This window comes from Rhizobium sp. A22-96 (genome assembly GCF_053521805.1).
Window position 1 is genome coordinate 1,318,840 of record NZ_JBNWDQ010000001.1, and the last position, 115,343, is coordinate 1,434,182.

103 protein-coding genes, 2 riboswitches and 1 other annotated feature (2 of these 106 only partly in view) are annotated in these 115,343 nt (G+C 59.7%); of the genes, 56 read left to right on the plus strand and 47 right to left on the minus strand.

Annotation, left to right across the window (positions count from 1 at the left end; translation table 11 throughout):
- On the plus strand, window positions 1-595 hold the 3' portion of the coding sequence (locus ACQZ6F_RS05885) for a DsbA family protein (protein WP_449093030.1). It extends 8 nt beyond the left edge of the window; 595 of the gene's 603 nt are visible here — the last part of the coding sequence; the start codon falls outside the window, past its left edge; it ends in the stop codon at window positions 593-595.
- A 72-nt stretch (window positions 596-667) separates the two neighbouring features.
- On the opposite strand, the gene ACQZ6F_RS05890 is transcribed toward ACQZ6F_RS05885, so the two are convergent.
- The gene (locus ACQZ6F_RS05890; protein ID WP_449093031.1) at window positions 668-2,002 is read right to left on the minus strand and encodes an acetyl-CoA hydrolase/transferase family protein; all 1,335 of its coding nucleotides are present in this window, start codon (window positions 2,000-2,002) and stop codon (window positions 668-670) included.
- A gap of 150 nt (window positions 2,003-2,152) precedes the next feature.
- Between ACQZ6F_RS05890 and ACQZ6F_RS05895 the strand changes: the two genes are divergently transcribed.
- On the plus strand, window positions 2,153-3,031 hold the full coding sequence (locus ACQZ6F_RS05895; RefSeq protein WP_449093032.1) for a glycosyltransferase family 2 protein: 879 nt from the start codon (window positions 2,153-2,155) through the stop codon (window positions 3,029-3,031).
- Window positions 3,032-3,099: 68 nt separating this feature from the next.
- Here the strand turns inward: ACQZ6F_RS05895 and ACQZ6F_RS05900 are convergent, their stop codons facing one another.
- A complete protein-coding gene (locus ACQZ6F_RS05900) occupies window positions 3,100-3,774 on the minus strand; it encodes a GntR family transcriptional regulator (protein ID WP_449093033.1) in 675 nt (224 codons plus the stop codon).
- Between the two features lie 233 nt (window positions 3,775-4,007).
- On the opposite strand from ACQZ6F_RS05900, the gene ACQZ6F_RS05905 reads away from it, so the two are divergent.
- Window positions 4,008-5,036, plus strand: coding sequence for a trans-3-hydroxy-L-proline dehydratase (locus ACQZ6F_RS05905; RefSeq protein WP_449093034.1), 1,029 nt, complete (start codon window positions 4,008-4,010; stop codon window positions 5,034-5,036).
- A 65-nt stretch (window positions 5,037-5,101) separates the two neighbouring features.
- Here ACQZ6F_RS05905 and lhpI read toward each other — a convergent pair whose 3' ends face one another.
- From lhpI to ACQZ6F_RS05935, 6 genes are all read right to left on the minus strand, one after another.
- Window positions 5,102-6,790, minus strand: a complete 1,689-nt coding sequence (lhpI, locus tag ACQZ6F_RS05910; protein ID WP_449093035.1) for a cis-3-hydroxy-L-proline dehydratase — start codon at window positions 6,788-6,790, stop codon at window positions 5,102-5,104.
- Between the two features lie 76 nt (window positions 6,791-6,866).
- Window positions 6,867-8,108: an NAD(P)/FAD-dependent oxidoreductase gene (locus ACQZ6F_RS05915; protein WP_449093036.1), complete on the minus strand. Its 1,242-nt coding sequence runs from the start codon at window positions 8,106-8,108 to the stop codon at window positions 6,867-6,869.
- Window positions 8,108-8,830, minus strand: coding sequence for an amino acid ABC transporter ATP-binding protein (locus tag ACQZ6F_RS05920; RefSeq protein WP_449093037.1), 723 nt, complete (start codon window positions 8,828-8,830; stop codon window positions 8,108-8,110). The genes ACQZ6F_RS05915 and ACQZ6F_RS05920 overlap by 1 nt, the downstream gene beginning before the upstream one ends.
- Complete coding sequence (locus tag ACQZ6F_RS05925; RefSeq protein ID WP_077471509.1) at window positions 8,823-9,476, minus strand: amino acid ABC transporter permease; 654 nt, start codon at window positions 9,474-9,476, stop codon at window positions 8,823-8,825. Before ACQZ6F_RS05925 ends, ACQZ6F_RS05920 begins: the two co-directional genes overlap by 8 nt.
- 12 nt (window positions 9,477-9,488) lie before the next feature.
- A complete protein-coding gene (locus tag ACQZ6F_RS05930; protein ID WP_077471510.1) occupies window positions 9,489-10,154 on the minus strand; it encodes an amino acid ABC transporter permease in 666 nt (221 codons plus the stop codon).
- A gap of 69 nt (window positions 10,155-10,223) precedes the next feature.
- Window positions 10,224-11,030 (minus strand): ABC transporter substrate-binding protein, encoded by an 807-nt coding sequence (locus ACQZ6F_RS05935; protein ID WP_449093038.1) that lies wholly within the window; start codon window positions 11,028-11,030, stop codon window positions 10,224-10,226.
- 470 nt (window positions 11,031-11,500) lie between these two features.
- On the opposite strand from ACQZ6F_RS05935, the gene ACQZ6F_RS05940 reads away from it, so the two are divergent.
- Entirely contained in the window at window positions 11,501-12,538 is a 1,038-nt protein-coding gene (locus ACQZ6F_RS05940; protein WP_449093039.1) for an Ldh family oxidoreductase, read from the plus strand.
- A 102-nt stretch (window positions 12,539-12,640) separates the two neighbouring features.
- Here the strand turns inward: ACQZ6F_RS05940 and ACQZ6F_RS05945 are convergent, their stop codons facing one another.
- The 3 genes from ACQZ6F_RS05945 to ACQZ6F_RS05955 form a co-directional block, all read right to left on the minus strand.
- On the minus strand, window positions 12,641-13,603 hold the full coding sequence (locus ACQZ6F_RS05945; RefSeq protein ID WP_449093040.1) for a dihydrodipicolinate synthase family protein: 963 nt from the start codon (window positions 13,601-13,603) through the stop codon (window positions 12,641-12,643).
- A 124-nt stretch (window positions 13,604-13,727) separates the two neighbouring features.
- Window positions 13,728-14,429 (minus strand): GntR family transcriptional regulator, encoded by a 702-nt coding sequence (locus ACQZ6F_RS05950; protein ID WP_449093041.1) that lies wholly within the window; start codon window positions 14,427-14,429, stop codon window positions 13,728-13,730.
- Window positions 14,430-14,553: 124 nt separating this feature from the next.
- Window positions 14,554-15,624: a LacI family DNA-binding transcriptional regulator gene (locus tag ACQZ6F_RS05955; RefSeq protein WP_449093042.1), complete on the minus strand. Its 1,071-nt coding sequence runs from the start codon at window positions 15,622-15,624 to the stop codon at window positions 14,554-14,556.
- Between the two features lie 221 nt (window positions 15,625-15,845).
- Here ACQZ6F_RS05955 and ACQZ6F_RS05960 point away from each other — a divergent pair, with 221 nt between their 5' ends.
- The 9 genes from ACQZ6F_RS05960 (at window position 15,846) to rpsU (ending at window position 24,067) form a co-directional block, all read left to right on the plus strand.
- Window positions 15,846-16,799, plus strand: coding sequence for a sugar phosphate isomerase/epimerase family protein (locus ACQZ6F_RS05960; protein WP_449093043.1), 954 nt, complete (start codon window positions 15,846-15,848; stop codon window positions 16,797-16,799).
- Window positions 16,800-16,857: 58 nt separating this feature from the next.
- Window positions 16,858-18,090 (plus strand): ABC transporter substrate-binding protein, encoded by a 1,233-nt coding sequence (locus ACQZ6F_RS05965; RefSeq protein ID WP_449093044.1) that lies wholly within the window; start codon window positions 16,858-16,860, stop codon window positions 18,088-18,090.
- A 72-nt stretch (window positions 18,091-18,162) separates the two neighbouring features.
- Entirely contained in the window at window positions 18,163-19,050 is an 888-nt protein-coding gene (locus ACQZ6F_RS05970) for a carbohydrate ABC transporter permease (protein ID WP_449093045.1), read from the plus strand.
- On the plus strand, window positions 19,050-19,934 hold the full coding sequence (locus tag ACQZ6F_RS05975) for a carbohydrate ABC transporter permease (protein ID WP_449093046.1): 885 nt from the start codon (window positions 19,050-19,052) through the stop codon (window positions 19,932-19,934). The genes ACQZ6F_RS05970 and ACQZ6F_RS05975 overlap by 1 nt, the downstream gene beginning before the upstream one ends.
- Window positions 19,935-19,938: 4 nt before the next feature.
- Window positions 19,939-21,021, plus strand: coding sequence for an ABC transporter ATP-binding protein (locus tag ACQZ6F_RS05980; RefSeq protein ID WP_449093047.1), 1,083 nt, complete (start codon window positions 19,939-19,941; stop codon window positions 21,019-21,021).
- A 30-nt stretch (window positions 21,022-21,051) separates the two neighbouring features.
- Entirely contained in the window at window positions 21,052-22,704 is a 1,653-nt protein-coding gene (locus ACQZ6F_RS05985) for a GMC oxidoreductase (RefSeq protein WP_449093048.1), read from the plus strand.
- A gap of 288 nt (window positions 22,705-22,992) precedes the next feature.
- Window positions 22,993-23,367, plus strand: coding sequence for a hypothetical protein (locus tag ACQZ6F_RS05990; protein WP_449093049.1), 375 nt, complete (start codon window positions 22,993-22,995; stop codon window positions 23,365-23,367).
- Window positions 23,368-23,625: 258 nt separating this feature from the next.
- Window positions 23,626-23,781, plus strand: coding sequence for a hypothetical protein (locus ACQZ6F_RS05995; RefSeq protein WP_449093050.1), 156 nt, complete (start codon window positions 23,626-23,628; stop codon window positions 23,779-23,781).
- Window positions 23,782-23,824: 43 nt separating this feature from the next.
- Window positions 23,825-24,067 carry a 30S ribosomal protein S21 gene (gene rpsU / locus ACQZ6F_RS06000; RefSeq protein ID WP_077471523.1) on the plus strand — a complete coding sequence of 81 codons (243 nt, stop codon included), beginning with the start codon at window positions 23,825-23,827 and terminating at the stop codon, window positions 24,065-24,067.
- Between the two features lie 165 nt (window positions 24,068-24,232).
- Here rpsU and ACQZ6F_RS06005 read toward each other — a convergent pair whose 3' ends face one another.
- Window positions 24,233-24,529: a hypothetical protein gene (locus ACQZ6F_RS06005; RefSeq protein WP_077471524.1), complete on the minus strand. Its 297-nt coding sequence runs from the start codon at window positions 24,527-24,529 to the stop codon at window positions 24,233-24,235.
- Window positions 24,530-24,883: 354 nt separating this feature from the next.
- On the opposite strand from ACQZ6F_RS06005, the gene ACQZ6F_RS06010 reads away from it, so the two are divergent.
- The 9 genes from ACQZ6F_RS06010 to ACQZ6F_RS06050 all read left to right on the plus strand — a co-directional run bounded on the left by ACQZ6F_RS06010 (window position 24,884) and on the right by ACQZ6F_RS06050 (window position 33,008).
- Window positions 24,884-25,096 (plus strand): hypothetical protein, encoded by a 213-nt coding sequence (locus ACQZ6F_RS06010; RefSeq protein ID WP_449093051.1) that lies wholly within the window; start codon window positions 24,884-24,886, stop codon window positions 25,094-25,096.
- Window positions 25,093-26,055 carry a citrulline utilization hydrolase CtlX gene (ctlX, locus tag ACQZ6F_RS06015; protein ID WP_449093052.1) on the plus strand — a complete coding sequence of 321 codons (963 nt, stop codon included), beginning with the start codon at window positions 25,093-25,095 and terminating at the stop codon, window positions 26,053-26,055. The genes ACQZ6F_RS06010 and ctlX overlap by 4 nt, the downstream gene beginning before the upstream one ends.
- A 41-nt stretch (window positions 26,056-26,096) precedes the next feature.
- On the plus strand, window positions 26,097-26,900 hold the full coding sequence (locus ACQZ6F_RS06020) for a dimethylarginine dimethylaminohydrolase family protein (protein WP_449093053.1): 804 nt from the start codon (window positions 26,097-26,099) through the stop codon (window positions 26,898-26,900).
- A gap of 30 nt (window positions 26,901-26,930) precedes the next feature.
- Window positions 26,931-27,731: a transporter substrate-binding domain-containing protein gene (locus ACQZ6F_RS06025; protein ID WP_449093054.1), complete on the plus strand. Its 801-nt coding sequence runs from the start codon at window positions 26,931-26,933 to the stop codon at window positions 27,729-27,731.
- Window positions 27,732-27,930: 199 nt separating this feature from the next.
- A complete protein-coding gene (locus ACQZ6F_RS06030; RefSeq protein ID WP_077471530.1) occupies window positions 27,931-28,644 on the plus strand; it encodes an ABC transporter permease in 714 nt (237 codons plus the stop codon).
- A complete protein-coding gene (locus ACQZ6F_RS06035) occupies window positions 28,644-29,345 on the plus strand; it encodes an ABC transporter permease (protein WP_068395731.1) in 702 nt (233 codons plus the stop codon). The genes ACQZ6F_RS06030 and ACQZ6F_RS06035 overlap by 1 nt, the downstream gene beginning before the upstream one ends.
- A 26-nt stretch (window positions 29,346-29,371) precedes the next feature.
- Window positions 29,372-30,136, plus strand: a complete 765-nt coding sequence (locus tag ACQZ6F_RS06040) for an ABC transporter ATP-binding protein (protein WP_077471531.1) — start codon at window positions 29,372-29,374, stop codon at window positions 30,134-30,136.
- Window positions 30,137-30,144: 8 nt separating this feature from the next.
- The gene (locus ACQZ6F_RS06045; RefSeq protein ID WP_449093055.1) at window positions 30,145-31,296 is read left to right on the plus strand and encodes a M20 aminoacylase family protein; all 1,152 of its coding nucleotides are present in this window, start codon (window positions 30,145-30,147) and stop codon (window positions 31,294-31,296) included.
- 120 nt (window positions 31,297-31,416) lie between these two features.
- Window positions 31,417-31,472: a sequence feature (sul1 is cis-regulatory element that is thought to sense ions involved in sulfur or methionine metabolism; They are found in Alphaproteobacteria), on the plus strand.
- A gap of 69 nt (window positions 31,473-31,541) precedes the next feature.
- Complete coding sequence (locus tag ACQZ6F_RS06050; RefSeq protein WP_449093056.1) at window positions 31,542-33,008, plus strand: SulP family inorganic anion transporter; 1,467 nt, start codon at window positions 31,542-31,544, stop codon at window positions 33,006-33,008.
- Between the two features lie 79 nt (window positions 33,009-33,087).
- Here ACQZ6F_RS06050 and ACQZ6F_RS06055 read toward each other — a convergent pair whose 3' ends face one another.
- Window positions 33,088-35,436 carry a methyl-accepting chemotaxis protein gene (locus ACQZ6F_RS06055; protein ID WP_449093057.1) on the minus strand — a complete coding sequence of 783 codons (2,349 nt, stop codon included), beginning with the start codon at window positions 35,434-35,436 and terminating at the stop codon, window positions 33,088-33,090.
- A 603-nt stretch (window positions 35,437-36,039) separates the two neighbouring features.
- Between ACQZ6F_RS06055 and ACQZ6F_RS06060 the strand changes: the two genes are divergently transcribed.
- Entirely contained in the window at window positions 36,040-36,561 is a 522-nt protein-coding gene (locus ACQZ6F_RS06060) for an N-acetyltransferase family protein (protein WP_449093058.1), read from the plus strand.
- 105 nt (window positions 36,562-36,666) lie between these two features.
- Here the strand turns inward: ACQZ6F_RS06060 and ACQZ6F_RS06065 are convergent, their stop codons facing one another.
- Both ACQZ6F_RS06065 and ACQZ6F_RS06070 read right to left on the minus strand, forming a co-directional pair.
- Window positions 36,667-37,170 carry a pentapeptide repeat-containing protein gene (locus ACQZ6F_RS06065; RefSeq protein ID WP_246662772.1) on the minus strand — a complete coding sequence of 168 codons (504 nt, stop codon included), beginning with the start codon at window positions 37,168-37,170 and terminating at the stop codon, window positions 36,667-36,669.
- 504 nt (window positions 37,171-37,674) lie between these two features.
- The gene (locus ACQZ6F_RS06070; RefSeq protein ID WP_449093059.1) at window positions 37,675-38,205 is read right to left on the minus strand and encodes a hypothetical protein; all 531 of its coding nucleotides are present in this window, start codon (window positions 38,203-38,205) and stop codon (window positions 37,675-37,677) included.
- 783 nt (window positions 38,206-38,988) lie between these two features.
- Here ACQZ6F_RS06070 and ACQZ6F_RS06075 point away from each other — a divergent pair.
- The 4 genes from ACQZ6F_RS06075 to repC all read left to right on the plus strand — a co-directional run bounded on the left by ACQZ6F_RS06075 (window position 38,989) and on the right by repC (window position 43,625).
- Complete coding sequence (locus ACQZ6F_RS06075) at window positions 38,989-39,474, plus strand: ProQ/FINO family protein (RefSeq protein ID WP_077471537.1); 486 nt, start codon at window positions 38,989-38,991, stop codon at window positions 39,472-39,474.
- A 482-nt stretch (window positions 39,475-39,956) separates the two neighbouring features.
- Entirely contained in the window at window positions 39,957-41,150 is a 1,194-nt protein-coding gene (gene repA / locus ACQZ6F_RS06080; protein ID WP_077471538.1) for a plasmid partitioning protein RepA, read from the plus strand.
- A 4-nt stretch (window positions 41,151-41,154) separates the two neighbouring features.
- Window positions 41,155-42,156, plus strand: coding sequence for a plasmid partitioning protein RepB (gene repB, locus ACQZ6F_RS06085; RefSeq protein ID WP_449093060.1), 1,002 nt, complete (start codon window positions 41,155-41,157; stop codon window positions 42,154-42,156).
- Window positions 42,157-42,311: 155 nt separating this feature from the next.
- The gene (gene repC, locus ACQZ6F_RS06090) at window positions 42,312-43,625 is read left to right on the plus strand and encodes a plasmid replication protein RepC (protein ID WP_449093061.1); all 1,314 of its coding nucleotides are present in this window, start codon (window positions 42,312-42,314) and stop codon (window positions 43,623-43,625) included.
- A 412-nt stretch (window positions 43,626-44,037) separates the two neighbouring features.
- Here the strand turns inward: repC and ACQZ6F_RS06095 are convergent, their stop codons facing one another.
- The 8 genes from ACQZ6F_RS06095 to ACQZ6F_RS06130 form a co-directional block, all read right to left on the minus strand.
- Entirely contained in the window at window positions 44,038-45,030 is a 993-nt protein-coding gene (locus ACQZ6F_RS06095) for a hypothetical protein (protein ID WP_449093062.1), read from the minus strand.
- A 423-nt stretch (window positions 45,031-45,453) separates the two neighbouring features.
- Window positions 45,454-46,788: a flagellar hook protein FlgE gene (locus ACQZ6F_RS06100; protein ID WP_077471542.1), complete on the minus strand. Its 1,335-nt coding sequence runs from the start codon at window positions 46,786-46,788 to the stop codon at window positions 45,454-45,456.
- 228 nt (window positions 46,789-47,016) lie between these two features.
- Window positions 47,017-47,727: a hypothetical protein gene (locus tag ACQZ6F_RS06105; RefSeq protein ID WP_449093063.1), complete on the minus strand. Its 711-nt coding sequence runs from the start codon at window positions 47,725-47,727 to the stop codon at window positions 47,017-47,019.
- Between the two features lie 174 nt (window positions 47,728-47,901).
- The gene (locus ACQZ6F_RS06110; protein WP_449093064.1) at window positions 47,902-48,513 is read right to left on the minus strand and encodes an exopolysaccharide biosynthesis protein; all 612 of its coding nucleotides are present in this window, start codon (window positions 48,511-48,513) and stop codon (window positions 47,902-47,904) included.
- 48 nt (window positions 48,514-48,561) lie between these two features.
- The gene (locus ACQZ6F_RS06115) at window positions 48,562-48,867 is read right to left on the minus strand and encodes a hypothetical protein (RefSeq protein ID WP_077471545.1); all 306 of its coding nucleotides are present in this window, start codon (window positions 48,865-48,867) and stop codon (window positions 48,562-48,564) included.
- 74 nt (window positions 48,868-48,941) lie between these two features.
- A complete protein-coding gene (locus ACQZ6F_RS06120; RefSeq protein ID WP_449093065.1) occupies window positions 48,942-49,877 on the minus strand; it encodes a TerC family protein in 936 nt (311 codons plus the stop codon).
- A 225-nt stretch (window positions 49,878-50,102) separates the two neighbouring features.
- Window positions 50,103-50,819 carry a methyltransferase domain-containing protein gene (locus ACQZ6F_RS06125; protein WP_449093066.1) on the minus strand — a complete coding sequence of 239 codons (717 nt, stop codon included), beginning with the start codon at window positions 50,817-50,819 and terminating at the stop codon, window positions 50,103-50,105.
- A 164-nt stretch (window positions 50,820-50,983) separates the two neighbouring features.
- Window positions 50,984-51,478: an Lrp/AsnC family transcriptional regulator gene (locus ACQZ6F_RS06130; RefSeq protein WP_449093067.1), complete on the minus strand. Its 495-nt coding sequence runs from the start codon at window positions 51,476-51,478 to the stop codon at window positions 50,984-50,986.
- 129 nt (window positions 51,479-51,607) lie between these two features.
- Between ACQZ6F_RS06130 and hppD the strand changes: the two genes are divergently transcribed.
- From hppD to ACQZ6F_RS06170, 8 genes are all read left to right on the plus strand, one after another.
- The gene (gene hppD, locus ACQZ6F_RS06135) at window positions 51,608-52,717 is read left to right on the plus strand and encodes a 4-hydroxyphenylpyruvate dioxygenase (RefSeq protein ID WP_449093068.1); all 1,110 of its coding nucleotides are present in this window, start codon (window positions 51,608-51,610) and stop codon (window positions 52,715-52,717) included.
- A gap of 59 nt (window positions 52,718-52,776) precedes the next feature.
- Window positions 52,777-54,138: a homogentisate 1,2-dioxygenase gene (hmgA, locus tag ACQZ6F_RS06140; protein ID WP_449093069.1), complete on the plus strand. Its 1,362-nt coding sequence runs from the start codon at window positions 52,777-52,779 to the stop codon at window positions 54,136-54,138.
- 37 nt (window positions 54,139-54,175) lie between these two features.
- The gene (locus ACQZ6F_RS06145; protein WP_449093070.1) at window positions 54,176-55,201 is read left to right on the plus strand and encodes a fumarylacetoacetate hydrolase family protein; all 1,026 of its coding nucleotides are present in this window, start codon (window positions 54,176-54,178) and stop codon (window positions 55,199-55,201) included.
- Window positions 55,198-55,830, plus strand: coding sequence for a maleylacetoacetate isomerase (maiA, locus tag ACQZ6F_RS06150; protein WP_449093071.1), 633 nt, complete (start codon window positions 55,198-55,200; stop codon window positions 55,828-55,830). The genes ACQZ6F_RS06145 and maiA overlap by 4 nt, the downstream gene beginning before the upstream one ends.
- Before the next feature lie 181 nt (window positions 55,831-56,011).
- Complete coding sequence (locus ACQZ6F_RS06155; RefSeq protein ID WP_449093072.1) at window positions 56,012-57,766, plus strand: alkaline phosphatase; 1,755 nt, start codon at window positions 56,012-56,014, stop codon at window positions 57,764-57,766.
- Between the two features lie 70 nt (window positions 57,767-57,836).
- Window positions 57,837-58,301, plus strand: coding sequence for a hypothetical protein (locus ACQZ6F_RS06160; RefSeq protein ID WP_449093073.1), 465 nt, complete (start codon window positions 57,837-57,839; stop codon window positions 58,299-58,301).
- Window positions 58,302-58,305: 4 nt separating this feature from the next.
- Window positions 58,306-58,992: an ABC transporter ATP-binding protein gene (locus ACQZ6F_RS06165; protein WP_449093074.1), complete on the plus strand. Its 687-nt coding sequence runs from the start codon at window positions 58,306-58,308 to the stop codon at window positions 58,990-58,992.
- The gene (locus ACQZ6F_RS06170; protein WP_077471556.1) at window positions 58,992-60,263 is read left to right on the plus strand and encodes an FtsX-like permease family protein; all 1,272 of its coding nucleotides are present in this window, start codon (window positions 58,992-58,994) and stop codon (window positions 60,261-60,263) included. Before ACQZ6F_RS06165 ends, ACQZ6F_RS06170 begins: the two co-directional genes overlap by 1 nt.
- 3 nt (window positions 60,264-60,266) lie before the next feature.
- On the opposite strand, the gene ACQZ6F_RS06175 is transcribed toward ACQZ6F_RS06170, so the two are convergent.
- From ACQZ6F_RS06175 to ACQZ6F_RS06200, 6 genes are all read right to left on the minus strand, one after another.
- Complete coding sequence (locus ACQZ6F_RS06175) at window positions 60,267-61,334, minus strand: ABC transporter ATP-binding protein (protein WP_449093075.1); 1,068 nt, start codon at window positions 61,332-61,334, stop codon at window positions 60,267-60,269.
- Window positions 61,335-61,364: 30 nt separating this feature from the next.
- Entirely contained in the window at window positions 61,365-62,219 is an 855-nt protein-coding gene (locus ACQZ6F_RS06180; RefSeq protein ID WP_449093076.1) for a carbohydrate ABC transporter permease, read from the minus strand.
- Entirely contained in the window at window positions 62,209-63,135 is a 927-nt protein-coding gene (locus ACQZ6F_RS06185) for a carbohydrate ABC transporter permease (protein WP_449093077.1), read from the minus strand. Before ACQZ6F_RS06185 ends, ACQZ6F_RS06180 begins: the two co-directional genes overlap by 11 nt.
- Window positions 63,136-63,211: 76 nt before the next feature.
- On the minus strand, window positions 63,212-64,426 hold the full coding sequence (locus ACQZ6F_RS06190) for an ABC transporter substrate-binding protein (RefSeq protein WP_449093078.1): 1,215 nt from the start codon (window positions 64,424-64,426) through the stop codon (window positions 63,212-63,214).
- Window positions 64,427-64,513: 87 nt separating this feature from the next.
- Complete coding sequence (locus ACQZ6F_RS06195) at window positions 64,514-65,299, minus strand: DUF4037 domain-containing protein (protein ID WP_449093079.1); 786 nt, start codon at window positions 65,297-65,299, stop codon at window positions 64,514-64,516.
- Window positions 65,300-65,330: 31 nt separating this feature from the next.
- Window positions 65,331-66,650, minus strand: a complete 1,320-nt coding sequence (locus ACQZ6F_RS06200) for an alpha-L-fucosidase (RefSeq protein WP_449093080.1) — start codon at window positions 66,648-66,650, stop codon at window positions 65,331-65,333.
- A 204-nt stretch (window positions 66,651-66,854) separates the two neighbouring features.
- Between ACQZ6F_RS06200 and ACQZ6F_RS06205 the strand changes: the two genes are divergently transcribed.
- The 3 genes from ACQZ6F_RS06205 to ACQZ6F_RS06215 all read left to right on the plus strand — a co-directional run bounded on the left by ACQZ6F_RS06205 (window position 66,855) and on the right by ACQZ6F_RS06215 (window position 70,117).
- Window positions 66,855-67,862, plus strand: coding sequence for a LacI family DNA-binding transcriptional regulator (locus tag ACQZ6F_RS06205; RefSeq protein WP_174073618.1), 1,008 nt, complete (start codon window positions 66,855-66,857; stop codon window positions 67,860-67,862).
- A 174-nt stretch (window positions 67,863-68,036) separates the two neighbouring features.
- On the plus strand, window positions 68,037-68,672 hold the full coding sequence (locus ACQZ6F_RS06210; protein WP_449093081.1) for a hypothetical protein: 636 nt from the start codon (window positions 68,037-68,039) through the stop codon (window positions 68,670-68,672).
- Window positions 68,669-70,117: a S1 family peptidase gene (locus ACQZ6F_RS06215; RefSeq protein WP_449093082.1), complete on the plus strand. Its 1,449-nt coding sequence runs from the start codon at window positions 68,669-68,671 to the stop codon at window positions 70,115-70,117. The genes ACQZ6F_RS06210 and ACQZ6F_RS06215 overlap by 4 nt, the downstream gene beginning before the upstream one ends.
- 156 nt (window positions 70,118-70,273) lie before the next feature.
- Here ACQZ6F_RS06215 and ACQZ6F_RS06220 read toward each other — a convergent pair whose 3' ends face one another.
- From ACQZ6F_RS06220 to ACQZ6F_RS06240, 5 genes are all read right to left on the minus strand, one after another.
- Window positions 70,274-71,047 (minus strand): SDR family NAD(P)-dependent oxidoreductase, encoded by a 774-nt coding sequence (locus tag ACQZ6F_RS06220; protein ID WP_449093083.1) that lies wholly within the window; start codon window positions 71,045-71,047, stop codon window positions 70,274-70,276.
- 70 nt (window positions 71,048-71,117) lie between these two features.
- Window positions 71,118-72,272: an ABC transporter permease gene (locus ACQZ6F_RS06225; protein ID WP_449093084.1), complete on the minus strand. Its 1,155-nt coding sequence runs from the start codon at window positions 72,270-72,272 to the stop codon at window positions 71,118-71,120.
- Window positions 72,269-73,486 (minus strand): ABC transporter permease, encoded by a 1,218-nt coding sequence (locus ACQZ6F_RS06230; RefSeq protein WP_449093085.1) that lies wholly within the window; start codon window positions 73,484-73,486, stop codon window positions 72,269-72,271. The genes ACQZ6F_RS06225 and ACQZ6F_RS06230 overlap by 4 nt, the downstream gene beginning before the upstream one ends.
- 1 nt (window position 73,487) lies before the next feature.
- Complete coding sequence (locus tag ACQZ6F_RS06235; RefSeq protein WP_246662769.1) at window positions 73,488-74,468, minus strand: HlyD family secretion protein; 981 nt, start codon at window positions 74,466-74,468, stop codon at window positions 73,488-73,490.
- 223 nt (window positions 74,469-74,691) lie between these two features.
- Entirely contained in the window at window positions 74,692-75,267 is a 576-nt protein-coding gene (locus ACQZ6F_RS06240; RefSeq protein WP_449093086.1) for a glucose-6-phosphate isomerase family protein, read from the minus strand.
- On the opposite strand from ACQZ6F_RS06240, the gene ACQZ6F_RS06245 reads away from it, so the two are divergent.
- From ACQZ6F_RS06245 to metE, 10 genes are all read left to right on the plus strand, one after another.
- A complete protein-coding gene (locus tag ACQZ6F_RS06245) occupies window positions 75,232-75,588 on the plus strand; it encodes a hypothetical protein (protein WP_449093087.1) in 357 nt (118 codons plus the stop codon). The genes ACQZ6F_RS06240 and ACQZ6F_RS06245 overlap by 36 nt on opposite strands.
- Window positions 75,589-76,059: a flagellar basal body-associated protein FliL gene (locus tag ACQZ6F_RS06250; RefSeq protein ID WP_449093088.1), complete on the plus strand. Its 471-nt coding sequence runs from the start codon at window positions 75,589-75,591 to the stop codon at window positions 76,057-76,059.
- Between the two features lie 77 nt (window positions 76,060-76,136).
- Window positions 76,137-77,825, plus strand: a complete 1,689-nt coding sequence (locus tag ACQZ6F_RS06255; protein WP_449093089.1) for a phospholipase D-like domain-containing protein — start codon at window positions 76,137-76,139, stop codon at window positions 77,823-77,825.
- Window positions 77,826-77,879: 54 nt separating this feature from the next.
- Complete coding sequence (locus ACQZ6F_RS06260) at window positions 77,880-79,100, plus strand: patatin-like phospholipase family protein (RefSeq protein WP_449093090.1); 1,221 nt, start codon at window positions 77,880-77,882, stop codon at window positions 79,098-79,100.
- 322 nt (window positions 79,101-79,422) lie between these two features.
- Entirely contained in the window at window positions 79,423-80,517 is a 1,095-nt protein-coding gene (locus tag ACQZ6F_RS06265; RefSeq protein ID WP_077471589.1) for a GGDEF domain-containing protein, read from the plus strand.
- 107 nt (window positions 80,518-80,624) lie between these two features.
- Window positions 80,625-80,883: riboswitch (cobalamin riboswitch) on the plus strand.
- Window positions 80,884-81,047: 164 nt separating this feature from the next.
- Window positions 81,048-82,064 (plus strand): ABC transporter substrate-binding protein, encoded by a 1,017-nt coding sequence (locus ACQZ6F_RS06270; protein WP_449093091.1) that lies wholly within the window; start codon window positions 81,048-81,050, stop codon window positions 82,062-82,064.
- 1 nt (window position 82,065) lies between these two features.
- Window positions 82,066-83,103: a FecCD family ABC transporter permease gene (locus tag ACQZ6F_RS06275; RefSeq protein WP_449093092.1), complete on the plus strand. Its 1,038-nt coding sequence runs from the start codon at window positions 82,066-82,068 to the stop codon at window positions 83,101-83,103.
- Window positions 83,100-83,864: an ABC transporter ATP-binding protein gene (locus tag ACQZ6F_RS06280; protein ID WP_077471573.1), complete on the plus strand. Its 765-nt coding sequence runs from the start codon at window positions 83,100-83,102 to the stop codon at window positions 83,862-83,864. Before ACQZ6F_RS06275 ends, ACQZ6F_RS06280 begins: the two co-directional genes overlap by 4 nt.
- A gap of 4 nt (window positions 83,865-83,868) precedes the next feature.
- Entirely contained in the window at window positions 83,869-84,720 is an 852-nt protein-coding gene (locus ACQZ6F_RS06285; protein WP_449093093.1) for a class I SAM-dependent methyltransferase, read from the plus strand.
- 96 nt (window positions 84,721-84,816) lie between these two features.
- Window positions 84,817-85,032: riboswitch (cobalamin riboswitch) on the plus strand.
- A gap of 99 nt (window positions 85,033-85,131) precedes the next feature.
- Window positions 85,132-87,492: a 5-methyltetrahydropteroyltriglutamate--homocysteine S-methyltransferase gene (gene metE / locus ACQZ6F_RS06290; protein WP_449093094.1), complete on the plus strand. Its 2,361-nt coding sequence runs from the start codon at window positions 85,132-85,134 to the stop codon at window positions 87,490-87,492.
- 74 nt (window positions 87,493-87,566) lie between these two features.
- Here metE and ACQZ6F_RS06295 read toward each other — a convergent pair whose 3' ends face one another.
- The 6 genes from ACQZ6F_RS06295 to ACQZ6F_RS06320 all read right to left on the minus strand — a co-directional run bounded on the left by ACQZ6F_RS06295 (window position 87,567) and on the right by ACQZ6F_RS06320 (window position 93,360).
- Entirely contained in the window at window positions 87,567-88,598 is a 1,032-nt protein-coding gene (locus ACQZ6F_RS06295; RefSeq protein ID WP_449093095.1) for an ABC transporter substrate-binding protein, read from the minus strand.
- 33 nt (window positions 88,599-88,631) lie between these two features.
- On the minus strand, window positions 88,632-89,402 hold the full coding sequence (locus tag ACQZ6F_RS06300; RefSeq protein WP_449093096.1) for an ABC transporter permease: 771 nt from the start codon (window positions 89,400-89,402) through the stop codon (window positions 88,632-88,634).
- Complete coding sequence (locus ACQZ6F_RS06305) at window positions 89,399-90,217, minus strand: ABC transporter ATP-binding protein (protein ID WP_449093138.1); 819 nt, start codon at window positions 90,215-90,217, stop codon at window positions 89,399-89,401. Before ACQZ6F_RS06305 ends, ACQZ6F_RS06300 begins: the two co-directional genes overlap by 4 nt.
- A gap of 167 nt (window positions 90,218-90,384) precedes the next feature.
- The gene (locus tag ACQZ6F_RS06310) at window positions 90,385-91,083 is read right to left on the minus strand and encodes a methyltransferase family protein (protein WP_449093097.1); all 699 of its coding nucleotides are present in this window, start codon (window positions 91,081-91,083) and stop codon (window positions 90,385-90,387) included.
- Between the two features lie 173 nt (window positions 91,084-91,256).
- Window positions 91,257-91,853: a helix-turn-helix domain-containing protein gene (locus ACQZ6F_RS06315; protein ID WP_449093098.1), complete on the minus strand. Its 597-nt coding sequence runs from the start codon at window positions 91,851-91,853 to the stop codon at window positions 91,257-91,259.
- A gap of 199 nt (window positions 91,854-92,052) precedes the next feature.
- Window positions 92,053-93,360 (minus strand): MFS transporter, encoded by a 1,308-nt coding sequence (locus ACQZ6F_RS06320; RefSeq protein WP_449093099.1) that lies wholly within the window; start codon window positions 93,358-93,360, stop codon window positions 92,053-92,055.
- A 305-nt stretch (window positions 93,361-93,665) separates the two neighbouring features.
- On the opposite strand from ACQZ6F_RS06320, the gene ACQZ6F_RS06325 reads away from it, so the two are divergent.
- The 7 genes from ACQZ6F_RS06325 (at window position 93,666) to ACQZ6F_RS06355 (ending at window position 109,562) form a co-directional block, all read left to right on the plus strand.
- Complete coding sequence (locus tag ACQZ6F_RS06325; RefSeq protein WP_449093100.1) at window positions 93,666-94,625, plus strand: hypothetical protein; 960 nt, start codon at window positions 93,666-93,668, stop codon at window positions 94,623-94,625.
- A 321-nt stretch (window positions 94,626-94,946) separates the two neighbouring features.
- A complete protein-coding gene (locus tag ACQZ6F_RS06330; protein ID WP_449093101.1) occupies window positions 94,947-96,701 on the plus strand; it encodes a ShlB/FhaC/HecB family hemolysin secretion/activation protein in 1,755 nt (584 codons plus the stop codon).
- A gap of 10 nt (window positions 96,702-96,711) precedes the next feature.
- Complete coding sequence (locus tag ACQZ6F_RS06335) at window positions 96,712-107,067, plus strand: YDG domain-containing protein (protein WP_449093102.1); 10,356 nt, start codon at window positions 96,712-96,714, stop codon at window positions 107,065-107,067.
- Window positions 107,068-107,236: 169 nt separating this feature from the next.
- Window positions 107,237-107,749: an invasion associated locus B family protein gene (locus tag ACQZ6F_RS06340; protein ID WP_449093139.1), complete on the plus strand. Its 513-nt coding sequence runs from the start codon at window positions 107,237-107,239 to the stop codon at window positions 107,747-107,749.
- Between the two features lie 10 nt (window positions 107,750-107,759).
- Window positions 107,760-108,272: an invasion associated locus B family protein gene (locus ACQZ6F_RS06345; RefSeq protein ID WP_449093103.1), complete on the plus strand. Its 513-nt coding sequence runs from the start codon at window positions 107,760-107,762 to the stop codon at window positions 108,270-108,272.
- Window positions 108,269-108,778, plus strand: a complete 510-nt coding sequence (locus ACQZ6F_RS06350) for an invasion associated locus B family protein (protein ID WP_449093104.1) — start codon at window positions 108,269-108,271, stop codon at window positions 108,776-108,778. Before ACQZ6F_RS06345 ends, ACQZ6F_RS06350 begins: the two co-directional genes overlap by 4 nt.
- Before the next feature lie 322 nt (window positions 108,779-109,100).
- Window positions 109,101-109,562 carry a hypothetical protein gene (locus tag ACQZ6F_RS06355; RefSeq protein WP_449093105.1) on the plus strand — a complete coding sequence of 154 codons (462 nt, stop codon included), beginning with the start codon at window positions 109,101-109,103 and terminating at the stop codon, window positions 109,560-109,562.
- Here the strand turns inward: ACQZ6F_RS06355 and ACQZ6F_RS06360 are convergent.
- Both ACQZ6F_RS06360 and ACQZ6F_RS06365 read right to left on the minus strand, forming a co-directional pair.
- Window positions 109,522-110,094 (minus strand): YceI family protein, encoded by a 573-nt coding sequence (locus ACQZ6F_RS06360; RefSeq protein WP_449093106.1) that lies wholly within the window; start codon window positions 110,092-110,094, stop codon window positions 109,522-109,524. The two genes, ACQZ6F_RS06355 and ACQZ6F_RS06360, sit on opposite strands and share 41 nt — an antisense overlap.
- A 29-nt stretch (window positions 110,095-110,123) precedes the next feature.
- Window positions 110,124-111,002, minus strand: coding sequence for a hypothetical protein (locus ACQZ6F_RS06365; RefSeq protein WP_449096326.1), 879 nt, complete (start codon window positions 111,000-111,002; stop codon window positions 110,124-110,126).
- 181 nt (window positions 111,003-111,183) lie between these two features.
- Between ACQZ6F_RS06365 and ACQZ6F_RS06370 the strand changes: the two genes are divergently transcribed.
- A complete protein-coding gene (locus ACQZ6F_RS06370) occupies window positions 111,184-112,083 on the plus strand; it encodes a LysR family transcriptional regulator (protein WP_077472920.1) in 900 nt (299 codons plus the stop codon).
- A 118-nt stretch (window positions 112,084-112,201) separates the two neighbouring features.
- On the opposite strand, the gene glnQ is transcribed toward ACQZ6F_RS06370, so the two are convergent.
- The 5 genes from glnQ to ACQZ6F_RS06395 form a co-directional block, all read right to left on the minus strand.
- The gene (gene glnQ / locus ACQZ6F_RS06375; RefSeq protein WP_077472919.1) at window positions 112,202-112,930 is read right to left on the minus strand and encodes a glutamine ABC transporter ATP-binding protein GlnQ; all 729 of its coding nucleotides are present in this window, start codon (window positions 112,928-112,930) and stop codon (window positions 112,202-112,204) included.
- Window positions 112,927-113,583 (minus strand): ABC transporter permease subunit, encoded by a 657-nt coding sequence (locus ACQZ6F_RS06380; protein WP_077472918.1) that lies wholly within the window; start codon window positions 113,581-113,583, stop codon window positions 112,927-112,929. Before ACQZ6F_RS06380 ends, glnQ begins: the two co-directional genes overlap by 4 nt.
- Window positions 113,584-113,596: 13 nt before the next feature.
- The gene (locus ACQZ6F_RS06385) at window positions 113,597-114,109 is read right to left on the minus strand and encodes a RidA family protein (protein ID WP_077472929.1); all 513 of its coding nucleotides are present in this window, start codon (window positions 114,107-114,109) and stop codon (window positions 113,597-113,599) included.
- 12 nt (window positions 114,110-114,121) lie between these two features.
- Window positions 114,122-115,003 (minus strand): PhzF family phenazine biosynthesis protein, encoded by an 882-nt coding sequence (locus ACQZ6F_RS06390; RefSeq protein ID WP_077472917.1) that lies wholly within the window; start codon window positions 115,001-115,003, stop codon window positions 114,122-114,124.
- Window positions 115,004-115,094: 91 nt separating this feature from the next.
- Window positions 115,095-115,343: the 3' end of a helix-turn-helix domain-containing protein gene (locus ACQZ6F_RS06395; RefSeq protein WP_169055495.1), read on the minus strand. 486 nt of this gene lie beyond the right edge of the window; only the last 249 of its 735 coding nucleotides appear in the window; its start codon lies off the right edge, out of view; its stop codon occupies window positions 115,095-115,097.

Genomic DNA, 115,343 nt, shown 5'->3' on the forward strand with positions numbered 1-115,343 from the left:
GACGATCGACTACTTCTTCGGCATCGGCTCTCCCTGGGCCTTTATCGGGCTTGAACCCTTCGGTGCACTGGCAGCACAATACTCAGCGGAAATCCGGCCCTTCATCATCCCCCTGGTCGAGGAAAACGGCGCCATCTCGTCCAAGAACCGGCCGGAAGCGCGGCGGGCCTATTGGTACAAGGATCTGAAGCGCTGGGCAGCCTTGCGGGGAAAAACGCTGAACTTCGATGACCGCGCCGGCCTATCCGACCCGACGCCTGCCGCACTGCTCGTCCTTGCTGCGCAGCTGGAAGGACAGGATTGGTTCGCACTGACGAAGGCCCTGCAGGAGGCATTTTGGGTTGGCGCAGAAAATATCGGCGATGCCGCGGTTCGCAGGGCGATCGCGGACGCTGCCGGCTTCGACGGAGCAGCCCTCGAAAAGAGGGTGCAACAGGCCGATGTTCAAGCCATCTGGAAATCGAATTACGAAGTCGCCAAGACGGCTGGCGTCTTCGGCTTTCCGACATTCCGCTACGAGGGCGAGCTTTACTGGGGGCAGGATAGCCTGCCATTCCTGGAACGCCATCTGAAGGGCGAGAAGCTCGTCGCTTGAGACGAACGATCTCGATCGGAACGGCCAGGGTACAGACCGCTCCCTGGCCGTGTCGATATGTAAAATGCGACGTCAGCTCAACGAACGAAGTCCCGCCGCATGCGCGGCCCTGTCCAGCTCCTCGCGAAAATCCGGGTGAGCCAGCCCGATCAGTGCCTTTGCCCGATCAGCCACGGATTTGCCCTTGAGGTTCGCCCAGCCATATTCCGTCACGATAATATGTGTGTCGTTGCGCGAGGTGGTCACCGGTCCCGTCAGCGCTGGAACAATGCGTGAGATCGTCCCCTTTGCCGCCGTCGAATGGCAGGCGATGATCGATCGCCCGCCGCGTGAGGCATAAGCGCCGCGCACGAAATCCACCTGCCCGCCGGAGGCACTGAACTGTCTTCCGTTGACGAATTCCGAGTTGCAGGCGCCGTTCAGGTCAACCTGCATGGTGGCGTTGACCGACACCGCACGGTCATTGCGGGCGATGACGAAGGGATTGTTCACATAGTCGACCGGATGGGCTTCGACATCCGGGTTGTCGTGCAGGAAGTCGTAGAGCGGCTGATCCCCCAGCGCAAAGGTAAAGATGGAGCGGCCGACATGCGTCTGCTTGCGGCTGTTGTCGACCACGCCCGCCTTGACCAGATTGGCAAGACCCGCCGTCATCATTTCCGTATGGATGCCGAGATGGCGATGTTTCGAGAGCCGCGCGCACACAGCATCCGGCAAGGCGCCGATGCCCATTTGCAGGCAATCGCCATCTTCCACCAGACCCGCGACGATCGCACCGATGGCATCGTCCACCTGGTTCGGCGGCGCCGGAGCCAGGATTGGCAGGCCGACATCGTTTTCGACCAACGCCGCCACGCTCGAGACAGGGATCATGCAATCGCCGCGCACATAGGGCATCCGGGCGTTGACTTCGAGGATCAACCGAATTCCCGGCTTGCGCGATACCGTCAACGCATAGTCGGTGCTGGCGCCAAGGCTGAAATTGCCATCCGCATCCATCGGCGCGACCGTTGCAATCAACGTGTCGACGCCGACATGCTCGACCAGCGAGCGCGGCACCTGGCTGAAGTGGCAGGGGACCAAATCGACAGGAGGCAGAGCCTCGGCCGAACGCCTCTTGTCAAGCGCACGCTCCACCCCTCCGTGGAAGTAGCTGACGGGGATGATCTGGTGGCGCAGGTCGAAATCAAAGACGCTGGTGCCCGCCACGCCGGTGCAAAGAAGGTAGTGAAGCCGTACATTGTCGACGGCCCCGGCCCTTGCCCGTTCGGCAAGCGCCGCAAGGATGGCCGGCGGTTGACCCGCCGCTATGGGCATGGCGACTTTCGCGCCCGACGGGATAAGAGCGACGGCCTCCGCGGCGGATCGCAGGCGTTCGCGATAGAGTATCTGATGGCTGTTGGTCATTGGGCCCTCCTCCCAACGCTATTTCAGATCAAATCGACATCCATTGCAATGGGCACATCCCATGCGGTTCATGCTCACAACCATCGGCACAACCAAGAATTAACGCGTTGATGCTTCTGTATATCGGGGTTGGTATGGGCGGGAAGCATTATGAAGATTGCCGTGGGTGTGGCGACGTCCGGTCGCAAAGCGATATTGGCCTGTATGATCGACAGGCTGGCTGCGCAGACGCGCAAGCCGGACCATCTGTTCCTCAGCCCCGCGACCGATGACGATATCGATATGGAACGCCTGCGCTCAGCGCCGTTTCCGGTGAGCATCATATCATCCCCCAAGGGGAGCTGCCCGCAGCGTAACGCGATCATTCATGCCGCCGCCGGCATGGATATGCTTACTTTTTTCGATGATGACTTCTTTCCCGCCACCAATTATCTCGCGGAAACCGAAGCGTTGCTGGAAGCCGACGAAAACATCGTCGTCGCGACCGGACACGTCATTTACGACGGCATCGGCGGGCCGGGCCTGACGGTTGAGGAGGCTGACCGGATCCTCAAGGGAGATGCGGACCCTGATCCCGCCCCTGTCATCGAGGCCACGCACAATGCCTACGGCTGCAACATGACTTTCCGTCTGCAGCCTATCCTCACCCATCGTGTCTATTTCGATGAGGAGCTGCCGCTCTATGCCTGGCAGGAGGATGTCGATCTTTGCCGACGGTTGCTTGCATATGGTACGATCGTCAGGTTCAATCGGCTGCGCGGCGTCCATCTCGGCGCCAAAGTCGGCCGCACCTCAGGCTTGCGCTTCGGTTACTCTCAGATCGCCAACCCGCTCTATCTTGTCAGAAAGCGTACCGTATCGTTGAAATGGGCGCTGAGGCTTATGGGCGGCAACGTCGCCTCGAACATCGTCGGCTCGATCAAACCACCGCCCTACATCGACCGTCGCGGCCGTCTTCGCGGGAATCTGGTAGCGCTTCGTCATCTGTTGAGCGGATCGCTCGATCCGAAATATATCACCAATATGTAGACCTGGAGCGATATATGGGCATGCGGCAATCATGACCGCATCCGCTTGCTGCGGATAAAAGCCAGCCGCTAGGCTCGCCGTCCGGGAAGGTGATGCTGCAAGGACTGGCACGCACCCATGATATGATCCGTCAAGAAGGCGGCGGCTTTTTCCACATCGCCTGTCCTGCAGATCGCCAGCAATTCGCGATGCTCGCGATCAGCCGTTTCCTTGCCGTGCGACAGCGTGAGCTGTACCCGCAGGTAGCGCTCAAGCCGATCATTGACGGACCGTATGGTGCTGACGAGATAGGGTCTCTCGGCATCCTCATAGAGGCAACTGTGGAATTGCCAGTTCAATTCCGACCAGCGTGCTACGTCGGTCTCCCCGGCAAATGCGTCACAGTAGGCCTGTGCCTTCTCGAAGGTCTTTTCCGTCATGAAGGGAACTGAAAGCCTCAACGCATTCGATTCCAGGATGGCCCGCACCTCGAAAATCTGGACGATTTCCGGTTCGGATACGCTGGTGACGACAGCACCTCTGTTGCGGTGAAACTCCACCAGTCCCTCCGCCTCGAGCCTTTTGAGGGCCTCGCGAACCGGGATCTTGCTGACATTGAAGAGACGGGCAACGTCGTCTTGCCGAATGGGCTCTCCCTCATCGAGGGAACCGTCTGCAATCGAATCCCGGATGAATTTCAGGATCAGGTCGGAAGTGCTCGGCGCCTTTCCCAGATTGGGTATGTCATCGACATTAAGGGGCATTCAGGCATTATTCCTTGGATCGCACGCAAGGTGAGCGGAGTTTTTGAAGTCGCAACCATCCCTCAATATCGTGATCTGGTTCTGCGACGCAAGGGCGCATTCCGGTCGCTTCGGCTCGCGGATTCAATGCGCTCTCGGCTCTAGGACAAGGCTTGACGCATCGCCAATATCGTATACGTTATCTGAAATTATCGAATAACGTATACGATATTGGCGATCGGAGGGATATTTCAATGCGCACATCGAAAGTCATCCATGTCGTGAGCTGCCATGCGGAGGGAGAGGTCGGCGATGTCATCGTCGGCGGGGTGGCTCCTCCCCCTGGCACCACCGTCTGGGAGCAGTCACGCTGGATCGCGCAAGACGAGACTTTGCGGAATTTCGTTCTTAACGAGCCACGCGGCGGCGTCTTCCGCCATGTAAACCTGCTGGTTCCCCCAAAAGATCCCAGGGCGCAGATGGCCTGGATCATCATGGAGCCTGCCGACACGCCGCCCATGTCCGGATCGAATTCGATCTGCGTTTCCACCGTTCTGCTCGACACCGGCATCATCCCGATGCAGGAGCCGATCACCCGCATGGTGCTCGAGGCGCCAGGCGGCCTCATTGAGGTGAAGGCCGAATGCCGCAACGGCAAGGCCGAGCGCATTCACGTCCGCAATGTCCCGTCCTTTGCCGATAAGCTCGATGCGAAGCTGGAAATCGAGGGCATCGGCACAATCACGGCGGATACCGCCTATGGCGGCGATAGTTTCGTGCTGGTGGATGCGGCGTCACTGGGCCTCAGCCTGCAGCCCGATCAGGCGCGCGACATAGCCCGCCTCGGCGTGAAAATCACCGAAGCGGCCAATGAGCAACTCGGCTTCCGCCATCCCGTCAACGACTGGAACCACATCTCCTTCTGCCAGATCACCGACCCCGTCCACATGAAGGATGGCGTCCTCTGGGGGAAGAATGCCGTTGCCATTCGCCCTGGCAAGATCGACCGCTCGCCGACGGGGACCGGATGCTCGGCGCGGATGGCCGTTCTCCACGCCCGAGGTCAGATGAAAATCGGCGACCGGTTCGTCGGAACCTCGCTCATCGACACGGAATTCCATTGCAGCATCGACAGCGCCGTCGATCTCAACGGCAAATCGGCGATCAGCCCGATCATCTCAGGCCGCGCCTGGATCATCGGCACGCATCAGCTGATGGTCGATCCGGATGACCCCTTCCCCGCCGGCTATCGCCTCTCCGATACCTGGCCGATGGACCTCTAGCCGAACGGCCGCTCTTCATGGCGGAAGGCATTCATTAAAGTGCCTTCCGCCCAATCAGCCTAACGTCAAATCCAGTCAGGCACGCCTACTGGAACACGACCGGTCAAGGCTGCCTCCACGCAATCGGCAAGGCTGCCGAAACGCACCGCGCGGCCGCTAAGCCCAGGCCCGTAATGGGCGTACTTGCCCGAATTGGTCATGACTGCCCGCGTCCCGGGCGGAAAGACAGGCTCTGAAATCGAGCACCAGCAAAGATCGGGCAGAACCTGCACACCGCTGTCTCGCAGCCGCGCCAGTGTCCCCTCTTCCTGTGCCTTGGCGATGACATCACGTCCCGCGGTAACGATGACCATCACTCCAGACAGACGGTGGCGGCCGGCAAAGGCATCGGCGAGCGCACGACATTCGGCGAGCGAAGCGTGCGGGCTGCCGATGGCGACGAGCTCGACCTGCTCCGGTCCCTCGTTCAACATCTTCCAGGCGGCGGCCATGTCGGCGCGTGTAATCGTGTGGCGATCGGCAGCCGGATGCTCGGCATCGCCAGCCTCCGGGGTGACGCCTTCGACATGCAGCATGGGTGCGGCGGACGTCGTGCCGAAGGCGGCACACAGCGCCTTCATATCATCCCGCGACGGATTTCCGGCGGCAAGACCGCGCAGCATAGGGATGCGATCCGGAGAAGCCTTGCCTGCGAGATAGCCGATCAGCGGCCAAAAGGCATCGTCGCGGCGCTCGGGCAATTCCACATCGAGGATGCGCGTCGCCTTGCGGTTCTCATCCAGATAGACACCGGAGAGCGGCGCGCGGCCGGTCAGCGCGATGCAGAGGTCGAGGAAATCCGGGTGTTTGGCCGTGCGTGCGCCAAGCACGGTATTCGCGAAAATGACGGCATTGGATTCGGCCCAGCCAATCGCCTCGCCGGCACCCGGCGCGCTTTCAAGCAGGTAGGGCGAACAGGTGAATGTCGGGCGGCAACCCATGCGGACATAGGCATCCGCCAGCCGCGCGGCCGGATCGCCGAAATCCTCCGGCACGCCCTGCGACCGCCAGTTGGCGCGATCGACGGAGATGGCGTTCATGGTTGTTGGAACGCGCACGCGGCCGCCGAGATCGGCCATCTTCTCGGCGAAGGTGAGGTTGGCCGGGCTTGCATAGATGCAGCCGTCGATATGGCTTTGTGTCACGTCGATTAGGGATGTCGCACCCTGTTGCGCCGCCATGGCAATCAAGATCCGCATGGCCTGGGCAATCGCAACGCCTTCGCTACCCTCCAGCATGGAGCGGTCCGCTTCCGTCAGGGAGAGTGCCGAGGTGGCGGGCGGCAAAAGAGGAATGGTCTTACCGTCGGCCACGATGGCAGCGGCTTCGATCCGGATGGTCTTTGCCTGTGACAGGCCGGCGAAGATATCCGGCCGCAGACGCACCACCGGCAACTGCCGGCCGAACATTTCCGCGGCGACGAGTGCTCCGAGCGTCAGCACATCCTCGGCTTCGCAGAAGATCAGAGCGGCGGGTGCGCGGCCCGTCAGCGCCAGATCGAGCAGCACGCCGGAGCCGGTGCAGGATCCACGGCTCGACGGCATCATCAGCACCGCGCCGGTGAGAGATTCTCGATGCAAGGGATGATGGACATCGATGACCCGGCCGGTCGCGGGATCGACTCCACCCCAGAAGCTGAGCGCTTCCTGCGTTGCGACGACATGGCCCTCTGCCGTGCCGCCCATGATGCTGAAAGCAGGTGCCGTGTCGTTCATTTCACCATAGATCCATGCGCAAGAGGACTATCATCATTGATGCAGAAGGCGATGTGCATCGCCTTGCAGATCTCTATCAGAAACGTTGCGGCGAGAAGGACGCCAGGTCGATGGGCGGCGTCTGTCCGGTCAAGAGGTCAGCGACCAGACGCGCCGTGCCGGCTGATTGCGTCAAGCCGAGGTGGCCATGGCCGAAAGCATAAAGCACATCCGGTGTCGCCCCGGCGCGGCCGATGGCGGGCAGGCTGTCAGGCAGCGATGGCCGGAAACCCATCCATTGCACACCGCCCTCCGGCTTGAGACCGGTCAGGAAGCTGCGAGCCTTCTGCAGCATCGCCTCGGACCGACGGAAATTCGCTGGCAGCGTGAGGCCGCCCAGCTCGACCGCACCACCGACCCGGATACCCGTCGACAGCTTGCTGACGACGAAGCCATGGCCGCCGAAGGTTACCTGCGTGCGCAGGTCGAAGGCATCGGCCGGAAGCGTGGTATTGTAACCGCGTTCCGTTTCGAGCGGGATGCGCTCGCCAAGCGTTTGGGCAATCTGGTGTGAGAAGGCGCCGGCGGCCAAAACCACCTTGCCGGCCTCGTGCACCTTCCCATCCATCGCCACCACCTCGACACCGCCAGAGACGGGGCGAAGCGCCGAAATCTCCGCGGTTTCGACGGGGCCACCCCGGCTGCAAAAATGCTGCGCCAGTGCCAGCGTATAGAGCTTGGGGTCCGCGATGGAATACCAGCCGGGCGTGAAGGTGCCGAGGATGAAACGGGATGCGAGCCCAGGCTGGATCGCTGCCATCTCGTCGGATTTCAGATGCTGGAACTCGATGCCGTGATTGCGGCGCACCTCCCAACCGGGAAGCGAAGCCCGAAACTCTGCCTCACTCTCATAAACCTGAAGGTTACCCTCCTTGCGCAGCATGGAAAGCGTGTCGGTCGCCGCAAGGAAAGGCTCCAGCTCCACCTTGGAAAGATCCATCAGCCTCGTCTGCGCTGCGGTCGCAGCGGCCACGCGTGATGGCTGGCAAGCCCGCCAGAACCGAAACATCCAGGGCGCGATCTGAAGCGCGTAGGCTGGCGGCACCGAAAGCGGCCCAAGCGGATCGAGGAGCCATTTCGGCGCCTTCTTCAGGATGCCGGGGGAAGCAAGCGGCAGGATATCCGTGAAGGCGAAGGCGCCGGCATTGCCGGCGGAGGCGCCCGCCGCCGGTCCCTCGCGGTCGACGACCATGACGGTCAGGCCCCGTGCCTGAGCGGCGATGGCGGCGGAAAGCCCGATCACGCCAGCCCCGATGACGATAACATCAGGCCTTGTCATCAACGCACGCTCGCCAAGAATTTCTGCGTTTCGGGGTGCTGCGGCGCGCCGAAAAGCTGCTCCGGCTTGCCGATTTCTGCCATCACGCCCTGATGGAAATAGGCGACTCGATCCGAGACATCACGGGCAAACGCCATTTCATGCGTCACGCAGATCATCGTCATCCCTTCTTCCGCCAGCATCTTCAGCGTATCCAGCACCTCGCCGACCAGCATGGGGTCGAGCGCGGAGGTCACCTCGTCAAACAGCATATATTCCGGTGACATGGCAAGCGCCCGAGCGATCGCCATGCGCTGCTGCTGACCGCCCGACAGGCGCGACGGGTAGATCGAAAGCTTCTCGGCAAGACCGACATGGGTGAGCTGCTTTACCGCGATCTCCTCGGCTTCCCGCCGAGAGATGCCAAGCACCTTGCGCGGCGCCAGCATGACGTTTTCCAGCACGGTCAGATGCGGGAACGCGTTCCATTGCTGGAAGACGATGCCAACCTTGCGGCGCAGTCTGTTGAGGTCCGTCGACTTTGCATGCACCTCCGCACCGTTGATGCGGATGCGACCGGAATCGATGGGCTCCAGACCGTTGATACAGGTCAGAAGCGTCGATTTTCCTGAACCGGAACCGCCGATAATGGTGACCACCTCGCCCTTTTCCACGGTGAGGTCGATCCCCTTCAGGACTTCGAGCGGGCCGAAGGATTTGCGGACATTTTCAATCTCAATCATTGGGGGACCACCGTTTTTCGAGATAACCGCCAAGGCGGGCGACCGGGAAGCTGATGATGAAGTAGATCGCGCCGCAGATCGTCAGGATCAGCAACGGCTCATGTAGCCGGGTGACGAGAACCTGCGAAGCGCGCAGCAGCTCGATCAATCCCAACCACAGGACAAGCGCCGAATCCTTCATGACGCCGAGCGAAAGGCCGATCCACGAGGGAAGTGAAACGCGCGTCGCAAGCGGCGCCACGATGTAGCGCATATCCTGCCCCCAGCTCATGCCGAGCGAACGCGCGGCGCGGCGGGTATTGGGCGGGACGGCGGCGATGCCGCCACGCACGATTTCGGTGCAATAGGCCGCCATATAGAGCGACAGCACCACGCAGGAGGTAGTGAAGGGCGCCCAGCCGAGCTTCAGAATGGATTGCAGCGCATTGCCGAGAACCAGCTGGATCAGCAGCGGCACCGAGCGGAATATATCGAGCAGGAAGGTCAATGGCGCCGACCAGAGGGAACCGGCCTGAACGCGGATCACCCCGAAGATGATCCCGAGGATCGTGCCCGCCGCGACGGACACGCCAGTCACCAAAAGTGTCATCCCCGCGCCTTTCGCGAGGAAAAGGAGATCGTTCCAGGTGAGGGCTGTATCGAACATTTCTCGTCTCCCTCAATAGCGGAACATGCGCCAGGCAGCGAGCCGGGCAGCAAGGGTGACGACCTTGGCGATCAGGTAGTAGATCACCGCGGCGAGTGCGAAGAATTCGAAAGTGCGGAACGAGCGCGCATTCAGCTCCTGGGTGACGCCGGCGAGGTCAGTGTTCATGCCGACGGTAACGCCGAGCGACGTCATCAGGATCGCCCAGACCATCTGGTTGGTGACCGGCAGGAAGGCGACACGGAACATCTGCGGGAAGACGATCAGCCGGTAGGCCTGAAGCGCGGTCATCCCCAGCGACCGTCCGGCGCGGGCCTGCGTGTCGGGGATTGCCTTGAGCGCGCCGCGGAAATTTTCCGCCAGATATCCGGCATTGTTGAAGGCGATGCCGAGCAGCAGCGCGGTATAGGGGCTGAGATGAATGCCGAAATTGCCGAGCCCGAAATGAGCCATGTAGATCTGGAAGAGCGCCGGCGTATTGCGCGCAACCTCCACCCAGGTCGAGGCGATGCCGGCAAGCACGCGACTGCCGGAAAGCCTGAAAAGCGTAAGTGCCAGGGCGCAGGCAAGACCGATCGCCATCGACAGGATTGCGATCTGCAGGGTAACGACCGCGCCATCGAGCAGTTGCGGCAATACCTTGAAGGCCTGGTTCCAATGGAAGGTGTAGCTGAACATGAACGTCCACCTTTCGGAAGGTCGAACGGCGCGGCCATCATGGCCACGCCGTCGTTGAGAGCGATCCGATTAGCGATAGACGCCGTTCACGGTCAGAGCTGGCAGGGAGCCGCCAACCCATTTTCCATAGAGCTCGGCATAGCGGCCCGTGCGGACCTGCTGGTTGATGAACAGATTGAGATAATTGATGAGGCCGTATTCTTCGCGATTGGTGAAGAGCGCGACATAGTCGGTCTGGAACGGCGCCTTGCCGACGACGGAGATGCCAGGGAACTTGCCGGATTTCACGGTGGCCTGGGCAACGGTCGAGGTGGAAACCGTCGCGTCGAGCTGGCCCTGGCTCAATGCCAGGAAGACGTCGGCCTGTGTCTGATATGGGCGGAATTCGCCGGTGCCCCATTCCTTGACCTGCTTTTCGAGCGCGATCGCCTCAAAGGTGCCGGCGGTTGCGCCAACTGTCTTGCCCTTCATGTCCTCGAAGGACTTGATGCCCGACTTGTCGTTGGACGTGACGGCCATTTCGAAGGCGAAATAGGGAATGGTCATACCGACGGTCTTGGCGCGCTCCAGCGTATCTGATGTCGAGGCAACGCCGACATCGACGCGGCCGGACATCAGTGCCGGGATACGTTCCGGAAATGGCGTTTCGACGATCTCGGCGGTAACGCCGAGCGCCTTGGCGAGATCGTTGCAGTAGTCGACGTCGAAACCGATCGGATTGTTGTTCTCGTCGCGCGAGCCCATGGGCGGGAAGTCGAGCACCACTGCGCAGCGCAGCGTACCGGAAGAAATGATGTCGTCCAGCTTGTCGGCCTTGGCCGGCGTGATGGCGGAGGCGGCGGCCAGAAGGCCGAATGCGATGACCGTTTTTTTCATTATTACCTGTTCTCCCAAACGTGGTCGGCCATTTTTGCGACCGCGGCCACTAAACGCTTTTTGCAGCAGCAAATCAAACGTAAAATACATGTAGTATACAAAAAGAATTTTATGTCGCGAAAAGCGATATCTCCCAATGGTTTGCGGTTTCAAGGTCACGGGAAAAGCTTGAGGGTTCGCTGCGACGCAGCTCTGATATTCGCCATTTCCCAGCTGCAAGACCGGCTTGCCGTGGGGTATGAGATCACCCATTGAACTGGTAGGAAGGCAAACTCTCCGGCACTCTCTGGTGAGATGTCAGAGCCGAGAATCGGTGGCGCGATAGTGCTCACGCGGTCGCAGCCAGCGGTCTTCCACCGGATGAGCGGCGACCATGCAGATCGCTTGTTAGCATGTCGATTTTTTGTATACTTTATGTATTTTAAAATTCAGGTGCATGAAGCAGGCAAACAAGACAGAGGAGAATTCAAATGAGCGATGTCACCACCCTGACGCCCGAAGCACTGCAAGGCCGCGTTGAGGCAATTCTTGCGAAGGCCGGGCTCAATGCCGTTCAGGCCGGCGCGATCGCGCGGGTCATCGTCGCCGGCGAACGCGATGCCTGCAAATCCCACGGCATCTACCGCATCGAGGGTGTACTGCGCGCAGTCAAGGCAGGCAAAGCGCGGCCGGATGTCGTGCCGGAACTGGCGCAAGCCGATGACTCCGCCATCGTCCGGGTGGACGCCAAGAGCGGCTTTTCCAATGCCGCCTTCGAACTCGGCGTACCGGTGCTTGCCGAGCGAGCCCGCCGCTTCGGCATCGCCGCTCTCGCCATCAACGACTGCACGCATTTCGCCGCCCTCTGGCCTGAAGTCGAGGCGCTGACGGACCAAGGCCTTGCCGCTTTCGCCATGTGCCCGAGCTATTCGACGGTCGCACCCGCCGGGGGTACTGCGCCGCTGCTTGGCACCAACCCCTTTGCCTTCGGCTGGCCGCGCCGCGACAACCCACCCTACGTCTTCGATTTTGCAACCTCCGTGGCTGCGCGCGGCGAAATTGAGCTGCATCGCCGGGCCGGCAAAACTCTGCCCGAGGGCTGGGCCATCGATGCCGATGGGCAGCCGACCACGGATCCGGAAGCGGCTCTTGCGGGCGCCATGCTGCCTTTCGGCGGCCACAAGGGTTCGGCCATCGGCACGATGATCGAGCTTCTCGCCGGGATCATGATCGGCGACTTCACCAGCCGCGAGGCACTCGACTATCTCGGCTCGACGGCATTTGCTCCGCGCCACGGCGAACTCATCGTCGCCTTCTCGCCGGAGGCTTTCTCCGCAGGGCGGCCCGGCGATCCGCTGGCCCGCGCAGAGGTGCTTTTCGAAGCGATCGCCGGCCAGGGTGCGCGCCTTCCCTCGCAGCGCCGCTTTGCCGCTCGAGCCAAGGCGGAAGAACACGGTATTCCGCTGACCGCAGAGGAAATCCATCAGCTCGATCGCTTGCTGGAACTGGGCCTCGACGCCGTGGCTTGAGGATTGCCGCAGGCTGCCGCACCTCCGGTTAGAAACAGAAAAAGGGTCCCGAATGGGACCCTTCATATTTTATCGGCAGATAGTGACCGACAGACCGCCGTTTCAGGCTTTGTATTTTTCCACCGCACCCGGCAGCGTGCTCCATTGAGCGTACCAGCTGTTGAACAGCTTGAACTGCGCCTCGACATAGCCGCGCTGGCTATCAGAGAGCACATCGCTCTCGTTGAAATGCAGCGTATATTCGGCGTCGCCCTTCAGCACCATCATGTGCTTAAAGAAGAGCACCAGATCTGGACCCTCGTCGAAGGATGACAGCACGGCGAGTGCTGCTTCGAGCTCAAGCGCCCGCTGGCGCGCATCAGCATCGCCCTTTGCGGCAGCCTGCGCCAGATGGCAGAGATGAATGACTTCCTTGGGAAGCACATTGCCGATGCCGGTGATGGCGCCCGTCGCTCCGCAATTGACGAAGCCGTGGAACACGGCCGTGTCGACGCCGATCATCAGCGATACGTCGTCATCGCGGCTGGTGATGTTTTCCGCCGCATAGCGCATATCCGCCGGTCCACCGAACTCCTTGAAGCCGACGAGATTGGCGTGCTCGGCCCGAAGCGCGAAGAACAGGTCGGCGCGCGTGGCAAAGCCGTAATAGGGGCTGTTGTAGATGACTGCCGGAAGATCCGGTGCTGCCGACAGGATCGCCTTGAAATGCGCCTTCTGGGCCGCAATGACCGAGCCACGCGACAGAACGCGGGGGATGACCATAAGTCCTTTGGCGCCGACCTTCTGGGCATGGGCTGCGTGAGCAACGGCCGATGCCGTGTTGACCGCACCGGTGCCGACGATGACCGGGATGCCGGCTTTGACCAGGCGCTCGACACCTTCCATGCGCTGCGCGTCGGTCAACAGCGGCCAGTCGCCCATCGAGCCGCAATAGACCACCGCCGACATGCCCTCGGCGATCAACTCCCTGGCCTTCTTCACCAGCGCCTCGAAATCGGGGCTGCGATCGGGCTTGCATGGGGTCATCAGCGCTGGGATCACGCCGGAGAAAATGCTCGATGTCATCTGTCTATCCTCTTGGGGCCTGGGCTGCGGTCGGCAATGCGCCAACCACCTCAGCAGCCGGGATTACCTTGCTGCAGCATAGATACATCCTTGCATCCAATTTGTCGACAAGAAATATGCAAGATTAGAGACCGACGTCCAAACGATCGCCACGAACCAGCAATTTCTGGATCTGGCTGACGATCTGTTCGGCATGTTCACGCGCCAGACGCTCGGCAAGCTCGGTGTCACGGGCGGCGATCGCTGCAATCATTTCGTCGTGCTCATCGACGAAGCGGCGCGGCAGACGATCGTCGTAGGATTGATAGTAGAGACGAAGAAGGCGACGGCCCTCATTCAGCAGGCGACCGAAAAGACCGGTGAAATAGGGGTTGCGACCCGCCTCGGCGATGGCGAGATGCAGGGCGGCATTGGTGGAAATCATGGCAAGGGCATCCTGTGCCTCGACGGCCTCGGCAAATTCCGCCTGACGCGCCCGCACGATCTCGAGATCCTCCGGCCGATGATACTTCGCCGCGAGCTGCGTCGTTACGCGGTACATCAGCACCAGCGCATCGAAATAGCTATGCATGTTCAGGAAGTCGATCTGTGACACCATGGTCGAGCGATTGGGCAGCGTATCGATCAGCCCCTCGCCGGCGAGCCGCACCAGCGCTTCGCGGATCGGCGTGCGCGACATGCCGAAACGCTCGGAAAGCTGCACCTCGTCGATGGGGCTGCCCGGCGGCAGTTCCAGGTGCAATATCTCGTCGCGCAAGATATCATAGACCACCTTGACGCCGGAGCCGCGCTTGCGCTCGTTCCGCAGGCTTGTTTCATTATCCATAGTTGGCAGACCTCTCTTTCAGCCTGAGAAATAAAGGGGCATGCGCGCTAAATCAACGCCGCTCTTGCCGACCTTACCTGGCGTGAAAGGCATGGCCACGCCTGAAAGCTGACCAACGATTTCTTCAGCTGCTGGGAGGAGCCATGCTCTCCCGCAGAATGAATCTGCTGCGCACGACGATGGGTGTCTCCCACTCCTTTTCCGACTGCCCGATAATGTCGAGCAGGCGTGCTACGGCAACCTGTCCCATCTCTTCGAAGGGCTGCGAGATCGTGGAGAGCGGCGGAAAGCAAAATTCGCAGACCGGCGAACCGTCGAAGGACACCACCGACAAATCCTCGGGAATCCGCAGGCCCGAGCGCTGTATTCGGCTGCTGAATGAAATGGCCATGTCATCGCTGGTCGCGATCACCGCCGTCGGCCGGTCCGCCAGCCGTGCGAAATCGGCAGCGGCCTGAGTGCCGATCGCGAAACCCTCCTGGTAATCGAGATTGCCGCCTGACCGGGAGATCGCCTCTTCCGAAAGCCCCGCCTCACGCACCGCCTCAAGCGCGCCGGCATAACGCTCGACATCATGGTAATTGTCTTCCGGGCCTGCAATATAAAGAAAACGCCTGTGCCCGAGCCTGATCATCTCGGCGGTTGCTTCCCGCACGGCCTCGCGATCGTTGGTCACCACGCTCGGCAGCCCGGCGGCGCTCATATCGAGCAACATGGAGACGATCGGCAAACCGGTATTGGCGAGGGATCGCCCATCGACCTCAGGCAATTTCGACGACAGGATGATAGCGCCGCGAACGGTGCCGCCGAAGGCGAGGTCAAGGATATGCCTTTCCGAGTCGGCATCTCGGCCGAGATTGGCGATCATCAGATTATAGCCGTTCTCGAGCAGAGCCCTGTTGATACTCTGCAAGACCTGAGGAATGACCTGGGAGACGCCATAATAGAGCGAGCCGGGCAGGATGATCATGACGGTGTTGGACTTGCCGACTCTCAGACCTCGGGCCATGGCATTGGGCGTGTAACCCAATTGCTTGGCGGCGGCGTCGATCTTCGCGCGCGTCTTCTCATTCACCCGCCCGGGATTGGCAAGTGCACGACTGACCGTTGAGATCGCCACCCCCGCCAGCCGGGCAACATCCGCCATCAAGGGCCCGCTATGCTCCTCCGGGGGCATATCCTTGTTATCTTTCACTTTTTCGCGTCCTCCCCGATGCCTGCTGCGCCGGATGCTACGGTAATCCCGCTCACATAGCAAACGTTTGCCAAAAATCACTTGCATATGAAAACGACTTGTCTACTATCTAGGCATGGCAAACGTTTGCCAAAAGACAGTGCATTGAAATCACTATGGATTATCTGCTGTGGGACCTGTTTCCGCAGACGGTTTTCCTTACTCTCGAAACGGATAGTCTCATGAGCTCAACGGAACGACTTCGCTTTGGTGTCGACCTCGTCACCTTCTTCCACCCCGGTTTCTGGGGCGTTGAGGATTATGACGGCATTATCGCGCTCTCCCGCAGCGAACCGCGCGCCTTCTGGGACAAGATTCTTGATGCCGTGCAGGCGTCTGGCGTCACCGGCGTCGAACTGACCTTCTCGCCTTTCAACTGGCAGGATGCGACCAATACCTATGGTTCGGTCGAGAATTTTGCCGCTGAGCTTTCCAGGCGCGGGTTGACGCTGGCGAGCGGCTTTTTCGCGGAACTCGAAGCCGCCGGCGATTTCACCGAAGCCTCGGCGCAGGCCGCCATCATCGACAAGGCGGAAAAATACGCGGAATTCCTTAGGGCATGCGGCAGCGACATCATGGTCATCGGCGCGCCGCTTCGCCAGACGCTCGGCGAACAGCCGACCCGCTTTTTCGATTTCGAGCAGGCGCGCAAGATTGCCGATTTCCTCAATCGCCTCGGCGCCACCCTTTACACCAAGGGTGTGCGGCTGGCCCTCCACACCGAGGCACACTCGATCTTCGCAGCCGCGCGTGATGTCGATCTGCTGATGCTGCTGACCGATCCCGCCTATGTGCATATGTGCCCGGACACGGCCCACATCATCGTTGCCGGCTCCGATCCGCTGCAGCTTGTCGACCGTCACCATGAGCGTGTCATCATCGCCCATTGGAAGGATGCGCTCGGGCCGATGCCGGCCGACACTGTTATCGACGAGCATATCCACGATCGCCATCGCCCCTATTTCTGCGGCTTCGGCCTTGGCCGCGTCGATTGGCCGGGCTGGGCAAGGCTGCTACGCGACCGCGGCTATGAAGGCTGGGCCATTCTCGAGCTCGATGCCGCCGCCGATCCGGTCGTCGACATTGCAAACGGGCTGACACTCGTGCGGCAGGCGCTACTGCCGATCTATCGCTGATACAATGATCTGAAAACGAATGGCCCCGCCAAGAGGGCTTTCTTGAAGAGGTGGAACGATGAAAGACCAAATGAAACTTCTACTAATGGGAGCCGCGCTCTTTGCGGCCTCTCTTCCCGCCCATGCCGAAGACAAGCCGCAGGCCGAGGTGATGACCTCCTGGACCTCCGGCAGCGAAGCCGCTGCCCTTGATGTCATCAAGCAGGCATTCGAAAAACGCGGCGGCGTCTGGAAGGATTCCTCCATCGCCGGTTTCGGAGCGGCCGATGCCGCCTTCCAGAACCGTCTTGTCGCGGGCGATCCGCCGGCTGCCAAGCAGGCGGTGATCGGCCTTGCCAATACCGATTTCGTCAATCAGGGACTTTTGAGCCCGATCGACGATGTGGCGAAAGCCGGCAAATGGGCTGATGTCCTGCCGAAATCGATCCTCGATCTCATCTCCTATAACGGCAAGGTCTATCTCTCGCCGAGCGACGCTCATGGCGAAAGCTGGGTATTCTATTCCAAGGATGCCTTCGCCAAGGCCGGCATCGCCGAGGAGCCGAAAAACTGGGATGAGTTCTTCGGCGCGCTCGACAAGCTCAAGGTGGCCGGCCTCCAGCCCGTGGCCTGGGGCGGTCAGTCCTGGCAGGAATCCAAGGTCTTCAACATGATCCTGCTGACCCAGGTCGGCATCGACGGCTTTCTGAAAATCTATGTCGACAAGGACAAGAGCGACGCATCCGTCGACGGCGTGAAGAAGACGCTCGATATTCTCGGCAAGCTGCGCGCCTATGTCGATGAAGGGGCCGCCGGCCGCAACTGGAACGACGCCACAGCCATGGTCATCACCGGCAAGGCCGGCGTCCAGTTCATGGGCGATTGGGCCAAGGGCGAATTCGTTGCCGCCGGCAAGTCGCTGGGCAAGGACTATGGCTGCATGCTCGCACCGCAATCGCCGGGTATGGTCTACGTCGCCGATTCCTTCTCCTTCCCGAAGATCGCCGGTGCGGCCTCCCAGAAGGGCCAGGCCCTGCTCGCCGAAGTCGCCATGGATCCGGCCGTGCAGGTCGAGTTTTCGCTGCGGAAAGGCTCGGTGCCGATGCGTACCGATGTCGACAAGTCGAAGCTCGACATATGCGCGCAAAAGGGGCTGGAGCTGATGAGCGCAGGCAAGATCGTGCCGGATCAGGCTCTGATCCTCTCGCCGCAGGCGGCCGGCGCCCTCAACGATTTCGTCGACGAGTTCTGGACCAATCCGTCCGAGGACAGCGCCTCGGGTGCCGAGAAATTCTTCGCGATCTTCGAATAGGCCTCATAATGAGCCGATCATCGGGACGCCCCGCAGATCGGCTCTGCTCTCTACCTTTGAAAGGGTTTGCTGATGCAAGCCAAGCGCAGACGTCCCCTTGCCGCGACCTGTGCCCTCCTGCCTACCTGGATTGCCGCGATCTTCATCTATATCGGCACCATGGTCTGGTCGGTGCGCCTGTCCTTTACTGACTCGACCATCTTTCCGTCGTCCAACTATGTCGGCTTTGCCCAATATATAAAGCTGTTCCGGACATCGAGATGGCTCGCATCGCTCGAAAACGTGCTGATCTTCGGTGTTCTCTACGTTGGAGGTTGCCTGGCGCTGGGCTTTGTGCTGGCGGCAGCGCTTGACCGCAAGGTCCGCTTCGAAGCCGTGTTTCGCACCATCTTCCTCTATCCCTATGCCATGTCCTTCGTGGTCACCGGCCTCATCTGGCAATGGATGCTGAACCCGACCTTCGGCATTCAGGCGACGGTCAGAGCGCTCGGTTGGCAGAGCTTCGTCTTCGACTGGATCGTCAATCGCGATATGGCGATCTACACGGTCGTCTTCGCCGGCATCTGGCAGGGAGCCGGCCTCGTCATGGTCATCGCGCTTTCCGGCATGCGCGGCATCAGTGAAGAACAATGGAAAGCGGCCCAGATCGACGGCATTCCGGTCTGGCGCATCTATCTGTCGATCATCCTGCCACAACTCGGTCCGGCGCTTGCCGCCTCCGGCATGCTTCTCTCCATGGGCGTGATCAAGACCTATGACCTCATCGTCGCCCAGACCGGCGGCGGCCCCGGCTATTCGACCGAGGTGCCGGCGAAATTCATCATGGACAATCTGTTCGAGCGCCAGAACCTCGGCCTCGCCAGCGCCGGCGCCACCGTGCTTGTGCTGTCGGTCGTCATGGCCGTCGCGCCGTTTCGCTATGCGCTTTACATGCGCGCCAGAAGAAGGGGAGCACACTGATGGCAGCTCTTCACCCTCGCGGCCCCAAGCCTTCGCGGCTGTCGGCCGGCCAGATCGGGCTCTATGCCTTCCTTATCCTCGCCGCACTGTTCTTCCTGTTGCCGCTCTACACGATGCTCGTCACCTCGTTGAAGTCGATGGAGGAGATCCGCCAGGGCCGCATTTTTGCCCTGCCTGACATTATCAACTTCGATGCGTGGAAAACGGCCTGGTCAGGAGCCTGTATGGGCACGCAATGCCTGGGCGTGCGCATCGGCTTCTGGAATTCGGTGAGGATCACCGTGCCGGCTGTCGTCATTTCCGTCTTCATCGGTGCGATCAACGGCTATGCCCTCTCCTTCTGGCGGCCCAGAGGTTCAAACTTTCTGTTCGGTCTGCTGATGGCCGGCGGCCTCATCCCTTACCAGATCTTCCTCTATCCGCTGGTGCGCCTGCTCGCCAATCTGAGCCTTTATAATTCGGTAGCCGGCGTCGTTCTGGTCCACGTCATCTTCGGTCTGCCGCTGGTAACGCTGCTGTTCCGCAACTATTTCGTCGCCATCCCCGAGGAGCTTTGCAAGGCTGCCCGCGTCGATGGCGCCGGCTTCTGGCGAATCTTCTTTGAGATCATGCTGCCCATGTCCGTGCCGATGGTTGTCGTCGCTTCCATCTTCCAGTTCACCGGCATCTGGAACGATTTCCTGATCGGCCTGGTCTTCGCCGGGCGAGACAATCTGCCAATGACGGTGCAGCTCAACAACATCGTCAACACCACCATGGGCGAGCGCGCCTACAATGTGAACATGGCTGCCACCATCCTGACCGCCGTCGTTCCGCTCGCCATCTATTTCTTCTCCGGCCGCTGGTTCCTGCGTGGTGTCGCTGCCGGCGCCGTCAAGGGGTAACGCCATGCAGCCTGCCGTATCCGTCAAGGATCTCAAGATCGCCTATGGCGATCATACCGTCATCGACAAACTGTCGATCGACATCGCCCCACGTGAATTTCTCGTGCTGCTGGGGCCGTCCGGCTGCGGAAAGTCGACCCTACTTAACTCCATAGCCGGTCTGCAGGACATCACGGATGGCGAGGTCTGGATATCGGACAAGAACGTCACCTGGGCCGAACCGAAGGACCGCGGCATCGGCATGGTGTTCCAATCCTATGCGCTCTATCCCCGCATGTCGGTGCGCAAGAACCTGTCCTTCGGCCTGCGTGTTGCGGGTCTTCCCAAGGCCGAGATCGATGCGCGCATTGCCCGCACCGCATCGCTGCTGCATCTCGACCAATTGCTTGACCGCCGGCCCTCCGAACTCTCCGGCGGCCAGCGCCAGCGTGTCGCGATCGGCCGCGCGCTAGTGCGCGAAGTGAATGTCTTCCTGTTCGACGAACCGCTCTCCAATCTCGATGCCAAACTGCGCAACGAATTGCGCGTCGAAATCAAGAAGCTGCACCAGAGCCTTGGCAATACGATGATCTATGTGACGCATGATCAGGTGGAAGCGCTGACGCTCGCCGATCGCATCGCCATCATGAAGGACGGCGTGATCCAGCAACTGGCCAGCCCATCCGAGATCTACCATCGCCCGACCAATCTTTTCGTCGCCGGCTTCATCGGCGCGCCGGCGATGAATTTCATCAAGGGTGAGATTTCGCTCAAGGCAAGTACGCCGATCTTTGAAAGCAACGGGCTTGCCATTGATCTCACGAGCTATCCCTTTCTGGCCGCCGCCAAAGCGGGTCCCGCCACGCTCGGTATCCGGCCCGAACATATAGCGCCGGATGGCGCAGCAACGGGCTGGCCCACCATCCCTGGCATCGTCTCGGTCGTCGAACCGATGGGAGCCGACACGGTGCTGTGGTTCGATTGGGCAGGACAAAGCCTCTCCTATCGCATCATGGGCGATGCCGCACTCCAACCAGGTACTGCGATCACACCCGGGCTCGATATCGCCAAAGCCTCCCTCTTCGACGCCGATGGCGCCCGTCTCTGAACCCGCTTTCACAGCATACGGAAAGTATCCATGTCTCAGACTATCTATGACGCGCTGGTGATCGGCTCCGGCGCCGCCGGCTCCTTTGCCGCCAAGGAATTGACCGCCCAGGGGCTTTCGGTCCTGCTGCTCGAAGCCGGCCCCGCAGTGACACAGAGGGATTTCGACCCGAACCGCAAGAAAGCGCCAGCCAGCAGCATCAATATCTGGGAGCGGGCACGCGCGACGCTGAAAGGTCAGCCCATTCAGGCACGCGCGGCCTTCTTTACTGAGCGCTTCAGCCATTTCTTCGTCAACGACCGCAAGAACCCCTATACCACGCCGAAGGATGCACCCTTCCTTTGGATCCGTGGTCGTCAGGGTGGCGGCCGCCTGCACAGCTTCGGCCGGGTGCTGCTGCGCTGGACCGACGACGACTTCAAGATCAAGTCGAAGACCGGCAAAGGCGAGGACTGGCCGGTGTCCTACGACGAGCTTGCGCCCTATTATTCCGAGGTCGAATCGAGCCTCGGGCTCTACGGCAACGAGGATGGCGTCGAGACCCTGCCCGATGGCGTCTATGCGCATCCGGCAAAGCTGACGCCGGCCGAGGAGACCTTCAAGACGGAGGTCGAGGGTCGTTGGCCGCAGCGACATGTCGTTTCCTGGCGCTATATCGCGCCCGATGCCGAGCGCACGCCGAAGCCGTTGCGCGAGGCACTGGCAACCGGTCGGCTGACCATCCGCCACGACGCCATCGTCCGCCGCATCACGACCGACCAATCCGGCAGCCAAGCCACAGGTGCGGAATTCATCGATCGCGTCACCGGCAGGGTCGAGACCGTGCGCGCGGCGCTTGTGGTGCTTTCGGCATCGCCGATCGAAAGCGTGCGGCTGCTTCTCAATTCAGCGAGCGACCGTCATCCGCAGGGGCTTGGCAATAGCTCCGGTGCACTCGGGCGCTATTTCATGGACCAGCTGCCGTGCCTCGCCTTCGGCTCCTTCTCCAAGGCAAAGGGTTGGGCAGTCGACGACTCCGCTCCGACCGATCCCTTCTACAATCCATCCGGTGGCATCTTCGTCCCCCGTTTTGGGGAAGGCGATGCCGGCCGTGATGATTTCGACTATCAGGGCAGCATCGGTCGGGCGCCGACGCCCGACGACCAGCCCGCAAGACTGGCCTTTTTCGGCTTCGGCCGCATGCTGCCCTATGCCGACAATCGCATCACGCTCGATGCGCGCCGCAAGGATGCCTGGGGCATTCCTGTGCCCCACATCCGCTGCGTCATGGGCGACGAGGAACACGCGCTTCTGCGCCGGCAAGAAGAGGTGCTGATCGACATGGTGCGCGGCGTCGGCGGTGATCTGGAATTCATCGGCTCTCCCACAGGCCTCCGGGAAATGGGTCGAGGCGCCTTCCCCGATGCCGATCCGTTCAGCCGCTTCATGTTCCGCACCTGGTTCCGCAAGACCATGTGCATGGGAGCGGCCATCCACGAGACAGGCGGCGCGCGCATGGGAAGCGAGCCGCGAAATTCAGTGCTCAACGCCCACAATCAGCTTTGGGATGTACCCAACGTCATCGTCACCGACGCCAGTGCTTTTCCCGGCAGCGGCATCGCCGGCACGACACTCACCGTCATGGCACTGACGATCCGCGCCTGCCGCAATCTCGTCGACCAGCACCGAACGGGCCGCGTCTGAAAGGCACTGGCGGCAGCAAGCAACAGGAGCCAAGGCAACACGCCAAGTCCAAACCGATACCCTCTCGGGGAACCATAAGAGCCGCAGGTCGTTCCTTACCCGGTTCGCTAGCGAACCGAGTGAAGCGCTGACGCGCATGGCCCTGCAATTACCGGCAGTGCTGCGTCAGCGACATGCATTTGAAAGGATCATGAGATGCCGGCGATCAGTATCGAGACTTCGTTATTTCGGAACCGTCGTAGAGAGCACCCTGCCGGCACCACATCCGCCATCCTATCGAAATCAACAATGATAGGGCTGGCCCTAACGGGCGCTGCCCTGTTCGCACCGGCAGCAGCAGAGGCTCAGTCACCCCAGCTCGAGAACACATGCCAGATTGCCGCCAGGAATTTTCTGCTGACCGATCATCTCAATGTCGGCATCGTCCAATCCTTTCCTGAATTGAAGCCACCCGGTGTCCGGCTGACCTATTCGATCCGGCCGGGAACCGCGAAATCCGATATGAGCGACAGCTTCGAATGCGAGTTCGACAAGACAGATCCGCCTCACCATCTCACGCGGTTCTGTGTGTCCGATGTCTGCTACTCGGCGAACGATACGAACGCCGACCGAAAGCGCCGCTTTGACGAGATGAGCATTCTGCTCGACCGTACGAATAAGTGAGCGCCTTGAGCTAGTGGTTGGGAGGCGCCGCCTTTGGCGGCCTTCCGCCGGATGCAAGGCTTGGGGCTGAAGCTCGGGCGAAATGACCCGTCCTTGCAATGCCACTTCTGAATACCCATTTTACGAGCTGAAACAGCGTCCCTGGCTACACCGGGTAGCCGCGAAGCCTAAGGCTTTGCACTCCGTCTTGTGACGTGACGGGCGCCCCCACAACACACTGTCATTAACGCTGGCCGATGGCCGGCGAAGGAAATTCTATTGAACACACCAAACATTGCGCCCGCGATTGCGGCGGCAAAGCCGTGCGAACGGGAACAGGCCGGCAACCGGCCCAACGACAAGAACTGGAAGCCCTATCCCTGCCTGCTGACGCGCAGGGAGCTTCAGCAGCTGGTCGCCGAGCAACTCGGCTGACGGCGACCATTATTTTATCAACGCCAACAACAAGGAGAACAAAATGCAGGTTCTGGTAAAAGACAACAATGTCGAACAGGCGCTGAGAGCGCTGAAACGAAAGATGCAGCGCGAGGGGCTGTTCCGGGAGCTGAAGGAACGACGGGCCTATGAAAAGCCGTCCGAGCGTCGCATCCGCGAAAAGGCGCAGGCCGTCAGTAGGCACCGCAAAGCCATGCGGAAGAAACTGCAGCGCGAGGGCCTGCTTGCGAGCCCCAAGCGAAGGTCGCCATCCTCAGCAAGATGACACGCGACCAAGCCAGCTCTCACCATATCTGACCAAAGTAAAACCCCGCTCCGACTCATCACCGTGCGGGGTTGTGCAGATGCAACGGGGCATCCCGCACGATCACCATCGTTGCGCCTTGACCATGACAGGTCGGACGTAACGGGCAGATCCTGATGACTTACGTCAGTCCGCAAGCTTGCCGACGACCAGGCCGGCGAAGAAACCGACCAGCGCGGTCGCAAAGAGCACCGAGCTTGTTGCCGTCGGGTTTTCCCTTGCTGCCTGGACAACATTCCGGCCCTCCCTGCGCGCCATGTCCGCAACGTCGGAAACCTTGGCTTTGGCGGAAGACAGCGCTTCATCGGCACGTTCCGATGCAAGGTCTATCCTGCCGGCCAGGTCTGTCGAAAGCTTGTCCAGCTGGTTGCGCAGCTCCTCGATCTGAACGTTGACGTCCTTGTCCAGCTTGATATCGGCCATTGCATTCTCCTGGTGGTTTACGACAATTCGTCTTTCAGAAACGATGCAGACCTGTTCGGGTTCCCATTGATACGGGATTTAGATGCGCCAATTCTGCGCGACCAACCGTCAGACGGAAGGTTCGACAAGAGGCCTCAGGCGCCCGGACTTTGATCTTCCAAGGGCCTGGATGCCGCTCATCGCGGTCGTCGAGATCAAGCCCCAATACAGCAATCAAAAACATCTCTGGCGGTTTGCACAAAGCAGCAGTGCAATTTGCTAGATTTACTGCAAGAATTTCTACAGTTCTCGAATTTCAACTGACGCTATGCCTACCTACGCTGCCTCATCAAATTTCCTGAGGAGGCTGGAAACGTGGTTCAATCTGTAGGCGTCGACGATGTTGTCGAGCTGGCTCGACCGGCGAGGATTCTCGTCGCCGCGAGCGGTTCGAAACAGAGCCTCGGCTTGCCAGGCAAGTCGAAGACGAAGCTGCAGTGCGATGCCAAGCCAGAGAATGCCCGTAATCATCGCGGCTTTTTCGCCAGTCAGCCTCCACTTTGCCGCGGAGCGTCGCCTGAAGCATGAGTAAACTATCCGTACAGGCCCCGAAGTCAGTTGTGATGATCCGGCCGCATCATTTCACCCCGAATCCGATGACCGCCAACGACAACTCGTTCCAGTCGAACGACGAAAGGCGTGCGGCAACGGCAATCGCAAGTGCGGCCTTCGACGAAGTGACGCGCATGGCCGAAGGCCTCGCATCGGCTGGCATTACCGTACATGTCTTCGAAGACAAGACCGCCACGACACCGGACTCGGTCTTTCCCAACAACTGGTTCTCCACGCATTCGGGCGGCCATGTCGCCATCTATCCGATGTATTCCGCCAGCCGTCAGAGCGAGCGGCGCACGGATGTGATCGAGATGCTGAAGACCGATTATCGCGTCCAGGACGTCATCGACTATTCGGGCCTCGAAAAGGACCATGTCTATCTGGAAGGCACCGGCGCCATGGTGCTCGATCATATCGGCCGCGTCGCCTATGCCGTCCGCTCCAACCGCACCAATGAAGTCGCGCTGGAGCGCTTCTGCACCCATTTCAACTTCGAGCCGATGGTTTTCGATGCCGTCGATCGGAACGGCAAATCGATCTACCACACGAACGTGCTGATGTGCATCGGAACGGATTTTGCGCTTCTTGGATCTCAGATGATCCCGGATGTTGCCCGCCGCCAGGAGATCATCGCAAGGCTCGAGGAGACCGGCCGCAAGGTGATCGATCTCTCGATCGAGCAGATCGAGAACTTCGCCGGCAATGCCATAGAGCTGGAAGGTCGAGGCGGCAGGGTGGTCGTATTGTCGGCCAGGGCTCACGCAGCCTTGGACGCCGGCCAGACAGAGGCCATCGAGCAGTCGGCAAAGCTGCTGCCCTTCGATGTCTCGACCATCGAACTGGCCGGTGGGTCGGTGCGCTGCATGCTCGCCGGCATCCACCTGTCGCGCCGCGATCCGGCAGCCACACAATTGCTTTACGCCGCCGGGTGAGCCGGATAGAGAAGCCGTCAAGAACATAAAGGTACTTGGAAATGTCGCAAGCAAGATCAGTCTATCACTTCAATTCGGTCATCGTGCGCGAGCCCTCGCGCTCGGTCGTCAACGGCCTTCGCGCCGACGATCGGGGCAACCCGACCTATGATGGCGTCAAGGCCGAACACGACGCCTATATCGCCGCCATGCGCGATGCCGGTGTCGAAGTGACCATTCTTCCGGCGCTCGAAGCCTTCCCCGACTCGGTCTTCGTCGAAGACCCGGCGCTCGTCTTCCCGGAAGGCGCGATCCTGCTTCGCCCTGGTGCTGCAACCCGCGTCGGCGAAACGGCTGAGATCACCCCGACACTTCGCGACATGTTCGAAACCGTCCTCGACCTTCCGAGCCCCGGCTTTGCCGATGGCGGCGACGTGCTGACGACGCCGAAGAGCGTCATGATCGGTCTTTCCGCCCGAACCGACAAGGTCGGTGCCGAAGCGCTTGTTGCCTGCATCGCCAAGCTCGGCCGCAAGGCTGAGATCGTCGCAACGCCAGAAGGCGTACTGCATTTCAAGACCGATTGCTCGCTGCTTGACGACGAAAACGTCCTGTCGACGGCTCGCCTCGCCCGCTCCGGCGTATTCAAGGACTTCAAGCAGATCATCATTCCGGAAGGCGAAGAGCCCGCCGCCAACGCATTGCGCGTCAACGACGTCGTCATGGTCGGTTCGGACTTCCCGCGCACGATCGAGATGCTCGACAAGCTCGGCTACAAGGTCGTGCCCTTGCAGACGACCCAAATCGGAAAGATTGATGCGGGCCTGTCCTGCATGTCGCTGCGCTGGTTCCGCAACGGCCGATAAAACAAACTTAAAACAAACTGGGAGAACAGCATGCATAGCTTCAAATCGACAATCGCGGCCGGCGTCGCACTCATCTTGTCCGCCGGCCTTGCTCATGCCGAAGATACCATCCGCCTCGGCATGACGCCCGAACCCTACATGCCGTTCACGCAGGTGAATGCGGCGGGCGAATGGGAAGGCCTCGAAGCCGATCTGTCCCGCGCGGTCTGTGCAAAACTGACGGCAAAGTGCGACATCAAGCAGATGGCCTGGGACGGCCTCATCCCGTCGTTGAACGAAAAGAAGGTCGATTTCATCATCGGCGCCTTCTCGATCACCGATGATCGTCGCAAGGTCGTGGATTTCAGCACGCCATACTACACCGAAGGCACATCCTTCGTCGGCGCCAAGTCCGACAGCACGAAGATCACCACCGTCGATGCTCCCGATGGTTCGGGCAAGATCATCGATCCCTCGATCGTTTCCGGCAAGATCATCGGCGTTCAGACCTCCAGCGTTCAGGCCGCTTATGTCGCGAAATACCTGAAGGGTGCCGAAGCCAAGAGCTACGACACGGCCGACAACTCCGTTGCCGATCTCATCGCCGGCCGTGTCGACTACGTGCTGATCCCGGATCTCTACATCCAGACCTTCCTGAAGTCGGATGCCGGTGCCGATTACGAAGTAAAGCTCACCGTTCCAAAGAACACCACGCTTGGCGAAGGTGTTGCCTACGCCATCCGCAAGGGTGATGCCGACACGCTGACCAAGATCGACACGGCGCTTGCCGAACTCGACAAGGACGGCACGACGCAGAAGCTTGTCGACAAGTGGATCTTCAACAAGAAGTAATGGCGTGAAACCGGGCGCGGCTTCGGCTGCGCCCACCGCGCCGCGGCCACCCGCCCTCCTTCTGCCTTTGTCGCGAAATCGCTCTTAACGCCTCATCGCAGCCTTGCAGACCAGACGGCGCCTGATCCCGCACTATCGGCAACAACAAGGGCCGACCGGCTCACTTCAAAAGCAAAGCCGGATCGAGCAGGTAGAATGCATGGACTCATATTGGCACTTGCTCGGCTGGGGCCCGGAAGGCTGGGGCGGCAATTTCGCCTGGGGTCTGCTGATGACCCTTCAGGTCTCGATCATCTCTTACATAGTGGCCGTAGGATTCGGCTTTCTCGGCGCCGCGGGCAAGCTTTCGCACCATCGATCCCTGCGCTTTGCGGCCGGACTTTATACGACGGTCGTGCGCTCGCTGCCGGAACTCCTGGTCATCCTTCTGCTTTATTTCTCCGTCGCAAGCGGCGCTGAACGGTTCCTGAAATATGCCGGCCTCGTCGATGACGGCTTTCAGTTCAGCCCCTTCTGGGCAGCCATCATCGCGCTCGCCTTCGTCTCCGGCGCCTTCATGACCGAGGTTCTCAGATCAGCCTATCTCGCGGTGCCGCCGGGTCAGATCGAGGCCGCCGTGTCGATCGGCATGCGGCGACGCAAGATCCTGATACGTGTCATCCTTCCGCAGATGATGCGCCACGCGGTGCCGGGAATGGGCAATCTTTGGCTCTCCATTACCAAGGAGAGCGCCATCATTTCGGTGCTCGGCTCCTTCAGCGAGTTGCTCTACACCGGCTACCGAGCGGCCGCGAGCACAAAGCAATACATCCTGTTTTACGGTCTTACCGCCCTGCTCTTCCTGCTCATTACATTGGTGTCCGTGTTCCTGATCAGCCGCATCGAGCACTATCTGAACCGGGGGCATCGCTGATGGAAACGATCACCAACGTCATTTCCTTCCTGCCCGCCCTCATCAAGGCAACGCCGCTGACGCTGCTGCTGACGGCAACGGCCGGCATCTTCGGCCTGATCATCGGCACGCTTGCAGCCCTTGCCCGCCTGTCGAAATACCGGCTGCTCGCATGGCCTGCCTTCGCCTTCACCTTCGCCTTTCGCGGGACGCCGCTGCTGGTGCAGATTTACCTGGTCTATTACGGCCTCGGTCAGATCCTGCCCGGCACCTGGGTCCGCCACAGCTTCCTCTGGCCCTATCTGCGCGATGGCCTCTGGTATGCGATCGCGGCCCTCAGTCTGAACCAGGCATCCTACAATGCCGAAGTCATTCGCGGCGCCATCCAGGCGATCCCCCGCGGCCAAATCGAGGCCGCGCTTTCGATCGGCATGACGCGATGGACGATCCTTCGGCGCGTGACGCTGCCGCAGGCGTTCCGCCATTGCCTGCCGGTTCTCACAAGCGATCTGATCATCCTGTTGAAGACGACATCGCTCGCCTCGACCATCACCATTCTCGAAGTGATGGGGACGGCCCGGATGCTGCAGCGCCAGTCGCTGCTGATCTTTGAACCGCTGATCGCCGCCGGCATCATCTATTTCGCCGTGGTCTTCATCCTGACCCGGATCATGAACGTCGTCGAATTCCGCATGACGCGCTATCGCGCCGTTCGTGCGTGAGTTCGAAAGCCTCGGGAGGAATTGAAATGGTCGAGACAGCACTTTCGGTGCGAGACATCCACAAGAGCTTCGGCAGCGTCGAGGTCTTGAAGGGCATCTCGTTTGAGGCACGCAAGGGCGACGTGATCTCGCTGATCGGCAGCAGCGGCTCCGGCAAGAGCACCCTATTGCGCTGCATCAATTATCTCGAAACGCCGGACAAGGGCGAAATCTCGGTCGCAGGCGAGGCCATCCGCACGGCCCCGTCGCGCGGCGGCAAGCTGCATGCGGCCGATCCGCGACAGCTGGAACACATCCGCACCCGCCTCGGCATGGTCTTCCAGAGCTTCAATCTCTGGTCCCATCGCACAATCCTCGAAAACATCATCGAAGGTCCGATCCATGTTCTCGGCACGTCCCGCAAGGATGCGATCGCCGAAGCCGAGGTGTTGATGGAGAAGGTCGGCATTACGCCGAAGCGCGATCAATATCCGGCGCAGCTATCCGGCGGGCAGCAGCAGCGCGCGGCGATTGCCCGCGCGCTCGCCATGAGCCCGGAAGTCATGCTTTTCGACGAGCCGACATCCGCCCTTGACCCCGAACTCGTCAACGAGGTGCTTCAGGTGATCAAGAAGCTAGCCGAAGAGGGCCGTACCATGGTGATGGTCACCCACGAAATGGCGCTCGCCCGCGATATTTCCAGCGAGGTGATCTTCCTTCACAAGGGCCTGGTCGAAGAGCGTGGCGCGCCGGAGACCATGATGCGCAATCCGGAATCCCCGCGACTTCGTCAATTCCTTCAGATGGCATGAGGACCGCAATGAGCGATATCGACTTCCAAGGCTTTCTCCCCGATCTCATCGAGATCCGCCATAGCCTGCATCAGATGCCCGAGGTCGGATTGTCTGAATTCAAGACCTCGGATTTCATTGCGGAGCAGCTTCAGAAATGGGGCTTTGAGGTAACGCGTGGCCTCGCCACCACAGGCATCGTCGCTACCCTTCGCGCCGGCAGCAGCAATCGTGCCATCGGTTTCCGCGCAGACTTCGATGCCTTGCCCATGCATGAGGAAACCAATCTTCCCTATGCCAGCCAGCATCCCGGCGCCATGCATGCCTGCGGCCATGACGGCCATACCAGCATGCTTCTCGGTGCCGCCTGGGCGCTGTCGCAAGACAAGAATTTCTCGGGAACCGTGCATTTCATTTTCCAGCCGGCGGAAGAAAACTTCGGCGGCGGCAAGCTGATGATCGAGGACGGCCTGTTCGAGCGCTTTCCCTGCGAGCGGGTTTTCGCGCTGCATAACTGGCCCGGCATCGCGGCCGGTACTTTCGCAACCCGCGCCGGACCGGTTGCCGCCTCGATCGACGTCCTGACGCTGACGGTGAAGGGCAAGGGCGGTCATGGTGCACAACCGGAATTGACCGTCGATCCCGTGGTCGTCGGCTCCAGCATCGTGATGGCACTGCAGACGCTGGTGTCACGCAACATCTCGCCCCACCAGCCATCCGTTGTCACCGTTGGCGCTTTCCTGTCGGGCTCGGCATCCAACATCATTCCCGACACCGCTGTGCTGGAGATCAGCATGCGAGCCATGAACCCGAAGGTGCGTGAAGAGATACGCGAACGCGTAGAGCAGATCGCCACGTTTCAGGCCAAGAGCTACGGTGCCGATATCTCGCTTGACTGGCAGGTGGGCTATCCCGCGACCATCAATGACAAGGATGCCGCGGAGGCGGCGAAGTCGACGATCAAACGGCACTTCGGCGAGGATTCGTTTACCGAACTCGACCTTCCCCTGATGGGGAGCGAGGACTTCTCGTTCCTGCTCGAAAGGGTTCCAGGCGCCTATGTCCTCATCGGCAATGGCGAAAGCTCCGGCCTCCACACCACGACCTACGACTTTAACGATGACATCCTAGAGCGTGGAGCCATGTACTTTTACCACCTGGCCAAAGATCAGCTGGCCTAGGCAAGAGTTATCTAGACGAAGAACCAGGGCATCGGCACAGGTGCCCTGGCGCGGGCATGACGGCGGCAAAAATTTCACGTTGCGTCGCGGAAAAATTCTGGCCATAAGCAACATACTCACCACGGACCCGGTGAAACTCCGGGTGGCTCTTCTGGCCGCCGATCCGCCAGACCACGCAAAACCAGCATGTCACCAAAAACCGCTGCACCCAGCGTGTTCGCTATGCTTTGCGAGACCGTCACCACATGAAACTCTCATCCATCCGCCGGGATTGGTCCGCCAATCCCACGCGCGAAATGCTCGCCGGAGCCGTCGCGACGTTTGCGCTGATCCCGGAAGTCATTGCCTTTTCCTTCGTCGCGGGCGTCGACCCTCAGGTCGGCCTCTTCGCCTCCTTCATTATCGGCATCGTCATCGCCTTCACCGGCGGTCGTCCCGCCATGATCTCGGCCGCGGCGGGCTCAGTCGCCCTTGTCGCGGCGCCGTTGGTCCATGCCCATGGCCTGCCCTACCTTTTTGCCGCCGGCTTGCTCGCCGGCCTTTTCCAGATCGCGTTCGGGCTTTTGCGCCTCGGAGTCCTCATGCGCTTTGTCTCGAAGTCCGTGCGCACCGGCTTCGTCAACGCTCTGGCGATCCTGATCTTCGGGGCCCAGCTTCCCCACATCATCGGCGGAGACTGGCTTGGCTATGCCATGCTCGCCGCAGGGCTTGCGATCATCTACTTGGTTCCAAGGATCACGACGGCGATCCCCTCGCCGTTGATCTGCATCCTCATCCTGACCGTCGTCTCGATCTCCCTGCAGCTGCCCGTGATGACGATTGCCGATCTTGGCAAGTTGCCGGACTCGCTTCCAATCCTGAGCTGGCCCACCGTTCCCCTGACTTTGGAAACCCTCAGGATAATCGCCGGGCCGGCGCTCGCCATCGCCATGGTGGGCCTGCTGGAATCGATGATGACGGCCAGTGTCGTCGACGACCTCACCGGCACGCCCAGCTCGAAGAACAGGGAATGCACCGGCCTTGGCGTCGCCAATGCCGCAGCGAGCCTGTTCGGCGGCATCGCCGGCTGCGGCATGATCGGCCAGACGGTCAGCAACGTGAAATACGGCGGACGCGGGCGTCTCTCGACCTTGTTTGCAGGCGCGCTCCTGCTGATCCTGATGGTTCTCCTCAAGCCATGGGTGTCGCAGGTTCCCGTCGCCGCACTGGTGGCCATCATGGTGATGATGTCGATCGACACATTCGACTGGTCGTCTCTGAAGGCAATGGTCGTTCACCCGAAGACGTCGAGCGCCGTAATGGTCTTGACCGTCCTCGTTACGGTGTTCAGCTCGAACCTGGCATTGGGTGTTACCGTCGGCGTGCTTTTGAGCGGTGTGTTCTTCACGTTCAAGGTCGCTCGCCTTCTGCAAGTCGATACCGAGACGGACGCTACGGCGAAGCGGCTGACCTACCGCGTGACAGGCCAGGTGTTTTTCGCATCGGCGGATGTGTTCGTAGAGGCTTTCGATATCGAAGAAGCCAATGGCATGACGGTTCTTATCGACGTGTCGCGCGCCCATTTCTGGGACATCACCGCCGTTGCCGCCCTCGACAAGGTGGTCGAGCGTTTCAAGGCGCATCATATCCCCGCCGATGTGCTGGGCTTGAACGAGGCGAGTGCTACGTTGATCGGAAGCCTCAAGGGCTCGATCTGGCTCAAGGAAGTCTGAGCCAGATCAGATGGTCGATGCTGTGGCACGTGCTGCGGTAGCTATCCGAATCTTATCGCTTCGAAGGGCATGGGAAATCTCAGAAGTCTTCCCATGCCGGGTCTGCCGCTGCCGGCGCAGCCCCTTTGAAGGCGGAGCGGAGTCTCTCGCCCAGTGCCCTCTGGCCTGAAAGCCCGGCGCTGGGGGTGGCCGCGGCGGTTCTCGAGGGGCCTGCACTTCTTCCCGGTGCCGAGCTGCCCAGCGAAACCACCTTTCCTGCGGCGCCGTCCAGCTTGAACTGCCCGAGGCGGGCCGAGAGTGACGAGACCTCGCTTGCCAGCGTATGGGACGCGGCATTGGATTCCTCCACCATCGCCGCATTCTTCTGGGTCGCCTGGTCCATCTGGTTGACGGCAGTGTTGATCTCCTGCAGGCCGGTCGACTGTTCTCGGGCTGACTGCACGATCGCCTGCACGTTGCTGTCGATCTGCTGGACCTCCTGAACGATTGCACGCAGGGCCTCCCCGGTCTGGCCGACGAGACTGACACCTTTCTTGACCTGATCTCCGGAGGAGTGGATCAGCGCCTTGATTTCCTTGGCCGCCGTGGCGGAGCGCTGAGCCAGCTCACGAACCTCCTGGGCGACGACGGCAAACCCTCTGCCGGCTTCGCCGGCACGGGCAGCCTCGACCCCCGCATTGAGGGCAAGCAGGTTTGTTTGGAAAGCAATCTCGTCGATCACGCCGATAATGTTGGAGATCGATTGCGAGGAGCGTTCGATGCCATTCATCGCCTCGACCGCACTGTGGACGATTTCGCCGGAACGTTCGGCATTGTCCTTCGTGCGGCCGACCAAAGCTGCGGCTTCTTCGGCGCGCGTGGTCGAATCCTTGATGGAGGTGGTGATCTGCTCGAGCGCTGCGGCCGTCTCTTCAACCGAAGCCGCCTGCTGTTCCGTACGTCGGGCGAGATCGTCCGCACCCACGCGGATTTCCTCCGATCCGCTCTGGATCACGGATGCATTCTCGGAGAAGGAAATCATCGCGGCCTGCAGTTTTTCGACCGAGGCATTGAAGTTGCCGCGAATCTCGTCAAGCGCCGATGTAAACGGCCGGTCGAGCCTGGCCGTCATGTTGCCGTCCGAAAGCTGCGCCAGTCCGGCGGCGAGTTCGCCAACGGCGAATTTCACTTCCGCTTCCTGGGCGTCGTTGACGCGGGCGCGCTCGGCGCGCTCCGTCTCCTGTGTCGCGCGGCTGGCTTCGGCCTCGGCTTCGAGCCGCATCTTTTCACGATTGCTTTCCAGCAGGATATTCAGCGACCGGGAAAGATCCCCGATTTCGTCGCGGGCTTCGCGATCCTTAAGCGTCACATTCAGATCGCCATTGGCGATCCGGTCGGTTTCGCCGATGACGTTCTCGATGCGGCGAACGAACCGCCGGGCGATCAGCCAGCCGGCAAGTCCAAGGAGGACGGCGGCGATCGAGGTGACCGCGATGGCGTTCTTCACGACATTGTCGACCTGCGCGAATACAGTGGCTTTCGGCACGGCCACGATCGCATACCAGGATATGCCATCGGTCAGCTTCACCGGCTCGGCGACGGCAAAATAGATGCTGCCGTCGGGACCGGTAATTTCGCGTTCGGTGCCGGGATTGGCGATCAGCTGGTCCCAACCAGCCGTCTGGGCACCACCATCCTTAATATTCTTTCCAATGAGCGTGCCGTCAGGATGGCTGATCATTCCCCCTCCCCCGGTGACCAGGCTCATGAAGCCGGTGCCCATGGGATGGATCGTGGAAATGGCTTTCTGGGCGTCATCGAGGGCGATGTCGAGACCGGTGACGCCGACAGGCTTGCCATCGATCATGATCGGCTTGGCGATGGAGGTCATCAGAACCTGCTTGCCATCGATCGCATAGGAATAGGGCTCGATGACCACGGTCTTCTGCTGGTTGAAGGGGAGCTGGTAATAGTCCCCTGCTCCGGAAACGGTATAGTCCGCGAGCGGAACATGCGTAATCTTGCCGCCGCTGCGAACCCAGTATGGGATATAGCGGCCGGTCGCATCATTGCCGTCCTTGCCGGCGAAATCCTTATCCTTGCCATCGAAGGCGTTCGGCTCCCAGCCGGTCCAGACGCCAAGCGCCGCCGGATTGTCTTCGAGCATGTTCTTCAGGAGATCGTCGGCGGCCGTCCGGTTCGCATTGCCCGTTTCCTTCATAGTTGAAAGGACGGTCTCGAGCGAATTGACGATGGTGATCGATGATCCCAGGGCTTTTTCGGATCCGGCCGCCGTGGTGTCGGCGATCTCCCGCATCTGGTCGAGGCTGGACCGGCGGATCGTCGTGTAGGCGGAATCGAACAGGATGGCCGAAGCGGCCACCGTGGCGATCACGCCGCATGCGGCGACGGCGAAGATATTGCGGCTAGTTGCGGATTTCAAAATCATATCACCACCTTCTTGGGTGGCGCAGCAATCGCGCGGCCCGCCCCCCGCGTGCCTTGACAGAAACAATATTCCGCAAGCGGCAAACCACGACCGAACCGCTTGTATTTTAACGAAGCTAGATGCGCTGAATTAATAAACAGTATATCTTCATCCCAATATTCCCTGCGACATCAGTATGACTTTTAATCATCAAGAAAGAATTGGAATTATTTCTGGGAAATTAATGTTTTAACGAGATTGAAAGCAGCGAATAAATACTGCGGTGCAAAATTAGTACTCTCTATTGAACTTCATATACCCCATCGAAAAGACGCCCAGGGAAGCAGAGCTCGGAAACCGGGATCATTGTGTGCGATCAGATATATGCGGCACCCCAGGACCTGTTGGGGAAGGCATCAAAATGCCGCAGGTCAGTTGAGTTTATCGATCGTAATCGCTCCGGCTTTCGGCTAGGGATTTCCTTGGCTGCTTCAAATTGCAGGGCTGAGCGATGATCTTCAAAAGTTGTGCCGCAAGCCGCGCTGACGGCACCATGGGCTAAGCCGTCACCTGCATTTTCCAGGCGCTAATTCGTTCTCAGCCTAAAAACGGGGTAACAAAAGCATGCATATTCGAAAGGCCGTCACTGCCGACGCCAAGGAGCTATCCGGTCTCCTGAATGAAATCATCCGGGCCGGCGGAACCACCGCGCTCGAGACGCCGCTTTCGGCTGAGGAATTTGCGGAGTGGTTCATCGATGGCGAGTTCGCCCTCGTTTGCCACGTTGCCGAACACGACGGATTGCTCGTCGGTTTTCAGTCCCTGAGCTTATATGGCGATCCACCGAAAGGATTCGCCGACATCGCGACATTTGCCCGTATGAACTCAAGTGCGCGCGGCGTGGGAAGCGCTCTCTTCCCTGCAACCCGAGCTGCCGCAGAAGAGCTCGGGTTCGAATTCATCAATGCGACTATTCGCGCCGACAACGTCAGTGGTCTTGCCTATTACGAGAAGATGGGCTTCGAGACCTATGACTGGCTCGTTCAAGTCCCCCTATCGGATGGAACACCGGTCGACAGGATCAAGAAGCGTTTTGCGATAGGCGCGAAGCGCCGCAACTCATCCGAAGACAATGCCTCGTCCTGATGGTCTGCAGGAAGCCGCGGGAACGCTGTCGCATTAGTCGGTCACGATTGCAGACTATTGCGACAGCTGTTTTCATAGAATGGATGGACGCCTCACCCGCGATACCTAGGAGTTCTGCGACTTCTCATACGCCTCGACCATCTCTTCGAAAGGTATGCCGTCGAGTGTCGCACCCATAAGCCGGCAGTTGGCGAACTCAACCCCAGAAAAGTTGATGTTTTGAAAGCGCGAGCCCGAAAGATTGACGTCATTGACGTACCATCCGCTCATATTGCTATCGTTGAACCTAGCTCCAGAAAAATTAATTTGATTGAACGTCGTGCCTGAGAGATTTGCATCGTTGAAGGTCGATCCCGACAGATCAGTGTCGTTCACATTGAGCTTCTCTGTTGTCCTGTGAAGCTTCATTTCTTCGCCAATCACGGAGAAGAAAAGTGGTTTTTCTACCCCCTTTGGCCCGAGCACAGCAGCAAGCGCATTCCAATCTTTCATACCGAATTGCTTCGCAATCAACTCAAGGCATTCGCTATGAGAAAGATCGATTTTCCGACTGCTGAGAGCGTCACGCATGGCCTTTGCCATGCCTTTGATAGCGACGGTGTTGAACATTCCAGTTCCTCCATGGCAATCTATTTGTCAGTGCTCGCATTGCTGACCGACTGCCGAAAGGGCTGGAAGTCGAACCCGGTATCCAAGTGCATTCACCAAACCAAACTTGGCGCGAGCGGCAGGCTGCACAGGCCTAATATAAAGATCATTGATCCCATCAGACTTGTCAATCTGCAATAACGCCCACGGCGTACCGATCAACATAGCTGCCACCCCTTCTGCCCCGCGTACGTGCTTCTGCCCAACGCCGTTCGAAATTTAGGCAATATTAACCATATGAATTAGCTATGGCCTTTTCCATATGGGAAACAAAATAACGCATAACTTCCGTTGGCGATGCTGCCTTCAAGTAGGGCCACCGCTGCTGATCAAGAGCGGTCATTGACCTCAAGCCTCTGCTCTCGCTAACAGAATGCTCACTGAATTGAGCAGGTGCCCCGATGGGATACCCCGCGCGTACCTTCTGCGCGCGGTCGCCGGAACTGAATGCACTATGCGATAGTTTCATTTTCCCTGAAGCTGCTTCATGGCCTCGCGATCCTCATTCGTCACGAATTCGCAGGCGAGTAGTGTTTTGCCCGGGAAGGCGGCGGATTCACGGGCAATGATCGATACGATCCCCATATCGGCAGTCGGCTGAGCAGACTTCGGCAGGGCGCGTGCGTACGCCTTCGTCGCCGTCCCTAGAAGGCTGCCAAGATCGTCCGACTTCAACTGATAGGCCTTGGCGAGGTCGTCGGCTCGCAAGCCCTCAACCAGAACGCCAAAGCTCGAACCGGCAAAGACGAGTTCGCTTGTCTTGAAACCCTGCCGGCCGAAGTCCGCGGGCAACTTGTAGATAGCCGCCGTCATCAGCGACATGTCGGCCTTCGCAAGCTTCTCCGCTTCGTCGTACATTTTCGTGGCCGAGGCCGTCGTATAGGCCGGCTTGCAGAGCGCCGCATCGAAAAAAGTCGCTTTATCGAAGGCTAGGGCACTCGAGCCAAATGAAAGCGATAGAACAGCGCTCAGAGACAGAAATGCTTTGATGCTCAAGATATCTCTCCAGAAGGCGGCTCATCGACTCAGACTCAGGCTTGGCCGATCACGATGCCGTATGTACCGCCACAGCGAGCATTCGCCAACCGGCACTCGCAAAACCTGAGCGGGTTATCACCGACATATTTAAACCTCTCGCCACTCTGGCGCCCAAACTGCTTCCGTCTGGAGTGGCGAGACGTGAACCGAATGGCCGGAGATAGAACTCAACGCCGAGATCTCATGTTGAAATTGACCTGGCCTACCCTCCCCCCAATACAGTTGGTCCCACAGCCTCAGGCATCCGGATGCTCGGTGGGGGACTTCGGCGATCTCGCAGGACTCCTATCAAAGAGGAAGGACATATCGCGCGCCCGCAAATAGCCGATACGAAAACATCTCCGAAAAAGGTGGGCCTGCGACGCTATGGATCTTTAGCTAACAGCGCGAGTTGGGTACTCTCCCCAAAGATCTCCTGCGTCAGGGGACGACAGGTCAATCACTGTATCAATCAATGAGCAATGAGGGGAAAAAATCTCTGCACCTGATGGCATTGGCAAATGAGATCTTTATGGCTGGCCGTTTTTCGGCCGAGTGGGCGCCGCGTACTCAATACCTTTCGCGGCCAGACGCAAGTTATCCGCCCAACTATAAAAATCCCGTTAACCAAAACTTGCTGCAGCTGTCACCCGCTCATATATGCGGCGTAGCCATCATCAATCGGCGGTGGATTCTTTTGCTCCCCGTCAAAATCACTTCACAATCAGTTCGTAATGGATTTCGAGGCAGAGGAACGATTTCATGGAAGAACCTTGGATGACAAACAATGGTCCGATCGTGGCAACCGCGCTCGATGTCAAGAAGGCGGACGCGATCAATACGCTTCTGCTTCAGCGCATTGACATTCTGCCTTCCAGGCCAGGCGATCCCGTTCGCCCTTTCGCGCTTGGGCTTTGGAGTGAAATTCGCCCCCTCTTGAAACCCGATGTGCCCGTCATGTCGCTTCGCCGCGCAACCAGTGCATTCCTCCATTCCAAGCAATATTATTTTGCCTGCGCGCAGCCTGACTCGATGCGGCATGATATTTCGGGGAATCCGACCGAACCGCTCTCGAGCGAGGACCGGCTGGCGGCGCAACACCGCCTAACAACATTGCGGCAGACACAGACCAAGGCACCCGTGCATCAACCTGAGCCCAAGCCGGCGCCACCGGCAGTCAGCAAAGCAGACCTGATCCGCGCCTCGCTTCTTGGCCGCCGCAAGCTTTCCGATGGCGTGGCTCGATAAAGCGATCGCCGAGGCCGTTGCGGCCGTTGAGCGAACGAGTGCTATGAATGGCTTTGCAAACTTACCTTTCCCACTTCTATAAGGAAGTTCGCTCAGCGGGAACGACCACATCGGCCTAAGGTGTGGTCCGCGGACTACCAGTTCAACGAGAACATATGCCGCACTAAACGACTCGCCTCAGCTTCTTACACGAAGGCACCCACCAGCGCTCAGCAAGGCCAGTAGTCCGCGGACTACCTTCGGACGGGAAACCGCTCCCCGGAACAGAGCAAGTTCCGCCTCTCGTGCCGATCTCGCAGTCTCAATATTCATTGGAATGCGATCGGCTGAAAGCGGGTTTCCTGCACAGCTATTGAGCGAAAAACCAAGAAAAAATGCCAATTGTTTAAGCATTTGTAAAACGGACACGAATCGGAGCATATTGTAACTGCGTAGTTCCGTGGCTTTCCGCAACAATTGCGCAGTTAATTGGGAAAAAGACAATGCAACCGAGTCCCCTGCTCCAGGACGAACAAGAGCACCTTCCGACGCTTCTGGCAACAGATGCGCAAGAGCTGTCCTATCAGCTCCAGCAACACCAGGCAAAGCTCTTCCCGCCTCAGTCGCAGAAGACGATGCGGATGTTTTCGCCGGCGGAAGCCGCCGCCTTTATCGGCATCGGAGAAGGCTATCTCCGCCAGATCGCCGCCGAAGGCCATGGACCGGACCCGCTGGCAAATGGCCGCAGGCTTTACACCGCCGACGATATGGACCGCATCCGCAAGGTTCTGGATGAGCGGAACGGAACGCCCAAATACGTGCCTCAGCGCAAGGGGTCCGAGAAGCTCCAGATTATTTCGGTGATGAACTTCAAGGGCGGCTCGGGCAAGACCACGACAGCGGCCCATCTCGCGCAATATTTGGCGCTGAGAGGATACCGGGTGCTGGCCATAGATCTCGACCCGCAGGCTTCCTTGTCCGCGTTGTTCGGGCACCAACCCGAGCTTGATGTGGGCGAAGGCGAAACGCTCTACGGCGCCATCCGCTATGAGGCGCCACGGCCGATCTCGGACATCGTTCGATCGACTTATACGCCGAACATGCATCTCATACCCGGGAATCTCGAACTCATGGAGTTCGAGCATGAGACGCCGCGGGCGATGGCAGCGGGCAGGGCAGAGACGATGTTTTTCGCCCGTATCGGCGAAGCTTTGACGGAAATCGAAAGCTTCTATGACGTCGTGGTCATCGATTGCCCGCCGCAGCTCGGCTTCTTGACGATGTCGGCGCTCTGCGCGGCGACCTCCATTCTGATCACCGTTCACCCGCAGATGCTCGACGTCATGTCGATGTCCCAGTTCCTGACCATGACCAGCGAACTCATGTCCGTGGTCGAGAGTGCAGGGGGTCGCACCAGCTACGACTGGATGCGCTATCTCGTCACTCGCTTCGAGCCGAACGATGGGCCTCAGAGCCAGATGACCGGCTTTATGAAAGCCATCTTCGGCAATCGCATGCTCCACAATGCCATGGTCAAGTCGACGGCTGTTGCCGATGCCGGTGTCACCAAGCAAACCCTTTACGAAGTCGAACGAGCTCAGTTCACCCGCGGCACTTACGATCGCGCGCTGGAATCGCTCAATCTGGTGAACAGCGAGATCGAGACGCATCTCCGTTCCACCTGGGGAAGGAAATAGATAGATGGCGCGCAAGAACCTGATTGAAATTTCGGCTCCGAATACGGGGCGCGCCGATACCGTGCCGGCAAAAGACACCCGGCCTATTGCCGGCTTTCTGCCGCAGGCAAGAAGCGGCGGCCCCGTTGGCGGCATCACCAGAACGCTTGGCAACATCACCGAAAAGATGGAGCGGGCCAGCGATCTCGAACGACAGCTGGCGGAAGGTCAGACCATCGTCGAGGTCGATCCCGATCTCGTTGATGGTTCCTTCGTCACCGACCGCCTTGAGATCGATCCGGTTGAGCTTGGTCAGCTCGTTGAACAGATACGCGAACACGGCCAGCAGGTACCCATCCTGGTGCGTCCGCATCCCGAGGCCAGAGGGCGCTATCAGGTTGCCTACGGGCACAGGCGCCTGGCTGCGGCAAAGGAACTTCGCATCAAGGTGCGTGCCGTTGTCCGTCAGCTTACCGACGATCAGCTCGTTGTAAGCCAAGGTCAGGAAAACAGTGCGCGCACGAACCTGTCCTATATCGAACGGGCTCTCTTTGCCCTCCGACTTGAGCAACGTGATTTTGGCAGAGATATCATCATGGCCGCGCTTGGCGTGGATAAGGCTGCGTTGTCAAAGATGCTGATCGTCATGAGGCAGGTGCCTCTGGCCCTTATCAGCTCGATTGGCCCGGCGCCGGAGATTGGGCGCAGACGGTGGTTGGAGCTGGGAGAGCGCCTTGAGGGCGTTGCCTCTGAACCGATTGTCGCCGAGTTGTCCGCGGACAACAGTCGCAAGTTATCCAGCGATGAACGTTTTCAGCAGGCCATGGCTCTGGCGATTGGCAAGCCTGCATCCACAAAGCCGATCGTGGAACCATCCGCCATATCCGGTGTACCCGTGACATTTAAGAGAACGCCAGCGCGTGCCACCTTTGTTTTCGACAGCAAGGCGGCACCTGGATTCGACCAGTTTGTGCAGGAGAGACTGAAGGGTCTTTTCACTGAGTTCCAGCAGGGAAAGGAAACGTAAGCCGCAAAAGAAAAAGGCCCCCAAACGATACCATCGTGGAAGCCCTTCTCCGATCTTAAGCACATCGAGAATCGCATTTCCCCGAATCACAGTCAAGAGTCTTTGGCATCGTTTTGGTGAGCAAATTTCTTTTGCCTCAACGTAGGTGAAGAAAAATGGACACTGAATACGTGACGACGCCCTTTGGGCGGCGGCCGATGACGCTTGGCATGTTGATAGCCCAGAGAAGAGCTGAACATGCCAGGCCAGCCAAGTCGGTCGATAAGTGGAAGATCCATCGTGCGCTCTGCGAAGCCAAGCCTATTCTCGGTGTGACGGACCGAGCGCTTGCCGTTCTCAGCGCACTCCTGAGCTTCTATCCGAAGAATGAACTCTCGGATGGAGCTAATCTGGTCGTATTTCCCTCGAACGCACAATTGTCTCTGCGCGCCCATGGCATGGCCGAGCAAACCATCCGCCGTCACCTTGCGGCCCTGATCGAAGCTGGTCTTATCGTCCGGCGCGATAGTCCGAACGGCAAACGCTATGCTCGCAGAAGCAGGGCTGGAGAGGTCAACGAGGCCTATGGTTTTTCGCTGGCTCCGCTGGTTTCTCGCGCGGAAGAGATCGAACATCTCGCTGCCGAGGTCGTTGCCGAGCGCCTTCATCTGCAGAGCCTGAGAGAGCGCGTCAGCCTTCACAGGCGTGACATCCTCAAGCTTATCGAAACAGCGCTCTCAGACCGCGTCGAGGGTCAGTGGGAGGCCGTTCATTCCGGCTTCCGTAGCCTCATCGACAATCTTCCACGCTCGCCCAACATCCAAGAGCTCGAAGCTTTGCTGTCGAAACTCGGTCGACTGCAGGACGAAATCGTCAACCGATTGGAAAAACACGCAAAAACAACAAAACCAAGCGGCAATCCCTATCAAAATGAGCGGCACATACAGAATTCAGACTCAGAATCCCTATCTGAATCTGAAGCGCAACGGCAAAAACAGCCCGCTGTGTTGTCCGTGGCTTCGGTAGAGATGCGGCCAAACCCACACCTGGCGCCCCTAAATCGCTCGCTTGAAGAAAACGGGCTTTCATCTGCCGCAACCGAGCCGCGCCCAGAAAGGCTCAAGAACGAGCCTATCGCAGTCAAAGCATTTCCCCTCGACATGGTCATGAGAGCATGTCCGGAAATTGCTGCCTACGGTCCGGGCGGCAGGATCGGAAATTGGCGCGATCTGATGACAGCCTCAGTCATCGTCAAATCGATGCTTGATATCAGCCCTGAGGCCCACCATCAGGCCTGCGCGATCCTGGGGCCGGAGAACACCGCGACGGTGATAGCCTGCATTCTGGAGAGAACCTCGCATATCAAATCCGCTGGCGCTTATCTCCGCGATCTCACACGCCGAAGCCAGAAGGGAGAGTTTGCGATCGGTCCAATGCTGATGTCCCTGCTGAGGGCCAATACCGCCGTAGGTACACAGAAATTGGCCTAGATCGTTAGGATTCCCCTCAGCGGAAGCTTCACTTCGAGAGCAATTCCCGGCTTGAAACACAATAACGGCACTGATGGAAAAATCAGTTTGGCAGGCGTTGCCCCATGGCATTCGTATGCCTGGGAGAAGCAAAGCGGCTGATAACTTCAGCTTCGAGACTTTAATTAAATGAAATCAATCGGGTAGAACATCGGAAAAATTCGATATCAGTGGCGAGAAAATATGGAAAAGAGACCTATAGACCGCCGAAACCCTGTGCCTTTATCGCTTAATTGCGCAGAAAAGTCCATGCCTTTCCGCTTTTTCGCCCTGTTTTGAAAAACAGCCATCAGGGGCTCGTGAAAGACAGGAAGGAAGAGCGTGTCGGTTCGACGGATAATCTCTTGCCTCCCCGTTTGTCGAGAACGGCTGCTTACTGGCAAATGGGTATGGGCTTTGCCGGCGGCGCCGGATGATCCTTCTTGTATTGGACGATGACCGGCTCGAGAGATTCCTTCGGCCAGAACTTCGGAGCGCCGATTTGTTTCAGGCAGGAGTCGTTCCAGTACAATCCCGCCTGCGGTGGTGAGCGACCCCCAGCGACCGTCTTTGCGATCGCGTTGATATCGGATGACTCCGGATAGATGTAGAGTGTCGTCGGATTGTCCTTCACCATCGAAATGATCTGGTTGGCATCCGATGCTGCCCAGCTGGTGCAGCCGTCGCTACGGCCACCGGCATATTCCACCAGCTTACCGAGCGGCACGTAGCCGTCACGGTTGGCATATGGGCTTTGCGGATCCTTCTTCATGCAGACGCCGGCGACCTTTGCTGCGGCATGCCCGCCGATTGCCCGCTGCCGGGCATTTGCGGTCTCACCCTCGCCGTCGAACTGAAGGAAGGTACGGAGATAGGCAACGTCCTTGGTCTGCGAGGCAGGGTAATAGCCCTTGAACGTCGTCTTCGTCTCCTCGGTCATATAGGAGCCGCCGGTCGTCAGGTTTGAATCCATGGCGTTGCCGAAGTTCCTGGCACACATGCGTCCGTTGCCGAAATCAACGACACCCTTGAGATCGCGACCGCTGCCGTGTCCGGATGAAACGACCCGGAATGTCTGGCTGGCCTCGCAGACGATGTAAAACCGGCCGCCGTCGCTCGGGTCGTTGGGACGTGTTGCGTCCATTGCGAAGTAGCAGGGGTTCCTGACCTTGCCTTCACTCACCTTGCGCATGTAGAGCGCGCGGGCTCTCTGCAGGACCGGGCGGGCGATCTGACCGTCACCTTGGCCCATATGGGCCGTAAGCCAAGCTGGAACATCGGACTGCTGTCCCGCAGCAAATGATTGCGGCGCGCTGGCAATGAGGATGGCGACGGTACAAAGGCTAAGCATCCTGGCGATGCTTCTGGGGGCACGTCTCGACCGCACTGATTTGGATCTCCTGTTAAATACCGTGGACCTCGGTACATCGTCGCCGATGAGAGCGGCATGACAGCCTGCCCGCCCCACAAGCCTGACCGACACGTACTCAGATCCAGAAATCATAGTTGTGCGCTGCTTTGCTGAACGAGACCCTAACGATGCCGGAAAATGGCGACAGTCACGATAGAGATCACAAGCTTTTTATCAGACTTGCTTAAACCGCATCGCCCAGCATTCCGAGGGCATAACGGCGCAAATGTGGCTGAATTTCGGCTTCGGGGAGCGGACGACTATCTCGGCGCCAGGCAATTGAATTTGGAGGCATCGCAGTAAGGAAGAGCTCGCGACGCAGATTTGCGCCGAACCAGCCGAACGCAGCGAGAAATAAAAAAGGGCCCCGAAGGGCCCTTTGACTGCGCGGAGGAAAAATCAGCGCTGGAGATTGACCAGGACGTCCAACAGGTCGGAGCCGGTCTGGAACACCTTGGAATTGGCGGTGTAGCTCTTCTGCGCCTGGATCATGTCGGTGAGCTGGCCAGCGAGGTCGACGTTCGAAGCTTCCAGTGAGTTGGACTGAATGTAGCCAAGGCCATTGCTGTTGGCGAAGCTCGTGACGGTTACGCCAGAGTCGGCATTGGCCTGATAGACGTTGCCGCTCAGGAGCGACAGCTTGTCCGGGCTTGCGACGGTTGCCAGAGGGATCTGATAGATAGCCTTCGGGTCGCCCTTCGCATAATTGGCATAGACGATACCGTTCTTGTCGATGGTGACGCCAGTGACTGCTGCCGCCGCCTGTCCATTGGTCGAACCGGTGGAGGCGAAAGCCGAGGCTTTCTGGGTCATCTTGGTCAGATCCATCGTGATCGACCCGGCGGTCTTTGGATCGGTGATCGTAAAGCTGCCACCGCTTGTCATATTTCCGCTTGTATCGAACGCCAGCGTACTGGTGGCAACAGGGCCAGACGAGTAGGGGAAAGACGAACCGGTACCCGTCGCCGCATCGGCATTGCGGTAGACGGCGACTTCCCACTGATCCGCCTTCGCTGGGACCGCTACGATCGGCGGAGTGGCGGTCGGGTCAGCGGCGACAGCAGGCGATGCAGCCTGGGTCTTCGTGTAATAGATGTCGTACATAACGGTGTTGCCGAGCTTGTCATAGGCAACGACCGAGCTTTTCTGGGTATTGGCTGTGGTCGTCGCCTTGTTGGCGCTCGGCAGTGTCTCGGTCGTGCTCGGCACGACGACCGTTGCACCCGAATTGAGGTTGCCGGTAAAGCTACCCGAGGTAGAAGGTGAGTTGGCAAGGCCGCTCTGATTGACGTTGATCGGCACCAGGCCATCAAAGCCGTTGACGACGACAGCCGGTGCTCCCGATGCGTAGGAATAACCCATCAGGGTGTAGCCGGCGGAATTCACGAGATTGCCGTTGGCATCCGGGGTGAAGTCGCCCGCGCGCGTCAGAACCGTCGAGCCGTCTGCTGCCTGCACGACGAAGAAGCCGGCGCCGCGGATCGACAGGTCGGTACCCGACGAAGTGGAGATGGCGTCGCCCTGCTGCGTTACCGAATAGCTGATATTCGTCTCGACGCTACCGGAATTGTAGTTGCCGCCGCCCGAGGGCAGGATCAACGACGAAAAGCTGGCGGTTGCCGACTTATAGGCCGTTGTATTGACGTTCGCGATGTTGTCCGACACGGTGCTAAGCTTGTTTGCTTGAGCGTTCATGCCTGAAACTGCCGTTTTCATGCTACCAAAGATGCTCATTGGTTCCTCGCACGTTGCTGATGCCGCCACGATAACGAGAATGACTTGTGTGAAGCTGGCTTTTTCCCTGTATGGCACAAGGCTGGAGCAAGACCTTTGAGCCATGCAGCTCGCGGAATCGCGGGACTCAGCAATCCCCAATACGGCAACATGACGCCAGATTGTGTGGTAGCGCGGTGTACTTTGTCTCTGATGTGCGCTTCTAAACCAAATGTCCGGTGGCAAGACTCATCGTGCGGGCGGAGCCGGAAAATCCAATACGCTGCGCGTATAGCTCTCGACCAGCGCGCTGAACGGTGTGCCGTCGGGCAGTTTCAGCACGGCATGGTGTTCGAGAACGAAGGGCGGCGGGGTGAGCGAGCCCGTGCCGGATGCGGGAAGGGCCGTCCCCATCTCCCAACCCTGCGGAAGCGGCGACCATAGCAATTGAGCCGACAGGTTCGTGCGCGTGAATTTGAGAGCCTGCACTGCCCGGCCGAAGGCGACATCGCTCGTGTTCAGGGCCTCGTTCATTTCGGAAGTCAGCTTTGCCGGTACATACCAATTATCGGCCTCCGACAGGATGCGATCGCCGCACGCCAGTCGAACGCGGCGATAGGCGACCGGTTCGCTCGGCCCGACCGCGAGCAACTCGCGAATATGGGCATCGGCCGGTTTGTCCTGACCGCGGACCCGTTGTGCCACAATCTTGGAGCCCGCCGGCGCCAGCTTGTGCGCCGCGCACCAGCGATCGAGCGTCAGCGTGGCGCTGGCATTGCTGAGAAGATCGGCATTCAGCGTTTGCAGGATTGCAAGGGCTTCCACCCGCGACGTCGGCGTGTCGGGCCATTGAGATTGGACAGGCAAATCCTGCGCCGTTGAAATCTGCGCGCTGAGCAGCAGGGCTCCAGCGCTGGCAAGTGTGGCGACCCGAGTGAATGGCGAGGGGCAGAAAACCATGGAAGATCCAGTCCTTGGTGGACGCAACGCCTACGAGGTCAGCCTTGCGATGTAGGCGCTATAATTGGAGAGGACGTCGTGGGTGGCAAGACCCAGATTGCCACACTACAGCACGGTGCGGCAATTCGACCTCACCTTCTTCATCGCTTTCCGGCGCTGCTTCCAGCCCGCATTTCAGGATGCGATTGCGGTCAAGCCGGTCAGTGCCATTTGCATCAGCCAGGCCGTTGCAACAAATGCAAGCGCGGATAGCAGCAGAGCTGCCAGCACCAGCAATCCGTCTCTGGCGATCAGGGCGACGGAAATGACGATAAGCGCCAGCACCGGCAGGAAATTGCCGAGGGGGATTGGCAGGGCGATGGCGACCGCCAACACGAAGATCGGAAATGACATCAGCCATTGCATTGTCCGGCCTGTAAAGACGGCCAGACGACCGGGGCGAACCATGGCCTCGACCCTGGCAAGGATCGGTGCGCTGTAGCGAACCATGAGCTCCACGACAGCCGGCGACAGTCGGCGCCGGCTGAGGAAGGATGGAAGCCAAATGGACTGGCGGCCAACTGCGATCTGGGCAGCAACGATGGCAAGGGCGGTTCCGAACACCACACCGAACGGTCCCGGTATGGGGATCATGGGCGGCAATGCGAGAACGAGAATGGTGAAAGCCATGCTCGTGCGGCCAAGAGCGCAGAGAATTTCGCCCAAGGAGATGCCGCCTTGGGACTGGGCGAGCCTCGCCAATTCGTAGAGGCGAGCGGATGCTACGTCTTCTGTCTGTTCCGTCATCCTCTTTCCCCGGATGGAATTGTCGGAGGAGGCTGCGCTGGCAGCCTATCAGGCCTCGTCGGCGCCTTTATTCTTGAGAAGGCCGATGACGGCTGCGCAATCCGGGTTGTTCTTGTTGAGCAGATCCACAGGATCGCTCCAGCCCGTGGCGACGCCGACAACGGTGGAGATGGTCCAGACCATATCTTCCGATGCTCGCTTTACCAGCAGCGGCCCTTCGGTCGTCAGGCATGCCTGCGACTGCCTGACGATCTCGACCGGCTGGCCTGCAGCGGTGGCGTACCGCTCGATCTCGGCCTGCAGAGGGGCAAGCGCGAAGGTTGCAAAGAGGGATGCGATGAGATTGGAGAGCATGTCCAGTCCTTTTCAGATGTTGGTTTGTGTGCGGGGGTGATAGTGCCCACCGACTTGGTGGGCACTCTGCTGGCTCAGGCCTCGCCGGCTTGGCCGCGTGTCTTCACGAGGCTCCAGACGACACCGCTGGCGATGATCGCAAAGGTGATGCCGAGCGAGAGGGCGGCCGGGAATTTTTCCAGACCCAGCAGGTCTGCTGCGAAGATCTTCGAACCGATGAAGACAAGCACGATGGCAAGGGCCGGCTTCAGATATTTGAAGCGGTGGATCATCGCCGCCAGTGCGAAATAGAGGGCGCGCAGGCCGAGGATCGCGAAGATGTTCGACGTGTAGACGATGAACGGGTCAGTCGTGATGGCGAAGATTGCAGGCACCGAATCCACGGCGAAGATGACATCGGCGACTTCGATCACCACCAGGGCCATGAACAGCGGTGTGATGAACCAGACCAGCTTGCCCGTCTGCGGATGGGCCTGCTTCACGAAGAACCGTTCGCCGTGATGGTTGTCGGTGACGTTGAAGCGGTTGCGCATGAAGCGGACCAGCGGGTTCTTCGAAACATCCGGCTCGGCATCCTTCATGACCAGCATCTTGATGCCGGTGACGATCAGGAAGGCGGCGAAGACATAGAGGAGCCACGAGAACTCGGCGACCAGCGTCGCGCCGACGCCGATCATGATGGCGCGCAGCACGATGACGCCGAGAATGCCCCAGAAGAGCACGCGGTGCTGATAGAGGCGCGGGACGGCGAAGAACGAGAAAATCAGGGCGATGACGAAGACGTTGTCGAGTGCGAGCGTCTTTTCGACGACGAAGCCGGTCATGTAGGCAAGGCCGGATTCCGCACCGAGATACCACCATACCCAAGCGCCAAAGGCGAGGCCGAGCGAGATGTAGAGGGCGGAGAGCTTGATGCTCTCGCCGACGCCGATCTCCTTATTCTTTTTATGCAGAATGCCAAGATCGAAGGAGAGGATGGCGATGACGAGGGCAATAAAGCTGGCCCACATCCAAAGTGGCTTTCCCAGCCACTCGACGAAAAACAATGATGCTTCCACGAAGGAGAACCTCAGTCGGCGCACGGTGTCGGAAAAGGTTCGACATCGCAAGAGCGCCGACGGCTCTCACCAGAGGGGCCCGGACCAGCGGGTTGGCAGATAGCTGGTGAGCCGATCTTCGCGATTCAAGGGGTGGTAGTACTCTTTGCAAATCGGAGAGCAATTTCGCTCGAGCGTCTAGTCCAGCACGCGGCCGATATGGATGCTGTGGACGCTTGCCTTTTCCTGGGCAACGAATTCGGTCAGTGCGGCGGGAACTTCGATATTTGCACTGTATCGTCCGAGAACGCGGAAGCCTCTTGGAAGGAAAGCCGTGATGTGGTCGATAATCTTTTCATAGTCGACAACAAGCAACTCCCTCCCGACCGTGAGATCGAACGATGCGGGATCGAAAATGACGTGTTCGTTCTCACAAAACCAGTAGGAGGAGAGCGTCAGATCGGGGAGGTATCCGATCTGCGCCGGCAGGTTACGCCGCTCGAATTCAAATTTTCCGGGAAGCCGGGCGACCGACATCAGTTCTTCACTGAGCGAAAGCTGGGTTTCCGACGCGTCCAATCCGTGAAGCTCAAGGAGAGGATTTCGGGCAAGATAGGCGAAGGCGAGGCTGAATGCGCCCGAGCCGCAACCGAGATCGCACACTTTTCGATAGTCGTGGATCGCGGTGCCGAGGCTGGTGAGCGCCTGCAGGCATTTCAGCGAGTTGCGCATCCCGAAGGCACGGGTGAAGGCATCGGCTGAGTTGGTGTAGTCGAAGATCTCGATCTGGCGCCTGCTTTCGACGGCGTTGAGCAGCGCAATGGAATCGATGCTGGGGCGATAGAGGTGATTGCACCTGAGCAGGATGTCGGCAAATTCGTCGAAATGTCGTGTCTTTTCGTCCGCGCGCAGCATGCAAACCTATCCTCGCCCGTCCTTGCCAAAGGGTGTTCTCTTCAAGCATGAATGGATGGGGATTGGTAGATATGCGCAGCTATCGCCGCCGCTGACAGATTTAAAATTTGCCTGCGTCGGCGAAGCGCTTACGCGCTTGGCAAAGCTGTGCCGCAATTATTATCTCACGCCCTCGTCATGTCAGCATGTGTCATCGGCACCGGGAAGCCTTCGAATGTCTTCAACGTATCGAGAACGATCGATGTCTTCACGTGCTGCACGGACTCATGCGGCAACAGCACGTCGTTGACGAACCGCGACAGGCCGACGAGCCCGCGGGTCGCAATCTTCAGATGATAATCCATCTCGCCCGTCAACGCATAAGCTTCCAGCACTTCCGGCAGCCCGTTGATCAATTGCGAAAATCGGCGGGCATTGTCACGGTTGTGGGTGGCGAGCGTCACCGAAATGACCACCAGCATATCGAGACCCAGCTTCTGCCGGTCGAGATTGGCCTGATAGCCGCGAATATAGCCCTCTGCCTCCAGCCGAGTGCGCCGGCGTGAGCACTGTGACGGCGAGAGCGCGATGCGTTCGCCGAGTTCGTTGTTCGTCAACCTGCCATCCTTCTGCAACTCCTCAAGAAGACGCAGATCCAGTTTGTCGAGTGGCTCATCCATTGCGCTAAACTCTAAAAATGCTCACAGATCGTGTATAATATTTTCCTTTTTCATTGAGAATGCAAGCACTTTGCGTGAATTTGGGTCCATACTTTGCACAGTCAAAGTACCGTCTCTGAGGAGGAGAAAATGGGTCCTTTTCCACATGATGCGCCGCCGTCCGAAATCACCGCCGACAACCCGGCCGGCACCGACGGTTTCGAGTTCGTCGAGTTCGCTCATCCCGAGCCCGAGAAGCTGCGCGAGCTCTTTACCCGCATGGGCTATGTTCCGGTCGCCAAGCACAAGACGAAAGACATTACCGTCTGGCGCCAGGGCGACATCAACTACATTCTGAACGCCGAGCCGGGCAGCCATGCCGCGCGCTTCATCGAAGATCACGGCCCGGCGGCGCCGTCGATGGCATGGCGCGTTGTCGATGCCAAGCACGCCTTCGACCATGCGGTTTCAAAGGGTGCCGTTCCCTATGACGGCGATGACAAGGCGCTCGATGTACCGGCAATCGTCGGCATCGGCGGTTCACTGCTTTATTTCGTCGAGACCTATGGCAAGAAGGGGTCGGCCTACGAGGCCGAGTTCGATTGGCTCGGCGAGCGCGACCCGCGTCCCGAAGGCGTCAGCTTCTATTATCTCGACCATCTCACGCACAATGTCTTCCGCGGCAATATGGACAAGTGGTGGGATTTCTATCGCGATCTGTTCGATTTCAAGCAGATCCACTTCTTCGATATCGACGGGCGCATCACCGGTCTGGTGAGCCGGGCGATCACCTCGCCCTGCGGCAAGATCCGCATTCCGCTGAATGAATCGAAGGACGATACCAGCCAGATCGAGGAATTCCTGAAGAAATACAAGGGCGAGGGCATCCAGCATATCGCCGTTGGAACGGACGATATCTATAAGGCGACCGATACGCTCGCCGACAATGGCCTGCGCTTCATGCCCGGTCCTCCGGAAACCTACTACGCCATGTCCTATGCACGCGTGAATGGGCACGAAGAACCCATCGAACGCATGAAGAAACATGGTATCCTCATCGACGGTGAAGGCGTGGTGAATGGCGGCCTGACGAAGATCCTGCTGCAGATCTTCTCCAAGACCGTCATCGGCCCGATCTTCTTCGAGTTCATCCAGCGCAAGGGTGACGAAGGCTTCGGCGAAGGCAATTTCCGCGCGCTCTTCGAGTCGATCGAAGCAGACCAGATCAAGCGCGGCGTCATCGGCACGGCGGCCGAATGATCTTCAGGCGACCCGGTGCCGGCGCTGGGTCACCCTCAGTTTTCGGGAGGAATTGAGCGATGGACCAGACGATATCTAAGGCCTCCGACCGTCAGGCCGCGGCGGCGGAGACGCTGCAATATATGCCCGGCTTCGGCAACGATTTTGAAACGGAGTCGCTGCCGGGTGCCCTGCCGCAAGGCCAGAACAGCCCGCAGAAATGCAATTACGGTCTCTATGCCGAGCAGCTTTCCGGCTCGCCTTTCACCGCGCCACGCGGAACGAATGAACGGTCCTGGCTCTATCGCATCCGCCCGAGCGTGCGCCACACCCGGCGCTTTTCAAACGCCTCCTATCCGTTCTGGAAATCGGCTCCCTGCCTGGATGATCATTCGTTGCCCCTCGGCCAGCTTCGCTGGGATCCGGTGCCGGCGCCGACGGAGAAGATGACATTTCTCGAGGGGATGCGGACGATCACGACGGCGGGCGATGTCCTGACCCAGGCCGGAATGGCCGCACACCTTTATCTCTTCAATGAAGACATGATCGACGACTATTTCTTCGATGCCGATGGCGAATTGCTTGTCGTTCCCCAGGTCGGCGCGATCAGGGTCTTCACCGAAATGGGCATCATGGATGTCGAGCCCTTGGAAATCTGCGTCATTCCTCGAGGCATGATGTTCAAGGTGATGGGCAAGGGCGAGGAGAAGGTCTGGCGCGGCTATATTTGCGAGAACTACGGCGCGAAATTCACGCTGCCGGAACGCGGCCCGATCGGCGCGAATTGCCTCGCCAATCCCCGCGATTTCAAGACGCCCGTTGCCGCCTACGAGGACAAGGAAGTGCCTTGCCGCGTGCACGTCAAATGGTGCGGCAAGTTCTATGTCACCGACATCGGCCACTCACCACTCGACGTTGTCGCCTGGCACGGCAACTACATCCCCTACAAATATGACCTGCGGACGTTCTCGCCGGTCGGCGCGATCCTCTTCGACCATCCCGATCCGTCGATCTTTACCGTGCTGACGGCGCCGACCGAAGCAGCAGGCACCGCGAATGTCGACTTCGTCATCTTTCCGCCGCGCTGGCTGGTGGCCGAACATACCTTCCGGCCGCCCTGGTACCATCGCAACATCATGAGCGAGTTCATGGGCCTGATCCACGGCCAGTACGATGCCAAGGAAAAGGGCTTCGTGCCCGGCGGTATGAGCCTGCACAATATGATGCTGCCGCATGGACCGGATGCATCCGGCTTCGAAAAGGCCTCCAATTCCGACCTGAAACCGGTGAAGCTGGATCACACCATGGCCTTCATGTTCGAGACCCGTTTCCCGCAACAGCTGACGAAATACGCTGCCGAACTTGAAACGCTGCAGGATGACTATCTGGAATGCTGGGACGGTCTGGAGCGCAGGTTCGACGGCACTCCGGGCATCAAGTGAAGATCGATCCTGCATTCTCTGATATCGGAACCGGACCATGAAGCTTGCGACTTTGAAGGACTCCACAAGGGACGGCCGGCTTGTCGTCGTCTCTCGCGATCTCACCCGCTGCTCCGAGGTCGGCCATATCGCCCGCACCTTGCAGGCGGCTCTCGACGACTGGGACCATGTTGGCCCGAGACTTCAGCTGATAGCCGAGGGTGTCGAAACGGGAGCCCAGCCGACGATCAGGTTCCACGAGCATGACGCCGCGTCACCGTTGCCCAGGGCCTACCAGTGGGCCGATGGTTCAGCCTACGTCAACCATGTCGAACTGGTGCGCAAGGCGCGCAATGCCGAAATGCCGGCGAGTTTCTGGGTCGATCCGCTGATGTATCAAGGCGGCTCGGATGGCTTTCTTGCGCCGCGCGATCCGATCGTGGCCGCCGACGAGGCCTATGGGATCGACATGGAAGGTGAGGTCGCCGTCGTGGTCGGCGACGTACCCATGGGGGTCAGTCCGGACATCGCCCGGCAGGCCATCCGGCTGGTGATGCTCGTCAACGACGTGTCTTTGCGCGGCCTCATCCCACAGGAGCTGGCAAAGGGGTTCGGCTTTTTCCAGTCCAAGCCTGCTTCGGCATTTTCCCCGGTTGCCGTCACGCCGGACGAGTTGGGCGAGGCATGGGATGGTGGCAAGCTGCATCTGCCGCTGCTGGTGACGCTGAATAACAGGCTGTTCGGCAAGGCGAATGCCGGTATCGACATGACCTTCGATTTTGGCGAGCTGATTGCCCACGCCGCGAAAACCCGCAGCCTCGTGGCCGGCACAATCGTTGGTTCCGGCACGGTTTCCAACAAGCTTGACGGCGGACCGGGCAAGCCGGTCGAAAGCGGCGGCGTTGGTTATTCCTGCATTGCCGAGATCCGGACGATCGAGACCATCGAAACCGGCGCGCCAAAGACGCCGTTCCTGCGGTTCGGCGATCAGGTTCGCATCGAGATACAGGATCATGCAGGCCATTCGATCTTCGGAGCGATCGAGCAGACCGTCGAAAAGTACCAGGGACCGCAGCCGCGATGAGCGAGGTCATTCTTTACGATTACTGGAGATCGTCGGCGAGCTACCGTGTCCGCATCGCGCTCAACATGCTCGGGATGGCTTACAAGAGCGTATCGATCAACCTGCTGGACGGCGAGCAGAACAGCCCGGACTATCTGGCGCTCAATCCCCAGGGGTTCGTTCCGACGCTGGTGATCGATGGCAATACGCTGACGCAGTCGTTGTCCATCATCGAATATCTGGCCGAGCTTCGCCCGGAGAGCGGGTTGATGCCCGTCGACATTGCGGGCCGGCAGCATGTGCGGGCGCTTGTCTACGCGATTGCCATGGATATCCATCCGATATGCAACACGCATGTCGCGGCCTATGTCACGACCATAACGGACAAGGCCGACGCCCGCGAGGAGTGGATGCGGCATTTTATTGCCACCGGGCTTCGCAAGCTCGAAGCGATGCTGGGCGGCTTCGATGGCGCGTTCAGCTTCGGGGATAGGCCGACGATGGCAGACATCTGTCTTGTCCCGCAGGTCTATAATGGCCGCCGCTGGGGTGTCGACATGACCGATCTGAAGCGCGTCGTCGAGATCAATGACAGATGCACCCAACTGCCCGCCTTTCAGGCGGCGCATCCGGACCGTGCGAAGCCCTGACGAAAAGCTGGCGCCAAAATGCGCCGGCCGCCTCCTTTTTTAGATGCTGTACATACAATCAGCAATCCTTAGTGAATTGATTTGTTCATTCACGGTTGCAGAAAGTTGGCCGTTTTTTATGTGATTGTCATCTGGCCTTTATAAGGGAGAGGAGGAAGTAACCAAGACGCGGGGGTATGAAATGCGTAAACTTCTTCTTTCCATGGTGTCGGCAACCGTATTGGCTGGGGCCGCCAATGCAGCAACCGTCTACCCTTTGGACCGGGCAACGGTACTCGTTGGCTCACCCTTCGACTTCAAGGTCGAGTTTAGCAAGGTGGTGAAGCCGGAAGACGTGAAGGTCACGGTCAATGGCGAGAGCTATGACGCAGTCTTCGGCAAGGCGGCTGATTTCGTCGCCGAGGAAAAGGGTGCGGAAGACAAGGTTCTCGGCTCGGCTCTGATCCTGCGCGGCGTCAAGCTCGCAAAGCCCGGCCAGTACAAGGTCGAGGTTTCGGCCGGCGACGAGAAAAAGTCGGTCAATTGGGACGTCTACGCCACCTCGGCAGCACCGAAGGCCAAGAACATCATCTTCCTGCTCGGCGACGGTCTTTCCGTTGCACATCGCACCGGCGCCCGCATCATGTCCAAGGGCATGACGGAAGGCAAAGCCAATGGCCGCCTGGCCATGGACGATATTCCGCCGGTCGCCTTTATCGGCACGTCCTCAACGTCGGCTATCGCGACCGATAGCGCCAACACCATGTCGGCCTATATGACCGGCCACAAGTCCGCCGTGAACGCACTCGGCGTCTATGCCGACCGCACGCCGGCAAGCCTGGACGATCCCAAGGTCGAAACCATCGGTGAAGCGCTCCGCCGCACCGGCAAGAAGTCGCTCGGCATCGTGACGACGGCCGAAGTCGAAGACGCGACGCCGGCAGCGCTCGTCTCCCACACCCGCAAGCGCGGCGACAAGGCCGAGATCGTCGGCATGATGTACGACGTCAAGCCGGATGTCCTGCTCGGCGGCGGCTCGGCCTACTTCCTGGCCAAGAGCGTGCCCGGTTCGAAGCGCAAGGATGACAAGGATTACATCGCGCTCTTCAAGGATGCCGGCTACGCCGTTGCCACCGACAAGAACGAACTGGCTGCCGCAGCCGGCTCGAACCAGGACAAGCTGCTCGGCCTGTTCCACACCGGCAACCTCGACGTCACGCTCGACCGCGAATTCCTCAAGAAGGGCACCGTCGACAAGTTCCCGAACCAGCCGGGTCTCGTCGACATGACCAAGGTTGCGCTCGACAAGCTCGCCAAGAACCCGGAAGGCTTCTTCCTCGTGGTCGAGGGAGCATCCATCGACAAGATGAGCCATCCCCTCGATTGGGACCGCGCCTTGGTCGACACCATCGAGTTCGACAAGGCCGTTGCCGTTGCCCGCGAGTTCCAGGCGAAGAACCCGGACACGCTGATCGTCGTCACCGGCGACCATACTCATGGCGTCTCGATCATCGGCACCGTCGATGATAATAAGCCGGGTACGGAAATGCGCGAGAAGGTAGGCACCTATGCGGCTGCCGGCTTCCCGAACTACGAGGACAAGGATGGCGACGGCTATCCGGACCGCGTCGATGTTTCCCGTCGTCTGTTCATCGCGGCCAACAACGGTCCTGACCACTACGAGACCTTCCGTCCGAAGCTCGACGGTCCTTTCGTTCCGGCGATCCAGAACGAGAAGAAGGAATATGTTGCCAACGAAGCCTACAAGGACGTGCCCGGCGCCGTCTTCGTACAGGGTAACATTCCGAAGGACGAAGACAGCGGCGTCCATGCCGTAGACGATATCGTTCTGCAGGCCGCAGGCCCGGGCGCGGAAGGCTTCCGCGGCTACATGGAACAGAGCGACGTCTACAAGGTCCTGGCCGACACCTTCGCGCTCGGCACCGAAAAGATGTAATTCGCCTGATCGGCGAATGCGGACAGGCGGCTTCTGGCCGCCTGTCCTTCCATATTTCATGGGGGTTTCCATGTCTCAGAACAAGCCTGTTTCCATCAGCCGCCGGGCGCTGATGACCGCCGCTGCCGTGCTGCCCATGGCTGGCATTGCCATGCGGGCAAAGGCTTCCGAAAAGCTCGGCTTCAGCGAGCTCTACAAGAGTTTCGGCCCGCTCGGCCTCGAATTCTCCGACAAGGTAAAGCAATTGAGCGGCAAGCACGTCGCCATCAACGGCTTCATGGCGCCGCCGCTGAAGGCGGAGGCAGCCTTCTTCGTCTTGACGGAGATTCCGATGTCGCTCTGCCCCTTCTGCTCTTCCGATGCCGACTGGCCCGACAATATCATGGTCGTTTATCTCTCTGCCAAGCAGACCTTCGTGCAGTTCAATGCGCCGATCGTGGCGCGAGGCGTGCTGGAGTTCGGCTCGTGGACGGATCCGGAAACCGGCTTCATCAGCCAATTACGTCTGCGAGACGCCTCCTTCAGGACGGCTTGATCTCATGCTGGCGCTCGATATTTCCGGTCTTGAAATGCAGTTTCCCGGTCTGGCCGCGCCGGTGCTGGCCATTGAGAAATTTCATCTGCCGGCCGGCGGCCGGCTCGCGATCACGGGTGCCTCCGGCTCCGGCAAGAGCACATTCGTGAACGTGATTACTGGCCTTGAGACAGTCACGCGCGGCAGCGTTTCCTGGAGCGATACCGAGATTACGCGTCTTTCCAATGGAAAGCGCGACGCGTTCCGGGCCGGGAATATCGGCCTCGTCATGCAGGATTTTCACCTGTTTCCCGGATTGTCTGCTGTCGAGAATGTGGTGCTGCCGGTCCGCCTTGCGCGTCGACTGACGCCCGCCGAGCGTGACCGCGCGTTCTACCTTCTCACTGCCACTGGCATTGCCCGCCCGCAGCAGAAGATCGAGACGCTATCGCGCGGCGAGATGCAGCGCGTTGCCGTCGCACGAGCGCTTCTGCAGCGTCCGGGCGTCATTGTTGCGGACGAACCGACCGCGAGCCTCGACCGCCAGGCGGGCAATGAGGTTGCCGAACTTTTGCTGCAGCTTTCGGCCGAAGAGGGGACCACGCTTATCGTCGTGACGCACGATATCTCGCTTGCCGAGCGTATTGGCCGTCGCATCTGCCTGGCGAGTGGCCGCATCGAGGAAGATAGCCGAGAGGTTGCCGCGCAATGATGATGATGTTCATTCTCGCCGATCTCCGGCGCTTTTGGAGCGGGGCGCTCGCTGTCGTTGTCCTCATTGCCTTGTCCGTTGCCTTGAGCGTGACCGTCACGCTTCAGGAACGAGCTGTCCGGCTCGGCAGCGCACGCGCCGCCGAGAAATTCGATCTTCTGGTGGGAGCCGCCGGCAGCGAGACGCAGCTGGCGCTATCAGCTGTATTCCTGCAGCCGGCACCGCTGCCGCTGATGGATGGCGCAGTCCTCGGACGGCTCGCCAACGATCCGCGCGTCGAATTGGCGGCACCCGTCGGCTTTGGCGATTCCGCTTATGGTTTCCCGATCGTCGGTACGACGACGAGCCTGATCTCGTCTCTATCGCCGGTTCTGTCGCAGGGCGTGCTGTTCGCGCGTCTCGGCGAGGCGGTGGTTGGCTCCGATGTCACGTTGTCGCCCGGTGCGGACATTAAGCCGATGCATGGCACAGCCGAAACCGGCGGCGAAACCCATACGGCCATTGCCTACAAAGTCACTGGCCGCATGGCGCCGACGGGTACGGCCTGGGATCGGGCGATCCTCGTGCCGATCCGCGCCGTCTGGCAATTGCACGGTATGCACGGCGAAGAACACCACGATGGCGACGAAGCGGAAGACCACGGTGCCGAGCCGCACGATCAGGGCGATGAACATGAGCACGAGCATGGCCACGTCGATGCCGACGCGCCTCTCGACGAGCATTTCGATGCGCAGACGCCGGATGTTCCCGCCGTACTCGTCAAGCCGAAGACGATTGCCGATGCTTACCGCCTTCGGCAGGAATATCGCACCGGGGCAACGCTTGGTGTCTTTCCGGCCGAGGTGCTGACCAGGCTCTATGCGACGCTCGGCGATGCCCGCAGCCTGTTGCTGGCAATCGCGCTCGGCACGCAGGCGATCGTCATCGCCGCCATCGTGCTGGTGACGGTCATGCATGTTGGTTCGAGACGCCGGCAGATCGGGGCATTGAGAGCGCTCGGCACGCCGATCCGTTCGATCATCGCAATTGTATGGGGCGAGCTCTTCATTCTGTTTGCGGCCGGGATCGCACTTGGCATCGCGCTTGGATATCTCACCGCGCTGGTGATCTCCGCGCGGCTTGCCGCATCGACGGCTGTGCGCCTGCCGGTTGGTTTCGCCTTCGACGATCTATGGCTTGTGGGCGGCTTCCTGTTCGTTGCGGCATTGATCTCGATTGTTCCGGCGTTCAGCGCCTTGCGTTCGAGCCCGGCTGCGGCGCTGCGCGCGTGACAATCAGGAAAGACGCTGGCCGCTCGACGGATCGAACAGATGCGCTTTTATCGGGTCGATCCTGAGCGGAATGGATTGGCCCGGTGATACCGAAAGGCGGTCTCTGACGGCGGCGACGATCGTTTGAGAGCCTGCCTGCAATTGCAGATGCGTGTCGGAGCCCGTCGGTTCGATGACGATGATCTTGGCGGGAACGCCATCCGGATCGATCGAGATGTGTTCGGGCCGAATGCCGAGCTGGACGGACTTGCCCACATAGGCCCGGGCGCTATCCGGCAGCGGCCACTGCAGATCTTCCGCCGCTTGGAGCTCTACCGTTCCATTCCGCTCGACGACCTGACCATCGATGAAATTCATCGATGGTGAACCGATGAAGCCGGCGACGAAACTGTTGGCGGGTTGATCGTAGATTTCGAGCGGTGAGCCGATCTGCTCGATATCGCCGCCGCGCATGACCACGATACGATCGGCCATGGTCATGGCTTCCATCTGATCATGGGTAACATAGACCATGGTGGTGCCCAGCCGCTGGTGCAGCGTCTTGATCTCGGTGCGCATCTGCACGCGCAGTTTTGCATCGAGATTGGAGAGCGGTTCGTCGAAGAGGAAGACGGCCGGATTGCGGACGATAGCGCGGCCCATCGCGACGCGCTGGCGCTGGCCTCCTGACAACTGTCGGGGATAGCGATCGAGAAGGGCGGAGAGATCGAGAATACCGGCGGCATCATTGACCTTCTGCTCGATCTCCTGCCGGCTGCGGCGCGCGAGCTTCAGCGAAAACGCCATGTTGTCGCGAACGGTCATATGCGGATAGAGCGCGTAGGATTGGAACACCATGGCGATATCGCGCTCATTGGGTTCGAGGTCGTTGACGATGCGCTCGCCAATTTCGATCTCGCCGTCGCTGATGCTTTCAAGCCCGGCGATCATGCGCAGCAAGGTGGATTTGCCGCAGCCCGAGGGGCCGACGAGCACGACAAACTCTCCGTCTTGCGCGGCAACGGATACGCCATGCAGCACCTCGAGTGCGCCATATCGCTTGACCGCATTGCGGATCGTCAGTTTCGCCATTGTTCTAGCTCCTGGGAGTCTGCAGGCGCTTCAGCGCCCGCCCATGCCCGCATTGAGGGCGATGCTGTTGTAGATGAGCTTCTGCAGGATGATCGCAAGGAATATCCCGGGAAGCATGGAAAGGGTGGCGCCCGCCATCAGATAGTTCCACTGCGTGCCCTGTTGCGTCTGGAACAGGGTAAGGCCGACGGGCAGGGTGGCATTGTCGGCACCGGTCATGACGATCAGCGGCCAGAGGAAATTGTTCCACTGCCCGATGAAGGTGAACAGCGACAGAAGTCCGATAGCCGGCATCGACAGCGGCACGATGATGCTGACGAGGATGCGCAGGCGCGATGCGCCGTCGATCCTTGCTGCTTCCTCAAGCTCCATGGGAATGGAGAGAAAGAACTGCCGCATCAGGAATGCGCCGAATGTGCCGAAGGAGATCGGCAGGATCACGCCCGGAAAGGTGTTGACGAGGTTGAGCTTGTTGACGATCAGAAACAGCGGAATGATGAGCATCAGCGGCGGCACCATCAGCGTGCCGATGTAGCCCAGCAGCAAGGTATCGCGTCCCCTGAATTTCAGCCGTGCGAAGGCATAGCCCGAAAGGCAGGAAACGACGACGGTGATGACAGTTACGCAAATGGCGATGACGGCACTGTTGAGGAAGAACCGGCCGAAGGGCAGCCGGGTCCAGGCGGCGGCAAAATTACCCCATTCGAAGACCTCAGGCAGGATATGCACCGGTATGGCCGTCACCTCGGCATTCGAGCGTATGGCATTCGAGACCATCCAGAAGAATGGAAAGAGGAAGGCGATTGCCACGAGTGCAAGTGCGGCGTGGTTGACGATGTCGAACGCCAGCTTCCGGCGTGCCCTGGCTTTGGAGTTAAGCGTCATAGTGCACCCATTTGCGCTGGAACCAGAATTGCAGGGCGGTCAGCAGCATGATCAGCGCGAACATCACCCAGGCGATGGCCGAGGCATAGCCCATCTGAAAGTTCTGGAAGCCGCGCTGGAAGATGGCGTAGCCGAGCGTAGCCGTCGATGATCCCGGACCGCCCTTGGTCATGACGTAGATCTGGTCGAAGACCTGCAGCGAGGTAATGGCCGTCATGACGGTGCCGAAGAACAGCGTCGGCGAGATCAGCGGCAGGCGGATTTTCCAGAACCGGTCCCAGGCAGTCGCCCCGTCGATCCGCGCCGCTTCCAGATAGGTTGCCGGCACCATGTCGAGCGCGGCGTTGAACAGAACGGTATTGTAGCCGACGCCAGCCCAGATGGAGGTGAGAACGACGGCCTGCATGGCGAGCGTGCGGTCATTGAGCACGCCCGAAAATGGCAGCGACAACGCAGCCATCAGGTTGTCGAAGAGGCCACCGCTGCTGAAGATCAGCATCCAGACCATGGCAACGGCGATGAGCGGGGTGAAGGTGGGAAGGAAGAAGATCACCCGGAACCAGCGCTGCCCGATCCTGAGGCTCGAAATCCAGGTCGCCAGCCCGAGCGAGATGATGATGTTCAGCACCAGATATTCGACGGTGAAGAAGATCGTGTTGCGCATGACTGTCCAGAATTGCGGATCGGTCGTGAACAGCCTGATATAGTTGGCAAGGCCAACGAAGCGCGGCGTTCCCAGCAATTGCCAGTTGGTGAAGCTGAGCGCGATCGAAGCCAGGATCGGCAGCACGAGGAACAGGACGATACCGATCAGGCTCGGCAACAGGAAGAACAAGGCCGTCCATCCCTCGCCTCTGAACCATTTGCGCGAGCGTGGCCTTGGCCTCGCGATTATGTCACTGTGTTTGGCCAGCATCGTGGGCCTTCCTTTCCGGCAATGGCGCTGCGGTCGAGCCGATGGACCCGGCCGCAGGCCGGCCAGGTGCCCAAGCTTATGGAAGCTGGCTCTGGATATCGCTGAGGACTCCCTCGGGCTTCGAGTCTCCGGTCAATGCCAGCGGCACATATTGCATCACAAGATTTTCGAACTGGTTCCATTTTTCATTGATACGGAACGGCGTCGTGTGGGCAAACATGTATTCCAGCGTCTCCCGAGTGCCGCTGACATTCTTGGCCGCCCCGTCATACCAGGAGGTCTGCTGGGCAAGCCGCGCCGGCAGCGCCCGTCCGGCTGAACCCAGAATTTCCGCAGCCTTCGGACCGGTCAGCACCTGCAATGCCTTGAATGCTGCATCCTTGTGCTGGCTGGTTGCAGAAACGCCCCAGCCGGAGCCGGCCGTGATGAAGCGCGAGGGGCCGTTGCCGCGCGGCAGCGGCGCAATGCCGATCTTGAACTTCACGTTGGCCTGGGCGGTGATCAACGTCCATGGACCGTCGATGTACATGGCGACGTTGCCGGAGGCGAAACGGCCGCTTGCGGCGGAGGCATCGGCCGCGGAAGCAAACACCGGCGAGAGCTTGTCCTTGGCGGTAAGGTCGGCATACTTGCTGAAGGCGTCGACAAAGCCTGCGTTGGTCAGGTCGAATTCGTTGTCAGCGTTGAAATAGTCCGCGCCGAGCGCGACCGGGCCAGCGATGAAGTCGAAGGCCTGCGTTCCGTAGCCGTAAGTGCCGTCCTTGGTCAGCGTCTTGGCGTCGGCCTTGAAGTCGTCGAACGTCCAGTCGTTTGCTGGCTCTTTCAACCCGGCTGCGGCGAACTTGTCGCGATTGTAGAACACCATCCATGGGCCGACGTCATAGGGCAACGCATAGAGTTTGCCGTCTTGCGACAGGCCGGACATGATCGAGGTCTCGAAATCAGCAACCTTCACGTCGCCTTTCTTCACATAGTCGTCGAGTGGGGTGAGGATCGAATAGAAATTCGGCAGGCGCATCGACTGCATCGAGACGATATCGGCGACCTGTCCCGATGCCGCCAGAACCGGCAGGCGCGTCCAGTAATCCGTCCAGCCCGAAAGCTGCAGCTTGACCTTGATATCCGGATATTGCTGTGAGACGAGATCGGCCAGCTGCTGCCAGAGCTGCGCGTCGTTCGGTTCGCCCCACATCTGCCAGCTGATGGTAACGGGGGCATCCTGCGCCTGCGCGCCTGCTGCCAACAGCGAACTCGCGGCCAGGGCAGCCGCAAAGATCATTGAATGTTTCATTATGGTTCCTCCTCTTTTTATGATCATGGTTGCAATGACGGTCTTCAATGCCCGGACGCTCCCTTCCGGCTTGGTCTTGCGGCCTCCTCAGGCCGCGATCATAACCTCCAGATCGCCGATCAGTCCGATCAGCGCCATTCGCTGTCGCCGCCAGGTATCGGGATCGTGCCCCGGCTCCAGAATGGCGGTCATCCGCTGAAGGAAGTCGGGCGGCAGTCGCTCCAATTCGGCCGCCATGGGCAGGTTCCAGCCGTCACCCGGAAAATATGCCCGGTTGAACGCGAAGACCGTCTGGAGAATGGCGTTGGCAAGCTTGCCGGTCAGCCCCACGAGAAAGACGAGATCGCGACGGGCGACCTTGCTTTCGTAGTGATAATCCTTGGCCCAGTAGCGCAGGATTTCCATGTGCTGGCGCAGGACGGAGGCTCTCAATGCCTCGGGATACCGCGCAAGCTGTTGTTTCCATCCGGCGAGTAGGCCGCGCGGATCGGCGATGATCTGCTGGCTGGCAAGGTCCGTCGGCAGATGGTAGCCCCAGATCGTCCACTCGAAATTCTTTGGCACGGCACTGCCGGCAAGCCAGCTATCAAGGTCGTTTTGTACGCCGGCATAGCGGCGCATCCAGACCCCATCCATCCGCACCCCTTCGAGCTTCCAGGCGCGCATGGCTCCTTCAAAGCGCTTCCATGCTTTGGTCTGCCGAAGCTCCGGCCCGCGATAGGCATCGGCATAGACCCGGAAGTCAAAATCCGATTGTTCGTCCGACCGCCCCTTGCCGCGCGAGCCGGCGAGGGCGACGGCGCCATTGCCGTCGTCTGCCAGATCGGCGATCAAGGGCGTCATCGCTGCAATGAGTTCGGTTTCGCGGCTCATGACGATATCGGTGACCGGGCCAGCAATTGGCTCAATCCTTGAGGATCAGCTCGATGACGGGCGTCACGACATCGGGCTTGAGAACGGGCAGTTCGAGGCTCAATATGCCCTCTCCAACAGCGACGCCGATATTGGAATCAACCTCGGCATCCGGATCGAGCCAGTGCAATTCGCTGGCGTCGTGCAGGAACTGTGCATATTTCACCTTGCGTCCGAGCCCTTCGATGTGGATGTGGCGGAAGGGCCAGGTCTGGACATGCAGATAGAGGCGGTTGCCCTTCTGGGTGAAACGGCAACCGTTCGGCGCCTTGTATTCAGAAGGCCCGGCGCCATAGATCGCGCGTCCGTTGACCCGCATCCATTCGCCATAGGTATCAAGCGCGGTAACGGCGCGGGCGTCGAAGGTGCCGCGTCCGGTCGGGCCGACATTCATCAGAAGATTGCCGCCGAGCGAAACCGTGTCGATCAGCATGTTGATGAGCTGGCCTGCATCCTTCCATGTGGTTTCGTCGCGATAATAGCCCCAGGAGCCGCTGAAGGTGTGGCAGGCTTCCCAGCGCACTGGCAGGCCTGCGACGGTCGGCGCCACACGCGGCGTATATTGCTCCGGCGTCACCAGGTCGGGCATGTGATCCGCATCGCGCGGCAGGTCGAGACGGTCGCCGACGATGATGTCGGGCTGCAGTTTGCGCACCAGCTTCATCAGATCTTCGCTTTCCCAATCGGCGCGACCCTTGCCGGGCAGGCCCTTGTAGACGCGGCGAGGATAGCTGAAATCGAACCAGATAACGTCGATCTTGCCGAAATTGGTAAGAAGTTCGGTCACCTGGTCGCGCATGTATTTGGCATAGCGCTTGACGTCGCGGCCCTCGTTGAGCTTAGCGGCGTCGGGATGATTGCGCTGCGGATGGTGCGCGTCGATCGGGAAATCCGGGTGATGCCAGTCGAGCAGCGAATAGTAAAAGCCGACCTTGAGCCCTTCGGCGCGAAGCGCTTCGACATAGGGTCCGATCAGATCTTTGCCATAGGGCGTGTTGGTGACCTTGTAGTCGGTGACCTTGCTGTCCCAGAGGCAGAAGCCTTCATGGTGCTTGGCGGTGAGCACGACATATTTCATGCCGGCTTCGCGGGCACGGCGCGCCCATTCGCGGGCGTCATAGAGGTCGGGATCGAAGTTGTCGAAATACTTCTGATAGGCTTCGGTGGTGAACTCCTCGCGGTTCTTCAACCATTCGTGGCGGGCGCCGAGCGCATAGAGTCCGAAGTGGATGAACATGCCAAAGCGGTCATGTCCGAACCATGTCTTGCCGCCGGCCGCATCAAGGCCGCCGCTGATCGTTGCGTCGCTCACATTATCCTCCCAAGATTTTCAGTTCTATCGAACCGGTTCGATTTAATCATTGATCCTCTCCTCATCGATGTCAAGCGCACTGTTGAAATCTTCTTCCCCCATATTGCTTCAGGGCCTACAAATGTTAGATTTGTGACAAGAGCTCGCAAAGGAACTCGCCTTCATCGGGAAGGCTGAAGGCGATAGAAACGGTTCGAAAATTTAATGGCCACAATTCGTGACGTCGCCAAACTCGCCGACGTATCCGTGTCGACGGTTTCGCTGGCCTTGAGCAATCCGGCGCGTGTCAGCCCGAAGACCCTCGAGAAAATCCGCCATGCGGTCGCCGCGGTAGGCTTCGTTGCCGACCCGCTTGCCCAGAGTCTGGCGCGCGGACGCAGCCGCATGATCGGCTTCGTCGTCGGCAATGTCGGCAATCCCTTCTTCGGGGATATCCGGCGCGAGCTGGAAAATTACGCGCTCGACCACAATCATTTCGTGCTCGTCACCGACTCCTCAGGCAAGACAGCGCGCGAAAAGGCCATGGTCGAACACCTGATCGGCCTCAAGACGGCGGGTCTGGCGCTCGCTCCCTCCGGACATGATCAGGACTATCTCGATTTCGTCGCTGGATTGAATGTTCCGATCGTCTGCTTCGACCAGAAGGTGGCGGGGATCGAGCGGGATTTCGTCGGCTCCGACAACCATCTCGCCGGGGCGATGCTGACCGAACATCTGCTGCAGCTGGGCCATAGGCGCATCGCCTTCATCACCGGCCCGAGCCATATGCATACGGCAACTGAGCGCTATCGCGGCTTCACCGACACGATGGCGAATGCCGGGGTGGAGGTTAACCCGAATTTTGTCGTCGACGGCCAGTTTACCCGCACCGCCGGCTATGAGGCGGCCATGCGCCTGCTCATCCAGCCCGAGCGCCCCACAGCGATCCTCGGTGCCAACAACACGGTTGCGCTCTCGGCGCTGCAGGCCATGCAGGAGCTGGGCTTTCGCTGTCCGGAAGATATCTCGCTCGCCATGATCGACAATGTGCAATGGAGCTCGGTCATCACCCCGCGCATCACCATGGTTGTCCAGGATACTCTCGCGCTCGGCGGTATCATTGCCCGGCGCCTCATGCATCGCATCACCAACCCTCAAGGCGCAGTCGAACCGCCGCAGGATTTCGTTCTGACCCCGAAATTCGTGTCCGGCAATTCCTGCCGAAGGGTCTAGGGTGTTTCCGAGGTAGTGCTTTCTGCGCCGATCCGTCTTGCCATTTTTACGAAATGTGGCAGTCGTGCCGATGGACGACGAGAGATTCCCGCATACCAGAGACTCTCCCAGATTGTATTTTCTTAAAAGATCGTCATAGTATTAATAGGGAAAATCCAAATATAGGTTGCAGTCTTGAGTGAACCTCCGCAGGTTGTGATTAGGATTGCCGATGTGGTCACAGGCCTTGTTCTGGGAGCCTTGACAGGGATTCTTGTCGGCCTGACGACCGCAAGTGTGGTCGTGACAGTCCTTTCATCGGTTCTGGCAATCGCAACCACTTTCGTGGGACTGGCGGGAGACACGAAGCTAACCGCTGTTACAGTAAATCACGCAAGAGTGGCGAGTTTTGCAGTGGCAATGATCTTTACGTTACTCGGTGGAATGTGGATCAGAACGCATGATCTGCTCTCGCCAAACCCAAAAGAAATTTATGATCAGCTTGTTATAGCAAACGTTAAGCCGGATGACGCTGCTGATCTGGTCGTGTTTGCCAAATTCGGTCTGCTGCCCAAAGACAAGAGTGCTGCCAATTCCGATCCGGCAAATGTCACCAAGCGCATCCAGAGCAGTCTTTTCGCGGATACTCCGCGCTGGTGCGATGATTTTCGGCGGCGGCAAGGCCAACCCGTAGACGACCAAATCGATTGGCTGGCAGGGCAGGGCGGGACTTATGCAGAACTTGCGGCTCGGATCAAAAAGCTTCCCGATGATCGCCGAACCGAGGTCGTCCATTCGTCGCTGTTCTACATTTGCGGGTTTGACTCATGAGATCAGGCTGGTTGAACATCTGCTGGTGGACTACCGTTCTGTCAGTGATCCTGCCTTCGGGCAGCTCAGCCGAAATACCAACCTCCGTGGTGGAAACTGCGGCCAAGGCAGTTGTCCTTGTGGAAGCCAGAGATTGTCAGGGTGACACGCCGTCACGCAATGGCACCGGTTTCGCCTATGGAGATACCCACGATGTGGTTACCGCTTACCACGTGGTTGCCGGATGCGCGAAGATCGAGCTTTGGTATGAGTATGCGAGCGGTCAACCCTTTCGGGAAACGAAAATCGCTCGCATCCTGACCCGCAACGACCTAGCGTTGTTGCATGTCGATAAGCCTGCCAATGATGCATTCCTGACCGCGGCCGCGGCGATGGACCACGACAAGGACTTCAAGGCGCTGGGATATGGCGAGGGATCGCCTTCCATGGGGGATCTGGATCTTCGGGTCTCTTTCGGCAGCGCTCGTCTCGGCGATATGCTTCCATCGGAGAACATGCAGGATATCGCCAATACGTCCATCGATGCCGGCCAACAGGTCATCCGCTTCTCGCGGCCATTGCTGCCCGGTATGTCCGGCGGCCCGATATTTGACGAGAACGGAAAAATCATCGCCGTGGTTGCCGGGGGGCTTAAAAGTGGTGCGGTCCCATCAAGTTTGGGCTGGCCTGCAGCCCACATTTCCGACCTTCTGCGGTCGACCGAAGTCTCCAGCGGCAATGTCCGGATTTCCAGAACCACCTTCGCTTTCGCCGTCAATCGGCAGCCGGCTCAGACGATCAGATGCGGGGGCCTCGAATTTCAGAAGCGAGATAGCCTCTCATTCGCCGAAGCTGCTGCGAGTTCCGATGATATTGCGCGCCTTTACGGCACAGCCAGTGTTTCTGGCGTCCCGCAGCAGGATGTCCAGGCATTTCGCTTTCAGACATGGGTCCATCGTGAAAGTGGCGCGACGGTTGTCGTGCCGGAAGACGTTCAGCTGGTTGCGGATGGTGACACCTGCGTAGCGGAATCCGATGACGGAACATTCCAGCAAGTGATCAAGGCCGAGCCAGCCACGACGCCGGCCGAAGTCCAGCGAGTTTCAGTGGATTTTGAAAACACTGTCATGCAGCCGAGCGCGCTGCCGAACATCGGCTGGTATGTAGATAATGTCCTGATGCAGGGGGTGTCTCGCATGCGGCCAGACGGACTTGTCATCAATCGCAAGGCGTTTTTCATCGGGAAGCAGCAGCTTGGCCCCGGTCATGTCCGCGCAATCCATCAGTTCGAAACCATCATGGCTCGCGGCGGATCTTTTGTCGGCATCGCAATGATAAACAACAATGTCGATCAGTGTTTCAACGCCTTCAATGTGCCGAGCCTGTGCACAATCAATCCCGCTTATATTCGCGAATGGGCAAAGTTTGTTCTCGCCACGCAGTTGTCCACATACCCAATCTACTGAAGCGTGCTTGCGTGCCGTCAAGCGTTGTCTGAAACTTCTATTGGGTCGCGATTGCTGCCGGGCGATATATTCCGCGGGCTATTCCTGGCTTTCGGCGGCGGATTGAACAAAAATCAGCCATCTGGTCAGGCACACGATGATATCGGGCGCGGGCCGTTACCAGCAGGTGAAGCCTGCATCGACGTTGACGATAGCGCCCGTCATCAGGCTTGCAGCGCTCGATGCCAAAAACAGCACGGCGCTGGCGACCTCCTCGGGCGTTCCCATGCGACCCATCGGCGTATCGCCAAGCCAGACCGGGATCCGGTCGCGATTGGCCTCGACCGCCAAAACCATCGGCGTCTCGATATAGGTGGGGGCCACGGCGTTCACCCTGATGCCGTGGGGAGCCCATTCGGCGGCCACGGAACGGGTGAGGTGATGAACCGCCGCCTTGGAGACGTTGTATGGTGTCTGCGGTTGCGGCCGATTGCAGATGATCCCGGACATCGAACCGAGGTTGACGATGGCGCCCCGCTTCATCGCGATCATGTGGCGACCGAAGGATCGCGAGCACCAGAATACGCCGTTGACGTTGACGTTCATCATGCGAAGCCAATCAGCGTCTGTGACATCTTGCGAAGAGATCCCGCTCTGACCTATGCCGGCATTGTTGACCAGAACGGTGGCGGGACGACCGCTATCCGCAAGCTCCGTCGCGATCGCTTCGATGCGGTCTGAATCCGTGACATCGCCGACGCGCAACTCGATCTCATAACCCTTGTCGCGCAAGGCGAGGGCCTCCTCCGCATCGGCTTCGTTTCGCTCGATGACGACAATAGTCGCACCGGCCTCGGCCAGAGCCTGCACGCAGCAAAGACCGATTGCCCGGCCGCCGCCGGTAACGACAGCGCGTTCGCCGTCGAGGCGAAATTTTTCCAGATAACTCATGGCTCGGTTCCTCAGATGTCGGATGCGTTTGGCCAAAATGATGCGGCTTTTGCGAAGTTCCGATCGCCGGTTACACCTCGGCGACCACATTTCGACTGCGTCTGCTTTCCAGCACAATAGCGATGACGATATAGACGGCCGCCAATATCCATAGCGTCAGGAAAGGTTGGCGAAGGTAAGAGAGCGGAGCGCCAAGCTGCGCGACCGCGACGATGCCGTTGATCGCCGAGGTGCTGGGCAAGAGCACAGCAATGGCGTGAAGAAAGGGCGGCATCGCCTCCGTCGGCCAGGAAAAGCCGGCGAGGAAGAGAAAGGGTATGCCGAGCGCTGCAGACACGAGCTGAACTGTCAGAGGGCTGCGGAAAATGCCCGCGATCACCAGACCCAGGGCACTGACTGCCAGAACGAAAGGCAAGGTGAAGATGAATATCGAAAGCGGCGTTCCCAAGCGGGGAATATTGTAGAGATAGGGAATGACGATCAGGTAGAAGGGCGCGATAACGGCTTCGAGGATCAGATAGGCAAGCAGCTTACCGGCCACGACCGCTATCGGTCCGATCGAAGAGGCAGGACCGGTCTTGAGCGCATCATTTCGATAGGTGCCGAGCAGCCCGACGCCGATCAGAAGCGTCTGCTGCATGATGAGTATGAAGGCCGCCGGCAGGATATAGGTGGCGTAACCGCCCTGCGGATTGAAAAGCGGCACTGCCGTCAGCGGCATCGGATCGGCCGCAGCGGTGGCGATGCGCGGATCGACGTTGATGGCAATCAGCCGCGCCGTTTCGACCTCCGCACCCATGGTCTTAGCGACAGCAGTAACGCCGCCGGATATGCGCTGATAGATCAGGAAGTAGCTCGCATCGGCATAGAGCGCGATCGGCGACTGGCGATTGTGCAGGAGATCGCGCTCGAAATATTGAGGTATGACGAGAATGCCATAGAGGTCGCGGGCATAGACCTCCCGCTCGGCGCTTGCCTGATCGGGAAAGACGCCGCCGACCGCGACATCCGCCGAGGCATCAACGCGTCGGATGAGCTGTCGACTGCTATCGGTGCCGTCGAGGTCGACGACCGCGATCGGCACATGGCGCAAGGCTTCCGTGCGGTAGGGCTGCGGATAGAAGGCGGCATAGATAATCGTGGCAACGATTAGCACCGAAAAGGCCGGTTTCAAGTAGAGGACTCGACCCAGTTCGATACGGCAGATTGTGAGGAAGCCCTTCATCCTGCCGCCTCGCTGGTTGCGAGCGCTTGTTGCCTGTGGCGCTCCCGGCGTGCGCGGATAACTTCCAGCCGCAGCGCCGTAAGGCTTCCAAGCAGCAGCACCATGAAAAGAAGAACGGCGATCGGCTTCCAGGACAGATAGGGCGGCGTTCCGCGGATGGTTTGATCGATGCGCGCCATCAGGTACCAGGTGCCGGGAATGATCTGCCCCCAGTAATAGGCAAAGGTGTTCATGCCGATCCGCGGAAAGCCGATGCCCATGAAGCCGAAAGCCGGGGCCATTAACAGCGTTCCGATGCTGATGGCGCTGGCCATGGGTCGAAGTAGCAAGGCAAGCAGCACGCCGATGAACTGATCGGCCAGGACAAACAGGATGCCCGACAAAAGGAGCATGTAGCGATCGCCACGCAGAGGCATGCCTAAAAATCCGAAGAGCACCCAATCGGCAATGCCGAGCACCACGAGGAACAGCAGCGTATAGGGCAATATCTTGCCGGCCATGGCAGGCCACAATCCGCCGCCGAGCCGTCTCAGAATGCGCAGGCGGTGCGTCGTCTCGACATCAAGCCCGACCGCATAGGCCATCGTCGTCACTATGATCACCTGCAACACGCTCGGCAGCAAAGCCGCGAGTAGAAAATGCGCGTAGTTGAGCGTTGGATTGAACAGCGGATTAACCTGAACCGGTATCGGCGCCAGCGCTTCCTGGGCGGCATCGACGGGTTGGCCCTGCGCCGTTCGCAGCGACAGGCGGATGCCGGCGGCAACGGCCGGGACCGCGGCGCTGACACCGCGCAGCGTCAGATTGCCCGTCGTCATGGTCTGGGTGTTGTAGAAGAACACGACTTCCGGGCGGCGGCCGGAGAGGACATCCCGCTCAAGGTTCTGCGGCAGCATTAGAAGGCCGTGCACCGCACCTGACAGGATCAATTGCCGCCCTTCCGTGAGATCGCTGACATTGCGCACGACGGCGGTATCCGGCGTGGCATCGACTGTGCGGATAATGGTCCGCGAGAGATCGGTATTGTCGAGATCAAGCACGGCGATCGGGAGCCGCGTTGCGAGGCCGGCGCTGAAGACGGCGGCCAGCACGCCCATCAGAAGCAGCGGCAGAATGGTCGTCAGGAACAGCAGGAAGGGGCGGCGCGAAAACCGGTCGAATTCCCGTCTGAAGACCGTGATAAAACCGGGGCGCAAGCGCCCTTTCGCCATCATCTCAATGCCCCGCCGGAGGCCAGGACGCTATGACGCTCATGCCGGGCCGCAGGCCTTGGACCGGCTGCGCAGGGTTTGCCCTGACTTCGAAGGTACGAAGATCGAAATCGCCGGTCGCCCGCGTGGCGCGCCAGGTCGCATATTGCCCCTGAGCATTGATCGTCGTCACCTTCACCGTGATCTTGCCGTCGCCGAGCGCCGGTACGGTGACGTCAAAGCTATCGCCGATCTTGAGGCCCTTGAGGAGGTCTTCCCGAAGGTTGAAGGTGAACCAGGGATTCTGGATGTCGATAAGCGAAAAGATTGGGGCGCCGGCCGAAAAATTCTCTCCGAGCTCGGCGACACGCGTCGTCACCTGACCGGAAATCGGCGCGACGATCGTCAGTTCGCGAACGTCTGTCTGCTGCTGATTGAGCGAGGCCTTCGACTGTTCGACCTGCGTCGCTGCCAGGGCTTTTTCTTCCTTGCTGGCACCGGCGACGGCAAGCTGCAGATCGGCCTCGGCAGACTCGCGTTTGCGAATGGCGGCTTCGAGGTTGCGGGTGGTTTCATCGACGCGTGACTGTGTCGAGGCACCTGTCGTGATCAGCTTCGCCTGACGGTCGGATTCTTCTTGGTAGAGCGTGACGTCCGCAGACGCGGCCGCAAGCTCGGCCTTGCGCGCTGCGATCGTTTCCGGTCGGGTGCTGTTGACCCTGACAAGATCCGCCTCGGCGACAGAAAGGGCTGCCTCGGACATGTGAAGAGCCGCGGTGAGCTGCGGGCTTTCCAGCTCAGCGATGACGGTGCCGCGTTCGACATTGTCGCCGACATCGGCATTCAGCTTGGCCACCCTGCCTGATACGCGTGGGCTGATGTCGACGCGATTGGCTGAAACTTCACCCTGAACAATAAGCGGCGGAGGCCTTGTGGCAAACCATAGGAGGGCAGCAAGCCCGGCCAGGATCACGATGCCAATCAGAACACGAGCCGCTCGCAGCATTCAGTCGTCCCCGCTCAATCTCTTCAGGATGTCTGTTACATTAAAATCCGTGCAGTACCTTCACCAGGAGAAGCGATCGGCAGGGTCTGTCTCCGCCGGTCGATTGTGCTTCCGATGCTAATCGTCTTGCGGACTGTAGCAAAGGAAAATGACAAAAGCACTTGCAGTTAAATGGGTTGCTGAGATGGGATGGAGGCCAGGTCGTTCCACAAAAGATCGGCTGCTACTGACGCTGCTCCGCAAAGCGCGGATTGTCGATGATCTCTTCCCGTCCGTTTCTGCGGATCACGAGCTTGCGCATTCCGCGCTCTAGGATATCGCCATAGTCGTTGCCTGCTTCGACATTGCAGACCCAGACAAAGATGAGCTTTTCAACGCCGGTGTTGATGGAACGATGCGCCCAATCGGGTGGAATGAAGGCGCATACGCCTGGATCCATGCGCACGATCTCGCTTTGTCCGTCTCTCGATTCCAGCAGCAGAACGCCATGGCCACTCTGGGTGTAATAGACCTCGCCCATGTCACGCCGCTTGTGGAAGTGGCCACGGGTCATGAAAAATTCCTCGCCGACTGTTCCCGGTTCCATGGTGGTGGTGCCGAAGAAGAGGTCGCTGCCTTCCTTCTTGTACTCGACAACTTCGTAGACGACCGGATCGTTGTGCTCGGATACGATCGTCTCCAATGCCGGACGATCCTGAAAGATCTGCCGCAGCTCGCTTAAACGCTTCGTGTAGCGGCCGGTCTCGGGCGAGACGCTTCCGGTTTGGCCATCGATGAGCACCGCTTCAGGCAAGAGCATCAACAATTCCTTAAAAGCTTGATCTTCACCTCGCGCCCCGTGTTGTCGTTGCGCGGCAACCGCGAAGAACGTTCTTCTGTCGAAAGGATAATTGGAAGCTGCATCACTTCCATCCAGAACGGCTTTGACGAAGGCGATGTTAAACGTCCGGAACTCGCACGCAAGCGCAGCTTTTCAGTTGCCACAGCTCCGTTCGATGGCTGTTACCGGATGAAAGTTTTGTTAAGTCCAAAAAATGCCATTGCTCTTGGTTGCAGAGCGCATATCGTGAATCCAGTTTCAGGTAGTGATGGATCGGGATGGCAGCCAGGGGAGGAATAGATGGCGCCTGTCAAGATAATGATCATGCGTCATGCCGAAAAGCCTGATGATCCAAGCGATCCAAATTTGTCGCCTGCGGGCGACAACCGCGCCAAGGCGCTCGTCGCCTGGTATCCCGAGACATTCGGTGCGCCCGATTTCATATTTGCCGCTGCCATATCGAAGCATAGCGCGAGACCGGTTGAGACGGTTCAGCCTCTCGCCGATGCCCTGGGTCTCGAGCTGCACACGCCCTATGCCGATGAGGACTTTACGGCTCTGGCTGAGGATCTGCTTAACAAGCCGAAATTCGAAGGCAAGACGATCCTGGTCTGCTGGCATCACGGCCATATACCAGGATTGATGCAGGCGCTCGGCGCGCCGGTCGGAAGCTATCCCGATCCATGGGTGCCGACCGTCTTCAACCTGGTTCTCGTCACTGAATTCCATCATGGCACGCCCACGGTCTCCGAGGTGTCGGAGCCGTTTTAAGTCTGGTCCAAAAGGCCTCACAGCCTTCACGCATGAAAACAGGCATCACCTTCATCGAAACGCATCGGGGGATTGAGATGGCTTTTGCGAACACGGGTACCAAAGGAAGTCTTACGGTCAAGCTCTGGCGCGGCGAGCGCATGTGCCTCATCGGCATGGACGTCACCAACCCAGAGGACGATTTCGTCGGCTTTGCGATCGAGGTGAAAAGCCCCGGTTCGGCTGACTATGTGCCTTTGAGAAACCGGCTGAATTTCGACTATACCAGTGCCGGCGGAAAGGGCGTGGACGGCTTCCGGAATTTTCTGTCGACTGCCGCACCATTCCAGAAATTTCGCTGGCTGCATTTCCCCTATGACCCGACGGACGGCGACTATCTTTACCGGGTCACCAAGATACATATGAATGCAGCGGGCGCTTTGCGCAGCGGCGATCAGGTTGCCGATCTTCCGATCTCGCTCGATCGCATGACCTATAGCGATTATCTCGATATCGGCTTCACCCGCAATTTTGCGTCGTCGCAGGCCTATGCCGACAAGTTCGGTAACAACCCGAACGTCATTCCAAGCGATCCAGATCAGGGGCTGACATTTACCAAGCTGCAGGGCGATGTCTATCAGTGGCTCGGCTTCGGAGCCTATGACCTGATATTCGGGCTGCTGGACGAGGTGGTGAATGACCCCGGCCTCAGCATCGACGTCTTTGCCTATGACTTCAACGAGCGAGATATCGTTGCCAAGTTGGAAAGCTGCGGCAAGCGTGTTCGCGCCATCATCGACAATTCGGGATCGCACAAGCCGGCCGGCAGCGCGGAATCTCAGGCGGCAGCGCGCCTTGCCGTCTCGGCCGGGTCCGATGCCGTAAAGCGGATGCATTTCAAGACCCTGCAGCACAACAAGGTCTTCATCGTCAAGCGCGGCGACCAGCCGATCAAGGTGCTGTTCGGTTCCACCAATTTCAGTTATCGCGGCCTCTACATTCAGGCAAACAATGCGCTGGTGTTTCACTCCAGCGATGCGGCCGGATTGTTCGGCCGTGCTTTCGAACTGGCCTTTCAGGGGCTGGATGCGTTCCAGCAGGATAGTCTCAGCAGCAAGTGGAACCTGGTTCAGGCAGCCGGCATGCCGGCCGCGCATTTCTGCTTCTCGCCGCACAAATCAAGCGATCTGTCGCTCAGTCCCGTCGGGGCAGCCATCGATCAGGCTTCCTCCTCGGTCTTCTATGCCATCGCCTTCCTCAATCAGATTCGCTCAGGCCCGGTGCGTCAGGCGGTTGATCGGCTGATGGGCAAGGATGTGTTCAGCTACGGCATTTCCGACAAGGAGGGTGGGCTTGAAATCCGCAAGCCCGACGGCTCCGTCGGCCTGGTGGATTTCAACTATCTGGCAAGCCATGCGCCGGAACCCTTCAAGACTGAATGGAGCGGCGGCAGCGGCATCCATCAGCACGACAAGTTCGTCGTCACTGACTTCAACCTGCCAACGGCCAAGGTCTTTACAGGATCGTCCAACCTGTCCCCCAGTGGCGAAACAAATAATGGCGACAATCTCGTGATGATCGAGGACCAGCGGGTAGCGACATCCTATGCCATCGAAGCACTGCGAATCTTTGATCACCTTCATTTCCGCGCGGCGATGCAGAGTGCTGGTGCGCCCAACAGTTTGACGTTGGCACGGCCGCCGGCCGCCGGGCAGGATGCCTGGTTTCGGCGTTTTTATGCAGCTGGCTCCCAGGATGCGAAGGATCGTCTCCTCTTCTCGCATTGAAGGCGAAGCGATGCCATCAACAACGATCGCCGGTGCCGACTAAGGGTGTGATCCATGAACGATATCGATGCGATACCCCTTTCCACTGAGGGGGAAGCTGTTGACGCAGCCGATTTCCGGTGGGACGGCAACAGCTTCGAGGCTGGGATCGGCATTGCGGCTTCGGGCGGCGGCTTTCGCGCGATGCTGTTTCACGTCGGCGCCTTCATTCGGCTGGCAGAGCTTGGGCTGTTGCAACAGGCAAAACGCATCTCCAGCGTTTCGGGCGGCTCTATCGCCACAGGCTGGCTTGCCTGCGTGTGGCCGGACTTGGTGAAGGCCGATTTTGGCAATTTGAATGATGTCTTTGTCGGTCCCATGCTGGATTTTGCCCGCTCGCGGATCGATGTCATCGATGCGATTATCGGGCTTTTGCCTGGCACGTCCGCGGCAAAACAGGTCGAGAAATCCTACGACAAGCACCTGTTTCGCGGTCGCAGCCTTCAGGATCTCCCCGATCAGCCGCAATTCGTATTCTGCGCGACGAACCTGCAGACCGGGGTGCTTTGGCGTTTCTGCAAGGCCTATGCCGGCGACTATATTGTCGGACGGCTCGACCAGCCGGATTTTCCGCTGGCCAGAGCGGTCGCCTCCTCTTCGGCGTTTCCACCCTTTCTGTCGCCCATGGTTTTCAACTTCGCGGATGGCAGTTTCCAGGATTGGCCGACTGCGCCGCGCCGACCGGTGCCGTCGATCGGGGATTTTCGCAGGACCGTCATGTTGACGGACGGCGGCGTCTACGACAATCACGGCGTTGAGCCGCTGGTGAAGCGCTTCGCCACCCTCTTCGTCAGCGATGGTGGCGCGCCCTTCAGCCGAAATCCCAGGCTTTGCCGCAACTGGGTCAGTCAGCTTCGCCGGATTCTGGATGTAACCGACAACCAGGTAAGGGCGCTTCGCCGACGCGATCTGATCGGCCGTTTCAAGGCCAGTGATGCGTTTGCCGATGAGACGGCCTTGGTGACGGCGCAAGCCTATGCCCGCTTCGGTGCCTATTGGGGTATCGATACTGATCCCGCGAAACTTGTGCCTGAAGGGGCGTTGCCTTGTTCATCGGCCGCCGCGTCTTCCCTTGCCGCCACGCCCACCCGGCTCAGCAATCTTGGTGACGAGATTTCCGAGAGGCTGGTCAACTGGGGATATGCAATCTGCGATCGCAGTGTGCGCGCAAACTATGCTGGACCGACGCGGCCGGTCGCCGCGGTCTGGCCTTTTCCTAAAAGAGCGCTGGGATAGCCATGCTTGACCATTCAGCGGGAAGCTCCAGATAAGTTCTCACTGAAGCTATCCGTTCAACTTCGTCTTCCGCACAATTTGTGACCTCGAGCGCTGCAGATCGCAAGCCCGACTGTCGCAATGCGGACACGTATCACGTCAAAAGATCGGCTATCGCGATGCTAGTTATCTCCGGCTCACATTCGAACGATAGAGCGGCTTCTTCGAAGGATATGAGATTTCATAAACCATCTCGAAGCGATTGCGTGATATTCCGGTCTGACTTCGACTATGACCAGTGCGTGCCATTCGCTGCGGCTCCGCGCGAGGATTTGGGATGGTGATGGAAATTCAAACGCATTTGCCTTCCCTGGTACGCGTCCTGGGTCAGGTGGCCATTATTGTCTACGCCTATTCTTGGGTCATCCGGACGATCGAGCGCGGCGTTTTGAAATCCGTTGCCGTCGGCTTGCTCTTTGGCCTGGGTGGTATCCTGTCGATGAGCGACCCAATCCAATGGATGCCCGGCATCTTCCAGGATGGCCGTTCGATCCTGCTCGTTCTGACGCCGATCTATGGTGGTGTGGTTGGGACGGTGGTTGCGGCTGTCATGATGGGTGTGTTTCGCTTCCTGGTCGGCGGCATGGGAGCCGCTGGCGGTGTCGCGGGCATTCTGATCGTTGCGATCGTCGGGTATCTTCTAACGCTCGTGCCGCGGCAGTGGATCGGCACTGGGTGGAAGCGCTCAGCCCTGTTCGGCCTGGCGACGATGACTTCGCTTGTCGTTCTCGTCTTGCTGCCATGGCCGGTCGCGCGTGAGCTTCTCCTTTCGGCGACACTTCCGGTCACGATCGTCAATATCCTCGGCGTCGTGCTGCTGTCGGATTTACTCGAGCGCGAACGCTACCGCATTGGCATCCAGCGCGCGCTTGAGAACGAGGCCAGCCTCGATCCACTGACCAAGCTGCCAAATCGCCGCGTTTTGCAGCGGGAAGGCGATCGTTGCAGCAAGGAAGCCGGAACGAGGCGGATTCCCTTTTCGATCATCATGCTCGATATCGATCACTTCAAGAAGATCAACGACAACTGGGGTCATTCCTTCGGCGATACGGTCCTTGCACGGCTGGCGGATGTGATCCGGCAGACTGTACGCAAGACCGACATCGCCGCCCGCTACGGCGGCGAGGAGATCGTCGTGCTGTTGCCGAACACCGACATGAGGGCGGCCGGAAACCTTGCCGAGAAAATCCGCAACGACATCGAGACGACGGTCCTGATGTTCGAGCAGGAGACGATCCACGTCACTGTCAGCATCGGCATTGCCTGTTCTCATGAACCATCGGCCGACTTCAAGCATGTGCTCGAAGCAGCCGACAAGGCGCTCTATCGCGCAAAGGCAAGCGGGCGAAATCGCGTCGAGCTGGCTGAAACGGCGTAGAGCTGCCTTTGATAGCTCGCCGGTTTAGGCAATCGTCGGGCTGCTTTTGCGATTTTTCTAACATCCATTGGTTCTCGAGTGTCCTGCTTGACGGCGGACGGCAGTCCGGCGTAACTGGATGCGACGGTTCCCCGAGGAAGGCTTCGAGGGGATTAATAGGGAACACGGTGAGGACGACCCAAAAGGGACCTAGACCGTGGCTGCCCCCGCAACTGTAAGCGGATTGCCGATCATCCCGGGTGCGACCAGCCTGCTGGCCACCTCAGGTGGCTTCAGGGCCATGCCACTGCGAACACAAATCGCGGGAAGGCAGATGATCGTCAGACATTCGCGAGCCAGGAGACCTGCCGTCGATCACGATCCAATCAACCGGGCGGGGATGCCTGGAAAGGACAGAGAATGATTGACCTGAGCCTTCGATACTACCAGGCGTTTTTCGGCCTTGATTGCGGTCTTTGCAACCGGCGGCGGTCTGTCTGAGCGCTATTGCGCCGAGGCTGCCAGATTTTCCATTCTCATCGAGACCTTTCATGCGCCAATTTTTGACGACCATTACATTTGCACTTGGGCTTAGCGGGTTTGCTGCGTCCGCCTTCGCGTCGACGCAATATCCGCTGACCATCAACAATTGCGGCCAACAGGTCACCTTTCAGAAGGCTCCGACCAAGATCGTCTCCATCGGCCAGGGCATGACCGAGATCCTGCTGTCACTCGGCCTTGCCGACAAGATTGCGGGAACGGCCGTATGGGTCGGCCCGGTCTTGCCGCAATATGCCGAAGCCAATGCCAAGATCCCGCGTCTGGCCGACAATGATCCGAGCTTTGAGTCCGTGGTCGGCAAGGAACCGGATTTTGTCGGCGCTGAATTCGAGTGGCATATCGGCGCGCAAGGCGCGGTCGGCAAGCGCGAGCAGTTTTCCGAACTCGGCATCAACACCTATATCGCGCCGACCGACTGCGTCGCCAAGATCAATGCCGAAGGCGGTGACGGCGTGCGCAAGGAGCTGTTCACGATGGGCCTGATCTATCAGGAGATCGATGAACTCGCTGAGATCTTCGACGTTAAAGATCGCGGCGATGCGCTGGTCGCGCAGCTGAAGAAGCGCGAGGCCGATGCCGTCGCTTCGATCTCCGCTGCGCAGGCGAAGAACCTGCCGATCGTGTTCTGGTTTTCCAGCAAGGAAGTGAACGGTGACGCCTATATCGCCGGCAAGAATAGCGCGCCGGCCTATATTCTGAAGACGATCGGCGCGAAGAATGTCGTGACGACCGAGGAGGAATGGCCGCTTGTGGGATGGGAAACGATCGCGCAGGCAAATCCCGCCGTCATCGTCATCGCGACGATGGATCGCCGCCGCTACGCCGCCGATGACCCGAAGGTCAAGCTTGACTTCCTGCAGAAGGATCCGGTCACCAGCCAGCTCGATGCGGTCAAGAACAAGCATTTCGTCATGATGGATGCGCAGTCGATGAACCCGACCATCCGCACCATCGATGGCATCGAGACGCTGGCCAAGGGCATCAAGTCCTTCGGCCTGGCAGAGTAGAATGCGCCTGATTGCAGAACGGCGAGAAAGGTGGGCGCTCTTGGCGCTCACCGTGGCTGCGCTGGTGTTTCTGGCATTCATGATCAGCCTTGCGGTCTCGATCGGCGAGATTTCGATCCCGTTGTCGACGACCGCCAAGGCAGTTGCGAACCGGCTGCTCGGAACGGATTTCGAGCTTAGCCGGATTCATCAGGGCATCGTCTGGGACTATCGCCTGAGCCGGGCGCTCGTTGCCGCAAGCACCGGTGCATCGCTGGCCTTAAGTGGCGTGATCCTGCAGGCGTTGTTGCGCAATCCGCTTGCAGAACCCTATGTGCTCGGCATTTCGGCGGGTGCCTCCACGGGTGCCGTCTGCATCATGATCCTCGGGCTCGGCTACGGAATCCTCACTCTTTCCAGCGGCGCCTTCATTGGTGCGGTTGTGGCATTTCTGTTTGTCGGCCTGCTGGCAGCCGGTGTCGGCGGCACCAGCGAGCGCATCATTCTCTGTGGCGTCGCCGGCTCGCAGCTCTTCAATGCACTGACCTCCTATATCGTCACCACATCGGCCAATGCCGAGCAGGCGAGGGGCGTCATGTTCTGGCTGCTCGGCTCCATGAGCGGTGTGCGTTGGCCGGATGTCTATTTGTCCGGACCGATCGCCATTATCGGCTTTATCATCTGCATGGCGCATGTCCGCGTGCTCGACGCATTCGTCTTTGGAACCGATGCCGCGGCCTCGCTCGGCATAGCGGTGCGCCGCGCGCAGATCGTGCTGCTCGGAACGACGGCATTCATGACGGCGGCGGTGGTCAGCATTGTCGGTTCGATCGGCTTCGTCGGGCTCGTCATTCCGCATGCGGCCCGTTTCATGGTCGGCCCCAATCACGATCGCTTATTGCCGGCGTCGGCACTCGGCGGAGCGATCTTCATGGTCGGCGCCGATATCGTCTCGAGGATCATCATTCCCCAGCAGATCCTGCCGATCGGGGTGGTGACCGCGTTGTTCGGCGCTCCGGCCTTCGCCATCATTCTCTATCGCGCCCGGAGGACGGCATGAGCATCGCGGTCGATAAGGTGACTTTTGCCGCCGGCAACACGCTGATCGTCAACGGCATCAGCCTGACAGTGGAAAAGGGAAAGGTGCTCGGCCTCCTCGGGCCGAACGGTTCCGGCAAGTCCAGCCTTCTGCGGCTGATCTGCCGGCTCCGGAAGGTGAAGAGCGGCGTCATCCGCCTCGGTGGCGATGATATTGCCTCCATTTCTCGTGGCGATATCGCCCGCCGTGTCGCGCTGGTGGAGCAGCAGGCGACCACGGACATGCAGGTGACCGTCATCGATGTCGTTCGTCTTGGGCGTACACCGCATCGCGGCCCGCTTTCCTCCTGGAGCGCCGGCGACGATATTGCGGTCTTCGATGCGCTTGCCCGCGTCGGCATGAGGGATCGAGCCGGGCAGTTGTGGCAGACCCTGTCCGGCGGCGAGCGGCAGCGTGTTCATATTGCCAGGGCGCTGGCACAGACCCCGAGCGAATTGCTGCTCGATGAGCCGACGAACCATCTCGATATCCAGCATCAGCTCGACATTCTGGGCCTGGTTTCCAAGCTCGACGTGACCTCCATCGTCGCGTTGCACGATCTCAATCTGGCGGCGATGTTCTGCGACAGTCTCGCCGTGCTGCAGAAGGGTGAGGTGGTGGCTGCCGGACCGCCGGAGGAAGTCTTGACGCAGGAGCTGATCGAGCGGGTCTTCGGCGTACGCGCCCATGTCCAGAAGTCCGCCGTCCACGGCCGCTGCAACATTCAATATATGGCGGGCTGATCTGATGGACGGTGCCAATTTCCACCTCAAGGAAGAAATCAGGGACTATTGGTCGAAACGGTCGGAGACCTTCGATCTTGCTTTCGGCCACAGGATAGCACCCGGCCCCGAGGCAGACGCCTGGCAGAAGCCGATCCGCGCAGCGCTTGGCTCCCAGCCAAAGCGTGTTCTGGAGCTTGCCTGCGGCACCGGTGAGGTGACGCGGCTGATCCATGATCTCGGTCACGAGGTGACGGCGCTGGATTTTTCCGAAGCGATGCTGGCCGTCGCGCGCAAGAAGCATGCAGGCAAGCCGCGTCTTCGATTTCTGCTGGCCGATGCCGAACAGACTATGGAGCCGGATGCGGCCTACGATGCGATCGTCTGCCGGCATCTCGTCTGGACGCTGACGCAGCCGGAAGAGACCTTCAGGGAATGGCTTCGGCTACTCAAGCCCGGCGGGCGCCTCGTGATCTTCGACGGCGACTGGGCCAAGCCGAAGCCGAGCGGCCAGATTGCCAGGCTGCTGATTTCGCTGATTGACCGCTTCGTCGGCGCTGATCAAAATTATGATGGGGCGCTAAGCAGCCGCCACTCTCGCATCATGGAGGCCTTGCCTTTTGGCAGCGGCCTGCGTTCGGAAGAGTTGACCCCGCTATTGTCGGCAGCGGGCTTTGCGGCCATTCAGCTCCAGTCGCACGGGCCTATTGCCAGGGCGCAGCGGAAGAATGCCAATCTGCGGAACAAGCTTCGAACCCTCGTTTATCGGCGGTTTATTCTGACCTGCATGCGGCCATGGACCCCCACCCATTTTCCGCAAAGAAATTTAGTGGATGCGGTCAGGCCGGCCCTTGAACCAACCTCGCAGCCACGATGAACTGGATTAGCTGCCGGCTGGATTTGAGAAGTCAGTCAGGACAAATAAACATATAAAGATTTGTTTATATCTATTGACAATTTTCTGCGCTTGGTGCGAAATCACCAGCGTTATGGTTCTCTGGGGCACTCCATTCGCTCCAGAGCTAAGAGGGAATCCGGTGCGCTGAGAGATCGGCTATTCCGGGGCTGCCCCCGCAACTGTGAGCGGCGAGCCAATGTCCATTCATGTCACTGAGGCGATGAGCCTTGGGAAGACGGACAAAGGTGACGACCCGCAAGCCAGGAGACCTGCCACAACAAAATAACGTCCACGGGCGGGGTGTCCCGGTGGTTGCTGTGGCTGGCCGATATTGGCCTTGTCCGCACGCGTCCGCTTGACCCATGCCCCCACAACCAATGGGGTATGACTATGCCAACCAAAACTGTCCCAGTCGCTTCTCTTGGCTTTCCGCGTATCGGTCGCCATCGCGAACTGAAATTCGCGCTCGAAGCCTACTGGTCCGGAAAGATTCCCGAGAGCGAACTCATCGAAACCGCCAGGAAGCTCCGGGCTGAAAACTGGTCGCTTCAGCGCGACAGCGGGATCACCCGTATCCCTTCCAACGATTTCTCATTCTACGATCATGTCCTCGACACCGCCGTCATGGTCGGTGCCATTCCTTCCGTATACGGCTGGAAGGGCGGCGACGTTTCATTGTCGACCTACTTCGCCATGGCGCGCGGCAGCCAAGGCGATGGCCATGCCGATTGCGGCCATACGCATCATGGCCATGGTGTGCAGGCGCTTGAAATGACCAAGTGGTTCGACACCAACTATCACTACATGGTGCCCGAGGTTTCAGAAGATCAGGCTTTTGCGCTCACCACGCAAAAGCCCGTCGATCACTTCCTCGAGGCAAAGGCGCTCGGCATTCACACCCGCCCGGTCATTCTCGGACCGGTCACCTTCCTGAAACTCGCCAAGGCTCGCTCGGCAACCTTCAAGCCGCTGGGCCTGCTGCCGAAACTGCTTCCGGTCTACGAGGAATTGCTGCGCCGGCTGAGCGCTGCCGGTGCCGACTGGGTGCAGATCGATGAGCCGATCGCCGTTCTCGATCTGACCGAGGGCGAGCGCCATGCCTTCTCGGTCGCCTACAAGGCGTTGACCGAGGCGGCGCCGGATCAGAAGATCATGCTGACAACCTATTTCGGCGGTCTTGCCGACAATCTGGCTGCTATCACCGAGCTGCCGGTTGCCGGTGTCCATGTCGATCTGACGCGTGCGCCAGGTCAGCTCGATGATGTCGTGAAGGCCGTTCGCAAGGATCAGGTTCTGTCGCTCGGCATCATCGATGGCCGCAACATCTGGAGGGCGGATCTGGCTGCGATCATCAACCGCCTTCAGCCTGTTGCCACGGCGCGTAGTATCGACGGCGTCGAAGTGGCAGCATCTTGCTCGCTGCTGCATGTTCCGATCGATCTGGAGCTTGAGACGGCGCTCGATAGCGACCTGAAGAGCTGGCTGGCATTTGCCACGCAAAAGCTCGGTGAGCTTGCGACGCTCGGCCGTGGTCTTGCCGAAGGAAAGGCTGCCGTTTCAGTGGAAGTCGCCGTCGCATCCAGGGCTATCGCTGCACGGGCCTCATCACCGAAGGTAATCGACCCGTTGGTACGCGGCCGCCTTGCCGGGGTCGATGCCGCCATGAAGCAGCGCAAGAGCGCGTTTGTGCAGCGTCGGTCGGTGCAAGCGGAAACGATCAAGCTGCCGCTCTTCCCGACGACGACGATCGGCTCCTTCCCGCAGACGCCGGAGGTTCGGAAGGCTCGTTCTGCCCATGCAAAGGGCACGCTCAGCTATGTCGACTACGAGGCCTTCCTGCGCAAGGAGACCGAAGCCACAATCCGTTGGCAGGAAGAAATCGGCCTCGACGTGCTGGTCCATGGCGAATTCGAACGCAACGACATGGTGCAGTATTTCGGCGAGCAATTGTCGGGCTTTGCCTTCACCCAGCATGCATGGGTGCAGAGCTATGGTTCACGCTATGTGCGTCCGCCGATCATCTTCGGTGACGTCTCCCGGCCGGACCCGATGACCGTTCGCTGGTGGGAATATTCCCAATCGCTGACGCAGAAGCCGGTGAAGGGCATGTTGACCGGACCGGTCACCATCCTCAATTGGTCCTTCGTTCGGGACGACATCGCCCGCAGCGAAACGTGCCGACAGATTGCGCTTGCGATCCGTGACGAGGTCGTCGATCTGGAAAAGGCCGGTGCCAGGATGATCCAGATCGACGAGGCAGCCCTTCGCGAGGGTCTTCCGCTCAGACACAAGGACAAGCAGGCCTATCTCGATTGGGCAGTCGAGAGCTTCCGCTTGTGCTCAAGCGGTGTTGCGGATGGGACGCAGGTCCATACGCATATGTGCTACTCGGAGTTCAACGACATCATCATCGCCATTGCCGCGATGGATGCCGACGTCATCTCCATCGAGACGTCTCGCTCGAAGATGGAACTTCTCGATGCGTTCAGGAACTTCAAATATCCGAACGAGATCGGCCCCGGCGTCTACGACATCCACTCGCCGCGCATTCCAGACGTCAGCGAGATGACCGATCTTTTGTCGCTGGCGCGCAGGCGTCTTCAGGATGGCCAGCTATGGGTCAATCCGGATTGCGGATTGAAGACCCGCAAATGGGAAGAGGTGAAGCCGGCACTCGTCAACATGGTTCAAGCCGCCCGCAGCCTGCGGCAGGAACATGCCAGGGCTGAGGAACGAGCCCTCATCGCCTAAGGCATTCCGCCAGAGATTGAGAGCCGGCTCGCTTGAGTCGGCTCTCAACTTATCTGCATTCGATGCCGTTTCGATCAGGTCTTTGCGGCCTTGGCAAAGGTCGGATCGAATGTCTTCTCGAAAGGCACATCGATATTGGCGAGTTCCGGATCGAGCGTCTTCAGGACGCCCATCATCGAATCATAGCCTTCCTTCGTGACCATGCCGTCAGGCGAATACATTTCCTTCGAATTCTTGAAGGCTTGCATATAGAGGTCGCGATTGCCGAGCAGATATTCCTCTGGCACGACGCCGGCGACATCCTCGGGGCTCGCCGTCCCGAGCCATTTCAGCGCCTTCATGAAGGCATTGACCGTCCGTTGCGTCGTTATCGGATTGGCCACGGCAAACTCGCGCTTGATATAAACGGTGGCGGCTGGATTGGGACCTCCGAAGAGCGCGCGCGTGCCGGCTTCGGTGCGGGTATCAAGCAGCACGGTGATATCGCCGTCATACTGCAATTGCGCGATGACCGGATCGAGATGGGAGAGCCCGTCGATCTGCCCGCTCTTGACCGCCGCGACCGCTCCGGCGCCGCCCCCGACGCCGATCAGCGACGCGTCGTCGACTTTCAGCCCGTTCTTCAGCATGGCATATTGGAACATCAGCGCCGTCGATGAGCCGGGTGCGGTCACGCCGATCTTGCGGCCCTTCATATCGGCCATGGACTTGATCTCGCCGGCAAGCTCCTTGCGCACGGCGATGACGATCCCGGGGAAACGGCCGAGATTGCAGATCGCGACGATGTCCTGTCCCTTGTTCTGCATGCGGATCGTGTGTTCATAGGCGCCGGCCACCACATCGAGCGAACCGCCGATCAGGCCTTCCAGCGACTTCGAGCCGCCGGCGAAATCATTGATGGTGACGTTCAGGCCCTCTTCCTTGAAGAAGCCCTTTCGCTCGGCGATCGTCAGCGGCAGATAGTAGAGCAGCGGCTTGCCGCCGACGCCGATCAGAAGATCGGGCTTCTCCGGTTTGGCATCCTGTGCCGCCGCCGGCAGAATGCCGCCGAGCGAAGCCCCGATGCCGAGGCTTGCCGTTGCGATCAGAAATGTCCTGCGTTCCATGTCGTCCTCCTCCATTTCCTCATACTATGTGTTCTACTGGCCGCGCCAGGCGAGTAGCCGGCGTTCGGCCACGGTCACCAGCCAATCGACGATTAGGACGAAGGCCGTCAGCACGACCATGCCGGCAAAGACGCCCGTCACGTCGAAAACGCCTTCCGCCTGCTGGATCAGGTAGCCGAGGCCGGCAGCCGAGCCCAGATATTCGCCGACAACAGCACCGACGACGGCAAAACCGACCGAGGTATGCAGGCTTGAAAATACCCAGGACAATGCCGAGGGCAGGTAGACATGGCGCAGCAACTGGCGCTCGTTCATGCCAAGCATCCGCGCATTGGACAAGACAGGCTGGCTGACTTCCTTGACGCCCTGGTAGACGTTGAAAAAGACGATGAAGAAGACCAGCGTGATGCCGAGCGCCACCTTGGACCAGATGCCGAGGCCGAACCAAAGGGCGAAAATGGGTGCCAGCACGACGCGGGGCAGGGCATTCGCAGCCTTCACGTATGGGTCAAAGACGGCCGCAACCAAAGGCTTGCGCGCGAACCAGAAGCCGAAAACGATGCCACCGAAGGAGCCAAGGAGGAAGGCGAGGAGGGATTCTGACAGCGTGATCCAGAGATGGTACCAGATCGATCCGCTTGCGAACCATTGCACGACGCGCAGCGCCACCTTCAGGGGATCAGCGAAGAAGAAGGATATCGTCTTCGGATTGCCGAAAAGCGTCGTGGTGGTGGCCAGATGCCAGATCAGCAGGATGACGACGGCCACAAGGATCTGCAGCGACAGGAGGCGCGTGCGGTTCATGCAGTTTCCCCGCTGGTCTGGCGATAGGCCGTCATGACTTCGTCGCGCAATGCCTGCCAGATATCCCGGTGCAGCTGAATGAACACGGGATCGTGCCGGATCTCGGCGATATCGCGTGGACGTTCCAGCGTGACCTTGAAGTCGCCGATGATGCGGGATTTCGGACCGGCGGACATGATGACGACCCTGTCGGCAAGAGCGATCGCCTCGTCCAAGTCATGGGTGACGAACATGACGGCCTTGCGATCCTCCGACCAGAGCTTCAAGAGAAGATCGCCCATGATGAGACGGGTCTGAGCATCGAGCGGACCGAACGGCTCGTCCATCAAGAGGAGCTTCGGATCGCGGATCAGCACCTGCGCGAGACCGACGCGCTTGCGCTGGCCGCCTGACAGCATGCGCGGAAAGCGATCGGCGAAAGCGGCAAGGCCGACGCGCCTCAACCACTCAAGGGCATTCTTCTTTGCCTCGGTCGGAGCGACACCAGCGATCTCGAGCCCGATCGCAACATTCTGCAGCACCGTCTTCCACGGCATCAGCGAATCCTGCTGGAAGAGATAGCCCGCCTGCCGATTGATCGCCTTCAGCGGCTGGCCGAATATTTCAACCGTGCCGGATGCCGGTGTCAAAAGCCCGGCCGCGGCATTGAGAAGGGTGGATTTGCCGCAACCCGTCGGACCGACGATGGCCACGAATTCGTGCGCGCCGACATCCAGATCGGTTGCGGAAACGGCATCAAACCGGGTCTTGCTGGCCATTTCAAACGAAATCGCCACCTTCTTCAGGCTGACCGCCCGCACAGCCTCCATCATCATGCCCTGCTGTTCCTCCCGGACGCCCCAACTTGTTGGAACGTCAGGCATTGTGCTTTCCCGCCAAAAGATCAAAGCGAGCCGCGGCAGTCAATATGCGATTAGCATGCTATCGGTTATGTCACAGGGGAGGCAGCGCGGAAGGTGGTAGCCAAGATTTGCTCTGCCCCTCACCAGAGCCCTGGCACCAACCGGAACCGCACGCGTCCGGCGTAGTCGGCATAGCCATCGAGTTCGGCGCGCAGCAAGGCATCCTCCCAGCTTGTCCGCAAGACCAGAAGCCCGCTCGCCCAAGCAGCCGGTATAAGCGCCCACCACGAAGCCAATGCCAAGGCCAGGCCTGCAAACACCAGGATCGCGCTGACATAGCCGGGATGGCGCACATATGCGTAGGGGCCGGTGCTGATGACATGCTGGCCGCGCTCGCGCTGCAGGCGCACGCCGGGTTCGAAGAAGCGATTGACCGCCTGCGCCCAGGCACCGAGCGCGATGCCGGCAGCAAGCAGGGCATAGCCAAGGATGACGACGGAAAGCGGCACGACCGACCACAACATTCTGCCGGCATCAAGCGTCCCGAGCGGAATTTCCGCGACCATGCCCAAGCAGACCAGGGAGACGAGGATTACGTCCCAGCGCTTGGTGCCGGCCTGAAAGCGATTGCGTGCCCTGAAGATCGCCGGGTTCAACCGCTTCAGGACCGAGATCGACACACCGTAGATGACGGCCAGGAAGGCGATGAAGATCCATCCGGGCAGCCAGTAGAGGCGTCCGACCGGTACGAAGACAAGCGCAAGCAACATCAGCGGCAGACCGATCGCATAGGCCATCGCCGCGGCACGGGATATTGGTTTGGGTTCGGTGACGGCCATGTGCTCTGCTCCTCCCCGGATAGACTGTGCTCGCCAAGGTCATCGGATAGTATGACATTAGGGCAGCTTCGACCATGCGAAAGGGCGCGTGTCCGCTTCTGTGGCACGCATGCCAATGTCACGCCTTCGCTATCCTTGGGCGCATGGCAGTCGCGGGAGCTTCGATAAATCCGCTACGGCTTGGCTTGCCCCGCGCAACCATAAAGGATTGCTTGGCTCATTTCCCGGTAGCGCACGGCAATTTCCTCTGGCAATGGCGCAAAGAAGCTCTGGTTGGTTCCGCGAGCACCGTCGCAGAGCAGCTGCACCAGGGTTCTAACCGAGATCGTGGGCCGGAGCGCCAGGAGACCTGTCGCTATGGTCTGTTCGAGCAATGCGGCGAAATCGGCCTGGAAAAGTGCTGCAGCTTCAATCATCACCGGACGGCAGAGGCGAAACGCGTAGTCGTTGACTTCAAGCGCGAAGGGCGACCGCGCCAGTTTTCTTCTCGTATCGCCATATCGGACATCCAGAACAGCCGTGACGATATCAAGCACATTCGAGCCGGCCAGGAAGAGCCGTGCGCCCTCCCGCATACTGTCTTGCCGTGTGCGTGCGTTGTTCTGGTAGACCATCGCCTGGAAGGCTTCTTCCTTGCTGCTGAAGTGATGGTAGAGGCCTCGGCGCGTGATATTGCAACATTTTGCCAGTTTGCTCATCGTCATGGCTTCATAGCCATGATCGAGAAAACTCTGCGTAATGTTGGAAACCAGGACTTCGTAGGCCGACATTCAATGCGCTTTCAAAAATTCTCTTGGGGCGTTCTATAAGAGCGGTGTGACCGTCTCACAAGAATAGGGAGCATTGGATATGCGACCAGCCGCGCCGATCAGGATTGTTGATCTTCTGACAAAAGTTCTCGTTGGTGAGAGCAGGAAGCATAACAATCTCAATCCTTAAAAGGTGGCATTGTCTCTGGAACGCCTGCCCCTACGCCGCGGGCGATGCGCTGTTGTCCGGCTCCGCCCTGTAGTTGACGCTCGCCACCAGTGCCAAAGTCGAGGAGATGACAAGAGCGACGGTCGAAACGATGCTGAGTGCGATACCGATCTTGTTTGGATCGCCGATAATGTTCTCACCGATAAACCCGACCAGTGTCGGGCCAAGGCCCATGCCGATGAGCGTGACGATCATGATGCCGACCGCGCTGGATACGCCGCGCATGCGCGCCGGCGTGATGTCCTGAAGCGCGGGAGGACCGTTTGCGACGATGATGGTGGTAAAAAATGACGCGATAGCTATCAGGACGAGCGCGGCGTTCAGGGTCGATGCAAAGGGGAGCGCTGCCGTGAACAATGACGCAGCAAGCGCTCCGCCAAGCATGAGCATGGGGCGAGCGGCGGTAATGCCACGCCTCACCAGGATATCGCCCAATACTGCGCCGAAGATCAGCCCTGAAACGCTGCAAGCGATAAAAATCGGCCCCAAACTAAAGCCAATGGCGATGGGCGGCATTTGAAAGGTGCGGATCAACACGCTGGGAACCCAAGCGCTATAGCTGTAGGATTGGATCGCCGCGAATGCCAGGCAGAGATAAAGGCTGGCGAGTTCTACCCGATTGTCGGTAAAATAAAACCGCACCTCCGCTGCCCCCGGTACCGCGCCCGGATTCGTTGCTGAACGCCTCTCGGGCTCTCTGAGGCTTGCCACCCAGACGGCGATGGCGATACCCGGCAGCCCGATCACGACGAATACGATCTGCCATATATGCTGCGTGCCGGGCAGAAGGAACCCATTGCCGGCCTGTAGCAACTGATGAAGAACCGTTGCTCCCAGGACCAGCGATAGGCCGGCTCCCATGAACGCGCCTGAGCTGTAAATGCCTATTGCGAATCCACGTCGCCGGTTTGGAAACAAATCGCTGATGAGGGAATAGGCGGCAGGCGTAAGGGCCGCTTCTCCCAGTGCGACACCTGCCCGGCACAGCAAAAGAGCCTCAAAACTGCCGGCAAAGCCGCAGGCGGCTGTCATGATGCTCCAGAGCGCGATTCCGACGGCGGCGATCCGCACCCGGCTTCCGGTATCAACCCAGCGACCCAGAGGCAATCCGGCCGTTGCCAGGACAATGGCGAAGGTGAAGCCTTGCAGAAGGCCGATCTGCACATCCGTCAGATTGAGGTCCTGCTTCAGAGGCTCCACCAGAAGGCCAAGAATCTGCCGGTCGAGATAGGACAGGGTGCAGGCAATCGTCAGGACGCCCAGGGTGTAGGGCGGGCTAATGGGTCTGGCTACGGGCATCCGCTTAGTTCCTTTTGGGAGAACCAGTGGTTTTGGTGAGGTTTGTTACTCACGTTTTAGAATACCCACCTTTTTGGCGAATACGCCATTCGATCCCCTTCGCTTCTCAGATTTGAATAATATGAGAAACATTGTCGTTGACAAGTCATAAATGATAAGGCATTTACTTCTCATATTTTGAGAATGTGAGAAGTTTTTAGCCTCGACGGTACTGCCCCAGCGCGGTTCCGGGCAATGCGCGGATCGGCATGCTCAAGCGAGGACCTGGAATTATTGCGCTGGCTGATGCGCCAGCCGGAGGGCGCATGGAGCAGATTATAGAACGTCCGGCATCAGCGCCGCCTTTCGCAAGGCAGGGTGCGAACGTTCCGCCCCCTCGCGACGTCGGCAACCTGATTGCGCAGCAATCGTTCCCGCGCGCCGTTTTTTTCCTGGCTTCCGGAATGTTCGAGGCTCACAAGACATCGCCGCGGACCGCAGCGCTGTTTGCGACACAGCAGCGCTGGCTTCTAAGTCATGCCGCAGTGGCGCACTTTTTCCGATCCATCGGCGGCATAGAGCCAGGCCTCAGTCGCCGGAGTCTTGGCCTTCTTGGAACCTTTCTTGGTCTCTCGAGCCGCAATACAGCCTATACGTTCTTTGAAGAATCCATGAAGTACGGCGTGATTCAATTGATAGACGATGGGGCGGTTGGCCACGGTCGACTGGCCAGACCATCCCCGCAATCCCTGTCTCTCCTGGCGCTCTGGTACAACCTGCACTTCCAGGCGCTCGACCTGCTCGATGGCGGGCAAAGATACGCTCGCTTTTCCACGCAATGGGAAAGCTTGCTGCCATTGATCCAGCCGATCGTGGCGGATGCCTTGTTCTTCAGTCCGCAGGTCCGCGCGCCGGGACCCCATTACAGGATCTTCACTTCGATCGATTCAGGTGGCTGGCTGATGGACCGGCTGATCGCGGGTGTCGATCAGGAGAGCTTCCCGGGGCAGGACCGGTATCTCACGGACGTCCGCTCGATTACTTATCTCGCCCGATCCACCGGTCTTTCGAATACGCATGCAAGCCGGAAGATGTCGGAAGCTCAATCGACCGGAGCACTGGGTTGGATTGGGCGGCCGGGATATTCGCCGATCTGGATTTCTCGCGGCTTCTACGAGGAATATGCGCAGTTCCAGGCGCAGAAGCTGGTCATTCTCGATAGCGCACTCGCGAAAGCCTCGGCCGGTGGGTCCTCTGTTTTTCAGGGAGGCCGTCATTGCGAATGAGGCAATCTGTCTCCCCTGGCCAAACTTGCAGAGGTTCATCTGCGCAAAGTGCCCAGGTCATCTCACGTCAAAAATGGATGCTGACGCCCGCGGCCATTTTGATTAGCTCTGGTCCGGGAAGAGGGTGTCACGGCCATTTCGGGCGGCATTTTTTCGTGCATTGCGGCGCGCATTAAGAGAACAGCGAGCGGCCTGAAACCGCTCCAGAGGGAATTCCATGGCGACTGGAAACGGTTCTCGTGGACAAGGGATGAATAGAGGTTCGTTTTGATTTTCGGATACCGTTTCGCGCGATCTTGGGGGCTGGCCGTAGGCGTTGCGGTGACGGCACCGGCATGCATTGCCTTCGCCCAGACAGCATCGCAGGTCACGCCGCAGACGTTTGAACCGCAACTGCAGAAGCAGAGCAGCGGCATCGTCATTCCTGAGGCCTCTGGCCCCGTTGCGCCGAAGGGCGCCGAGAAGCTGACCGTACGGCTGAAGAGCGTCAAGATCGACGGCGGGCTCCCCGGCTTCGCCGATGACGAGGCACAGGTGGCGAACAGCCTGACGGGCAAGCAGGTGACGGCCGCTGCCCTGTTCGAGGCAGCCGGTCAGCTCGAGCGTGCCTACGCGGCAAAGGGATACGGCCTGGTCCGCGTGGTGCTGCCGGCCCAGCGCCTGACCGATGGAGCGGCGTTGCACATCGTCGTTATCAATGGCTTCCTCGAAACCATCGACACCGCGCACCTTCCCGGCAATATCCGCGAGCGCGTTGCGAGAATGCTGGCACCGCTGGTGGGCAAAAAGGGGATTTCCAATGACGAGATCGAGCGCCAGCTGCTATTGGCCGGCGATCTTCCCGGCACGGTGCTGCGCTCGACGCTGTCGCGCGGCACGCAGCCCGGCGGCAGCGTGCTGACGATCGAGGCGCGCTATAAGCCGGTGACCGGCTTCGTCTCGGCCGACAACAATTCCACCGAGGCCCTGGGCCGTTACAACACCGGCGTCGGTCTCGACTTCAATTCCGTGTTCGGCTTCGGTGAGCTTTTCTATCTCAGAGCCTCCGGCGCGCCGCGTTTCGGCGGCGACGAGGGCTATTTCACCGGCTCGCCGCGCAACCGGTCGCTGGCCGGCGGCGTGACGCTGCCGATCGGCATCGACGGCTTGACGCTGAATCTGGAGGCGACCGCCTCGCGCACAACGCCGGAGGCCGGCCTGTTCGGATTGCAGTTCATGTCCGACTTCACCCGCTATTCGGCGCGGCTTGCCTATCCGTTGATCCGTTCGCGGGAATTCACTCTCAACCTCAATGGCGGCCTGGACGTACAGGACGAAGAGCTGGAGCTGCTCAATGGCGGCGGCATAAGCCTGTCGAAGGACCGGCTGCGCATACTGCGCACCGGCACTGATCTTTCCTGGTATGTGTCGGGCGATGCGCTGGTCAGCGCAAGCCTGACCGGCTCCTTCGGCATCGATGGACTTGGTGCGCGTAGTGCGGCCGAGGCGAGCGCCAGCGGTACGCCGCTGTCGCGCCAGGGAGCGGATGATGATTTCCAGAAGCTCGAAGTGACGCTCGGCTATCGTCAGCCGGTTGCCGAGCATCTGACCTTCGATCTGCGGGCAAGGGCACAGACCTCCTTCGGCCAGCCACTGCTTAATTCCGAACAGATCGGTATCGTCTCCTCCTCGGGCCTGTCGAGTTTTCCGATCGGCGCCATGCAGGGCGATTCCGGTTTCGTACTGCGCGCCGAGGCGCAATTCCCGTTCACGAGCAGCTTCACCCTGCCGTTCGGCTGGCCCGATTTGCCGGCCCAGCAGGGCACCAACCTTCCGGATGGTAACAGCACGGCCGGCGCGGTGGTGATCTCGCCTTACGTGTTCGGCGCCTATGGCGGCGTCAAGCTCTTCAATCCGACGGTCCTGGAAAGCGGCTTTTCGCGTGGGGCAGCCTACGGCATCGGCCTGCGACTGGCGGCAGCCGAACAGGCGAGCTTCAACAGTACCAACGTCAATCTCGAATATGGCCGCATCGAGCGCTTCGGCGACGGCGATGACGACAGCCGCTTCACCGTCTCGGCGGCATTTCAGTTTTAGGGCAATGGCAATGACCAAACAAATGACCCGCATGACGCTTTCGCATAAGACCCGCCTTGTGGCGCTGCTCGCCTCGACGGCCTTGGTGCATTCGACGGTGGCGCTGGCGCAGTCCTTGCCGACCGGTGGACAGGTGGCGGCGGGTAGTGCCTCGATCGGTACGCCATCGGCAGGTGCGCTGACGGTCACCCAGACCAGCGGCAGTGCGGTCGTCAACTGGCAGAGCTTCAACGTCGGCAAGGGCAACCGGGTCACCTTCGTTCAGCCGGATGCGAATGCCGCCATCCTCAACCGCGTCACGGGCCAGACAAGTTCGACCATTGCCGGGCAGATCAATGCCAATGGCCAGGTCTACCTGATCAATCCGAACGGCATCGCCATTACCAATTCAGGCACGGTGAAGACGGGCGCGTTCGTCGCCTCGACACTCGGCATTTCCGACGATGACTTCATGTCGGGAAAAAGAACCTTTACCGGCAATGGCGCGTCGGCGCCCGTAACAAATGCCGGCACGATCACCATCAACCGCGGCGGCTACATGGCACTGATCGGCGGCACGGTCGCCAACTCCGGTGTGATCACCGTGCCGATGGGCAAGGCCGCACTTGGCTCGGGCGAACAGGCGACGCTGGATCTGTCCGGCGACGGCTTCCTGCAAGTGGCGGTGCCGACCAAGGCCGGCGGCAATCAGGCGCTGGTCAGCAATAGCGGCAGGATTTCCGCCAGGGGCGGCACGGTGCAGCTGACGGCGGCAGCGGCCAAGGACATGGCGCGGCAAGCGGTCAACATGTCCGGCACGATCGAGGCAAAGGGCGTGTCGGGCCGCAGCGGCGATATCGTGCTGTCTGGCGGCGATGGCGAGGTTGCTGTTTCCGGCCGGATCGATGCCGGCAACGCCAAGGGCGCGGGCGGCAAGGTGCAGGTGACCGGTCGCAAGATCACGCTTGCCGGTGCGAAGATCAATGCCTCCGGTAAGACGGGCGGCGGCACGGTCAATATCGGCGGCGAGCGTCAGGGCAAGGGCACACTGCAGCGGGCCGAGACGCTTGATGTCGATGCCAACACGGTTATCAATGCCGACGCGATCAGCGCGGGCAATGGCGGCAATATCGTCCTGTGGTCGGACGAACTCACCCGCTTTGCCGGCACGATCACGGCGAAGGGCGGGGCGCTGTCCGGAAATGGCGGCGAGGTCGAAGTCTCCGGCAAGGCAAAACTCTCCTACACTGGCCTCACCGATCTGACCGCAGCCCAGGGTGCCTTCGGCAATCTGCTGCTAGACCCCTATAATGTGACGATCTCGACAGGGACGGGCAGCAACACCGATGGCGGTTTCAATGCCACCGGCAATGACAGCATCATCAACGTCAACACGCTGACCGATGCGCTGGCAACCGCCAATGTCAGAGTGACGACCGGATCATCGTCGGATGCGAACAATCCGCAGGCCGGTACCATCACCATAGCCGCGCCGATCGCCTGGAATGCACCGACGACGCTGACGCTTGCGGCGGCCTCCGACATCAATATCAATGCTGCGATCTCGGCACATAATAGCGGGCTGATCGTGTCGTCCGGCGGCACGATCACGGCGACGGCTGCGGTGGATATCGGCGCCTTCATCCTCGCATCCGGAAGCTGGGTCCAGAACGGCGCCGTCTTGCCCGCCTTCTCCGCGCAGGACTTCCGCATCACCGACGGCACGTCGTTCCTGCGCGTCACCGGCGGCGATGGGACCAGCGCCACACCCTATACGGTCACGGATGTCTATGGCCTGCAGGGCATTGGCTCATCCAGTGACTATCTCTCGGCCAAATGGAAGCTTGCGGGTGACATCGACGCCTCGGGCACCGCGATCTGGAATAATGGTGCCGGGTTCGATCCCATCGGCGATGGTAACATCACCTTTACAGGTCGTCTCGACGGCGCGAGCCATACGATTACCGGGCTGACCATAAATAGGCCGAACACCAACACCGTTGGTCTGTTCGGCATCATCGGCCCGGGCGGTGGGGTCTCCGGTCTTGGCCTGGTTAACGCCAGTGTTTCGGGCCGATCGATGACCGGCGGGCTCGCGGGCTCGAACGCCGGCGGGATCGTCCAGTCCTATATCAGCGGCAGCGTTTCAGGGGTGACTCATACCGGCGGCCTCGTTGGTTACAATGCAGGTGCGATCAACCTATCCTACTCGACTGCCTCGGTCTCGGGAGTCTCGAATGTTGGCGGCCTGCTCGGCATGAACTTCGGTACGATGAACCAGGTTTATGCATCCGGCGCGGTCTCAGGGATGGGCAATGTCGGTGGCCTTGTCGGTGGGAACAGCGGCACGGTCGTGGCGTCTTACTTCGATATGAGCACGACCCTGCAGTCGTCAGGTGTTGGTAATGGTTTCACCTCCGGCATCAGCGGCCTGAACTCGACGCAGGCGCGTAGCGCGTCGAACTATTCGGACTGGGATTTCAACGCCTACTGGTACCAGTCCGGAGACCTGCGCCCGATCCTGCGTTCGGAAGCGGCAGCAGCCGACGCAAACGGCGTCGTCACCATCTCCAACCTGCACCAGCTTGCGCTGATGGGCGCGAACCTGGCCGGTAACTACAAACTCGCGGTCGATATCGACGCGGGCGCCGCGGTTGGCACCAATGCTGCCGACATCTGGTCGACCGGCGGCTGGGTGCCCGTCGGCACCTACGGCGCCGCCTTTACCGGCGTCTTTGACGGTGCGGGCCACACCATTACCGGCCTGGTGGTCAGTCGAGCGGCCAGTTTTCTCGGGCTGTTCGGTAACTCGGCGGGAACCATCCAAAACATCGGGCTGATCAGCGAATCTGTCTACGGCTACTCCTATACGGGAGGATTGGTCGGTAACAATACCGGCACCATCAGTAATGCTTATGCGACCGGCACGGTCAACGGCATGCAATATGTCGGAGGGCTGACAGGATGGAATTCCGGTTCGGTCAGCAACAGCTACGCCACTACTTCCACCTTCGGCAGCTATGATGTCGGTGGATTGGTCGGTCACAATCATGGATCGATCAGCAATAGTTACGCCACCGGCGCAATCTACGGCTCGAATACCTATGCTGGTGGTCTGGCCGGCTTCAATGATAGCACAATCAAATTTGCCTATGCCACTGGCGCCGTAAGCGGCAATACATATGTCGGCGGATTGGTGGGCTATAATGATTCCGGAAGCACCGTAGACAATGCCTACGCCTCCGGCGCGGTTAACGGGAGTGTCGCTGTTGGGGGCCTGGTGGGCCGAAATTTCTACAGCACCATCACCAACAGCTTCTGGGATGTCTCCACAACCGGCCGATCCAGTGGTTACGGCCAGTCCTTTTCGGGCACGTTTTCGGCGATAGGCCTCACCACCGGGCAGGCGCGTAGCGCGTCGAGCTATTCCGGCTGGGATTTCGGAGGTGTCTGGTATCAGGCCGGGGACATGCGCCCCATCCTGCGCTCGGAGGCTGCGACGGCGGATTCGAACGGTGTGGCCAGCATCTGGAATCTCCATCAGCTTGCGCTGATCGGTGCAAACCTTACGGGCAACTATACGCTCGCCAACGATATCGACGCCAGCGAGACGTCGGGCGCCAACGCCTCCGGCATCTGGTCGACAGGCGGCTGGGTGCCGCTCGGAAACATCAACACGATGTTCAGAGGCAGCTTCGACGGCAACAACCACACCATCAACGCCCTCACCGTGACCGGCTACGACCAAGTTGGTTTGTTCTCAGTCTCGGCAGGCTCGATCAGCAATCTTGGGCTCGTTGGCGGATCGGTCGCTGGTGTCCGCACCGACGTCGGCGCGCTGGCCGGCTGGAACTACGGCACGATCAGCAATTCCTACAGCACCGCTACGGTCTCCGGCCTGTTTGACGTCGGCGGGCTGGTTGGCATGAACTACGGTACGATCAGCAGTTCTTATACCACCGGCTCCGTCAGCGGCAGCAACGCCTTTGTGGGTGGGCTGGTTGGCTACAACTCTGGCACGATCATCAACGCCTATGCGACCGGTGCCGTCAGCGGCGGCGCTATCGGTATGGGCGGGCTGGTGGGCAGCAACTCGGATAGGGGGGGCACGATCAACAACTCCTATGCCACCGGCTCCGTCAGCGGCGGCAGTCGTGCAGGTGGTCTGGCGGGCGACAACGGCGGCACGATCACCAATGCCTATGCCAGCGGTGCTGTTAGTGGCACCGACACTGTAGGTGGGCTCGTAGGCGGGAACTACGCCGCTGCCACGATCAGCAACAGCTACGCGATTGGCGCAGTCAGCGACGGCGGCGGGCTGACTGGCCAGAACGACGGAACCGTCACGGCTTCGTTCTGGGACACGGCCACGACCGGACAAGCCTCCGGTACCATTAGCGGCTCCTCGACCGGCATGACCGGCCTTACCACCTCACAGATGCAGAATCCCTTCAGCTTTATCAATGCTGGCTGGGATTTTTCCGGTGTCTGGGGCAAATCGACGAGCGGCGCGAATGATGGCTATATGATGCTGCGCGCGCTCAGCACAGGGCTTTACGATGACTATGTCTCGATCGGCAACGGCACGCGCGCCTATGGCGACTCGAATACCACGATCACCGGCGCGACGCTGACGGGAGTCGGCACAGGCAATGTTTCAATCACCTGGGGCAACGCCATCGCGTCTACGACGAACGCCGGAACCTATAATTATTCGGACCCCAACATCGTCTCGGTGACGGAGACCGGTCCCCGCACGGCCTATGTCGATTATAGCGGCACACTGACGATTTCGCAGCGCGTGCTGAGCTTGACGGGCGGTCGCACCTATGACGGCAGCACCGATGTTACGGCTGGCAATCTGACGCTCGGCAATCTTGCCAATGGCGAGACCCTGGCATTGGCTGGCGCGGGCTTCATGGCCGACAAGAATGTCGGCACCGGCAAGGCACTGTCGCTCGGGACCCTGCTGCTCGGCGATGATACCGGCCTGGCCTCGAACTATGTTCTGGGTACGGGTACGGTCGATATCACCAAGGCCAGCATTGCCTCGATCACCGGTATCACCGCCGATAACAAGACCTATGACGGTACTGCCGACGCGACGCTGGTGACTTCCGGTGCAGGCTTCACCGGCATGGTTGCGGGTGATGCGCTGACGGTTGCGACGTCCATTGGCGCCTTCTCCGACAAGAATGCCGGAACCGGCAAGATGGTTGGCATCACCGGGCTTTCGCTTGGCGGCGCGGATGCGGGCAATTACACGCTCGCCTCCGACACTGCGACGACGACTGCGGATATCGCCAGGGCCAGCATTACCTCGATCACCGGCATCACCGCTGACAACAAGACCTATGACGGCACTACCGCTGCGACGCTGGTGACCTCCGGCGCAGGCTTCACCGGCATGGTTGGCGGGGACATGCTGACGGTTGCGACGTCCATCGGTACGTTCTCCGATAAGAATGCCGGAACCGGCAAGACGGTTGGCATCACCGGGCTTTCGCTCGGCGGCGCGGATGCGGGCAACTATACGCTTGCTTCGGATACCGCGACGACGACGGCGGATATCGCGAAGGCCAGCATCTCCTCGATCACCGGCATCACTGCCGCCAACAAGACCTATAACGGCACCGTCAACGCGACGCTGAACACGTCAGGCGCCGGCTTCACCGGCATGATCGCGAACGATGTCCTGACGGTCGGCAGCGCCACCGGCGCCTTCTCGGACAAGAATGTCGGGATCGGCAAGACAGTTGGTATTACCGGGCTTTCGCTTGGCGGCGTGGATGCGGGCAACTATACGCTTGCTTCGAACACCGCGACGACGACTGCGGACATCGCCAAGGCCTATGTGTTCTTCACCGGCATCACCGCCAGCAGCAAGGTCTATGACGGCACGACAACAGCCACGGTCAATATCTCCACTATCCCGGCGGTCAACACCGATGACATGCATGTGGCCTACACGAGTGCCAACTTCTCCGACAAGAATGCAGGCATTTCCAAGACAGTCGCTGTCGATGGACTTTACATAACCGGCGCGGATGCCGGCAATTACCAGCTCGCCATCACCAGCCACAACACTTTTGCCACCATAACGCCCGCCATCATATCTTCGATCGGCGGCATCACTGCCAATGGCAAGACCTATGACGGTTCGACCACAGCGACGCTGAATACATCGGGTGCCATCTTCAACGGCGTGATCGCAAACGATAATCTGACGGTCGCCACTGCGCTGGGTGCCTTCTCCGACCAGAATGTCGGGACCGGTAAGACAGTGACAATCTCGGGCCTGACACTGGGTGGCGTCGATGCCCTGAACTACAGACTGGACACGACGACGGCCGTAGCACTCGCCGATATCGGCCAGAGAGTAATCTCGCTTTCGGGCAGCCGTACCTATAACGGCTCCAGCGATCTCGATGCCTCGATCTTCACGCTGTCGAACCTCGTCGACGGCGAGACACTGACGCTGTCCGGCACCGGCTCGATGGCCGACAAGAATGCCGGTTTGGGCAAGGGCGTGACGCTTGGTTCGCTGGCACTAGGCGACGATACCGGCCTTGCTTCGAACTATACGCTGAGCGGCGGCACCGACATCGCCGACATCGCCAGGGCGGTTATCGCCGTCGGCGGAATCACCGCCGGCAACAAGACCTATGACGGCACGACCGGCGCAACGCTAGACACCAGCGGCGTGATCCTCAACGGCAAGGTCACGGGCGACAATCTGAGCCTCGGTAGCGGTTTTGCCGGCGCCTTTGCCGATGCCAATGCAGGGACCGGCAAGACGGTGACGATCTCGGGCCTCAGCCTCAGTGGTTCCGATGCGGCCAACTATACGCTGTCATCGAACCCGGTGACGACCACAGCCGATATCGGCCAGCGTGTGATCAATCTCTCGGGCAGCCGAACTTATGACGGTTCCGCCGATCTGGCCGCCTCGATCTTTATGCTGTCGAACCTCGTGAGTGGCGAGACGCTGACACTGTCGGGCACGGGCTCGATGGCCGACAAGAATGCCGGCCTGGGCAAGGGCGTGGCGCTCGGTTCGCTCTCGCTTGGCAATGGCACGGGCGGTGGACTTGCCGCGAACTATACGTTCACCGGCGGCACCGACACGGTCGACATCGCCAAGGCGGTGATCTCCTCCATCGGTGGCATTACCGCCGGCAACAAGACCTATGACGGCGCGACGACCGTGGCGCTCGACGCGTCGGGTGTGGTCTTCAACGGCATGGTGGCTGGCGACACGCTTGCGCTCAACACCGGTTTCAGCGGCGCCTTCTCCGACCAGAATGCCGGATCGGGCAAGACGGTGAACATCTCCGGGCTCAGCCTTCTGGGGGCAGATGCCGGCAACTACACGCTGGCCTCGAACGTGGCGACGGCCACAGCCGATATTGGCCAGCGGGTGATTTCGCTGTCGGGCAGCCGCACTTATAATGGTTCTTCCAATCTTGCCGCCTCGATCTTCCAGCTCTCCAATCTGGTGGCCGGAGAGACGCTGTCGCTGTCAGGCATCGGCACGATGGCCGACAAGAATGTCGGTACGGCTAAGAACGTCAATCTCGGCACGCTCGCGCTCGGCAATGGTACGGGCGGCGGCCTCGCTTCGAACTATACGCTGTCGGGTGGAGCCTATGCGGCTGACATCACCAGGGCGGTGATCTCGTCGATCACCGGCATCACCGCGAATGGCAAGACCTATGACGGTTCGACCACTGCGACGCTGAATACATCGGGCGCTATCTTCAACGGCGTGGTCTCTGGCGACAGCCTGTCGGCTGGCGGCAGCGCGGGCGCCTTCGTCGACGCCAATGCAGGGAGCGGAAAGACTGTCAACATAACAGGCCTGAGCCTCGGTGGCGCAGATGCCGGCAACTATTCACTCGCCTCGAGCACGGCGACGACTGCAGCCGATATCGGCCAGCGGGTGATCTCGCTTTCAGGCAGCCGTACGTATGACGGCTCCAGCGATGTCGATGCCTCGATCTTCACGCTGTCGAACCTCGTTGGCAACGAGACCTTGACGCTTGCAGGCACCGGCTTGATGGCGGACAAGAATGCCGGCTTAAACAAGGGCGTGACACTCGCCTCGCTTCTGCTCGGCGACAGCATCCATGGCGACGGCGGCCTTGCTTCGAACTACACGCTGTCTGGCGGCCTCGATACCGTCAACATTGCCAGGGCGACGATCTCTTCGATCGGCGGCATTACTGCAGGCAACAAGACTTATGATGGCTCCGCCAATGCGACGCTGAACACCAACAGTGCGATCTTCAACGGCAAGGTCACCGGCGACACGCTGACGCTCGGTAGCGGTGCGATCGGCATCTTCGCCGATGCCAATGCCGGCACCGGCAAGGTGGTGTCTATCTCGGGACTCAGCCTTTCCGGCGCGGATGCCGGCAACTATACGCTGGCCAATACAACGGCCACGACACTGGCCGATATCGGTCAGCGGATCATCTCGCTGTCGGGCAGCCGTACCTATGACGGCTCGGTGGATCTCGATGCGTCGATCTTCACGTTGACCAATCTGGTGGCCGGCCAGACGCTGACGCTGTCGGGCACCGGTGTGATGACCGACAAGAATACTGGCGCTGGCAAAGCCGTAGCTCTCGGTTCGCTGGGGCTCGGCAATGGCAGCGGCGGTGGATTGGCGTCGAACTATACACTGATCGGCGGCACCGATACGGCCAGCATCGCCAAGGCGGTGATCTCCTCGGTCGGTGGTATTACGGCCGGCAACAAGACCTATGACGGCACGTCCGGTGCTACACTCGATGCCTCGAATGCAGCCTTCAACGGCAAGGTTCTGGGCGACAACCTGACGCTTGGCAGCGGTGCCATGGGCGCCTTCGCCGATGCCAATGCTGGCAACGGCAAGGTAGTCAGCATCTCCGGTCTCAGCCTTGATGGCACGGATGCGGCCAACTACACGCTGGCTGATGCGACTGCCACGACATTCGCCGATATCGCCCGCCGCGCGATCACGGTCGCCGCCAATGGCGATAGCCGTGCCTATGGCGATGCCAACCCGGCGCTTTCCTATGTGATCGGTGGGGCGGGGCTGGTGAGCGGCGACAGCCTGTCGGGTTCGCTGGCGACGAGTGCAACCACGGCCTCAAATGTCGGCAGCTATGCAATCACCCAGGGAACGCTCGACAACTCAAACTATGCCATCAGCTATACCGGCGCCGGTCTGACGGTGGTCCCACGGGCCATCGCCGTTAGCGCCAATGCTGCAAGCCGCGCCTATGGCGATGCCAACCCGCTCCTCAGCTACACGATTGGCGGCGCAGGTCTCGTCAACAACGATACGCTGTCGGGAGATCTTGTGACTTCGGCCACTGGCACCTCGAATGTCGGTGCCTATGCCATCACGCAGGGGACGCTTGCCGCCTCCGGCAATTATGCGCTCACCTTCACCGGTGCCGATCTTACCGTCAGCAGGCGGGCGATCACGGTTGCGGCCGGCAATGCCACCCGCGTCTACGGCGATGCCAATTCTGCGTTTTCCTACACGATCGGCGGCGCCGGGCTGGTCAACAATGACAGCCTCTCCGGCACACTGGCAACGTCGGCGACAGCGAATTCAGGCGTTGGCAGCTACGGTATCGGCCAGGGCTCTCTTGCCGCCTCTGGTAATTACGACCTGACCTTCCTTGGCGGCACACTTGCGGTCACGCCGCGCGCCATCACCGTGGCGGCCAATGGCGCAATCCGCACCTATGGCGATGCCAACCCGGTCTTCACCTATGTCGCAGGCGGTCTCATCAATGGCGACAGTCTCTCGGGCAGCCTTGCGAGCCCGGCAACGGCTACCTCCGGTGTCGGCACCTATGCCATCGAACTTGGTTCGCTCGGCAACGCCAATTATACGATCAGCTACACCGGCGCCGGCTTGACCATCACGCCGCGCCTGATCAGCGTCATCGCCTCGAATGCCAGCCGGGTAACCGGTGCCGCCAATCCGACCTTCGCCTATACGATCGGCGGGGCCGGTCTCGTCAACGGCGATCGATTGACCGGGGCACTCTTTTCGGCGGCTGACCGGCGCTCCGCTCCCGGCAGCTATGGCATCAGCCAGGGAACGCTTGCCGCCTCGGCCAACTATGATGTCAGCTTCGTCGGCGGCCTGTTGACGGTAACAGCAGCACCATCGAGCCCGACCACGGATCTGGCGAGTGCGATCGTGCCGCGATCCTATGCACCGGGCACAGAGCCGCTGCCGCCGGTACCGGGGGGCGAGAAAGGCACCTTCTTCTTCGCGAATGACGGCACTCGGGACTTCCTGACCGATCCCCGCTTCGCCGGAAGCGTCGTCTGCTTTGGGGATGGAATGAGCTGCATCGTTCAGCCGCCGATGCCGTAACCACAAGATGAACCCGTGTCTTGTTCGGCCCTCGTACAAGCCACCTGCTTGGCTGTCATGCGCTGGAAATCAGTGGTGGGGGGTGCTCGGCAAACCTACGCAATCCGCATTTGAAGAAGGAATTTGCAACGTGACAATCATCGACAATCTTCAGCGCCAGGCACTAAGCATTGCCGGATCGGCTGCCCTTGGCGGCCTTCTGCTTGCCGCTGCCTCCGCCTCGGCGGCAGCGCTACCCGGCGGCGCCGGTTCGCTCGTCGAAACCTATCAGGACTGGATTGTCGCCTGTCGGGCGGAAAACAATGCGACGCAGTGCGTGATGCGGCAGGTCCAGAGCAACAAGGACACCGGCCAGAACGTGCTGACGATCGAAGTCGCCAATAGCGCGGATGGCAAACTGCAGGCAGCCTTGCTGATGCCGTTCGGCCTGGCGCTCGCCCAGGGCGTGACCGTGCGGATCGACGATGCCCCGGCGGGTAGCCCGGCCGCCTTCTCGACCTGTATTCCGCAGGGCTGCCTTGCATCGATCAGCTTCGATGCCGGGCAGGCGGCAAAGCTCAAGACGGGAACCAATCTCAATCTGAGCGCGACGGCGCTCGCGCCGCCCCAGCCCGTCGCACTCAAGGTCTCCTTGAAAGGCTTTTCCGCGGCTCTTGCCCGTGTCGGCGAGCTGACCAAGTGAGAGATTTGAGATGGCCGTCGATACCACGCGCGTAGCAACTCGCCCGCGTTCCCTGCGGGAGGTGCATGGAGAATGGACCGTCTTTGCCCCGCTCGATATGGAGAGCTTACACCATGAAGCGTCCTGTACGATCTCGCAGGTGCAGCTTGACGAGGAAACGCGCAAGCGCCTGCTGGTGATTGAGCTGCGCCCCAGGAAAGGGCGTGTGACGGGTTCGCTCCTGCTACCATCGGGCTTGATGCGCGAGCCCGGCGTCGTGCTGCAATTCGAAGAGAGTGAACCTGGGCCTGCCCGGCAAATCCAGACGGCATTGCCCAACGGCGTCCTCGTCGATCTGGACTTTGACGAGGCTATGACCGTGCTGTTGATGTCCAGCCACCGCCTGCATGTGATGGCGACGGCCGACACAGGCGAGGAAGTCAATTTCTCCATTCCGCTCAGTGGTTTCGCCAGCGCACTGGCACGCGCTCGCCACCACCAGGCATGCTCGCATTCCATCAAAAAGGACAAACGTTTCCCATGACCGACCAGCTCGCCCCCAATCCGATTGTCGCAAACCCAACAGTCCGCCTGCCCGGCGGAGCCGATGCCGTGCGTGAAATCCACGGCGACTGGCTGCTCATCGGCTCCGTTCAGCCGGGCGAAACCGGGGCCCAGAAAACCTGCGTCATCGCCCAGGAACAGATCCACAACGACACGCGCCAGCGGCTGCTTCTCATCGAACTGCGGCCAGAAGCCGGGCGGATCAAGGGGACGCTCGTCCTGCCATTCGGTCTCCTGTTCCAGAAGGGCATCGTCCTGCAGATCGATGAGCACAGCCCGGCACCCGCCGTGCCGTTCCGCACGGCCCTGCCGATGGGCTGCGTCGTCGAACTCGAGATCGACGCCTTGCGGCTCGCGTTGCTCAAGACCGGCAAGATATTGCATGTCCACGCGATCGTCGCCGACAAGGGCAATCCAGTCTCTTTCGGCATTTCGCTCAACGGGTTTTCGACGGCACTTGCGCGTGCGGAGGCCGTTTTGCGCTGAGGTCTGCTTGCTCTCGTCGATCACACCTTTCCACTGAACAAGACAGCGAGGCGCCGACTTGCGTCGCAACCGGCAGTGCCAAAGGCAAGGTGGTAATTGCGGGTTTGAAGATCTGGCTTCGACCGTTCGCAAGGTAGCCGCTGCCATGATTGCGCTTATGGCGGCGCCGGCTCGCACCGAGCGGGTGTTGGGGAGTTCTGCGCGGAGAGATCTCAAGATTAGCCTAGACCTTCATCGATTGTCGGCAGCTTGTTTCCAGAGATCCCAAGCCCTGCCGATCTGCGCAACGTTGGCGGCATCAATAACATGGGTTCGCGGCGAGATGGATACGCCCGGCAGGCCGGAGAAGATCAAGGTCGACCTGCCCGGCGATATCCATATTGAAGCAGCGCGCAAGATCGCCTTCACCGAACTGGAGGACGCATCGGCGAGGAGGGTCATTATGCCTTTCGTCGAGGATCATCTTGAAACGGTTAAAAACCTCATGGGCCCGGACTGCCGGTCCTACGGGGTGCTGAACAATCGCAAGACATTGGATGCGTTCCTCTCCGCCCATTTTCGCCAGGGCCTGTCTTCGAGGCTGCTGGTGACCGAGGAACTGTTTCATCCCTCGACGCTGGAAGCGTTCGGCCTGCAATCGCCTGCGCGGTCTGGCCAAATCGTACAGATGTATGGCCAAGCAGCTGCGCCCTATTCAGCATATCGGAACGCCTCACAAGAAGCGTTCCGACGCTGGAGCGTTGTTACTTTGCTACGTGAGCTTCCGTGGAGATGTCGACGGTGATGTCATCGCCGATATAGGGAAGATAGGTCTTTATGCCGAAATCCGAGCGTTTGAATGTCGCCGTGGCATCGAAACCGACGGCTTCATCCTTGGTCATGGGATGAACGCCGATCTTGTTGAGCGTGACGTTCAGGGTGACTGGCTTGGCGACGCCGCGAATGGTCAGGTCGCCTGCGATCGTGCCGTGGGTGTCGTCGGTTTTCGTGAAGGTCTTGCCGACATAGGTAATGGTTGAAAACTCTGCGGTGTCCAGCCAGTCGGCGCCCTTGAGGTCCGTATCGCGCTGCGCGAAGTTCGTGTTCAGGCTGTCGGCCTGGATGGTCACGTTGAGCTTTGAGGCGCTCGCATTCGCCGGATCAAAGCTCAGCGTGCCGGCCACGGTGGCGAAGTAGCCGAGTACGTGCGAGAAGCCGACGTGGTCGATCTTGAAGGCGACGTGCGTATGGGTGGGATCGATCGCGTAATCCGCCGCGAAGGCAGGAGCAGCGAGCGACGAAAAGGCAAAAAGCGCCAGGGCGAATTTCTTATTCATTCAATTAATCCTTATGGGGGTGGGGTGGACTACGGATGGAAAGCGTCGGCGTGGCGAAGATAGGCGAGGCACACGACGGCGATGCTCGGAACGAGCGTCGATATTCCGATGACGATCTGGCTCAGGCGTGGGGCTCCCGCCTGCTTGCGTGGAAGCGCGAGCCCAACGAGTTGGCCAAGGATCAGAGACAGGCAAAGCAGGATCAGAAGCGCGAAATCCATCTTGCCATTGATCAGTGTGACGCTGTCGTTAAACGCCAGCACCGCTCCAAGACCTGACAGGATGCCGGTCCAGCCGAGTGACGCAGACGGAAAGATGAATTGAACAAGACCGAGGCCTCCAAGGCCTGCGGCAAATCCGGCGAATAAGCCCAGGCCCGTTGACGAGCCGCCGACGAGGGCAATCGGCGCATATCCCACAGCAAGCGACAGCAATATCGAGATGCTGGCCACCGGCCCGCGGCTTGCGCCAGTCGGGGCGGAATCGATCGTGCGCAACCAGAGAAAAGCAAAGGCACCGACGATGACGAAGAGGAGGGTGATCAGCGCCAGTTCGGCGCTGAACGCGGCCGTCAATCGGTTGTAGCCGATCCATGCAATCAGCAAGGCCGGCGCGATCGCCGCGCTGGCGGCGGCCACAGGGCGCTTCTTCAGGCCATAGTCGAAGAGGAGGCCGAAAGCAGCCAGGCCGATCACTGAATAGAAAACTTTTCCCGTAGAAGCGATCGGCGGAAAATCCGGGATTGTGCCATAGGCGGAATAGTAGCTGGCTAAAAATACAGACGCAGGTGTCAACCGGCCGATGGGAGTGAAAAAGCAGCCCAGGATACCGCCGGCCAGCCCCACCACCAGCCCGACAACCACCATCATCACGATAGGATTATCGAATATTGTCGCAATGCCCTGCATGAATATGGCCCATCAAAAGGAATAGATAGTTGCCGGTCATCACAAGCCCGGCGGCAAATTGGTTCGATGATGCCGGGTAAGCGAGTGGGGCGTAAGCGTTCTGCCGTCAGAAGTGAGCTTTTCATCTCTGTTGATCAAGATGGCTTTTGTTGAAGAACCGTTTCCTATAGGTTGATGATCTATGGACACCTTGATGAGCCTCCGCGTTTTCGTCGTCGTCGCCGAATTTAAAAGCTTCTCCACCGCTGCGACGCGCCTGAAGCTTTCACCTGCGATGGCGAGCAAGCATCTGATGCATTTGGAAAGCCGGCTGGGCACAAGGTTGCTCAATCGGACCAGCCGTCGCGTAAGCCTGACAGAAAGTGGTACGCTCTATTTCAACTACGCAAAGCAGATGCTCGACGGGCTGGACGAGGTGGAGGCGGCCGTCAGCAATGTCACGGTCCTGCCGCGCGGTACTCTCCGGCTGAGCGCACCCGTTTGGATCGCGAATACTTTGATTGCCCGCGCCTTCGCCGACTACCATCGCCGCTACCCCGATGTTCGGCTGGACATCGATATCAGTGGTCGAATTGTCAATTTGGTCGATGAGGGCTTCGATCTTGCGCTGCGTGCGACATTGCCCGACCGTCTTGATCCGAGCCTTATTTCGCGGCCTTTGGCAAAGGTTGCCTTTCATTTGGTCGGATCGCCCGCCTATCTATCGCGCGCAACGCGTCCGAAGCGGCAAGCCGACCTAGATGGTCACGCCCTCCTGCTCTACAGCGGAATGGGTGAAATAGGCAGCGTGGTCGTCAACAGCTCAAAAGACGCCGGCGCGCTCAAGTTCCGCATCGTGATGCAGAGCGAAAATGAGATAATGCTTCATCAGGCTGCACTGGAGGGTATGGGACTGGTTTTCCTGCCGACCTGGATGACGCAAACCGATATTGCCGATGGCCGGCTGGAAGAGGTGCTTCCCGATGTCACGACGTTTTATGTGAACTTGTACGCCGTCTATCCCAGCAGGAAATTCCTTTCCGCCAAGGTTCGCACATTCGTCGATTTCCTGGCTTCCCAGGAACAGCTTTGCTCTGGGTAAACCTCCACGCGATAGCGTGCGAGACCCGGTGCGGATTTCTACCGGTGGAGAGCAGAGTCTTGGACATTCTCAATCCAGAGAAATGGCTAAGCGATTTTCGGAAACGCCGATGGCTGGACTAATGCACATGCCGCAGAAAATCTCGAAACCGCTCACTGGGCGGCTCCGTCAGCAGTTCGTTCGGGTTTCCGTCGTGGGCCAGTTGACCGCGATCCATGAACAACAATCTTGATCCGACGCGCCTTGCAAAGCCGATTTCATGAGTTACGACGACCATTGTCATTCCTTCGACCGCCAGGGTTTGCATGACCTTGAGAACTTCCTCGCGCAATTCCGGGTCTAGCGCCGATGTGGGTTCGTCAAACAGCATCAGCTTCGGGCCAACGGCCAGGGACCGTGCAATTGCGACGCGCTGCTGTTGTCCTCCGGACAACTGCGAAGGATAATGCTTCATCCGTTCGGCAAGGCCGACTTTTTCCAGCAGCGATGCCGCTATGTCCCTTGCCTCTGCCTTTGTGCGGCCTCTTGCACGAATTGGTCCGAACATCACGTTCTCTATCGCCGTCAGGTGCGGAAACAGGTTGAATTGCTGGAAGACCATTCCGGCTTCGAGCCTGATCCGCCGTATGTCGCCTTGAGAGCCCAGCACGCTGATGCCATCGACCTTGAGGTCTCCGCCACTGATTTTTTCCAGAACATTGATGCATCGGAGCATCGTTGATTTACCGGAGCCGGACGGGCCGATCACGACTGCCACTTCGCCGCGATCGATGGCAAGATTAATCGGATCGAGAACGAGGTGGGTGCCGAATTTCTTGGTGGTGTCCTTAAACTCGATCATGCTCATGGCAGGCGCGCTCCTCGTTCGACCAGACGCAGGCTGAATGCAAGAATGCTGATGACAATCAGATAGATCGCGGCCACGGCGGTCCAGATTTCCACGGCATGGAAATTTTCCGACATGATTTCCTGTCCGCGGCGGGTGAGTTCTCCGACGCCGATAACGAGGAAAATCGAGGTATCTTTGACGACGCTGACGAATTGGTTTCCCATGGCCGGCAGCGCGCGGCGGAAGGCGAGGGGTGCAATGACATGGGCCAGAACAGTGCGGAAGCGCAGACCCATGGAAAGGCCGGCCTCCTTCAACCCCACGGGGACGCCGTCCAGCGCCCCGCGAACGATCTCCGCATTGTAAGCACCCGAATTGACGATCAGCGTTATGATGGCGGCGCTTGTCGCACTGATACGGATTCCCATCATGATCGGCAATGCAAAATAGATAAACATGACCTGGACAACGATGGGCGTGCCGCGGATCAACGCGACATAGATCTGCGCCGGCACGACGGTCAGCCAACCGCCATAGGTCAATACGGCACCGGTAAGCGTGCCCAGCACAATGCCGCCCGCCAGGCCGCCGATGGCGATCAGGATCGTGAGCTTTAGCCCGTCGAGCAAATCTGGCAGGGCGGATACCACTGCGCTCCAATCGAACGTCATGAGAAATCCCCCGTCAAAGGCATTGGGTTACTTTCGGCAAGGCGGTTCCTGCATCCCGCAGAGGATTGGCTATCAGCGAGACAACCAATTCAATTTCCAGAAGCCCGTAATTCGGCAGGCTGGAAACGCCCACCGCCGATCGCGAGTGAACTCCCTGCTCTCCGAAAATGGCGTGGAGAAGCTCGGAAGCAGCATCAAGCACGGCGGAATGGGCGGTGAAGCCGGGCACTGCGTTTATATAGCCCCGCATGAACAATATGCGGTCGAACCCGTAGGCATTCTCGACTGCGGTCAAGGCACTCAGAGCCCGCAGTACGCAGGTCTCGGCTGCAAGCTTTATGGTGTGAGAAGAGGTATTCTCATCGACGGGTCCACAGATCACGTCATCCCCGAGACGGCTGACCTGGCCGCTCACATAGGCTATCCCGTTATGGACGGTCACGCCGACATACTTGCCCCGTGGCCTCGGCGCTTCGGGAAGCTGCAAACCCAGTTCGCCAAGGCGAATGCGAAGATTGTTCTCCATGAGGCCGCGCATTCAGGCGCCAATCCGAACGGCACCGCCGATCCAGCATCCTTTCGGGCCGCTATCATCCATGTGAAAGCGAACGGAGATGGCGGATGGGCGTTTCATGGCGCGTCCCTGGCGGATCGTGATCTGCCTGTCAGATCGTTCCACAATCCCGTTTTCCAGCAACCCGAACGAAAGGGCGGATGCGGCAATGCCGGTCGCCGCATCTTCAGGATAGCCCGATGATTGCGGGAATTGTCTTGCGTCGAATAGCTGTCTCGCATGGTCGAGAACCGCGTAGGGATAGAGCCCGGTCGAGCCAATGCGCGTGCACACATCCTCCATTCTAGAAAAGTCCGGACGCAGGCTCGAAAGCACGGCCTCGCTTTTCAATGGAATGAGGGTTTTTACCCGGCTGGTTCGAGCATTCTGGATCGGGTAGTCCGCAAGCTCAGATGCTTGAATGCCGAGCACGCTGACGATATCCGCGATTTGCGTCCGCTCGTCGGTGAGGGGTTCGACGATCCCCGCCGGCTGCGAAATTTCCACTTCGGCGCCCTGCTCGGAATGGCCGAGAACGCGTGCTTCGACCTTTCCGCTCTTCGTCGATATCGAGACTTCCGGGCGCGGCAGCCTGCCGAGACTGTCCAGGAGCCATACGCATCCGATAGTGGCATGCCCACACATCGACATCTCGTGATTGGGCACCCAAAAACGGAAATCGAAGTCACATTCCGTGCCAGCGGAAGCCGGAAGAACAAAGCCGCTTTCGTGACCATAGGCTCTTGCGACGGACTGCATCTCCACGTCCGTCATGCCGGCGGCATCAACGACGATCGGCGCCGGGTTTCCGCCCTGCGGCCCCGTGGCAAATACACTGACGACTTGAACCTTATCACTGGTCTGCATTGCCTATCCTGCCCTCACATGCAACGTGAGCTGTCAGGATAAAACATGCCGATCGCTTATAAGCGCGGCTCAACGGGCCTTAAAAATTGATCTAATGGGCCAAACCAGTCCTGATATTCGACGGCGAAAGTCCGTTCTCGCGTCGCATCGCCCGGGCCAGCGCGGCGCCGCTTTCAAACCCGACTCGGAAGGCGATTTCTCCGACCGGCAAGTTTGTCTCGACGAGAAGCTGCCGAGCCCTTTTCAGTCGCGTCTGCAGCTGAAACTCACCAATCGAAAACCCGGTCCTTTCACGAAACAGGCGCGTGATGTGGCGCCTTGAGATCCTGAAATGCTCGCT

Bases quoted from the DNA above. Each gene is read 5' to 3' on its own strand.
- ACQZ6F_RS06260 (WP_449093090.1), top strand. From the start codon at position 77,880: ATGAACGATATCGATGCGATACCCCTTTCCACTGAGGGGGAAGCTGTT.
- ACQZ6F_RS06195 (WP_449093079.1), bottom strand. From the start codon at position 65,299: ATGAGCCGCGAAACCGAACTCATTGCAGCGATGACGCCCTTGATCGCC.
- ACQZ6F_RS05895 (WP_449093032.1), top strand. From the start codon at position 2,153: ATGAAGATTGCCGTGGGTGTGGCGACGTCCGGTCGCAAAGCGATATTG.
- ACQZ6F_RS06265 (WP_077471589.1), top strand. From the start codon at position 79,423: ATGGAAATTCAAACGCATTTGCCTTCCCTGGTACGCGTCCTGGGTCAG.
- ACQZ6F_RS06215 (WP_449093082.1), top strand. From the start codon at position 68,669: ATGAGATCAGGCTGGTTGAACATCTGCTGGTGGACTACCGTTCTGTCA.
- ACQZ6F_RS06190 (WP_449093078.1), bottom strand. From the start codon at position 64,426: ATGAAACATTCAATGATCTTTGCGGCTGCCCTGGCCGCGAGTTCGCTG.
- ACQZ6F_RS06295 (WP_449093095.1), bottom strand. From the start codon at position 88,598: ATGGAACGCAGGACATTTCTGATCGCAACGGCAAGCCTCGGCATCGGG.
- ACQZ6F_RS06160 (WP_449093073.1), top strand. From the start codon at position 57,837: ATGTCTCAGAACAAGCCTGTTTCCATCAGCCGCCGGGCGCTGATGACC.
- repB (WP_449093060.1), top strand. From the start codon at position 41,155: ATGGCGCGCAAGAACCTGATTGAAATTTCGGCTCCGAATACGGGGCGC.
- ACQZ6F_RS06240 (WP_449093086.1), bottom strand. From the start codon at position 75,267: ATGCTCTTGCCTGAAGCGGTGCTCATCGATGGCCAAACCGGAAGCGTC.
- ACQZ6F_RS06050 (WP_449093056.1), top strand. From the start codon at position 31,542: ATGAAACTCTCATCCATCCGCCGGGATTGGTCCGCCAATCCCACGCGC.
- ACQZ6F_RS05990 (WP_449093049.1), top strand. From the start codon at position 22,993: ATGATAGGGCTGGCCCTAACGGGCGCTGCCCTGTTCGCACCGGCAGCA.
- ACQZ6F_RS06125 (WP_449093066.1), bottom strand. From the start codon at position 50,819: ATGCTGCGCGCGGACGAAAAGACACGACATTTCGACGAATTTGCCGAC.
- ACQZ6F_RS05950 (WP_449093041.1), bottom strand. From the start codon at position 14,429: ATGGATAATGAAACAAGCCTGCGGAACGAGCGCAAGCGCGGCTCCGGC.
- ACQZ6F_RS06205 (WP_174073618.1), top strand. From the start codon at position 66,855: ATGGCCACAATTCGTGACGTCGCCAAACTCGCCGACGTATCCGTGTCG.
- ACQZ6F_RS06110 (WP_449093064.1), bottom strand. From the start codon at position 48,513: ATGACGGAACAGACAGAAGACGTAGCATCCGCTCGCCTCTACGAATTG.
- ACQZ6F_RS05935 (WP_449093038.1), bottom strand. From the start codon at position 11,030: ATGAAAAAAACGGTCATCGCATTCGGCCTTCTGGCCGCCGCCTCCGCC.
- ACQZ6F_RS06235 (WP_246662769.1), bottom strand. From the start codon at position 74,468: ATGCTGCGAGCGGCTCGTGTTCTGATTGGCATCGTGATCCTGGCCGGG.
- metE (WP_449093094.1), top strand. From the start codon at position 85,132: ATGCCAACCAAAACTGTCCCAGTCGCTTCTCTTGGCTTTCCGCGTATC.
- ACQZ6F_RS05905 (WP_449093034.1), top strand. From the start codon at position 4,008: ATGCGCACATCGAAAGTCATCCATGTCGTGAGCTGCCATGCGGAGGGA.
- ACQZ6F_RS05890 (WP_449093031.1), bottom strand. From the start codon at position 2,002: ATGACCAACAGCCATCAGATACTCTATCGCGAACGCCTGCGATCCGCC.
- ACQZ6F_RS06225 (WP_449093084.1), bottom strand. From the start codon at position 72,272: ATGAAGGGCTTCCTCACAATCTGCCGTATCGAACTGGGTCGAGTCCTC.
- ACQZ6F_RS06220 (WP_449093083.1), bottom strand. From the start codon at position 71,047: ATGAGTTATCTGGAAAAATTTCGCCTCGACGGCGAACGCGCTGTCGTT.
- ACQZ6F_RS06350 (WP_449093104.1), top strand. From the start codon at position 108,269: ATGACCGACCAGCTCGCCCCCAATCCGATTGTCGCAAACCCAACAGTC.
- ACQZ6F_RS06280 (WP_077471573.1), top strand. From the start codon at position 83,100: ATGAGCATCGCGGTCGATAAGGTGACTTTTGCCGCCGGCAACACGCTG.
- ACQZ6F_RS06385 (WP_077472929.1), bottom strand. From the start codon at position 114,109: ATGGAGAACAATCTTCGCATTCGCCTTGGCGAACTGGGTTTGCAGCTT.
- ACQZ6F_RS06185 (WP_449093077.1), bottom strand. From the start codon at position 63,135: ATGCTGGCCAAACACAGTGACATAATCGCGAGGCCAAGGCCACGCTCG.
- ACQZ6F_RS06180 (WP_449093076.1), bottom strand. From the start codon at position 62,219: ATGACGCTTAACTCCAAAGCCAGGGCACGCCGGAAGCTGGCGTTCGAC.
- hmgA (WP_449093069.1), top strand. From the start codon at position 52,777: ATGGACCAGACGATATCTAAGGCCTCCGACCGTCAGGCCGCGGCGGCG.
- ACQZ6F_RS05965 (WP_449093044.1), top strand. From the start codon at position 16,858: ATGAAAGACCAAATGAAACTTCTACTAATGGGAGCCGCGCTCTTTGCG.
- ACQZ6F_RS06145 (WP_449093070.1), top strand. From the start codon at position 54,176: ATGAAGCTTGCGACTTTGAAGGACTCCACAAGGGACGGCCGGCTTGTC.
- ACQZ6F_RS06250 (WP_449093088.1), top strand. From the start codon at position 75,589: ATGGCGCCTGTCAAGATAATGATCATGCGTCATGCCGAAAAGCCTGAT.
- ACQZ6F_RS05985 (WP_449093048.1), top strand. From the start codon at position 21,052: ATGTCTCAGACTATCTATGACGCGCTGGTGATCGGCTCCGGCGCCGCC.
- ACQZ6F_RS05930 (WP_077471510.1), bottom strand. From the start codon at position 10,154: ATGTTCAGCTACACCTTCCATTGGAACCAGGCCTTCAAGGTATTGCCG.
- ACQZ6F_RS06270 (WP_449093091.1), top strand. From the start codon at position 81,048: ATGCGCCAATTTTTGACGACCATTACATTTGCACTTGGGCTTAGCGGG.
- ACQZ6F_RS06255 (WP_449093089.1), top strand. From the start codon at position 76,137: ATGGCTTTTGCGAACACGGGTACCAAAGGAAGTCTTACGGTCAAGCTC.
- ACQZ6F_RS06170 (WP_077471556.1), top strand. From the start codon at position 58,992: ATGATGATGTTCATTCTCGCCGATCTCCGGCGCTTTTGGAGCGGGGCG.
- ACQZ6F_RS06370 (WP_077472920.1), top strand. From the start codon at position 111,184: ATGGACACCTTGATGAGCCTCCGCGTTTTCGTCGTCGTCGCCGAATTT.
- ACQZ6F_RS05915 (WP_449093036.1), bottom strand. From the start codon at position 8,108: ATGACAAGGCCTGATGTTATCGTCATCGGGGCTGGCGTGATCGGGCTT.
- ACQZ6F_RS06320 (WP_449093099.1), bottom strand. From the start codon at position 93,360: ATGCCCGTAGCCAGACCCATTAGCCCGCCCTACACCCTGGGCGTCCTG.
- ACQZ6F_RS06275 (WP_449093092.1), top strand. From the start codon at position 82,066: ATGCGCCTGATTGCAGAACGGCGAGAAAGGTGGGCGCTCTTGGCGCTC.
- ACQZ6F_RS06115 (WP_077471545.1), bottom strand. From the start codon at position 48,867: ATGCTCTCCAATCTCATCGCATCCCTCTTTGCAACCTTCGCGCTTGCC.
- ACQZ6F_RS06355 (WP_449093105.1), top strand. From the start codon at position 109,101: ATGGATACGCCCGGCAGGCCGGAGAAGATCAAGGTCGACCTGCCCGGC.
- ACQZ6F_RS06025 (WP_449093054.1), top strand. From the start codon at position 26,931: ATGCATAGCTTCAAATCGACAATCGCGGCCGGCGTCGCACTCATCTTG.
- ACQZ6F_RS06065 (WP_246662772.1), bottom strand. From the start codon at position 37,170: ATGTTCAACACCGTCGCTATCAAAGGCATGGCAAAGGCCATGCGTGAC.
- ACQZ6F_RS05960 (WP_449093043.1), top strand. From the start codon at position 15,846: ATGAGCTCAACGGAACGACTTCGCTTTGGTGTCGACCTCGTCACCTTC.
- ACQZ6F_RS05900 (WP_449093033.1), bottom strand. From the start codon at position 3,774: ATGCCCCTTAATGTCGATGACATACCCAATCTGGGAAAGGCGCCGAGC.
- ACQZ6F_RS06100 (WP_077471542.1), bottom strand. From the start codon at position 46,788: ATGAGCATCTTTGGTAGCATGAAAACGGCAGTTTCAGGCATGAACGCT.
- rpsU (WP_077471523.1), top strand. From the start codon at position 23,825: ATGCAGGTTCTGGTAAAAGACAACAATGTCGAACAGGCGCTGAGAGCG.
- lhpI (WP_449093035.1), bottom strand. From the start codon at position 6,790: ATGAACGACACGGCACCTGCTTTCAGCATCATGGGCGGCACGGCAGAG.
- glnQ (WP_077472919.1), bottom strand. From the start codon at position 112,930: ATGAGCATGATCGAGTTTAAGGACACCACCAAGAAATTCGGCACCCAC.
- ACQZ6F_RS06360 (WP_449093106.1), bottom strand. From the start codon at position 110,094: ATGAATAAGAAATTCGCCCTGGCGCTTTTTGCCTTTTCGTCGCTCGCT.
- ACQZ6F_RS05980 (WP_449093047.1), top strand. From the start codon at position 19,939: ATGCAGCCTGCCGTATCCGTCAAGGATCTCAAGATCGCCTATGGCGAT.
- ACQZ6F_RS06005 (WP_077471524.1), bottom strand. From the start codon at position 24,529: ATGGCCGATATCAAGCTGGACAAGGACGTCAACGTTCAGATCGAGGAG.
- maiA (WP_449093071.1), top strand. From the start codon at position 55,198: ATGAGCGAGGTCATTCTTTACGATTACTGGAGATCGTCGGCGAGCTAC.
- ACQZ6F_RS06045 (WP_449093055.1), top strand. From the start codon at position 30,145: ATGAGCGATATCGACTTCCAAGGCTTTCTCCCCGATCTCATCGAGATC.
- ACQZ6F_RS06345 (WP_449093103.1), top strand. From the start codon at position 107,760: ATGGCCGTCGATACCACGCGCGTAGCAACTCGCCCGCGTTCCCTGCGG.
- ACQZ6F_RS06105 (WP_449093063.1), bottom strand. From the start codon at position 47,727: ATGGTTTTCTGCCCCTCGCCATTCACTCGGGTCGCCACACTTGCCAGC.
- ACQZ6F_RS06335 (WP_449093102.1), top strand. From the start codon at position 96,712: ATGACCAAACAAATGACCCGCATGACGCTTTCGCATAAGACCCGCCTT.
- ctlX (WP_449093052.1), top strand. From the start codon at position 25,093: ATGAGTAAACTATCCGTACAGGCCCCGAAGTCAGTTGTGATGATCCGG.
- ACQZ6F_RS06380 (WP_077472918.1), bottom strand. From the start codon at position 113,583: ATGACGTTCGATTGGAGCGCAGTGGTATCCGCCCTGCCAGATTTGCTC.
- ACQZ6F_RS06075 (WP_077471537.1), top strand. From the start codon at position 38,989: ATGGAAGAACCTTGGATGACAAACAATGGTCCGATCGTGGCAACCGCG.
- ACQZ6F_RS06325 (WP_449093100.1), top strand. From the start codon at position 93,666: ATGGAGCAGATTATAGAACGTCCGGCATCAGCGCCGCCTTTCGCAAGG.
- ACQZ6F_RS06305 (WP_449093138.1), bottom strand. From the start codon at position 90,217: ATGATGATGGAGGCTGTGCGGGCGGTCAGCCTGAAGAAGGTGGCGATT.
- ACQZ6F_RS06130 (WP_449093067.1), bottom strand. From the start codon at position 51,478: ATGGATGAGCCACTCGACAAACTGGATCTGCGTCTTCTTGAGGAGTTG.
- ACQZ6F_RS06390 (WP_077472917.1), bottom strand. From the start codon at position 115,003: ATGCAGACCAGTGATAAGGTTCAAGTCGTCAGTGTATTTGCCACGGGG.
- ACQZ6F_RS05920 (WP_449093037.1), bottom strand. From the start codon at position 8,830: ATGATTGAGATTGAAAATGTCCGCAAATCCTTCGGCCCGCTCGAAGTC.
- ACQZ6F_RS05940 (WP_449093039.1), top strand. From the start codon at position 11,501: ATGAGCGATGTCACCACCCTGACGCCCGAAGCACTGCAAGGCCGCGTT.
- ACQZ6F_RS05945 (WP_449093040.1), bottom strand. From the start codon at position 13,603: ATGACATCGAGCATTTTCTCCGGCGTGATCCCAGCGCTGATGACCCCA.
- repA (WP_077471538.1), top strand. From the start codon at position 39,957: ATGCAACCGAGTCCCCTGCTCCAGGACGAACAAGAGCACCTTCCGACG.
- ACQZ6F_RS06120 (WP_449093065.1), bottom strand. From the start codon at position 49,877: ATGTGGGCCAGCTTTATTGCCCTCGTCATCGCCATCCTCTCCTTCGAT.
- ACQZ6F_RS06300 (WP_449093096.1), bottom strand. From the start codon at position 89,402: ATGAACCGCACGCGCCTCCTGTCGCTGCAGATCCTTGTGGCCGTCGTC.
- ACQZ6F_RS06165 (WP_449093074.1), top strand. From the start codon at position 58,306: ATGCTGGCGCTCGATATTTCCGGTCTTGAAATGCAGTTTCCCGGTCTG.
- ACQZ6F_RS06040 (WP_077471531.1), top strand. From the start codon at position 29,372: ATGGTCGAGACAGCACTTTCGGTGCGAGACATCCACAAGAGCTTCGGC.
- ACQZ6F_RS06175 (WP_449093075.1), bottom strand. From the start codon at position 61,334: ATGGCGAAACTGACGATCCGCAATGCGGTCAAGCGATATGGCGCACTC.
- ACQZ6F_RS06060 (WP_449093058.1), top strand. From the start codon at position 36,040: ATGCATATTCGAAAGGCCGTCACTGCCGACGCCAAGGAGCTATCCGGT.
- ACQZ6F_RS05970 (WP_449093045.1), top strand. From the start codon at position 18,163: ATGCAAGCCAAGCGCAGACGTCCCCTTGCCGCGACCTGTGCCCTCCTG.
- repC (WP_449093061.1), top strand. From the start codon at position 42,312: ATGGACACTGAATACGTGACGACGCCCTTTGGGCGGCGGCCGATGACG.
- ACQZ6F_RS06285 (WP_449093093.1), top strand. From the start codon at position 83,869: ATGGACGGTGCCAATTTCCACCTCAAGGAAGAAATCAGGGACTATTGG.
- ACQZ6F_RS05975 (WP_449093046.1), top strand. From the start codon at position 19,050: ATGGCAGCTCTTCACCCTCGCGGCCCCAAGCCTTCGCGGCTGTCGGCC.
- ACQZ6F_RS06230 (WP_449093085.1), bottom strand. From the start codon at position 73,486: ATGATGGCGAAAGGGCGCTTGCGCCCCGGTTTTATCACGGTCTTCAGA.
- ACQZ6F_RS05925 (WP_077471509.1), bottom strand. From the start codon at position 9,476: ATGTTCGATACAGCCCTCACCTGGAACGATCTCCTTTTCCTCGCGAAA.
- ACQZ6F_RS06315 (WP_449093098.1), bottom strand. From the start codon at position 91,853: ATGTCGGCCTACGAAGTCCTGGTTTCCAACATTACGCAGAGTTTTCTC.
- ACQZ6F_RS06155 (WP_449093072.1), top strand. From the start codon at position 56,012: ATGCGTAAACTTCTTCTTTCCATGGTGTCGGCAACCGTATTGGCTGGG.
- ACQZ6F_RS06055 (WP_449093057.1), bottom strand. From the start codon at position 35,436: ATGATTTTGAAATCCGCAACTAGCCGCAATATCTTCGCCGTCGCCGCA.
- ACQZ6F_RS06035 (WP_068395731.1), top strand. From the start codon at position 28,644: ATGGAAACGATCACCAACGTCATTTCCTTCCTGCCCGCCCTCATCAAG.
- hppD (WP_449093068.1), top strand. From the start codon at position 51,608: ATGGGTCCTTTTCCACATGATGCGCCGCCGTCCGAAATCACCGCCGAC.
- ACQZ6F_RS06030 (WP_077471530.1), top strand. From the start codon at position 27,931: ATGGACTCATATTGGCACTTGCTCGGCTGGGGCCCGGAAGGCTGGGGC.
- ACQZ6F_RS06365 (WP_449096326.1), bottom strand. From the start codon at position 111,002: ATGCAGGGCATTGCGACAATATTCGATAATCCTATCGTGATGATGGTG.
- ACQZ6F_RS06020 (WP_449093053.1), top strand. From the start codon at position 26,097: ATGTCGCAAGCAAGATCAGTCTATCACTTCAATTCGGTCATCGTGCGC.
- ACQZ6F_RS06310 (WP_449093097.1), bottom strand. From the start codon at position 91,083: ATGGCCGTCACCGAACCCAAACCAATATCCCGTGCCGCGGCGATGGCC.